Here is a 115343-nt window from a genome sequence, read left to right as displayed (position 1 = left end):
TACTTCTCGATGTTTTAAGGGATCATAAAAATCAGCTATGGTGAGGTTTGCGGATGGGAATTTTGATTGAATCAGCACACTGGTTTCATCAAATCCGGCATGTATATTAAGGACTTGTTTATTATCCAAATGCTCAATTAGGGGAAATGAATATAAATCGGTTCGATCATAAATCCAATAAGAAACGATCAAGGAAATAAGTGATGAAAAAGCAACAAAGGCTAGAATATAAACTTTCCAAGGTTGAAATTGTGAAGGGAAAAGATAGGCAAAAGCGACCGCTAGAACTATAAATAGCAGAAGAATGGCATAATAGTGCCAATTGAACAATAGAATGTTCCAAACACCTTGAAATGGTTTTCTTCTTATTTCCAATTTTCCCTCCTTCCTTTTTTCCACGAATACGGAATCTCTCGAATGATGAATGCGTTTGCTAACTGCCCCTGATTTAAATTTCTTTGCTTTAAAAACCCAAATTCCCATTTTTTGACTTCAACGGGTCGCGGTATCCAGTTGCTTCGTTTTCCCTCAACAATACTTATTGTGCCTGCCTGGCTATCCACATAAAAAGTAAATGGAAGCGGGCCAGCATAGCGACGAGCGGTTTTCCAATCCGGAAAGGGGGATCCATTAGGTAGACTCAAATCCGCTTGTTTATGGTTTATATCTACCTTAATACCCGAAGCCTTAGATTGTACCCAAATAGACTCTTCATTCTCCTGAAAGGAGATATCAATTTTTTCATAGCCATAATGGGTCATCAGATTTCCCATTTTCTTCATCAGGGCACTATCTGTTTCCGATTTTAAGATATATAAACCCCTAAGGCGTTTGCCCTCAACGGTATTGTATTGTACAAAAATGCGATAGCCTATCAAGAAGAAATCTCTACCGGTCCACTTTGGAAAACCTTTCAACCGAAGGTCTTTCGTTTGTACCATGGCGACAGCAACAAAAGCCCACTTTTCTTCATAACAATCCAAAACCAAAGGCTTTGGAATAAGGTTTTCTAACTCCGCCTTTGGAAAGGCAAAGGTCAGAACTAATGAATACTTGAAATGTGCTTCAATAGCAAATGGGTGATGTTTTAGGAAATCCATATGCTTTAGGTTTTAGCGCTTTTTAAAACAAAAGCCTCCACATAAATTATTCCCACAAACAGTATAGCAAACACTAAATTCCACCTTCCCCAAAGCAATAGTTCAGGAACGAATATGGTTTCTATGATATTCATCGATAAAACGAGAAGCATTTGAAATATAGCGGCTAATCGTGGAAACAAACGCGTAAAAATCCAGATGCTCATGCCTATTTCGAGTATTCCTATGGTTAAGGTTAATGGTCTTGCAAAGCTGCTGGACAATAATTGTCCAACAATTTCTTCATGCCTTGGAACTAGATTCAACACCTTACAAACTAGTCCGTTGACTAGCCAAACCAGGCAGATGAAATAGTGTAAAAAGCGCTTCATATTCTGAAAAACAATGGTCCCTCGATGTGAAACTAAATATACCATTTAATTTTCTTGCCAAGTAAGACTATCTTGATTATTAACCAAGAATGCTCAGCCACAGTTACGGTTTTTAAAAAGATAGCCCATATATACTTAAGGGCTGTTTTGGCCACTATTTTCTCCATTTAACATTTATTGGCATAATGATTGGAAATGTAGACCTGAAATTAAACGCAGTTTTAAATTTTAATAGGATAATTATGAAAAAGTTAATGATTTTGGGGTTAGTGGCAATAGGATTAGCTTCTTGTAGTGAAGATACTATTGACAATATTGGTCGTGATACGGCTTTAAATATTATTCGTTCCAACTCTTGGAACAATGTTGTTCATACGGAAATCGTAGGTGGTAAAGAGGTTCTTCGTGATACCTTAGTGGGTGAAGGGAAAGATGCAAAACTAGATTTTAACAAGGATGGTTATGCTTATATGTACGACGGAAAAGGAGGAACTAAATCTGTTGCTTATGAAATGCCAAATAGCAAAACCATGATTTTCGGGGGTACGACCTATAATATTCAAGAGAATATCGTAACTACCGTTGTGAAATTCACCATGGAAAATGTTACTGCGGGTAAAACTTCCCGTTACGAATTTAAAAGACGTTAAGCTTAAACTTAATATGAGAGCAGGCGTATGGTCGATTGATCATGCGCCTTTTTTTATTTCTATACTCAATCTTATGAAATCTTTTGTTTTGCTTCTATCCACAAGGACATGTATTTACTGGAAGCAAACTGATTATTCCACAATATCTGCCCTATAAAATTTCTATTTCTATGCTGCTCTAGAACAAGGGCAACTTCTCGAAGTCTTGCTAGAAAAACTTCTGACTGATCATCTTTTCTCAAGGAATTAAGCTTGTTTTCACATTGGGTATGTGCATTTAGCCATGTATTTTCATCTTGATACAATTGTACCACCTTGTCTATAAAATCTTCATCCGAATCGTAAATAAAACCTGGCCATTCTTGTTCAGTTCCCATCATACCTTCAGCTCCTACTTTACTACTAACGCTTGGAGTACCCACCGAGAATGCGTCTACAAACTTTCCTTTTAAGCCTGCTCCAAATGGTATTGGTGCTAAAAGTGCCCGGTACTTTCCAAGTGTGCTCTTAGCATCTTCTGCACGTCCTTTCACGATAAAGCCTTCAGCAGGTTTATTTAAGTCCCATACTTTTTGTGTTGGATATGCCCCATAAATATGCAATTCTACCTTACCTAATTTTTTTCGAATACTTGGCCAAAGACGCTTCAACTCGACAACGGTACGCCAATTGGGTTCATGGATGAAATTGCCAATGAAAACTAAGTCTTGACGTTCTTCAAAGCCCAACATTTGCGATGTCCTAGATGCTTCAAATTGAAAGGGAAGATAACATAATATGCTTGCTGGAATATGGAATTGTGCCTTCAATAGATTCATTTCAAAGGTTGAAATGATTAAAGAAAGATCTGACCTTAGAATGGCTGCAATCTCTCGACTTGCGATATCCGAATACAGCATTTCCTGTGTAAATGCCTGGTTTTTCTTGTAGGCATCTTGTCTTGCTTGTCTCAGAAAGTGTAAATCTTCCGTATCCAGAATCCGTATAGCTTGAGGACAAACCTCCTTAACCCGCCAACTGTACTGTTCTTCGATCATAAAACGGTCGAACAACACATAATCCGGCATTAATTCCTCCACATATTTGTTGAAAGAGGCATCATTCAATTGGATGACCTGTTCTTTGATTCCGAGCTTTTCTAGAGGGAAGGAAAACTCACTTTTGCTTGCTGCTGAACAGAAGTGAAGTTCAAAACCATGTTGAATGAATAATTGCATGATTTGAATAATTCGCCATCCTGCGGCAGAAGAAGTAGGCTCTGGCCAGACTAAGCCAATGACAAGCATGCGTTTTCCCATAGTGCAAAGTTGCACATTTAATTCTATTCCATCAGGATGGCTTTATTTGTTACCTTTGTAAGATATCAGAAAGCTATGCTAGGACTAAAATTATTGACAGATCCCCGTTGGGCTAATATTGCCGAGTCGAATCTTGAGGAAATATTAACCGACCATGCCTGGTGTGAGCAAAAAGCCGCATCCAATGCCATCACTTTAATCACCCAAAACCCCGAATTTGAGGATTTAGTGCATGAATTAACCGCCATTGCCATTGAAGAAATGGAACACTTTAAGATGGTTATTGAGATCATTAAAGTACGTGGATATACTTTGGGTAGAGAGCGTAAGGATGATTATGTGGGGCAACTGATGAAGTTTGCTAAAAAAGACGGCTCCCGTAATATGGCATTTATTGACCGTCTATTATTTGCTGCCATGATTGAAGCACGTTCATGCGAACGCTTCCGGGTTTTATCGCAAAATATTGAAGATCAAGAGTTAGCAAAGTTTTACTATGACTTGATGGTTTCTGAAGCAAATCATTATACAACCTTCCTGAATTTTGCTCGAAAATACAGCACCGATGTGGACGTGGATAAGCGTTGGAAAGAATGGTTAGACTTTGAAGGTGAGTTGATTCAGTCCTACGGAACGAAAGAATACATACACGGATAGTATTTCTTAACATACATCAAGGAATAGGGAGCTTAGTCTCCCTATTTTTGTATCATTGAAATAGGAGTTTATTATGATGGAATTAGGAATAGGTATGTTTGGTGATCTTCAAATAGATCCACAAACAGGGAAAATACAAGCAACACAGGAGCGTATTCAGGAGATAATCGAAGAGATTAAATTGATGGATGAGGTAGGGGTCGATTTCTTTGGGATGGGCGAACACCACCGTGCAGATTATGCCGTTGCATCACCAGAGATTATTTTGGCAGCAGCAGCGACCGTTACTAATCGTATCAAGCTGGGTTCGGCAGTTTCTGTATTGAGTTCTGCAGATCCGGTTAAACTTTACCAGGATTTTGCAACCGTAGATCTTCTTTCCAATGGACGTGCAGAGATTATGGCTGGACGTGGCTCATTCATTGAGTCCTTTCCCCTCTTCGGCTTTGATCTAAAGGATTATAGCGGACTGTTTGAGGAGAAATTAGACTTATTGTTGCGTTTGAATAAGATGGATACCATTAATTGGACTGGTAAATACCGCCCAAGCTTGATCAATCAAAGCGTGTATCCAAGACCTGTAAACAACAGTATGCCTATATGGATTGCGGTTGGTGGCACAACAGAATCGGTGATCCGAGCAGGTAAATTAGGTTTACCTGTGATGTTTGCTATCATTGGTGGATCCCCAATAAACTTTAAACCTTTATTTGAGATTTATCAGCAAGCCTATTTGGATAATGGGCATGATCCAGAGAAGTTCCAAGTCGGTGTACATATGCATTCCTTTTTTGGAGAAGACAGTAAAGAAGTTGCCGATTGGTATTACCCATACTATTCCAACCAGATGAATCGTATCGGTGCATCTCGTGGTTGGCCTCCTTATCAAAAATCCCAGTATGACTACGGACGCTCCAGACACGGACACCTGATAGTAGGTGATGTGAATGAGTCTGTGGATAAGATCCTTCAAATGCAAGAAACTTTTGGACTTACCCGTTTCTCGGCTCACATGGATGTAGGTAGTCCAGATCATAGCAAGATGATGAAGGCGATCGAAATCTATGGTAATGAGATCATTCCAAAGGTAAAAGCCGCTAAGTAAAAAAGCAGTTTTCTTTTCAACCTACAAAATGGATAAAAAGAAAGATCATTAGCAGAAATCGAATTATAGAACATACATTTTTCGCTGACATTTTCAGCAGAACAGGGTTCCTCAGGAACCCTTTTTTATGGACTTTCTCTAGGTGTTTTTATGGTTTAATATATGCGGGCGATGCATGCATCGCCCCTACAAATCATCGTGAAATTATTAATTCTAACCTTAATAACCGTAGGGTCGAAGCATGCTTCGACCGCCATAGTACCCCAAAAATCTATTCCGTCATAGGTCTATCTACTAAATATACTGGGTACTTTATACTACATTTTTAAGGCGGGCAAACATTCCGCTGCGCTTAGTACTGCCCCTACGCGTAGGTGCTATTAAACACCTAATATTGAGCCGTCTAGATAGTACGTTAGGTAAGGGCGGTACTGAGTGAGTTTGAAGAAGGAAATTCATCTCCAATGAAAACTAACGGAATGTCCGCCCGTTTAATTTAATGTTAGACAACAGAAAATAGACAACAGATAACAGATTGGATATACTTTATGGCGGGCGATGCATGCATCGATTTGCATAGTTTAGAGATCTTCCACCGAAGGTGGAAGATGACGGGTTCATGTGAGGGAATTAGAGACTCTTCGCTTCGCTCTGAGTTGTAAGTGACAAAATTTCTATCACGCCAATTAGTCCAAAATCTATTGTATTTTGTCTGTTGTCTCATCGTCTCTCTCACCGGTTTGCTTCGAGACTCTTTCGGATCTCCTTCGGAACTCCTTCGGATCTTGTTCGGATCTCGTTCGGTTCCGACCGAACGAGATCCGAACAAAGTCCGCATAAAATCCTATGTAATACCGTGAGAGTCTCGAAGCAAACTCAAAGGAATCTCGAAGAAAAATAGGGTGAAATACCAATAAATTTCAAACAGATATAGTTCAAGGTCTACGGCAAAATTGATAAGCAAGGATTTGTAAATCTTGTCAAACTACAAGATTCGATTTTTTTATAGGGATATTTTATGGAATTGTTTGGTTTACTGCATCTAGGATAAAAATGATAGACCATGAAAAGAACAACCATCGCTTTAGCTCTGAGCTTCGTATTGCTCGCCAGTGCTAGTTGTAATCAATCCAGAGAACAGGAAGTTTCAATGCCGGAAATGGATCATACTGAAGCTGTAAATAGAAATGATAGTGATCAATCTAAGTCTCTTAGATTAAAGGGGTCTGATGCTGCTGCTGCAGCGTCTGATGCACCAACTGAAAATACTATCGAAAGGTCTCAATCGGTAAATAAACCAAAGATTATTAGGGAAGGTAATATCTCGATTGAGTCCAAAGATGTTAAGACCACTAAGAAGAATCTAGATCAGCAATTGAAACAAATGGGCGGTTATTATGAGCGGGAATCCGCTAATACTGATAATAATAATCAGATCAGTTATGATTTGGTTATGCGAATTCCTTCGGATAAATTGGATGGTTTTTTAACCTCAATAGAAAATGGCAAGGATAAAATTACCTCCAAAAGCCTGACCTCAGAAGATGTTTCTCTGCAGTATTACGATTTGGAATCGCGTTTGAAAAGTAAAAGGGCCTATTTGGAGCGTTATCAAGGCATGGTTTCCTCCGCAAAGAATGTGAAAGAGTTATTGGAAATACAGGAGCAGATTAGGCAATTGCAAGAAGAAATTGATAGCAGTGAAAGCGTGATGCGTAATTTATCTGGACAAGTGAATTATTCGAGCTTACGGATTAATCTTTTTGATTACCAATCGAATTTGCCAATGGGGTCAAATTCATTCTGGTCACGAGTGAAGAGTTCATTTGGTTTTGGAGGTGATCTAATCGCTAATATTGTTTTGGGTATTATCGGTTTATGGCCTATATTTCTCATTGGTTCTGTAGTTGTTTTTTTGGTTTTACGTTGGAGAAATCGTCGAAAAGAGCGTTTTCAAAGTAGAAATCAGTCGTTATAGTGGTTATTTGATTGTTTTCGGCGGCAACAGGATTTTTCTGTTGCCGTCTTTGTTTCAGGGTCTTAGCAGAATATTACATGAAGCTTATATTTTTTGATGTATCTTTGTGCTGTGGAAAAAGCAATAAAATTGGTTGATATACGAAGTTTGAGTTTAGCGCAGCTAAAGGATTCACTAGTGGAGATGGGTGAACAGGGTTTCCGTGCCAAGCAGATTTATGAATGGCTATGGGTAAAATCCTGTACCGATTTTGATGAGATGAGCAACCTTAGCAAGGGCCTTCGCGACAAGTTAAAAGACCGTTTTAGCATCAATTCCGTAAAAGTTAAGGAGTCACAAATCAGTTCGGACAAGACTATTAAGAGTAGTTTTACCTTGTTTGACGGAAATATCATCGAAGGGGTATTAATTCCAGCAGATGATCGTATGACGGCCTGTGTGAGCAGCCAAGTGGGTTGTAGTCTTACCTGTAAATTCTGTGCTACGGGATATATGGACCGTAAGCGTAATTTGAATGCTGATGAAATCTATGACCAAGTTGTTTTGATCAGTAAGCAAGCAGAAGAGAAATATGGACACCCCCTGACGAATATTGTCTATATGGGTATGGGTGAACCTTTATTGAATTATAGCAATATGATGAAATCTGTTGAGCGTATTACGGCTCCAGATGGCTTAAACATGGCAGCCAAGCGGATTACGGTATCCACTGCTGGTATTGCCAAAATGATAAAGAAGTTAGGTGATGATGGCGTACGCTTTAATCTTGCCCTTTCTTTGCATGCTGCAAACGATAAGAAACGTAATGAAATTATGCCTATCAATGAGCAGAATTCATTGGCAGCATTAGCAGATGCACTGAAGTACTTCTATGCAAAAACGAAGAACCCCATTACTTTTGAATATATCGTATTCCATCATTTTAACGATGAATTAGAAGATGCTAAGGAATTAGCCAAATTCTGTAAGCATGTGCCTTGTAAAGTTAATATCATTGAGTATAATCCGATTTCATTAGCTGATTTTGTGAATGCCGATGCTGATAAAATTGAAGAATTTGCAGAGTATTTACGGAAACAGGGGATTATTACCAATGTTCGTCGTAGTCGTGGTAAAGATATTGACGCAGCTTGTGGACAATTGGCTATCAAAGATAAAGACAAAGCCGAACAAGAAGCTTCTGTTTAAACTTTCTCTACTTTCCCCCTTACATTTGATAATTAGCTAACGATTAGCATACATTGAGCTAACAGTATTTTTCGATTTTGTGGAAAATATGTGTTATGCTTCAATTTTTTCTAAATAGCTGGACTTCTTTTTGGACGCTGTTTTACCCAGAAGTCTGCTATGCCTGTCAGAAGAATTTACTGGGTGATGAACATGGAGTCTGTTCTTTTTGCCAATATCATTTACCTTATACCGATGATCACCTAGATTCGAACAATCCTTGTTTTCAACAATTAAAAGGCCGATCACAGATACAATTCGCAACGGCCTTGTTTCGCTTAAGTAATGCCGGATTAGTAGAAAATCTGATTTATAATCTAAAATATAACAGTAAGCCACAAATCGGCTATTATTTTGGCCGTGAATATGGTGCTAAATTGTTGAAATCCCCCTTTTTTGAAAACATTGATCTATTAGTTCCCATTCCTTTACATCCCAAAAGAAAGCGGAAAAGAGGCTATAATCAAAGTACTAAAATAGCGATGGGACTTGCCAGTATCTTGCAGGTGCCGGTTGATGAAACAATCCTATTTCGTACAGTTCAAACCAAAACGCAAACAAGGCTGTCGTCCTTGGCTAGGGTAGCCAATGTAAGTGGTGTTTTTAGCTGTTCGAAAAAACCAGCTATTGATGGTAAGCACATCGTATTAATTGATGATGTGCTAACGACTGGGGCTACTTTGGTATCTGCAGCAGACGCCATAATGGAAAGCTATCCTAATTGTAAGCTTTCCGTAATATGCCTTGCAAAGGCTTCTTAATTCGAGTTGAAAACCTATAAAAGACGGCTTAGTCGTATTTTGCCCGTCTGTTATATAATAACAAATAACTAAATAGAGCCATACCTATTCCAACATAGTCAGCAAATATATCCCACCAATCGGCCTGGCGATTATTGGTAAAATACATTTGCGCTCCTTCAGTTCCGAAAGCAAAAACAGTAGCTGTAATGAATGCGATGGTGAAAGTACGCCATTTTGTAGCTCTTCTTTTGGTGTCTATAACCCGACCGAAAAGTACCAATGTGGTTAATAAATAGAAAGAACCCGTATGTACAAGTTTGTCAAATCCTTCGAAAAAATTTCCTGATGGCAAATCATCGGGCGGCAATAATAGAAGTATCATCATGATAATCGCCCATAAGATTGCCCAAGCGTAATTGATAATCCAGTTCATTGTCCTTAAAAGTCGCATTATTATCTGATAATAAAAAACTATTCGGTTAATTTTTACTGTTTTCCACTATTGTTAACATTCCCAATAAAAAATTTTATCCTTGAAAATCAATGTGTTATAAGATAACTATTGATTTTTATAGTACTATGTATTGCAAAGTACCATCCAAAGGATATATCTTTGTATAGTTATGATAGCAGAAAATACACAAACCCAAATGAGGAAGGGGATACTGGAGTACTGTATCCTTTCTATAATTTCTCGGGGAGAAATATATGCCTCAGACATCATCAGCGAGCTGAAGAAAGCGGAGCTGTTGGTGGTTGAAGGGACGCTATACCCACTATTAACAAGATTGAAGAATAATGGCTTATTAAGTTATAGTTGGCAAGAGTCTACTTCGGGACCACCCCGGAAATATTATCAGATTACAGCGGAAGGCTTAGAAGTACTACGTAGGTTGGATGTGACCTGGAAGGAACTGGTTTTTGCCGTAGAGATATCCATAGCCAACCGAGAAATTTAACCATTAAACTAACTAATATTGTCATGAATAAAACGATTATAATAAACATAAACAGCATCGTATTCCACATTGAGGAGGATGCGTACGAGAATTTACGATCATATATGATCGAGATCAAGCGTCACTTTGGGAAGTCTGAGGATAGCCGTGAGATCTTGGAAGATATAGAGAACCGAATTGCAGAGATGTTTTCTGAGCGTATCCACAGCGGTCGCAAAGAGGTTATCAACATGCTTGATGTTTCTGAAGTTATTGCACAGATGGGGCGCGTAAGTGATTTTGAGAATGAATTTGCGGATGAGCCGAAAGCAGAGGGGACTGCAACAGTTGACGCGGAGGAAAACAATACAGAGAAAACAGCTGAAGGACAAACGGCAGAGGAGTCGACTTATACAGAATCTAATTTTGCGGATTATACCATGTCAAAACGCCTAATGCGCGATATGGATGATAAAATTCTTGGAGGTGTATGTAGTGGCTTGGGTCAATACTTTAATATTGAGTCCAAATGGGTAAGGGTCATATTTGTGTTATTCTTTCTGTTTGGTGGTTCAGGTGTGCTATTATACTTTGTGTTATGGGCCGTTATGCCGAAAGCACTTACTCGAGCTGATAAATTAGCTATGCGTGGTGAGCAAGCCAATCTGCACAATTTCAAAAAATCCTTTGATGAGGAAATGAAGGGATTGCGTGAAAATTTTTCTGGGACCGGCGAGCATATTAATCGAGGCGTTCGTTCGGTAGGGGATGTTTTAGGAAGTGTATTCTCGATAATCGGAAAAATAATGGCTGTCATTACCCTTATCGTTTCCGGGCTTACCGTAATTGGACTCTTTTTCGTGTATGTCATGAACGTTTTAAACCTCATTGGCTACCGTAATGATATTTTCTTTCCACCATTAGAGATGTTGGATAGTAGCTCGGCATTCTTTGCCTTGACTGCAGGAACATTGGCAGTAGGAATTCCATTCTTGGCTTTATTCTTCTTGATGTTACGCATCTTATTTAAGGCTAAGTCGAGCAACAATTATGTGAACATGTCTTTGTTGGCGATTTGGATTGCCTCCATCATTTCGATCATCTATTTTGTGGTTGTAACACAACAAGATTTCCGTGAAGAAAGTACGATTTCTGTTGAAAAGCCATTGGAAAAGAGAGATAGCTATGTGTTTGAGGAAAATGATGTCCGTGTCATCAAGACTTCAGATGAAAATTTCAAAGGAAAGAAATTCGATATTACCTATGATGGTAAGAATATTATGGAAGAGATCCGTTCGGATGTAAGAATTCGATTTGAAGCTATTGACTCGCTTAAGGCACCATATTTAGCATATAATTATATTGCGAATGGTAAAACCTATGGGGAAGCTTCGGAATATGCTTCACAGATTCGCTATGGGGTGAACCAAACGCCTGAATCCGTTATTTTCGACAGTCATTTCTCAATCAATTCAAAACCAGTTTACCGTGATCAGCGAGTATCGATGGTCGTTTATCTTCCAATAGGTTCAAAAGTCACTGTAAACAGAGCTTTAGAGAACAAATTTCAAAATGGTTCGCTTTGGGATTGTTCTAGAGATCCAGAGCAGAAGTATTCGGAATGGTTGATGACGAAAGATGGGTTGAAATGTGTTAGAAAACTGGAAGAAGATAAGTTAAAAGAAGAAGAGAAGGCAAAAGAAGAGGCTGAAAAAGAAGCGAAGAAAGCGGAGAAAGCAGAAAAAAAGAAAAATAAAAAGGCAGCTGAAGCAACCAATTCAGAAGAAGAAGCGTCTACTGATGAGAGCGAAGCATAAAAAAAGATAAATAATACCTAACCAAATAAAATAACATATAACTAAACACTACCATGGGAAGAATAATTGCGCTTATGATTGTCTTACTAACCGGGCTAATTAGTCAATCATTCGCAGGGAACCAAGATGCAGATGTCAAGGGCAAAGTTGTCAATCAGCAAAATCAACCTGTAGCTTCGGCTTCGGTTTATCTGATGGCATCGACATCTAAGGTTTTATTGAAAACAGCTGTCACCGATGAAAATGGTGAGTACAGCATATTAAAAGCACCAAAAGGGAGCTATTTTATACAGGTAAGCTCTGTAGGATTTAACACGGCAAATTCAGCTGTATTTGAATTGGGGGATAAAACAGTGGAGATTCCAACTATTCAGTTGACGGCAGCTAGTCAGGCCATTGAAGCGGTGACTGTGCGTGGTCAAGTGCCAATGGTGCAAAGTAAAGATGGGAAGCTGATTTTAAATGTAGAAAATTCTACCGTAGCCGCTGGAAATAATGCATTGGAAGTAATTAAGCGTGCGCCAGGTGTCAGTGTCGATAAAGATGATAATCTACAGCTGATGGGACAGCAGGGTGTAAATGTGACTATTGATGGTCGCCAAACATTTATGACCGGAGAGCAATTGGCTACTTTCCTGAAGTCTACGGATGGAGCACAAATAAAAAGTGTAGAAGTAAGTACGACCCGTTCGGCTAAAGATGATGCTGAAGGTGCAGTAGGAACAATCAACATTGTTATGAAGAAGAACAACTTGGAAGGCTTTAATGGTACCTTTTTGGCAAGTGCCGGAATGGGTAAGCATTTCCGTGGGAACTCTAGCTTGAGCTTAAATTATAAAAAGAACAATACTACTGTTTTCGGTTCCTATGCTTACACAGATAATAAGCGCCAAATTGATCTATTGTTAGATCGTGACATTAGGAATGCTAATCAAACAACACGTTTTAATCAAGATGCTTATTTAATAGAACGCGAAAAAAGCCATAATTACAAAGTTGGTATTGAGCAAAAAACATCTTTAAAAAACACCATGTTGTTACAGTTTACAGGGAATAACAGCGTGGAAGATGGTGACAACAAAAGTTTGACAAATATCAAACTGACACCTACTTCGCTAGATTCTATCCTGAACTCCACATCGATTAGTCATTCGCCATTCAACCGTTATTCAACCAATTTTAACAATGAATATAAGTTGGACACATTGGGCAGTAAGCTAGTTTTTGATGCGGATTGGAGTATGTTTAAAACAGCAAGTGACAATCATTATATATATAGGACTGAGCGTCCAGATGGCACCTTGCATTATCCTGAACAACAAGAGCGTAGTGCTATGCCAACTGATATCGATATCTATGTAGCAAAATTGGATTGGTTGAAGCAGATGAAAAAGGGAAAATTTGAATCTGGTGTTAAGTATTCCTATGTGAATTCGGACAATAACTTGCAATTTGATTCATTAAATCGCGCAGGAAACTGGGTAGATATTTCAAATCGCTCCAACTTATTCATCTATACTGAACAGATTGCTGCAGCTTATGTGGATTACAGTACCAGCATTGATAAATGGGGACTGAAAGCCGGATTGCGTGGAGAGTATACCATCTCAGAGGGTAACTCGGTAACAAAAGACAAGGTGGTGAATCGTGATTATTTTGATTTATTCCCATCGGCTAATGTAAGCTATAATGCGAGCCCTAATCACATTTTTAATTTAGGCTATGCGAAAAAGGTTACGCGTCCGAATTATCGCTATCTAAATCCATTCCGTTACTACATTGATAAGTTGACTTTTCAAGAGGGAAATCCATATATCAAACCTCAGTACACACATGGAATGACCTTGACCTATACCTATAGACAGATGTTCAACTTCACCTTAGGAATGGATTTGACCAACGATGCCATGGTGGAGAGTATGGGACAGGATAGTATTACGAACGAGACCTGGATTACACGTGATAACCTGGCGAAGACAAGTACCAGCTATATCAATATTAATGCACCATTCCGTATTGGTAAATTCTGGACGATGAACAATAACATCACAGGTATATACATGCACTTTAAAGGACCAATTGCTGGTCACTATGCAGATTTAGGTTCTTTCTTCGTACAAGGAAGCAGTATGCATAACTTCAAGATCAGTCCATCGTTTTCAGCAGAAATGACGATCAATGGTAATACACCATTCTTATACAATGTTTATAAAATTCAGGCAAGGTTAAATTTAGATGCCGGCATGAATTACACTTTCAAAGATCAACGTAGTTCCTTGAAGTTGGCAGTGACGGATGTATTCCGTAGCAGCAGAACCAAGATAACGACAGATTATAACGAATTCCAATCGACGATTAGTCAGTATAATGATAATCAAACGGTTCGATTGACCTATACCTATAAGTTTGGGAACCTCAAGCAGCAATTCCGTAAAAGGGATACCAATTCTGAGGAGACGAATAGGGCTAATTAATAGGTAAAGTTCATTGTTTCAATGTTTAGTTAAGTTTTGGTCGTAAGTTCCCCACTTGCGGCCATCTTTTTTATCAGAAAACCTTAAATTGCGACATGAAATTAAAGCAATTAGTTGTTTTTTGCGCATCCAGTCCAGGGCATGAGTCTATCTTCATGGAATCTGCTAGAATGGTTGGTGAAGCTCTTGTTACGCGCGGTATTAACTTGGTGTATGGTGGTGGAAGAGTAGGTTTAATGGGTGCCATTGCGGATAGCGTCCTGGCTAATGATGGTGAGGTGTATGGTGTTATTCCCAAATTCTTGAACAGTAAAGAGATTGGTCACCGAGGAATCACACAATTATTGGAAGTGGATACCATGCATGAGCGTAAGGCGAAGATGAATTTGCTATGTGATGGTGTGATAGCTCTGCCGGGTGGATTCGGTACTATGGAAGAGCTTTTTGAGATGCTTACTTGGGGACAATTAGGATTACACCAGAAACCCATGGGTTTACTGAATGTAGATGGGTTCTATAATCACCTGATCCTTTTTATTGAACATATGGTCAAATCGGGACTTCTTAAGAAAGAGAATCAAGAAATGCTCTTATTTGCAAATGATATCCACGAGCTTATTGACAAAATGGAAGCTTACGAAGCTCCTTCTGTTCCTAAGTGGCTCAATTTAGAGAAAACCTAATTCCCACGTCTTAGCGAAATGGGAAATAGGATTTTGCATTATAATAACAGATGTCTTGGATTAATTTACCTATCCAAGGCATATCATGTGGTAACTCGCCATTTTTAATATCTTCTGCAAAGATATTGCAGAGCAATCTTCTGAAATATTCATGTCTTGGGAAGGATAAGAAGCTTCGGGAATCAGTAAGCATACCCACAAAGCGGCTTAAAAGACCAATATTAGAAAGAGCAGTAATTTGTCTGGTCATACCATCTTTTTGGTCATTATACCACCAGCCTGAACCGAACTGCATTTTTCCGGCAATATTACCATCATTGAAATTACCTGTCATGGATGCAAAAAGCTCATTGTCCATGGGATTAAGGTTGTAGATGATGGTTTTTCCCAATTGCTGACGGTCTGCCATACGGCCGAAGAATTTGGCCATTTTAGTACCTTGTTTGAAATCGCCAATACTGTCGAAGCCCGTATCAGGGCCTAATTCCTGATATGCCCATTGGTTCGTATTACGGAATGCACCCACATGAAATTGCTGAACCCATCCTTTTTCATGATCCCAACAGGAAAAATGAACTAACATCGCCGATTTGAACTTATCGATTTCAGATTGCAATAAATCAGATCCTCCACGAACTTTCAGGAATATCTGTGCAATTTCTTGTTCGGTATAATCTTCAGCGAAGAAATGGCTTAAGCCATGATCGGAGATACAACAACCGTGCTCTGCAAAGAAGTCGTGCCTGCCTTTTAAAGCATCTAAGAATTCATGGAAATTTTGTATTTCTTGGTTGCTCACCTCGGCCAATTGGTCAACATAAGCATTGTAGTTTTTGGTATGCTCAGGACTCATCGCCTTATCTGGACGAAAAGCGGGATACATTTTAAACCCTACATCTTGTTTGGCAAACTGTTGATGATAAACTAAGCTGTCAACTGGGTCATCCGTTGTACAGATAGCTTCTACCTTCATTTTGTTTAATAAACCATGAACAGCATATTCTGGTGATTTTATTTTCTCATTGGCTTCGGCATAGATTGCTTCCGCAGAATCAGGGTTTAATAAATCGTGAATATCGAAATAGCGTTGAAGTTCGAGATGTGTCCAGTGGTACAATGGATTCCTCATGGTGTAAGGAACTGTTTCTGCCCATTTGCTGAACTTTTCATGGTCAGCAGCAGAACCGGTTATGAATTGTTCATTCACACCATTGGCGCGCATAGCTCGCCATTTATAATGATCCCCTTGTAACCAAGCCTTGGTGATGTTCTCAAATTGGTGGTTTCCTGCAACCTGATCTGGAGGTAGATGATTATGATAATCTATGATCGGAAGGTCCTTTGCATAGGTATGATAGAGTTCTTCTGCAATTGCATGTTGTAATAAGAAGTTTTCGTCAAGAAAAGCTTTCATAAAATACTTGTGTAAGAATATACGTGGTTAATTTCGGGCATGAAAATAATGAATTCAAATTGATAATTGGCTTAATCTACACTTAAATTGTTTAAAATTTTTAGTAAATTAGTGAAAATTAACATTTTAATAATGAAAACACTCCTATTAATCATATCCTTGACCCTTAGCTCCCTATTTTCTTTTGGACAGCACAAGCTCAATCAACTTTGGGAATCTAAAGAGCAACTTCCTGTACCTGAGTTAGTACTGTATGTTCCAGAGCGGAATGAACTTTTTGTTTCCTTGATAGATGGTGAAGGTACAGCTGCAGATGGCAAGGGTGGTATTGCCATTTTAAATATGGATGGCAGCATGAAGAATGCTACTTGGGTAGAAGGATTAAATGCGCCCAAAGGAATGGCTTTGTATAAAGATTTATTATATGTTGCCGATATCAATGAGGTTGTAGTGATTGACATCATTACAGGAAATGTGATCAATCAGATCAAGATTGAAGGGGCTGTATTCTTAAATGATGTAACAGTGGATTCTTTCGGGAAGGTATTTGTTTCGGATACGCGTCAAGGTAAGATTCACCTGATTCAAAATAGTAAGCCAACTTTATACATGAGTGAAGTTCCGAATGTAAATGGCCTTAAAATTATTGATGGAAGTTTATATGCTTTAGCAGGACCTGAGCTTTGGAAGATTAATAATAAGCAAAAGACCGTTATTGCTAAGGGTCTTAAATTGGGTGGAGATGGTCTAGAACCCGTTGGTGATGGAAGCTTTTTAGTGACTTGCTGGGGCGGACTGATCTACCACATTACTGCTGATGGTAAAATCAACCTATTGTTGGATGTAGAAGGTAAAATGAATACTGCTGATTTAGGCTATAATGCTAAAGAAAGAATTCTTTATGTACCGACCTTCCTAAATAATTCGGTAATTGCATATCGCTTAGACTAAGTAAAGGATAAAGAATCGGGGCATTGAAATCTTAATTTCAATGCCCCGATTTTATTTATATTGAAAAACCGTTGTTCTATCTGCTACTTTAATAATTCGGTTAATTTTGCATTTAATGCATCTCCATGCAGGTTTCTAGCGACAATTATTCCTTGTGGATCGATTAATACATTCTGTGGAATAGCCTTAACCCCATAGGTTTGACCTGCAGCATTATTCCAATTCTGTAAATCAGAAACATGTTTCCACGTTAAATTATCATCCTTTACAGCTTTTGCCCAAGGTTCATAATCGCGGTCAAAGGATACACCAAGGATTTCAAAGTTTTTGTCCTTGAAAGTGGCATAGGTTTTTACTAGACTAGGGCTTTGCTTACGGCAATCTGGACACCAGGAAGCCCAAAAGTCAATGAGGACATATTTACCCTTTAAATCTGATAGCGCATAAGGTTCACCTGCAAGATCCAATTGTGTAATACTAGGCGCTTTCTTGCCAATCTGGGTGTTTTTCAAAGCTTTGAGATATCGATCAAATAGAAGTCCATCGTTCGTCTTACGAACCTTCTTATCTAATTTTTTATAGAGATCATTCAATTCCTTATAATTGGGATCATATCCTCCAATTTTCTGAATTAAGCGCAAAGAGTTTACATCTTTAGGATTCGCTTTCACTTGTGCAATCATCTCTTCCTTACTTTGTGCAAATACCAAACTTGGAATCAGCACAAATAGTAACCATAATTTTTTCATTGAACTTATTTATATTCTCAAATTTACTAATATCAGGGGGAGACTTTCGACATTCTCTGTAAAAATAATAACATTTTGTCCGATTTCGATAATTAATGCATACCAATCAAATAGGCATTATGCATTCAGATTAGGGATTTTTAAGTGAAAATGGGTTGTCCAACTATATCTTTACAACAATATTGAAAAACTTATTGCATTTTTTGCATACAAGGTCTAATAAATTATTAAATTTGAAACTCACTAAGGTATTTTTCAATTTAAATGGCAAGATTAAATTTATTAGAGGAAACCCGGTTTGAGAAGGTACCAGTTACGGTATACCCGACTCAGGGTGAAGCTTCTATTCAAGTTGCTCAACGCATTGCTAAGATCATTACAGACAAGCAAGCAAAAGGGGAAAAAGCAGTGCTTGGTTTAGCTACTGGTGCTACACCAGTAAAAGTTTACAAGGAATTGGTAAGAATGCACAAAGAAGGATTAAGCTTCAACAATGTGGTTACCTTTAACTTGGATGAATACTATCCAATGCAGCCTACTGCAGAGCAGAGCTATGTGGTTTTTATGAACAAAAACTTGTTCGACCACATTGACATCCCAAAAGAAAACATCAATATTCCTGATGGAACATTAGCGCCAGAGGATGTGCAAGCATATTGTATGGCCTATGAGCAGAAGATTTCTAGCTTAGGAGGATTAGATATCCAGATTTTAGGTATTGGTCGTACTGGTCACATTGGTTTCAATGAGCCAGGATCTGCACCTAACTCCGGTACGCGATTGGTAACCTTAGATGACCTTACTCGTAGAGACGCTTCGCGCGACTTCGGTGGTAAGGAAAATGTACCAACCAAAGCGATTACCATGGGCGTGGGTACTATCTTCAAAGCGAAGGAAATCGTCCTAATGGCTTGGAATGAGAAAAAAGCAGAAATCGTAAAGAAAGCAGTTGAAGGTGAAATCTCTTCAGATATTCCTGCTACTTATTTACAGATGTCGGATAATGTTGAGTTTATCCTGGATCAGGATGCTGCTTCAGCATTAACGCGCTTTAATCTTCCTTGGTTAGCACATGATGTGGTATGGGAAGCTACTTTGGTTAAAAAGGCCGTAGTTTGGTTATCCCTACACCTAGATAAAGCAATCTTGAAGCTTACTGATGATGACTATAATAACAATGGTATGGCGCAGTTAATCACTGAGCAAGGACCTGCTTATAGTATCAACATTCGTATTTTCAATGAGCTTCAACGTACCATTACAGGATGGCCAGGTGGCAAGCCAGGAGTAGATGATTCAAATCGTCCTGAGCGTGCTGAACCTGCTCATAAAAATGTTATTCTTTTCTCTCCACACCCTGATGATGACGTGATCTCCATGGGAGGTACTTTCATCCGTTTGGCGGACCAAGGACACAACGTTCATGTGGCTTACCAGACTTCAGGAAACACCGCTGTGTGGGACGATGATGTATTACGTTACTTAGAGTTCGTTCAAGATTTTGCTGTTGCTGTAGAGGATGATAACGGGGTTACGCGTAAGATCTATGATGATGCACGTGAATTCTTTAAAATCAAAAAACCTAATCAGGTAGATCCAGAAATTATTCGTACGGTAAAAGGCTTAATCCGTAAAGGTGAAGCAATTGCTGGTGCTCGCTTTGTTGGTCTTCCAGATCAAAATATCCACTTTATGGATCTTCCTTTCTACGATCGTGGAAAATTCTCCAAAGAAGTAGATTTCGAAGATGATATCCAACAAACGATGGAACTATTGCGTCAAGTAAAACCTCAGCAGGTATTTGCTGCTGGTGACTTTGCTGATCCGCATGGTACCCACAAAGTATGTTTCGATATTCTTTTGGAAGCATTAATTCGTCTTCGTAAAACAGATGAATGGACTAAGGATTGTTGGTTATGGTTATACCGTGGTGCATGGCACGAATATCCAATTCATGAAATTGAAATGGCTGTTCCACTTTCTCCACAAGAGGTTAAACGCAAGCGTTTGGCAATCTTTAAACACCAATCTCAAAAGGATCTTCCAGTTTTCCCTGGTGATGATCCAAGAGAGTTCTGGGTTAGAGCAGAAGACCGTACTAGCGAAACTGCGGGATTATACCATCAGTTGGGTCTTGCGAATTATGAAGCTATTGAAGCATTCGTTCGCTGGAAATTCTAAGAAATTAAGTTTAAATATATAGGAATGAAACCTCCGTCGAAAGATGGAGGTTTTTTTTGTCCCCACATTTTGTAGAAATTTCGGATTATGAAGCTTTTTGTCGGATTCTTTATTTTTTCATTGAAGGTTGGCACTTACATTTGCGCATCTATTTAGAATTAGTACAAATAAAATGAGACTAACCATCGCACTGTTTCTATTGGGTGTTTCAGCTATCTACCATGAAGCCCAAGCTCAAACCACCGTTAAAGGTGTCGTATTAAATAAACAAGGAGAATACCTAGAAGGCATTAGCGTTCGAAGCCAAGGAAAAGCAACGAAGACCAATGATCAGGGATATTTTGAACTGTATATTGCAAAGCCAGGAAATTTTAACCTTGATTTCTCTGGCGTAGGATTCCATAAACATCATTTAACGGTTCAGCCCAATGGTTTGGAGACAAGTATCCAAAACCAGATTCTTCAAGAATCAAAACATCAAATCGAACAAATTGACGTCAAAGGATACAACTCCGTAAATCACCGCTCGCTAGAAGTGAGTAAATCTGGGGTTCGCGATCTTGATTTGCCGCAGGCTGTTCAAGTAATTAACAGCCAAGTAATCTCCGATCAGCAGGTCAATGTATTAAGTGATGCGTTAAAAAATGCTAATGGAGTGGCATTAGGGGCAAATCGTGGTGGTGTTAATGAGAACTTCTATGCTCGTGGATATAGCCTAGGAACTAACAATATCTTTAAAAATGGAGCTCGCACAAACAATGGTGGCTCTATTGAAGCGAGTACTTTAGAGTCTGTACAGATATTAAAGGGAAGTGCGGCATTATTGTATGGTGGCGTAAGTGGAGGAGCCGTACTTAACTTAGTGACGAAAAAACCGAAGTTTGAGAATGGAGGTGAAGTTTCCATGCGTTTAGGAAGTTACAATCAGTATAAACCTATTGTAGATGTATATGGTCCAATCTCTCAGAAATTAGCCTTCCGTATCATTGGTACAGGTTCTTATGCAGAAAGCTTCCGTGATGAAGTGGAATCGAAACGTATCTATGTTAATCCTTCCTTATTATACCAAATGAATGAAAAGTCGAGCTTAAATGTCATGTTCGACTATCTAAAAAGTGATTTTACACCTGACTTCGGAATAGGTTCTGTAGAGGGTAAAATTCAAAAAGATGTTGGTCGAAATGCTTTTATTAATGTGCCTTGGGCCTTTAACAAGACAAACTCTTCTAATGCGCAGGCAGATTTTGGACATCAATTTAATGATGATTGGAAATTGCAGGTCTTAGCTAGTTACCAACAATATAATAGAGATTATTATGGTGCAGAACGTATTCAAGCTAATGCACAGGGAATTGCACCTCGAGCTTTAAATAGAACTAAACAGGATGAATTAACCTATAACCAACAGGTTAATTTGACAGGTAAACTTACAACAGGATTTTTGAAACACCAAATATTAGTAGGTGGAGACGCGGATGAATCCAATGTCAAAAACTACGCGTTCAATATTTATGCAAAAGGGGGCTCTCAGCCTAGTACAAGTTATGATAATATCGATCTTTTCAATCCTTATGCTGCTGGCATGCGCTCTGATAAGCCGTTGGATTCTTTAAAAACCAGAACAAGTACTGATATTTTTCGTGTTGGAGCTTTTGTACAAGATTTAGTATCAGTGACCGATCAATTTAAAGTATTGCTTGGGGTTCGTTATACTTATCAAAATACAGGTCGAGGTTTGGTTTATGATTATAAAACAAATACGGAGACCACCACACCGAATGTTGGTAAGGACAAAGAGGATATGGGAAATAAAATTGATAAAGCATGGTCTCCAAAGTTTGCTTTGATCTATCAACCTTTAGTTTCTACAAGTATCTATGTGAGTTACAGTAATAATTTCGTTTCTAATGCTGGATACGATGTTAACTACCAACCAATGACACCTTCTTCAATTGATCAATATGAAGCAGGTATTAAAAATGACTTTCTACAAGGACGTTTATCGACGAACCTGACTTGGTATAGAATTCAAAACAACAATTTTGCTCAAACAATCATTGGTGCTGATGGAAAAATAGCAGATGCTAACATGAAAGAGTTTACTGGTGTTTCAGCATCGGATGGTATTGAATTGGATGTTGCTGGGGAATTAGGGAAAGGATTTAATGTATTAGCAGGATATAGCTATAATTTCATGCGTTATTTGGAGACGAATGATAACGGTGTTGTAGAAGGGATCCGCCTTGTAGGAACTACAGCGCATACTGGGAATGCTACACTATTCTATAGTCTTCCTGATCATATCGCAAAAGGACTTAAATTAGGTGTATCGGCATTCTATACTGGAAAAAGAAATGCTGGATGGAATACCACCAAGGTTAACCAAAAAGAAGGGGTAGATCGAATCATTCCAATTGATCCTTTCACAACCTTTGATTTTACAGCAGGCTACACGTATAAGAACTGGAATATTATGGCAAAAGTCAATAACATTGGCAATGCATTTAATTATTATGTGCATGAGAATTACAGCGTGAATCCGATTCCACCACGTGGATTCACAACGACTTTGAGCTATAAATTCTAAATTCCAGAGTTTCTTTGAGTTCAATAGTATCATACAATTAGTAATCTGTTTGACAGCTGCTTTCCTTTAAGCGGCTGTTATTATTTTAATTTGGAAAAATAGGATTATTACGTCAGTGGAATGTTGAAATCGAAGGGCATTGGCATCATTTGCTAAAAATTAATTATATTTACAATTGTAATAGCTTATTAAAATTGAACATGAACCTTTTAGAACGAGTTGAGCAGGCATTAGATTCCATTAGACCTTATTTGGAAACTGATGGTGGTAATGTATCTATAGAGGAAATTACACCTGATAATGTTGTTAGATTAAAGCTCTTAGGAACTTGTGCAAGCTGTTCGATGAGTATTATGACGTTTAAGGCCGGATTGGAACAAGCCATCAAGAAAGCCGTTCCTGAAATTGTAGCTGTTGAAGCAATTAATTTGACAGATATGAATGACCCTAACGCAATCACTCCGAATAGATTGTAGGATATTTTTGAGGGGTTAACACAATTTAACAACGACCTATCAATTATATAATTAGTTTTGTGAGAAGATGATTTCCTGGAGAGCACATACCCTTATTATAATCTTGTTTTTAGTCACCTGCATGCAGGCAATGGCTCAAGACAAAAAGGCTGTACAATTCTCTGGATTTACCTACGCAAAAGATACCGATGTAGCTGTGCCATTCGTCACAGTTAGAAATACCAGCTTTAATAATGAAACAATCGCCGCTAACCATGAAGGTTATTTTAGCTTCGTGGTGCGTATGGGCGATGTAGTCGAATTTTCCTCCATTGGTTATGAAACAGTTCGTGTGACTGTTCCTCAACTAAGTGAGGATAAGTATACCCTACGTGTTGAATTAAATCCTTTGGTTGAAGAATTGCCAGTGATTACTTTAGGAAGACCTCTTCCTTGGGCAAGTATCGAGGAGTTTAACCGTGAATTCTTGGCGATTAATATCTCGAATGATGATGTAATTACGGCTAAACGTAATTTATCACCACAATCTATGGCTTTATTAGCGCAGATTTTACCTCGTGATGCTGGTGAAATTCAAGCCTATAATAGCATGCAGCGACATATTAATATGTCCAATAAGGCTATTAATCAGAACTTCAACAATCCATTGTTAAACCCATTCGCATGGGGAGCTTTAATTAACCAAATTAAACGTGGTGATTATAGTAGACAACGCTTGAAGTACTAATCCTTTAATTGGAATCCAACAAAGATCTTCTATTGAATCCTTTTATGTTTAGCCTCGAGGCTAAATAGGAAACTAAGGTGGACACAAGCATAACTGTAGATATGATAATAGCAAAATCGGCGTAACGGATATCCACTGGATAAGCATCAAATAAAGAGCCTTCATTAGTCGTTATCAGTCCGAATCGTTCCTGTAACAAACAGAATAGCAAACCTAATACTGCTCCTACGAAACTTCCGATAAAAGCAATCATAACCCCTTGATAAAAGAAGATATTCTGAATCAAATGATCATTTGCTCCTAAGCTTTTCAATACAATAACATCTTGTTTCTTGTCAATTACCAACATGGTCAGGGAACCAATAATATTAAAGATGGCGATAATGCCAATTATAGTCACGATAAAGAATACGATCCATTTTTCGGAACGTACAGTTTTATATAATGTTGGATTCTGTTGCTCGCGGTTTTTTACATGGAATTCCTTGCCTAATATTCCTTGAACTTCTTTTTGTAAGGCTTTTGAATTGTCGTTATTTCCATATAATTCAATCGCAGATACACCTTGATGTTCATTTAGAAGATCTTTGGCAAAGTCTATAGGAACGATGATAAGATCATCAAATCCGGGTTGAAACCTCAATACTGCATTACTTGTGATGGGTCTAGACCGGATATCTTCTAATGGATTGATATTGCTAGGAGACGCGTTCTTATCCGGTATATGAAGCATTATCTGATCATCACCACCTCGTAGTGGTACTTTTAGATTCGCTTGAACCAGTGCGCCTAGAATTGCGTAATAATTACTATCCGATTGTAAGTTTAAGGAACCCGCTAAGATCATCTCTTGTGAAGCATGCGTATGCAAGCTACTAGGCTCTATTCCTTTAATCTTACCTATAAATTGTTGGTGATTGTATTCCACAAGAACCTTGTCTTCCAACACCTCGCTATAGGAAGTTATCTTCTTATTGTGACGTAATTGTTCAAATTTTTCAGAATTACTCGAGAAAACTTTACCCTTAGCAGGCTCAATTCGTAATTCCGGTGAAAATACACTGTATTCTGATAGAATAAACCTTTCTAATCCATTATAAAATGAAAGTACAATTACCAATGCTGCGGTACTGACCAATACGCCCACCACACTAATGCCCGAAATGATATTAATCGCATTAACGGATTTCTTAGAAAATAAATATCGCTTTGCAAAGAAGATTGGTAATCTCATGCGATTAGGCTCTAATAAATGGATTCAATTCTTTTTCTTCTTTGATCGTAGTGGTCGGTCCATGTCCAGGATATACGGTAGTTTCCTCTGGAAGTGTGTAAATAGTATTCGCGATGCTCTCCATTAATTGTCTATGATTACCACCCGGCAGGTCGGTTCTTCCTACGCTACGATGAAATAATACATCTCCTCCAATTAAGAAGTTATGGTCTGCACTGTATAAACATAAATGACCAGGAGAGTGTCCAGGAGCAAATAATAAAGTTAGCGACTCATCACCTATTTTAATCTTATCATCAGTTGTTAAGAAAGTCTCTGGAATGGGTGAGGGCTCATATCGAATACCCATTTGAGGTGCATAATTTTGTACTTGGACTAATAAAGGCAATTCATTCTCATGGAACTGCGGCATTAATCCATATGTTTCATAAATGAAGCGATTACCTAATACATGATCAATATGGCCATGGGTGTTAACCAAGGCAATAGGGCGCAGTTCATGACTATCTATGAAAGATTGAAACAATTGCTCTTCTTGATAATTATGCATCCCCGGATCAATAATGATACATTCCTTCGCATCATTATAGATGACGTAAGTGTTTTCTTGATAAGGATTAAAGGTAAAAGTCTTGATATGTAACATATCCAAAAATAGAAATTTATTTCTGCATTCATTCAGAATGCTAAAGGATGTTTAGTTAATAAATGATTAATAGAAAATCTTTAACTAAAGATCATTCCATATTTCCCAATTCTTCTCTGCTTGCAGAATGAGCATTTCATAGCCGTTCTTAATCTTAGCTCCTCTTGCTTTTCCTTTTTGTAGAAAGCTTGTTTCCTCGGGATTATAGATTAAATCATATAGCAAGTGGTCAGAGCCAATACCTTCATATGGTATGTCAGGAAATTGGTCAATATGAGGTGCTGTCCCTACTGGTGAACAGTTAATGATTAAGTGATGATCTTGTATGGTTTCTGAACTTAGGTCAGCATAGCTAATGGTTTCTGCTGTTCGCGTCCTGCTTACCACTTGGTATGAAATGTGCAGTTGCTCCAAAGCATATTTAACTGCTTTAGTTGCTCCACCATTACCTAAAATAAGAGCTTTTTGATGATGTTTTGCCAATAACGGCTTTAGGGATTCTGCAAAACCAAAAGCATCTGTATTGAACCCTTTTAATCTTGGTTTTTTCCCAATCTCTTGCTTAATCTGTATGCAATTAACTGCGCCAATGGCCTTAGCCTCTTCGGATAGTTCATCTAGATAAACAAGAACATCCTGTTTATATGGGATAGTTACATTGACTCCGTAAAGATCTGGATTCTCTGTGTAAAGCTTGGGGAAATCTTCAATAGAAGGAATAGGGTAAAGATCATAATCAATACCTTTAATTCCTTCATTTGAAAATTTTTCTAAATAGTATTTTTTGGAAAATGAATGCCCTAATGGGTATCCAATTAGTCCTAAGTATTTCATTTGCCTTCCGAGTACTTTTTGATAATATCAATAATGATTGGATTACCTTGCAATTGTGGAAGGTATTCAAATAAAATATAATGTTTCTCTGGGTCTGTATTTAACGCGATTTCCAAGAAATTCAATGCTTCATTATATTTTCCAGCTGCAAATAAATAGGCAACTAAACGATAATACAAAACAGCCTCATCTGGATTACATTTGATAGCCTCCGAAATAACCTCAGTAGCTTCTTGTAATCGACCGATTTCATATAATAATGATGAGAAATCTAACCAAGCTTCTACGTCGGTACTGTTTAACTCAACTACTTTTGTATAAGCCTCAATAGATTCATCAAATTGCTTTAATTTATAACGCGCATCCGCAATAGCAAACCAATAATCTGGGTTCTCATCATCAATGTCTAATGCTTTCTTATAGAAATGCAGCGATTCAAAATAACGTTCTTCAAAATCTAAAGTAACCCCAATACCAAACCAAGCATCGCTTTGATTGCTATCTAATTTTACTGCTTTCTTGTAGTAAGAACGAGCCTCATCCATAAGTTCCAACTTCTCATAACATTCGCCCATCGCACAATAAGTATCTGCGGTAGGAGGTTCATATTCGAATGTCATCTTATAAACCTCAATGGCTTCAGCAAAGCGGTCAAGATTAACCAAAGCATTTCCCTTATTGAAATATGCTGAGGAAAAGTTTTCCTTGATCAATATGGCATAGTCGTAAGCATCAATAGCCGCCTCAAACTGTTCCAATTTATGGTAGGCATTGCCGAGATTGTACCATGCGGCAAAAGAATATGGATCAGTATCTATATATTGTTTATAGAACTGAATACTTTCCTCTTGTTGTTCAAGAACATCATAACAGAAAGCAATTTCATAAAGCGCATCTTGATTCTCATTGTTCAGTTTCAAACATTTCTTTAAATAAAGAATAGCTTTGTCATAACTTCCCTGAACTTGATAGAGACCTGCAATCTGATAATAGATCTCATCTTTAGAATCAGCTAATTCTAGTGCCTTAAAGAAGTTTTCTTCTGCTAGAGTATGATCATTCAGTGAAGAAAAGATCGTTCCTCTAATCAAGTAAATGTCTGCTTCTGATGGTTCCAGGTATTCTGCCTTTGTCAATGCTTCCAAAGCTTGATCATATTTCAAGATACTGGCCAGCAAATGTGCCTTTTTAATCAAGAAAGTAGTTTCAAATGGGTGTTGGGCTGCAGCAAATTCGATTACCTGTAATGCTTTGATAGGATCGTTCTTGGTAATGTAATAGTCAATGATACTTTCAAAAGCTTTTGCATCGAAAAAGTATTGGTCCTCATTCCGCAACATCTCCTCATACCGATCAACTGAGAATTTTTGTTCTTCAGGTGATTCAAACTCAAAGTCTTCTTCCATTATTCTCCTCTTTTAAATAATCAATTCCCATTATTCTCATGTTGAAAATAGTAAATATTAAATTGTCTTGTCTTAAATTATTTTCAACATATCCACAATCCTATGACTAACAGTACTTAGGAAAGTAAATTTTTATTAATAAAAAAAAGAGCCGGTCGATAAACCGGCTCTTTTAATATGTTAATTATTATTTCTAATAATTATTTTTTGATCTCAACACGACGGTTTTGGATTCTTCCTTCTTCAGTAGCGTTAGATGCAACTGGATTAGCTTCTCCGTAACCTGTAGCTGTGATGCTAGATGCAGAAACACCAGCGTTTACTAAGTATTGTTTAACTGCGTTAGCACGGTCTTTAGAAAGATTCAAGTTGTAAGCTTCAGTACCTTCTTCTGATGCATAACCATCTAAAGTTACAGTAGCGTTGTTATCTTTCAATTCTTTTGCTAATCTATCTAAAGTAGCGTAAGATTCAGTTTTTAATACTGAGCTATCAAATTCGAATTGAATTGGAGCAAAGTATCCTGAAGTAGTTCCGTTGTCAACTAATTGTTGCTCTGGGAATTTGATAGGACATCCTGAACCATCAACTACAGTACCTGCAGGAGTTCCTGGACATTTATCGAATTTATCAGATACACCGTCACCATCAGAATCTTTAGCTAATTGATCAACAGTACCTTCTAAAGTAGATACACGTTGTTTCAATGCTTCAACTTCGTTACGTAATGAAGGGTCTTTCAACTCGTCGTACAATGTAGCAACTGGGTTAGTGAAAGTTAAGCTTTCTTTATCACGTGATCCTAAAGTGAATTCTAAACCACCATAGATGTTAGAAAATTTACCTTTGTAGTCAACTCTTGCTGGTCCGTATAATCTGTTATCATCAGTGAAGTTCATTGTGTAACCTAAGTTCAAGGCAACAACTTCTGATAATTTGAATTTAACACCAACTCCTACTGGAATGAAACCACTTAATTTGTAGTCTTTATCTCCTTTGTTTTCACGGTCTCCGAAGATGTTTTCTCCCCAAGTTCCTTTTGGATCATGAGCTACAGTTTGGAAATCGTTGTCAGAGTATTGTACAGGGTTACTTGCTAATACTCCCATACCTACTTTAGCGTAGAAGTTAACAGCGTTTTCTCTTCTCATGAAGTCGATAGTACCTAATTGGAATACACCATTTAAGCTAGCTGCCCAGTTTACATCTACGTTTACTGATTGTGCACCGTGAATACCTTCAGAAGCAGGACCTGATAAATCATGGTTGTAAGTTTTGATACGACCACGGTTACCTTCTAACTCTAATCCAAATAAGTGAGAGAATTGTTTACGGATAGTTAATCCATAATATTCACCTACTTTATTTTGGAAGTATCCAACTTTTTGTCCGAATGGGTTAGATCCACCTAAAACTGTATTAGGAGTAGTGATACCACCTTGTAATCCAATTGACCAAGTTCTGTATTGACCTCTACCACCAAATACGGTTGGAGTTTGTGCTTGTGCAGTCTCTGCGAAACCTAATGCGGCTACTAAAGATGCTGCGATAGCTGTTTTTTTAATTGTAGAATAGTTCATACTCTTTTTTTTAAGGTTATTAAAATTTTTAATTGTTTCTAGTTGTTCAAAAATCAATTTAACATAACTTAACAATAACGATGCCAAAAAATGTTAAATTGTAAAAAGCTGATTTTTTATACGCTAAGCCCAACTTTTTCTGCGTAAAAATACTATTAAACAATATATAACGCAAATTTTTTAGAAAAACATTGTTCTAATTCGATAAATAATGCACTGCTAACTTGGCAATGTAGCCTTTTTACTACAAGATGTAATGAATAACCGCCAGAGTTAAGCCTCCTAATATCGCACTAACCGGTATAGTTAATATCCATGCCCATAGCAAACTAATTGTAACACCCCAGCGAACTGCCGATACGCGCTTCACAACACCAACCCCGATAATTGATCCGGTAATGGTGTGTGTAGTAGAAACTGGAATACCAAAATGTTCCGTAATACCTAAAGTAATAGCACCCGCAGTCTCCGCACTCACACCTTCTAATGGAGTAACCTTTGTGATTTTGGTACCCATGGTTTTAACAATCTTCCAACCTCCACTCATCGTACCTGCAGCAATTGCCGCGTAACATGCTAATGGTACCCATTCTGGCATTTCCTCAAAACTGCCAATTAGTCCTTGAGCGATTAATGCTGTCGCGATAATACCCATTACCTTCTGTGCATCATTACCTCCGTGGGCAAAACTTAATCCCGCTGAAGACACCAACTGTAAGATTTTAAACCAACGCTCAGCTACTGCAGGCCTAGCTTTCTTACAGATATTGATAATAATTAAAGTAATAATAATGGAAATAATCATACCCATTAAAGGAGCAAAGATGATAAAAGATACAATCTTTAAGGTTGCACTTAGGTTGATTGCTTCGATAGGATTAATACCTTGAAATACGGCATAAGCCATTCCTGATCCGGCAAACCCACCGATTAAGGTGTGGCTGGAGCTGGATGGGATTCCATAGTACCAGGTAAATAAGTTCCAAGAAATGGCCGCAACAAGGCCTGCGAAAATCACCTCTAAGGTGATGAATTGTTCAATAACAGTTTTGGCGATCGTATTAGCTACTTTATGATCTGTAAACACAAAATAAGCCACGAAGTTAAATAGTGCCGCCCAGAGTACAGCCATAAATGGCGTAAGTACCTTAGTGGAAACAATAGTCGCAATCGAGTTTGCAGCATCGTGAAACCCATTGATATAATCAAATGCAATGGCCAACACAATTACGACAACTAATAAGGTGGTAATCATAGTAAAATTTGTGGTGATTAAATGAAACTATTAGGCGTTTTTCACCAAAATACTTTCCAATACATTCGCAACATCCTCACATTTGTCTGTTGCATCTTCCATTGCGGATAATACTTCCTTATTCTTGATCAAGTTAATGGCATCCTTTTCATACTCGAAAAGATCAGCTACTGCTTTATCAAAAATATAATCCGCTTTGTTCTCCACACTATTGATTCGAACGCATGAGTCCGTAATGTTTCTGATGTTTTTTAGGTCTTTTAATTCAAATAAGGCTTTCGCAACGTGTTCTGTAGCTTCTAATATTAAACTAGAAATCTCTTTCATTGGCTCGCTTGGAGTCTCCACCTTGTATAATTCCATACGATTGGATGCACCGTGTATAAAATCTGCTACATCATCTAATGAACTTGCTAAGGCATGGATATCCTCACGGTCAAAAGGTGTAATGAAGTTTTTGCCTAGTTCTAGGTGTATTTGGTGAGTTAGGTTATCACCCTTGTGTTCTAAATCTTCTAATAATTTAGAGTTGTTTTTTCTAAGTTGTAAATCAGTGGTATGTACACTCTCCTTTAACAACTTAGCCATTTCGATCAGATTTGAGCCAGCTTGCTCAAAAAGAGGGAAGAATTTTTTGTCCTTAGGAACAAAGTATTGAAAAATGCTATTCAAAGACATGCTTTTAAATTTTAATAGCGCAAAAATATGGAGTTAATGTTAAGTTAATGTTAAGTTTTCATAAATAGCCTTTTCTACACCTTCTCTAAGGTGAATGAAAAGGTCGTCCCAATGCCCTCTGTACTGCGTACATGAACATTCTGTTGATGGGCCTCAATAATATGTTTAACAATCGCTAAACCTAATCCCGAACCTCCTATGTCCCGTGATCTACTCTTATCTGTCCTAAAAAATCGTTCAAAAACACGTGGCAGGTTTTTCTCCTCAATGCCCAAGCCATTATCGGTAATCTCTATTAAGATCTGATCAATTAATGGATGAGTTTTTATGATTGTCTGACCATTCCTTTTTCCATATTTAATGGAATTGTCGATCAAGTTGATTAGTACTTGTTGTATTTTCTTCCGGTCAGCTTTAACAAAAACCGGATTGTTATTCTTTGTTTGGAAATTTAGGGTAATATTTTGCTCAGAAGCTTTGTATTCCAAATCATCAATTATCTCTTTGATCAATACTTGAATATCAAACTTCTCCTTCTCTAATAATACCGCCCCAGACTCTAATTTTGCTATCTCATCCAAATCATGAATCAAATAGCTCAATCGATCTAAATTGCGGGCAGCTTTATTTAAGAAATTAATAGCCATCTCTGGATTATCCTCCAGCATACCATCTTGCAAGGTTTCAACATATCCCTGTATAGCAAATAAAGGAGTTTTGAATTCATGGGAAATATTGGAGAGAAACTCCTTACGAAATTTTTCTTGTGCTTTTAATTGATCAATCTCTGATGCTTTTTGTTTTGCCCAATCACGAACCTCTTTTTCGGCATCGCCAATTGGATCATCAGATTTATGGTCGCCTAAAGCATCCTTAAGCTCTTTTCCTAACTTAAGATTGTGAATTAATTTATAGACCGATTTAATTCTTTCATAAACAAACTTCTGAAAAACATAGTTCAAAAGGGAAAAGGAAAGAATAAAGCTTAGTATTAATAAGAAAATGAAAGTAGGGAAATCACGCTCGTAATAGAAGTTCATCCCTGATAAGACCAAGGAAAACACAAAACTGATAATCAGTATGAGCGACCTGAAATTCATGCCTATTTATAGCTGTTCCGATTTTCTATAATATTATACCCGTGCAATGATAGTTTTTCCACCCACTACTTTCTGATCAATATTAACTTCCACCTTTGCATCTAATGGTAGGAATAAATCCACACGGGAACCAAATTTAATGAAACCAAATTCATCACCCTGTTGAACAGGTTGCCCTTCTTTAACATACCATACAATACGTCTAGCTAAAGCACCAGCAATCTGACGGAACAATACTTCAATTCCATCCGCTCTTTTTACAACAACTGTAGTGCGTTCATTATCTGTAGATGATTTTGGATGCCATGCTACCAAAAATTTACCTGGATGATACTTGAAAAAGGATACTATACCAGAAATAGGATTTCTATTCACATGCACATTAACTGGCGACATAAAAATCGAAACCTGTATTCTGCGATCTTTAAAATATTCTTGTTCTTCAGCTTCTTCGATAACTACCACTTTACCATCAGCCGGACAAAGGATAACCCCTTCATCTGGGCTGATCTTCTTTATTGGGCTGCGAAAGAACTGTAAAATCGTAATTAATAAAAATGCTGATACCGCATAAATTAACCAAGTAACAATCTTTCCCGCGTCAAAATAATGTGCTATAGCCAGTAGTACGAAAATAAATAATACGACTAAAGCTAAACTGGTATACCCTTCTTTGTGAAATTTCATGATTAAAAATTTGCTCAAATATAAATTAAACTTGGGAAATCCTATGAATTCTCTTCTTTTCTATGAATACTTAAACTGTGAAAGACCACAGAACCATCACCTGCACGCTGTGCCTTCAATTCAACAGTGAGTTCATCATCAATGTATTCCCCATTTTTAAACGATGGTGGATAGGTTTGAATGTTCCTTAAAGCTTGGAAAAATAATTTATCAAAACGTGGATCTGTCTTACTTAAAAGATCAAAATTATCCACACTACCATCTTTCCGTATGCGAATTGTGTATTTCAAATCAAAATAACCGAAATTTGGCACCTCTGCACCTTTAAAAATATCCGTAAAAGATTTAGCCAAATAGCTAGTAAAGTCGATTTGCTCATCATAATTACAAGCTTTAGACACTAAAGCCTCAGCACGGAAAAACTCTTCTATTGGACCTATAGGGTATTTCGCATTGGTATAAATGGATTCTGTGTATAAATCATATCCCTCAGCAAATACCCCTGTTTTCTCATAATACTCCTCTCCAACCAGAACCATATCTTTATCGTCTTCAAAGTATATGCGCCATTTTCCTACTGGATAGCCATTGGAAATGTTGCCCCTTAATCGAACAAATGGAAACCCATATGGATTGAACCCTAAGTAGGGAATCTTGAAGTCATATTTTCCATTGCCTTCTTGAATCATTTGCGACCCCGTAGTATTCCAAAAGGAGCTAATCTTTGGAAATTCAGAATCATAGGAGATAATCATCATGGGCTTCCCATCGGGATAATAAAACGTCCAATCACCCACAGCTACTCCTTGTTCATAACGAACTTGCCATTTTAATTGCATATTCGCATGATAGGCCTTAAATACACCGTGTTTTATACCTTGTTTATATTCTCCCTCCAATATAACCTGTCCCTGCTGATTAAAATCAGTAAATGGTCCTATAAACAAACTGGTTTTCGGGTCAAATGAAGCTACTCGTTCTATCCGTTTAAATTCACAATTTTTATCTACAAGATAATAGCCCGCATCATAATAAAATCGAATTCGATCGTCTCCAGCTTTCTCAAAATACACAGGCTTGCTCTCCTGTGCATATCCATGCATAGAAAAAGATGAACAAAGTATAAAACATAAAAAGAATACTGATCTCAGCATATTCAATTTTTTAATGAGCTTCTAACCAATTATTACCTTCACCGATTTCAATCTCAATAGGCACGCCCATTGGAATCGCCGATTTCATGCGGTTGGCAATGATTTCTTTAAAAACAGCTACTTCAGATTTTGGAACATCAAAGACCAATTCATCATGCACTTGCATGATCATTTTTCCTTCTAGACCTTTCTCTTCAATATCTGCTTGGATGTTGATCATCGCAATTTTGATCAAATCAGCAGCCGACCCTTGTATAGGTGCATTGATAGCATTTCGCTCCGCAAAACCACGAACGGTCATGTTCGCCGAATTGATATCACGAAGATAACGTCTTCGTTTTAAGATCGTTTCCACGTACCCATTCTCTTTTGCAAACTCAATAACCTCACCCATGTATTGACGAATACCGGTGTATTGCTTGAAATATTGATCGATAATCTCAGCAGCCTCTTTTCTTGAAATCCCTAAATTCTGCGATAAACCAAATGCAGATTGACCGTAGATAATACCAAAGTTTACTGCTTTCGCATTTCTACGCATATCGGAAGTAACCTCTTCCAAAGGAACAGCATATACCTTTGCCGCTGTAGCTTTGTGAATGTCTAAACCTTGTTTGAAAGCCTCCTGCATATTCACATCCTTACTAAGCTCAGCCATAATACGAAGCTCAATTTGTGAATAATCCGCAGATAATAATGTCCATGATGGATCTCTTGAAATGAAGGCCTTACGAACCTCCCTGCCTTTTTCAGTACGAATAGGGATGTTCTGCAAGTTCGGATTAGTCGAACTTAATCGGCCTGTAGCTGCGACAGCCTGATTATAGGAAGTATGAATCAACCCAGTGCTTTTGTTAACCAATGTTGGCAATGCATCAACATAAGTCGATTTTAACTTCTGTAATTGTCGGAATTCTAAAATATCCTGAACGATATCTGACTTATTAGCTAATGCCAATAATACATCCTCACCAGTTTTGTATTGACCAGTTTTAGTCTTTTTAGCTTTCGGGTCTAATTGTAGTTTATCAAATAGTACCTCGCCCAACTGCTTCGGAGAAGCAATATTGAAGGTTACACCTGCTTTTTCGTATATCTGAGATTCCAAGCGTTTTACATCTTTCTCGATCTCTTTAGAGAAATTCTGTAAAGTAGGCTCATCAATTTTAACCCCATTCAATTCAACATTGGCTAATACCTGAACCAATGGAAATTCTACTTCCTCAGCTAATTTTAAAGTGGAAGTTTCTTCCAATAAGGGCTGAAACTTATGTTTGAGTTGTAAAGTAATATCAGCATCCTCACCCGCATACTCCTTGATTTTCACTAATTCCACATCACGCATGTTCCCTTGGTTCTTACCTTTGGCACCAATAAGGTCAGTAATGGATACTGGACTATATTTTAGATAGGTTTCTGCCAGGTAATCCATGTTATGGCGCGTGTCAGGATCAATTAAATAATGAGCCAGCATGGTATCAAACAATGGCCCCTTTACCTCTACACCATACTTGGAAAGCATGAGTATATCGTATTTAATGTTCTGTCCAACCTTTTGAATACTTTCTTTTTCAAAAATTGGCTTGAAGAGATTGACCGTATTTTGTGCTTGAATTGGGTCTGCTGATACAGGCACATAATATGCTGTTCCTGGCTCAAAGCTAAAAGACATACCAACCAATTCAGCGGTAATAGCATCTAATCCGGTGGATTCTGTATCAAAACAAAATGAATCTTGCTTATTTAACAACTCTACTAATTTTTCTTGTTCGCCTGTCAGTTCAGCAAGAATATACGTATGCGTAGTGTTTTCTAGACTATTTAAAGTCCCAACTTCCTCATCTAATAGTTCAGTTGGTCCATTCGAGCTAAAGGAATCATCAGCAGGAATAGCAAATAAATCCATCTGCCCACCTTTTGGTGCCGCATTATCGGCCATGTTAAAACCATCACCAAAAACACGTTTTCCTAAAGTACGGAATTCCAATTCAACGAAAAGAGGCTCAAGAGCATCCTTACTAGGATCCTTCAATAGTAATTTTTCCTCTTCCAAGTCTACAGGAACATCCAATAGAATCGTTGCTAACTTCTTGGAAACTAATCCTTGCTCGGCGAAGTTCTCCACATTTTCTTTCATTTTCCCTTTCAACTTATCGCTATTGGCAATTAAGTTTTCAATGGAACCATATTCTTGAATTAATTTCTTAGCTGTTTTTTCCCCAATACCTGGGATACCCGGGATATTATCCACGGCATCACCCCAGAGGCCTAAAATATCAATAACCTCATGTACATTATTGATCTCCCATTTTTCCAATATCTCTGGAACACCTAATACCTCGGCACCATTTCCCATACGGGCTGGCTTGTAGATAAAGATATTCTCTGATACCAATTGTCCGAAATCCTTATCAGGCGTCATACAATAAACTTGATAACCTGCTTTCTCGCCTTTTTTGGCCAATGTACCAATGATATCATCCGCTTCATAACCATCCATAGTAATGATAGGGATGTTAAAACCTTCAATTAATCGGAATATATAAGGAATTGAAGCAGCTAAATCTTCTGGCATACTTTCGCGCTGTGCTTTGTATTGTTCAAAGTCCAAATGTCGTTGAGTAGGAGCTGCTGTATCAAAAACCACCGCAATATGTGTAGGTTTCTGGTTATTCAAAACTTCCAACAAAGTATTGGTAAAACCCATGATCGCCCCAGTGTTCAAACCATACGATGTTAGTCTTGGGGTTTTGCTTAAAGCAAAATAAGCACGATAGATCAGGGCCATCCCGTCTAAAAGAAATAACTTTTTCAAATTCTTAATATTTATTATATAACAAAGTTAACAAATTCAAGCTACCTAAAGATTAACAAATTTTTTCCATTTTTGTGGCTGAGGTAAGAATCATTTATTCGTCAATGAATTAATATGCGCGGTATAGTAACGAAATCTACAGGAAGTTGGTATCAGGTTAAGGATGATCATGGGAACAGCTATGAATGCCGTATCAAAGGTAAATTCAGAACCCATGGCATTAAAACAACCAATCCTATTGCTGTTGGAGATATCGTAGACTTTGATTTAGAACCTGGTCAGGATTCTGGTGTAATAACCCAATTGGAACCTAGAAGGAACTATATCATCCGCCGTTCAGTCAACCTTTCCAAACAAACACAAATCATAGGAGCCAACCTCGATCAGGCTATTTTGGTCGTTACATTGGCCTCCCCACCCACCTCAACCGGATTTATCGATCGTTTCTTAGTCACTGCAGAAGCCTATAGCATTCCGGCGATATTGGTCTTTAATAAATTAGACCTGTTCTCCGACGAGGGTTTAGAGATATTAGCCGAATACATGGATCTCTATGAAAACTTAGGCTATCCATGTTATGCCGTATCAGCACTTAAAGGTGAACACATTGAGGAACTCCGCCAATTATTAAAAGATAAAACAACCTTAGTATCAGGACACTCCGGAGTTGGTAAATCAACGCTTATCAACGCCATTGTACCCGGCTTAGAATTAAAAACCGGAATTATTTCAGAATGGTCTGATAAAGGAAAGCATACCACAACCTTTGCTGAAATGATTGATTTGCCTTTTGGTGGTCAGTTGATTGATACTCCAGGTATCCGTGAATTGGGAATTGTCGATATTGAACCTCAAGAGCTATCGCATTATTATCCCGAAATGAGAAAACTGCTTAATCAATGCAAATTCCATAATTGCAGGCATATTAATGAACCAGGATGTGCTGTTCTAGCAGGACTCGAATCTGGTGAAATTGAACCAAGCCGCTATGAAAGTTACATTTCCATCTACAATAACGAAAATAATCGCAACTAGTTAAACATAATTCATCGTTATTTGTATTTATTGAACGTATTATAAAATAATAAACCTGTTTGATAAGTATATGAAACCAATTTGGAAATGGATTATTGGGATTTTTGCAGTTATTATCATCGCCATTCTCGTGGCCGGATGGTATTTTAATAGAAACTGGAAACCCATGTTGGAGGAGAAGTTAAAGGAGGTGGTTCATAATTCTACCAATGGCCTTTATACTTTAAAATATGATGACCTAGATTTGAACATTACTTTAGGAAATGTAACCCTAAAGAATGCCGAATTAATCCCTGATTCTGCTGTTTATAAGAAGATGGTGCTCGATAAAAAAGCACCAAATAGCCGCTTCCATATCAAATTAAATGCATTAAAGGTGAGAAGCTTTAACCTTTGGGATGTCATCAAAAACAGAAAACTTTTTATCAAGAACATTAGTTTTGAGTCGCCTAACATTCACATGATTAGTGAGTATCATGCCTATAATGATACCATTGTGCCAAATAAAGAGACAAAAACCCTTTATGATAATATTAAAGATGTTTTTAGTTCGGTGAATGTTCGCGATATTAAAATTGACAATGTAAAATTCAAATTCTCCAAAATCGAAGAAGGAAAGAGTTCCGATATCGAATTGGACAGTGTAGCCATCAAAGTGCACGATGTCCTAGTCGATGAAACGTCCATCCAAGATACAACCCGTCTATTTTATACGAAAATGGTGGAGGTTGATGTACCGGGCTTTGAATATGAATTGTCAAATGGCTTCTATATTGCCAAATTTGATCGCTTATCCATTAATACCCAAGATCAAAATGTCCTAATGACAAAAGTGGAATACCGACCAAAAATGAGTAAAGGCCAATTCTTTAAAAGTAAAGGCCAAAATGTGACTATGGCTGTCATGAAGTTTGATACCCTAAGATTTGAAAAATTAGATTTCAAACGTGTAATTGACGATCAACAAACCATCGCTCAAAATGTGCAGATAAAGAATGGATCGGTTTCCTTATATAATGATAAACGATATCCTAAAAAGACCTCGAATAAAATTGGGAAATCTCCACATCAACAATTACTAAAAGTAAAACAACTTATACATATCGATACGGTATTCCTTAATAATGTTGATATCCTGTACGGTGAATTCAGCTCCAAATTCCATCAGGAAGGTATTATCACATTTAACAATGCCAGCGGAACAATTACCAATGTGACCAATGACAGTCTTTATTTAAAAGACCATCGGTGGATGCGTGCTAATTTTAGCTCCAAAATTATGAATGCAGGATTATTAAAAGTGCAGTTTGGTTTTGATATGTTGAGCAAATCTGGAGAACATACTTATAAAGGAACTTTAGGGGGGATGAATGCGACTGCCTTCAATAAAATTTTGAGACCATTATTGAATGTGGAAATTGGATCAGGTAATATTCGCAGTTTAAGTTTCGATATGCAAGGTACAGATCGCAAAAACTGGGGATCCCTCCGATTTAATTACGATCACCTAAAATTAAACTTGCTGAATAAACCAGGTGAAGATATGAGTAAAACCAAAAAGGGTATTCTCTCTTTTGTGGTCAATAACATCTTAATCAATGATAGTAATCCGGATGCCAATGAAAAGTATCATGTTGGTAAGATCAACTATACACGTGTTGCGGAGCACTCTTTCTTTAAAACTTTATGGCAAAGTTTACTAGAAGGAATTAAACAGACAGCCGGTATCAGTAAAGAAAGAGAAGCTAAACTTATGGGCGCGGCGGAGAATGTGAAGGAAGTGGGTAAAGAATCCAAAAACGTCATCAAAAAAACAGGTAATTTCTTTAAAGGATTGTTCAAGAAAAAAGAGAAAGAAGAAGAGCAGGAAGAAAAATAATACCTTATTTTTCTGTTTTCAATTCCTTGATTTTTGAGCGTAATCCCTATGTTTGTAGCAATGGACTCGGTATTAAGCTTCCTCAAATTCATATTTAGGTATCATAACAAGACAGTCAATCAAGTCCTGTTTTACATCAGTTTGATCTGTACAATTGTGATGGTACTGCATGTAGGTTATATTACCGATCCTAAGCTTGCAAAATATACCCAAGATACCGTTATATTCATGTTTTATGGGCTTTTTGCCTTTGAAACTATACGAACAGTTTCATCTATATATTTCAGTCGAAGAATTAATGTTTCCCACTATTCTGGGGTCGTCGTCACAGCCTATTTCTTCTTGATCACATTCGCCCGTCTAACAGGAGGATTCCTCGAAACCTTCAGTAAAGATGAATGGCTATACCTCGGAATACTTATCATGTTTATTGCCGAGCTTTCCCGAAGCAGTTTGTTTTTCGATAATTTCTACTTTAATCCTACCATACTCTTTGTCGTATCCTTTTTGGGCTTGATTGTCTTGGGCGCTTTTCTATTAATGTTACCTAGGACCACGACAGAAGCACCACTTACATTCGTAGACGCCTTTTTTATGGCGACCAGTGCTGTTTGTATTACAGGTCTTTCTGTGACCGATATTTCTACGAATTTCTCCCTGTTTGGTCAATCAGTCATTATGGCGCTTATCCAAATAGGCGGATTAGGGATTATGACCTTTACGGGTTTTTTCGGTTATTTCTTCTCAGGTGGTTTCTCCTTCAAGAACCAACTGATGTTTGGAGAAATATTAGGCGAGGATAAACTAAACTCGGTTATTTCTACATTATTGACCATTATTTTTATCACCCTTTTATTTGAGTTTATTGGTGGAATTATCATCTTCTTTACATTGGACGCTAGTTTATTTGAGTCCGTAGGTGACCAGATATTCTTTGCGGCATTCCATGCGATCTCGGGATTCTGTAACTCTGGATTTACCATTATTAAAGATGGGGTAACCAATGATGCTTATCGCTTTAACTATAATTTCCAATTAGCCGTAGTCTCCATGTTGATTCTCGGAAGTCTAGGTTTTGGAACGATATTTAACTTTTATAAGCTGGTAAAGGAAAAGATCAATTCGATTTGGTGTAAATATATCCTGAAGAGAGGCTATCGCCATAAGCCTATGGTGTTTACTTTTAACTCCAGATTTATTGTGCTGTGTAATGTCATAGTAATCGTTTTGGCTACTGTATCTTTCTTCTATATGGAAAAGGAACATACCTTATTGGCAGATAAGTCTACTTATGGGCAATGGGTTTCTTCCATCTTTATGGCAAATTCTGCCCGATCTGCAGGATTCAATAGCATTGATTTGAACTTTATCAATATTCCAACCTTAATTATGATCGTTACGATTATGTGGATTGGTGTATCCCCAGGATCTACGGGTGGAGGTGTAAAGGTTACTACTGTGGCCATAGCCCTAATGAATATTGTAGCCCTAGCAAGAGGTAAAGAATCTATAGAAATTTATAAACGTAGAATTGCGTCAGAATCGGTCAATAAGGCATTTGCTATTATCTTATTATCAATTCTCATTATCTCATTTAGTTTTATTTTACTCAATTTTTCCGATCCTAATCAGGAGATGATGCCGTTGTTGTTTGAATCGGTATCTGCCTATACGACTTGTGGCTTGTCCTTAGGCATTACTCCCAATCTTTCTGCCACCGGAAAAATTATTCTCATGTTAACTATGTTCGTTGGTCGTGTTGGAATGTTAACCTTATTGGTTGCCTTTATTAAAAACACGCAGAACAAAAGTTATATTTATCCAACCGAAAAAATATTGTTTTAAGAGGAATGAAATACATCGTACTAGGACTTGGACATTTTGGACGCTCATTAGCAATTCACTTGACAGAATCAGGCCATGAGGTCATTGCTGCAGACAAAAATTTAAATATCGTTGAACAGAACAAGGATAAAATTACCCATACCGTATGTATGGACAGTACCGACAAAGAGGCGGTTAGCTCCTTGCCCTTGCGCGAAAGTAATGCTGTGATTGTTGCCATTGGTGAAGATGAAGGTGCATCGCTTTTAACCATTGCCCTCCTAAAACAATTGAAAGTAAAACGTATTATCGGCCGTGTGGTGTCAGATTTGCAGAAAACCGTTCTTGAAGCCATGAATATTGAAGAATATATCATGCCTGAAGAAGAAGCTGCAGAACGATTAGCTATGCGATTGGATAACATTGATATTGTCGATTCCTTTAAAGTGTCCGAAAAATACTCCATTATAGAAACGAAGGTTCCCAGTAAATACATCGGCATGACCTTGAAAGAGGCCGATCTGACCAATAAATACAAAGTTATCGTCCTGACCACTGTAAAAACGGAAACTGCAACCTCTGGCGATGGTGTTACCCGAGTTTCCAAGGAAGCTTCAGGAATTGCCAAATCGGATACAATTCTCCAAGAAAACGATATCCTCGTCCTATTTGGTGAACTCTCCAACATTAAAAACTTAATACAGAAGGGTTAGATTATTTTTTAATCAGAATAATAATTCATAACACCTTTATTTCAGGGTAAAGTGCCAAGTAAATTATTTCGGAGATACTTTTGACTTATATTTATCTTTTTATCAAAAAACATAGTTTTTTGACACTAAAACTCAGCGATTAAGGAAAAACTTTATAAATATCATTTCGTTTAACAAATCGTGCCAATTCTACAGAATTTTCATGTTTAAAAAAACCTATACGAAAATCTCCAATACGATATCGGTAGGCAGTTGAAAAGCCTTGAATTTTGCTTATTCCTGCAATATCACTTAATGTTTCGGCACTTTCTAATTGGATAATAAAATCTTTGATTTTAGCCTTTAATGCCTTGTCTTTGATTTTTTTAATATCATTTACAAATGAGCGTAAATAAATTATATTCATCTGTCAAGAATATTAATTACCTCTTCACGAGTAGCAACATCATTTCTATCAGACTGTTGCATAAGTAATAACAAGCCTAAATCTTCTTTTTCTTCATTTGTCATGGATTTTAAACGCTCGTTTTCTTTATATTCCACATAAAAAGAAACTGCTTTTTCTAGAAGATGCTTCACACTTATATCTTCGAAAGCAGATAAAATTTTAACTTTTGTTAAGAGGTTATCATCTATGTCTATGTTCTTTCTCATTATGTATATTCTTTTGCTGGTAGAAATATACATAATATATATGGTATATACAATAAATATATCTTGATTTGTTGTTAAAATTTAGCTGTTTAAATTATTATTAATTGATCATCCATAAAGTTCTGAGAAAATGTGGGTGCTATACTGCAAGAAAACGATATCCTCGTCCTATTTGGTGAACTCTCCAACATTAAAAACTTAATACAGAAGGGTTAGATTGTTTTTAATCAGAATAATAATTCATTACACCTTTATTTCAGGGTGAAGTGCCAGGAGGGCTATTACAGAGGAACTTTTGGCTTATGTTTATCTTTTTATCATAAACATCGTTCTTTAATACTAAAACTCAGCGATTAAGGAAAAACTTTATATATATCATTACGTTTAACGAATCGTGCCAATTCTACAGAATTTTCATAATCTATGGTATAAACAATCTGTGTGTCTTTACGTATTATTAAACTTTCGCGAAACATTTGGAGTGTAATGAGTATATTTATACCTAAGTGTATGAAAAGCAGGTGTGTGTAATTTAACCAATTGATAATTATGAACAGATTATTTTTCTTAATGTTATTGATTCTTTGTATATCATGTAGCAAAGAAGAAATAAGCGAATATGCGACGGGAAACGAGCAAACAGGTATTGTTGGTAAATGGAAATTGGTTTATTATAGGAGCTTGGATAGTTGGGGAAAGGTTGAAACTAGGGATAGGACAAGCTTTCAACAAATTATTTCTTTTGATTCGCTAGGTAATACAACCAATCCTAGATTCCCTTGTATAGGGAAATATGAGCTGGCTGAAAACCCAGACTCACAAAAATCCAAAACGGTTACATTGACTGTTTTTTTCGATTGTAAAACTACAGAATCCAATGTTGAAAAAGTAGAAGAAAAACTTGCTGTCGATTTTAAAAATAACAATCGTCTTGTTTTGAACGGAGGATGTTATGGAATGTGCGAATTTGAATATTGGCGATTAAAAGAGTAATGTATTTGCTAAAAATTTGAATTTCTGAATTAGTTGTCTTTATCTTTTTGTAAACTAAGCTTTGATTTTAGACTTTAAAGCTTTGTTACCGATTTTTTAATACCATTAACAAAAGAGCTTAAATATATTATATTCACTGGTATTGAATGTTTATTGCCTCTTAACAATCAACAATTTTATTTTTATCATACTGTTGAATTAATTTAAATTCGACTATTATTTCCTGGACGCTTTACTCCTATTTACCTTCATATTCATTAAGGATTGCTTCGAGAACCCTAAGGAATTTCTTAGGATCTGATAGGGATTTTGTTCGGATCTCGTTCGGTCGGAACCGAACGAGATCCGAACGAGATCCGAACAAGTTCCGAAGGAGATCCGAAGGAGTGTCGAATAAAACCTCTGTAAGATACAGTTAGACATCAGACAAAAGACACCAGAAAAAATTAAGGAAAAAGTAGAAAATGTAAAGGGAATTAAGAGTTAACTTGATAAAGAATAGTAAAAGGTAGGTGTTTTTTGGAGCCTATGATAGGCTGAGTACATTCAGCATATTTGATTATAATTATAGTGCGTTTAACTCTTCTGTATTGCTGATATGAAATCATTAGGATAGAAGTTTGGGTATTGAAGAAATGAGTTTGGGTTGAAAATTAGGGTATAATATGCGCTGTAATATCAAAAAATGCATCTAAATATAATGTTAGCCTATATCTTTTCAAATGCATAGGCTATCTCAAAATACATCGTGCATTATTGAAATCATTTCTATATTTTTGGAGCTATATCATTAATAACCCTTTATTACAATCCATGAAGAATTGGTTTAAGGAAAATCAGACGCATTTATTAATCATCGGGATTTTCCTGCTGTTAGTAGTATTTTACTTCACCCCTGTTTGGCAAGGGAAGACCTTATTGCAAAGTGACGTTATGCAGGCTAGGGGTAGCCAAAAAGAGATTTTTGATTTCAGAGAAAAGGATGGTAATACGCCATTGTGGACTAACTCCATGTTTGGTGGTATGCCTACTTACCAGATATGGTACGATCATGCGAACAACGTAGCGAGCTACATTGGTCCGGCAATAAGGAAAGTCTTTCCTCCTCCGGCAGATGCGTTGTTATTATTTTTATTAGGCGGTTATTTCCTATTTTCGGTTCTCAAAATACGGCCTTGGTTAGCAGCAATCGGTGCTGTCGCCTTGGCATTCTCGTCTTATAACTTTATGTATATTGAGGCTGGGCACATCAGTAAAGCCTATGCCATTTCTTATATGGCGCCTATTATAGGGGCCGTCATTCTCACCTATCGTGGGAGCAGACTCTGGGGACCTGCTATATTAGCTCTTTTCTTGGCCTTAGAGCTCCGAGCGAACCACATTCAAATTACCTATTACCTATTTATTGCTTTACTAGTCTTAGTAGGCTTTGAATTGTATTATGCTATTCGCGATAAAAAATTAAAGAACTTCGCCCAAGCATCCGCAATGCAATTGGTTGGTGTTGCAGTTGCCGTTTTGGTAAATGCTTCAGTTTTATTTCCTACATACGAATACAGTAAGTTGACCATTCGTGGAAAATCAAATATTACGAAAGCAGAGAATGGGGACAAAGGGGCGCACGGTTTAGATAAAGAATATGCCTATGCGTGGAGTCAAGGAATTGGTGAAACCATTACCTTTTTGATACCTGATGCATACGGTGGTAAAACTTCCGGATTATTGGATGAGAATTCCAATGTCGTGAAAACACTTACCAAGTTGGGAATGCCTGAAGCACAAGCATTGCAGTTTGCTAATGGTGCTACACCAACTTATTGGGGTGAGAAATCTTTCACACAAGGGACCTGGTATTTCGGTGCCGGAATAATCTTCTTGTTTATACTCGGATTGGTGATAGTAAAAGATCGCTTGAAATGGTGGATTTTAGGAGCAACCTTGCTAACGATATTCCTATCTTTTGGACGCCATTTTCCGCTGATCTCTGATCTATTCTTCGATTACTTCCCGATGTACAATAAGTTTAGGGCAGTAGAAAGTATCTTGGTAATACCATCTGTGTTGATTCCAATGTTAGCAATTTTGGCTATCAATGACATTATTACTCGAGGATCGGAAATTAAAGACTTGGACAAAAAAGTGCTTTATACAGGAGGTATTGTGGCAGGTATCTGTTTGATCGTTGCCTTATTGCCAAGTATACTGGCGCTGAGAACGTCCAATCACCAAGAATATGTGGCGCAGTTGCAACAGCATATTGGAGATCAGGCATTGACTACAGAGCTTGTAAACTCCTTAATTGCTGACCGTACAGATATGGCATCCAAAGATGCGTGGCGTTCATTCTTTATCGTGGCATTAACCTTTGCTTTCATCTGGTTGTACATCAAGAAGAAAACAAATGTTGCTGTGATGTTGGCAGCTATTGGTGTGATTACTTTAGTTGACCTTTGGTCATTAGATAAACGCTATTTAAATAATGATTCATTCGTTGACAAGAGTATTTACGATCGTCCGATTCAGGAGCGTGAGGTCGATCAATTAATCCACATGGATAAAGATCTTTCTTACCGTGTGCTTGATTTGACGACTAGTCCATTCCAAGATGCTTCCGCTTCTTATTTCCATAAGAGTTTAGGTGGATACCATGCGGCTAAATTGATGCGTTTCCAAGAAGTATTGGAAAATCTTTTCGATAGCGGCATTAATGAGGATGTTTTGGACATGATGAATGTTCGTTACCTCATTGCTAAAAATCCGCAGAACGATTCGGACAATATTCAACGTCGTAGCTCCGCTTTGGGGAATGCATGGTTTGTGAACAATGTGAAATTCGTTAAAGGCAGCAATGCTGAAATGGATGCGATGAAGACCTTTGATCCGAAAAAAGAGGCTATTGTCAATGAAGGATTAAAAGATCAGTTCGGAAATGCTTCCATTGGTCAACCAACAAATGCTGATATTAAATTGGTTTCTTACCACCCTGATACGATGCGCTATGAATACACCGCGCCAAACCAAGTGTTTGCCGTGTTCTCGGAAATCTTTTATGATAAAGGATGGAAAGCCTTTGTGGACGGAGAAGAAGTGCCTATTATCCGCACGAACTACTTACTTCGCGGACTTTCTCTTCCAGGTGGAAACCATAAAGTAGAATTCGTATTCGCACCGGTATCCATGAAAATCTCCAATACCATTTCCTTAATCGCTTCGATTATCTTGGTACTTGGATTTGGTTTCGCGATTTACTTGTCTTTGAAACATAGAAAAAAGAAGGCGTAGCCTTCTTTTTTAGTATTTATAAAGTATATAGTAGTTAGACCTATGCCGGAATACCTAGGCTAAATGAAAGGATTATAATGAGTTCTTTTTTTGAGTTGGGTCTAATATTTCTGAACTTAAAAGTATTTTTAAATAATAAAACGGGTGAAGCTTTCTTCACCCGTTTTATTATTTAAATGAACTACAGATGAGTTGCTACGAAGGGATATTTAAATTTATCTTTTAAATGTCTAGCTTATAAAAAAATCGATTATTTCTATATCACCCAAGGTCTAAATACCATAGCTAACTACTAAATACTACAGATATTTCTTACATTTACCCTCATGAGTAGTTCGATAAGCTTATTTTCGGCTTTTCAATTGGAATTGATAGAGGCAGGTTGTGATGAGGCGGGACGTGGATGTTTAGCTGGGCCTGTGTTTGCTGCTGCGGTGATATTTCCTGCTGATTATTGTAATCCGGTGCTGAATGATTCCAAGAAGTTATCGGAAAAGAAAAGGATGGAATTGAGACCTATCATTGAACAGGAAGCCTTGGCATATGCAGTAGCAAGTGTTTCTGCTGAGGAGATTGATCGTATCAATATACACCGAGCATCCTATTTAGCCATGCACCGTGCCTTAGATCAACTGACCATCAAAGCGGAGTACCTTATCATCGATGGAAATAAGTTTATTCCTTACGCAGATTTGCCCTATAGTTGTATTGTCAAAGGGGATGGTAAATACCTCTCCATCGCTGCTGCTTCCATATTGGCGAAAACCTATCGTGACGAATATATGGAATCCATTGCGCATGACTTCCCAGATTATGATTGGCTAAGCAATAAAGGCTATCCAACCATCAAACACCGACAAGCAGTCCTTAATCTAGGTTTAACCCCACACCATAGAAGGACTTTTAAAGTCACTGAACCTCAGTTGAAATTGGTTTTTTGAGACCGCTGCGTTGTTAGATTTGAGACCGCTGCGCTGTTAGATGTATGTGTCTCAATTTGTTTATTCATGTATTACATACATACAATCGTAATTTTAATATTCCTAACACCATTACCGTATGGTCGAAGCATGCTTCGACTGTTAAATCGTTTCATAAATTTAACCCGCCAATAGGTCCACCTACTAAATTCTGAGTACTATTATACTATTTTAAAATCGGGCAGACATTCCGCTGCGCTAAGTACTGCCCCTACGATGGGCTGCTATTAAACGCCTATTATCGAACCATCTAGATAGCACGTTAGGTAGGGGCGGTACTGAGTGAGTGTGAGGAAAGGGGATTTATCCCCTGACGTGAACGAACGGTATGTCCGCCCGATATTTTTGACATCAGATGATAGACAACAGACATTAGAATTTGTTAAGCTATTAGGATTTAAAGGATTTAAAGTGATGCGGGCGATGCATGCATCGCCCCTACAAACAATCGTGAAAATATTATTATTTATTTCGTTATAACGCTTCATAAATCAAACCCGCCAATAGGTCCACCTACTAATATTAGGTACTATATACTGTCCGCAGGGCTAACCCTTTCTATCTCACATCTCACATCTCATATCAAGTAGCAAAGTGGTCTCAATCAAGCAGTCTCCCCTGTAACTTCTCTGATATAAACTATTGTTTACATTAATTTACACTTCTTCTTGTTTTCTTTGCTGAAGATTGGTGATAAAGTAATATTTTTTATTTATACTGTTGTCAATAAGAAGTTTACACGTGGAACATATGAAAAGAATTATCATTTTATTTTATCTGGTTCTAACTTGTTCTAGTTTATTGGCTCAGAAGAAGAAAGAAAAGTATGAATTATTGCCATCATTCCCTGTAAAGGTCGATGCAGATCTTAAGGAATGGGAAGGAAAGTTGACGCTGATGGATGCAGATAGTAGTTGGATGTTTGGATTAACAAGCGATGCAGATTACCTGTATGCGGCAGTTAGAATCAAGGATCCGATGTTGCAACAGGAGGCGGTGAGGAATGGGATTGTTATTAATATCAATCCTGATGGGAAGAAGAAGGATGGGGCGCAACTTATATTTCCGATTCCAGACAGTGAAACCTTGGGAGCGATTGCTAATGATGAGAATCTACCGAATATGAATGTTCGGGAAGAATTAATCAAAAGGAGTAGAGGCTATGGTGTTCGCGGATTTGCACATATTGTTGATGGACGATTGTCCTTTGACAATACCTACGGGGTTCAGATTAATGCCAAGTTGCTGGAAAATGGAGCAATGCTATACGAATCGAAGATTCCAATAGCTTCCATCGGAATCAAGAATCGCAATAAAGAAGTAGCGATTCAGGTCATGATCAACAATCGATATGCGCAATTGCAAAAGATGTTGAAAAACCGACCAGCACCTACAGGCATGTACGGTGGGATTTATTCAAGACCAACTCCCACTGTCAAAAATCCCTTTAAGATGAAGACAGAAGTCTGGGTCTTAGGGCAACTGAAGGAGCAATAAAATTAGTTTATGGATAGAATGTTAAAAGCTGTGATGATGATGTTCATCATGGTACTTGGCCTAAGCGCAAGCGCTCAGACTAACCGTGTAGTAAATGGCATGTTGCGGGACACCGAATCGAGACCGATATCAGGTGCTACCGTTCGCTTGATCTCCGATAAGGATACCTTATCGACCAGTTCAACCAATGCCGGTTTCTTTACTTTTGAAAATGTGAAAGCAACAAAATTTAAGGTTCGTGTAAGCAGCCTTGGTTTTGAAGCCGTAGAAAAAGAAGTGGACTTCCCTGAAGGGCAACAGGAAGTTCGCATTCCTAGTTTTGTGTTAACCTTAAATGCCAATCAAATCGAAGAGGTGGTGGTAGCTGGGGTCTTGACCGTGCAGGTAAAGGGGGATACAGTAGAGTATTCAACCAAAGACCTGAAATTACGTCAAGGCGCAGTAGCTGAAGATGCTTTGAAGCGCCTTCAAGGGGTTGAAGTAGATAAAGATGGTAATGTAACGGCACAAGGCGAAAGTGTAACTCGCGTACGTATTAACGGAAAGGATTTCTTTGGTGGTGATGTTAAAACAGCTACACAAAACCTTCCTGCTAATATCATCGAGAAAATCCAAGTAGTGGATGATTTTGGTGATATGGCTAATATTACGGGCAACAAATCTGGTGATTCAGAGAAAGTATTGAATATACAGATTGACCCAAAATACAATAAGGGTTTTATGACCACATTGCGTGGTGGTTATGGTACGGAAGACCGTTATCAAGCGACCGGTATGTGGATGGGTATGACCAATAAAACACAAGTTTCGGTATTAGGGAACTTGAATAATATCAATGCACCATTATTTGACTTTAACACTTCTGGTGGAGGTGCACGACGCAGAATGGGCGGCGGTGGAAGATCTGGTGGTGGTATGTTTGGTAACCCAAGCGGACTAACGAATGTTGGTTCTATCGGTTTGAACGTCCGTCATGATTTCTCTGATAAGTTGAAAGTATATGGTAACTACTCCTACGGTCGTGACGATAACAATACCTTTACCAAAAGCTTGATTGACCATACCATTGATGAAGGTAATCAAGTTGATCAATCAGAGGATAATAGCAATAAAATCACTTCCAGTCACCGTTTGGAAGCGAATATTGAATGGAATATTAGCGATAAGGATTACATCAAGTTAACTCCTCAGTTTGGTTTTAATGATGTGAAAACAACCTCGGATATTTTCACTAATTCTTATTTGAACGATATTTTCGTGAATGAACAGACAGAGTCTGTTTTAAATAACAGCAATGTTCCACGTTATAGCCTATCAGGTTTATACAATCGTAAATTAAATGATAAAGGACGTAATTTGTTCTTCAACTTTAATTACGATAATGCGGCTACTACTAATGATTATGAAAGGACATTACTACGTAATTTAGCAGATCCGGATAATTCTGTAACAACACTTTCAGAGATCTATGAAAAAACCCTTCGAGAGGTAAATAATAAAAGCTGGAATGCAGGAACTACCTTATCCTATACCGAGCCTTTATCTCAATTTGGCAAATTGGAATTCACCTATGATTTCAACAAAAATGCTTATGATAATAAGAATTATCAGGATGCATATTTTGAGAATGGTAATCCAAACAATGATCCTGATTTGAATTTCCACTTTTTACAGGATTATTCATTTACCACACATCGTGTTGGTGCGAGCTACATGTTCGAAAATGAAAAAATTAAATACTCAGTAGGGGCATCTGTTCAGCCATCGCTTTTAAAAGGAGATGCTTCATCTGATGACGAAAGTGCCATCATAGATCGTAAGAACTTTAACTTCATTCCAATTGCACGTTTTGAATACAAGTTCTCTCGTCAGAAGAACATTAGCTTAAACTACTCTGGAAGATCAACGGAGCCAACGGTTAATCAGATCCTTCCATATGCAGTAAGCAACAGTAGAACAAATACAGTGATTGGTAATCCGAACTTGAATCCAGAATTTAGACACCAATTAAGCGTTCGTTTCCGTTCTGGTGATTTCCAAAAAGGAAATACTTTCTTTGCTTTCTTGAATGGTAGTTTAACTTCTGATCGTATTACGACCTTTAACAAATCTTTCCGCGATCCGGAATTAGGTATGATCCGTGAGACGCGTTATTTGAATTCTGATGATCCAGTGTACAATGTGAGTTCATTCTATCACTTTGGAAAATCGCTAAAGGAGAAAACTTATAATTTGATGTTAATGGGAGGTGTTACTTATAACAAGAACCTATCCTACATTGCATCAAATCCAACAGCTACAACTGGCGATAAAAACATTATTAATAACTATGTTTTCATGCAAGGTTTAAGCTTCCGCTATACACCTTCCGAGAATTTGGAAATTAATCCAGGTATTCGTTACAGCTATAACTTATCAAGAAATGACTTGCAAACAGCTAGTAACCGTAACATATCTTCACTTTCACCAACTTTAAATGGATCGGTTAACATTACTAAATCGACTATTTTCGGTGCAGATGTAATGAAAACCTTTAACTCAGGATACGGTTCGTTAAGTGATGCTAATCCGTTTATCATCAATACATATATCGAACAAAGATTCTTGAAAGATCAGCGCGCAACAGTTCGTTTACAGGCATTTGACTTGTTAAATCAACAAACGAACTTAAGCAGAACAGTTGCTGATAACTATTATTCAGATACACAAACCAATCGTTTGGGCCGTTACTTCATGTTGTTGTTTACATTTAAACTTCAGAAGTTTTCAGGATTGCCACCTTCAGAAGACAGTGGCTTCCCTGGCGGTGGAATGAGACATCGCTTTTAAGGTTAGTTAGTTTAAAAAAGGAGTGCCGGGTTAGCCTGGCATTCCTTTTTTGTAGTATTTAGTAGGGAGTATTTAGTAGATAGACCCATTGGCGGGATAAGACATACCACTCAGAGCGAAGAGTCTCTCTTTCCCCTCCCCTGACAGAGTTCATCGTGAGGCTAGCCGAACGAACCCAAAACCTATACAGGAAAAGGCATTATAACGGTCGAAGCATGCTTCGACCTTACAGTTATTACGTTAAATCCTGTCTGAAAATCATAGTGCATTTTTTCTAGAAATAGTAGCACCTACGATTAATTCCATTGCCTCGACGTCTTGTTTACTTTGTTATGTTAATTGTATCGACGGTCTATTGTCTGCTCTATTAACTAAATGCTTACCTTTGCAAAACCTATAAAAAAATAAATGGATCAAAAAATCTTCCAGTTAGATAATGGATTACGTGTTTTATTTCGTCCAGACAAATCGGCAATTACCCATGCTTGTTTATTGGTAGATGTAGGCTCTCGTCATGAACAATTAGGCAAGTTCGGTACAGCGCACTTTATTGAGCATTTATTGTTCAAGCGCACGGAGCGTCGCAGTACCAATCAAATCCTGAATCGTTTGGAAGCAGTTGGTGGTGACTTGAACGCTTATACCACAAAAGAATATACTTGTATTCATGCCTCTTTTCTGAATCCATATTTAGATCGGGCATTGGATTTATTTGAGGATATTATCTTCCATTCCCAATATCCAACCGATGAAATGGAAAAGGAAAAGGGGGTAATCTTAGATGAAATGGCTTCCTATTTGGATAGTCCTGAAGATGCGATCATGGATGATTTCGAGGATTTAGTTTTTGCAGGGTCAGGTTTAGGACATAATATATTAGGCTTAGAAGCTGATTTGAATAGTATTCAACAAGCGGATATAAAGCAATTTATCAAGCAGCATTATGCAACCTCTAAAATGGTTGTAGCCATTTCAGGAAATTATAGCGAAAAGAAAGTATTAGCGATTGTTCATAAGTTGTTCAGTGAAGTGGAAAGTTATCCTTGGGATCATGTTGCAGAAGATTTTGTCAAACCACTAAGCCAGCAAATTGAATTAGAAAGACCAATAAACCAAGCACATTATGTGCTAGGAGGTCAAGGATACAGTATATACGACCAACGAAAAACAGGTTTACTCTTGTTAAATAACTTTTTGGGAGGTTATGGAATGGCATCGATTCTAAATTTGAATATTCGCGAGAAATATGGAATTGCTTATACCATCGAGTCGAATTATAGTTTATATGCAGACACAGGTTTATTTAGCATTTATTTAGGTACAGATGAGGAGAAGCTTGATAAAGCACTCAAGTTAGTGCATAAGGAGTTGCGAAAGCTAAGAGAGCAGCCGATTTCCGTTAATTTCCTACAAAAGGCTAAGAATAAGTTTAAGGGTCAGATTGCATTAGCAGAGGAAAATAGGATGAGTTTAATCATTGCTGAGGCAAAGAATATATTAGATTATGATCGTGTAGTCACACTTTCGGAGGTATTTGATAAGATTGATCAGGTCAGTGTTCAAGAGATTCAGGACATTGCGAATGATGTTTTTGCGCCATCCAACCTTTCCTCTTTAGCATTCGTGCCTGAAGATTAAGGATATTTTTATATTTGTGATAGAATAAAGAAACCAATATGAAGACAGCTTATATTTTCCCGGGACAGGGAGCCCAATTCGTAGGAATGGGTAAAGATTTATACGAAAGTAACGAAGAGTCAAAAGCATTATTTGAGCAAGCGAATGAAATTTTAGGATTCCGTATTACAGACCTTATGTTTGCTGGTACAGAAGAGGAACTAAAACAAACAAATGTTACTCAACCTGCTATTTTCTTACATTCAGTTATTTTAGCAAAGGCATTAGGGGATAAATTTCAACCAGATATGGTTGCTGGACATTCTTTGGGAGAGTTTTCTGCTTTAGTAGCAGCAGGTGCTCTTTCATTTGAAGATGGTCTTCGTTTAGTTGCAAAGCGGGCTAATGCGATGCAGAAAGCAACAGAATTAGAACCGGGAGCAATGGCGGCAATCTTAGGATTAGATGATGTTATTGTTGAGGAAGTATGTGCTCAAGTAGAAGATGTAGTTGTTCCAGCAAATTATAACTGCCCTGGTCAATTGGTTATTTCAGGGTCAGTTTCAGGTGTAGATACTGCTTGTGAGAAATTATTAGAAGCAGGTGCTAAACGTGCTTTGAAATTAAATGTTGGTGGTGCTTTCCACTCTCCATTAATGGAAGCCGCAAAACAAGAATTGCAAAATGCGATCATAGATACTGAAATTAAAATTCCAGTTTGTGCAATCTACCAAAACTACGATGCATTACCTTATCAAGATCCAGTAGCTATTAAAGAGAATTTAATTGCTCAGCTTACAGGTGCCGTACGTTGGACACAAACAGTGGAAACCATGTTGGCTGATGGGGCTGAAAGTTTCGTTGAAGTTGGTCCTGGTACAGTTCTTCAAGGTCTGGTTAAAAAAGTAAATAGACAAATTCCGACTTCTTCTGCAAGTATTGCAGAATAATTTGGGTCAAGAATATTAGTGTTATATAGAGGGGGTGTATGGCCCCCTTCTATTATCTATCCTAATCAAATAGCTGATGGAAAAGACTCGAATAAATGCTGATGAATTTGTTTCCAAATTTATGGCTGGAAGTTTGAAGCATTTAAAGTACATTCAAACAGCCATTAAAATTTTTCCATTAAGAGATATTGCACCCTATCTAAAAACGCCTATTCCGCCCATTTTCTTTGGTTATAACTTATTAATCCATCTGACAGAAGGTTATTTTAACCAACAAATTGAATCGACGACATTCATGGTTGAAGCACCAGCAGTGCTGATCAGCAATTATGGTAATATCTCCGCGATTCACTCTGTTGATAAATCTGCGCAAGGATACTGCGTGCTTATTAATGAGCAAGCAATGACCTCTTTGTTTCGAGAACAAGAGATCCTCAATATATTTACAATATCCCCTCTTCTGAATTTAGTAAAGCAAGATAGTTCGGAGTTAAACAGTTTGTTGGACTTACTCTACAAAGAAATTTACAGCTCGAATCCCTATAAGGAATTGTATGAGAGCATATTCAAATCGGTGCTGTTGATGATCATTAAATTATCCAATGCGAATAAGTCGCTTGGTCGTAGACAGGAAGTCGCTATTGCCTTTAAACAATTGGTTCACTTGCATTTCGATAAATATAAATCCGTAGATTTTTATGCAGACCGTCTGGCAGTTTCCATTAATTATTTAAACCGTTGTGTTTCTTCCGTGTTCAAAAAGTCCTCGAAAGAACTTATTTTGGAAGTAGCGATTATACATAGTCAATTATTGCTTTCTGAAACCAATAAGAGCGTTGCTAGCATCGCTTATGAATTGGATTTTGCAGACCCGTCTTACTTTGCGAGACTTTTCAAAAAAATCATAGGAATATCTCCTTCTGAATATAGAAAAAGTGTTTTCCATAGTATATAACTTTCGTTTTTTTTCTCCATCACTTCCCAAGATAGTTTGCTAATCATTCCTTTTTTTTAACAAATGATAAAAGGGATATGCACGTTTAGTCCTAATTTTTGTCTTAATTATTATAGTGTAATATGGACTATCCCCCTAATTTTGTATGGATAGTTTCATTAAAATAGGAAGAGAAATGAGCGAAATCATAGAACAAATATCATTTGATAATTATATAGCAGATTTTAAGAAGCATTTAAAGCACTTATTTCGTGAGGAATTTGACTATAATTCCATGAGTTTAAATAGGGATTTACCGAAGGAGTTTTTGGCTGAGATTATGTCAAAGAAACCCTTATCCGTTGCGGTTCCAATTTTACATGGAGGCCGAGGAATTGCGGTAAAGGAATGTTTAAGTGTACTTGCTGCTGCTTCTTATGAGTCTTTGGCTTTATCCTTAATGTTTGGGATTAATATAGCCTTGTTTTTGGAGCCTTTGGCGAAATATGGAGAATATTCGGTTCAAGAAAGAATATTCAAAGATTTCATGGAAAACAATGCCATGGGTGGATTAATGATTACGGAGAAAGCTTACGGTAGTGATGCCCTAAATATGAAAACTGCTTACCAACAGGTTGGTGAATCCTATCATATTAAAGGACAGAAACACTGGCAAGGATTAAGTGGTGCGGCCGATTATTGGTTGGTTACAGCACGTAAATTTAATGCGAACGGTGAGTTAGCTAGGGATATCGATTTCTTCGTTACGGAGAATGGTTTGTCTGAACAACATATTCCAATGACAACCCGCTATAATAACTTAGGTTTATACGCTATTCCTTATGGAATAAATGAGATTGATGTTGTTGTTCCAGAAAAACAGAAGCTAATAGCAGAAAGTACGGGAATTAAGCTGATGTTGGATATGTTACACCGTAGTCGTTTGCAATTCCCTGGTATGGGAATGGGCTTTATTAAACGATTATTGGATGAGTCACTTCAACATTGTCAAAACAGAATAGTAGGAGCAGCTCCATTGGTACAAGTAGATGCCGTGAAATTCCAGTTAGCCCGAATTCAAGCAGCCTATACCATCTGTTCGGGAATGTGTGCTTTCAGTGTTGGACATAGTGGTATTGAAAATGATCTTGCCACAATGAGCATTGAGGCAAACACATTAAAAGCATTGATTACAGATTTGATGCAAGAATCTGCACAGATCAGTTTACAATTAGCAGGTGCGAATGGCTATCGTTTAGATCATATCGCGGGAAGAGCCGTAGTGGATAGCAGACCATTCCAAATATTTGAAGGGTCTAACGAAATGCTTTACAGCCAAATTGCTGAAGCCGTATTGAAATTAATGCGTAAAGCTAAGGAAACAAATCTATTAACCTTTATGAAAGGATTTAATCGTAGCACCTTAAGCGCTGATTATTTTAAAGATTCCTTAAACTTCCAAGTAGATGGAACCTTAAAGCAAAGAGATTTGGTTACTCTTGGTCGTATGATTGCCCGTGTGATCAGTTTCCAAATGGTATTAGAGTTGCCAGGATTTAATCAACAATTGGTTGAAATAACGCGTCAGCATATGCATATGGACTTAATGATGTACCATGGACAGCTAAATTCGAAGAACCATATCGATCCAATTATGGATTATGAGTTAGATTCTAATTGGGTTAACTTCTTAGGATAATCTTAAAAGAGATATAAAATAAAAAATCCCCAATTTGGGGATTTTTTATTTTATATGCTTTTTGATTTTATAAACCAAAAGCTGTTTTTACTTTATCTACGTAATCGAGTTTCTCCCATGTAAACAAGTCTACTTCTACAGTCTTGCTTTCTCCATTGGAGTTTTCAAAAGTTTTTGTAACTGTTTTAGGTGTTCTTCCCATGTGTCCATATGCAGCAGTTTCTGCATAGATCGGATTACGCAATCCTAAACGAGTTTCTATGCCATATGGAGTCATATCGAATAGTTCAGCTATAATAGTGGCAATTTCACCGTCGGTTTTATTGACTTTAGCTGTACCATAAGTATTTACATAGATTCCCATCGGATCTTTTACACCAATAGCATAAGAGATCTGAACAAGGATTTCATCAGCAACTCCTGCAGCTACTAAATTCTTTGCAATATGACGTGTTGCATAGGCAGCAGAACGGTCAACTTTAGAAGGGTCTTTTCCTGAAAAGGCACCACCACCATGCGCACCTTTACCACCATAGGTATCTACGATGATTTTACGCCCTGTTAATCCTGTATCACCATGAGGACCACCAATAACGAATTTACCGGTAGGGTTGATGTGATATTTGATTTGATCGTTAAATAGCGCGTGTAATTCTGGTTTTAATTGTGCTTTCACACGAGGAACCAGGATATTGATGATATCTGCTTTAATTTTCTCCTGCATTTCCTGCTCAGAAGCGAAGTCATCATGTTGTGTAGAAATAACGATTGTATCGATACGAACTGGTTTATGGTTATCGTCGTATTCTAAAGTTACTTGTGATTTAGCATCTGGACGAAGGTAGCTGATTTCTTTGTTTTCACGACGAAGGGCAGCTAATTCGTATAAAAGGCGGTGTGAAAGATCTAAAGCAAGTGGCATGAAGTTCTCAGTTTCATTATTGGCATAGCCAAACATGATTCCTTGGTCACCAGCGCCTTGTTCTTGTTTTGTAATACGATCCACACCTTGGTTAATGTCTGCAGATTGCTCATGGATTGCTGAAAGCACACCACAGGAATTTGCTTCAAACATATACTCGGATTTGGTATATCCGATTTTTTCAATGACTTGACGTGTAATTTTCTGTACGTCTAGATAGATTTTAGATTTTACTTCACCAGCTAGTACTACTTGACCTGTTGTTACTAAGGTTTCGATAGCCACCCGCGCATCCTCGTCCCAAGCTAGGAAATTGTCGATTAATGCATCCGAAATTTGATCTGCAACTTTGTCTGGATGACCTTCAGAAACAGATTCGGAGGTAAATAAATATGCCATAAATAATTAAAACGAATTGAATGGAGAGGGCAAGGCAGTATGTGAAAAATCATTTGTCCCGAATGGTTTTAGCACTTTTTTACTGTGGTTGCAATCTCTCATTTACATTAAATAATGCAAAATGCAAATCAGTCCACATTTTGTGTGGCACAAAGCTACGATACTTTGTATTATTTAAAAAGTATTTCATTCATTTTATTATCTTTAGCGGAATTATAAGATTGAGATGACAAAAAAGCGCATCCTGTTTGTAGTCAATCCCATATCAGGCGGGAAGAAAAAGACAGCATTTAATAAACAGGTCTTGGAGGTGTTGGATTTAAGTCGATTTGAGCCTACATTTAAGATTACCAATCACGTTAACCATGCCTATGAATTGGCAAAAGAAGCTATCCAAGAGAAATATGATGCCGTTGTTGCCGTAGGTGGTGACGGTACGATTAATGAAATCGGTTCTGCATTAGTGGGATCTGGTATTCCTTTGGGTGTTGTTCCCGAAGGATCAGGGAATGGTCTTGCTCTCTATCTAGGGATTCCCATGAACGAGTCTGCAGCTCTTCGTCGTATTAACCGTTTCGACTCGGTCGCTATTGATTGTGCGAAAGCAGAGGGACGATTCTTCTTTAATATAGCAGGTATTGGATTTGATGCCAGCGTTAGTGATAAGTTTGCAAATGAAACCTTTCGAGGTCCTGTAGGTTATTTAAGGACTGTCGTCAATTTGCTTTCCAAATACAAACCGAAAAAATACACCTTACATATTGATGGAAAAAAATATGAGCGTGAAGCATTTATGATTTCTGTCGCGAATTCTCCACAATATGGGAATAATGCCTATATAGCACCCAATGCATCAATAAATGATGGGGTGTTGGATGTATGTGTTGTCCATAAATTTCCGTTATATACTTTACCATTGATGATCTTTCATTTATTTAATAAGACAGCTGATCAATCAGAATATGTGGAAATTATTCCTGGAAAACAGATTTGCATTGAGCAAGAGGGACAGGCCCCCATACATTTAGATGGAGAGCCCATGGATCTGGGAAAAGAAATTAATATTGAAGTATTGCCGAAGGCATTAAACATTATATGTTAAGATGAGTAAACAAAAGAAACAAAGATTTGAAGGTATTGTCTATTCCACTTCGGATGATTTCAACTATCAAGAATCTGATTCTATGGAAGAATTAGATACACTTCCGATAGGGAAACAGAAATTAAAGGTAGGATTAGACAAGAAGGCTAGGAAAGGAAAAGTTGTTACATTGATTACAGGATTTATTGGGAAACAGGATGATTTAGAAGATTTAGCTAAAACTTTGAAGCAACGATGTGGAGTTGGAGGTAGTGCAAAAGATGGTGAAATATTGATACAAGGTGACTTCAAGGAGAAAATAATCCAATACTTACAATCGGAGGGCTATTCTGTAAAAGGGTTTGGAGGCTAGAAAAGCGGAATCATTGTAAATGGTTAAATTACAAACGAATAATTTAGTTGGTTTGTCAAAAAAGGGTTAGCAAGGCAACCCTTAATGTGAGTAAACGCTCACTTAAATTTAACATTTAACGATTTGATAATTTGCATATCAGAAAAAAAATGGTTTTCATTGTAAAAAAATAGGAATGTTAAACCGTTATGTACAAACAGAGCATGCATTGATTGGAGAACTGCTGTAGCATATCAATGAAATACGTAACACAACCTAAAATGGTCAATTTCGTATATCTTCAAATTAATTTTGTTTTTAACAGAAAATGCTATATTTGTTTTGAATTTATGTAAAATAACGGCATTTGGCTTGCATAAAATTGAATTTAACTTAATAATTAAACAACAGTAAAAAATCTAAAAATTAGTAAAAAAATGGCAAACGCACCAAAAACTACAACGGCCCCAGCTAAACAAGATAGTGGCAATGCGGGTAACTTATTTGCAAGTTTAGCAATTATCATCTGTTTAGTGATCGGTTTCTTGGTTTACAAATTTGTAATGGGTGATCCTAGTAACTTCGTTGACGGAAATGTAGAAAACAGACCTTTACCTGGAAACTATTTCGGAATGGTTTATCATGCAGGATATGTTGTACCTGTACTTCTTGGTTTATTCTTAATGGTATGGGTATTCTCAATTGAGCGTTTTATTGTAATCGGAAAAGCATCTGGTACAGGAAACGTTGGTAACTTTGTTAGAAAAGTACAAGGCTTATTAAGAACAGGTAACATCGATACAGCTATCCAAGAGTGTGATAAACAAAAAGGATCTGTAGCAAACGTTATTAAAGCTGGTCTTTTGAAATATAAAGATGTTGAAGCTAACCCAGGATTAGATGCTGAGAAATCAGTATTAGCTATCCAAAAAGAGATTGAAGAAGCTACAACATTAGAAATGCCAATGTTAGAGAAGAACTTAACAGTAATCGCTACTTTAGTTTCTATCGGTACATTGACAGGTCTATTAGGAACAGTAACAGGTATGATCAAGGCCTTCTCGGCATTGGCAACTGGTGGTGCTCCTGACCAAGCTCAATTAGCAAACGGTATCTCTGAGGCCTTGATTAATACAGCTACTGGTATCGGTACATCTACTATCGCTATTATTTTCTATAATATTTTAACTTCTAAGATTGATACATTAACGTATTCTATTGATGAGGCTGGTTTCTCTATCGTACAAACATACGCTGCGAACCACAAATAAGAAGATTCTGAAAAAAGTTGAAAATAATTTATGCATTGTTCAACTTTTCAGCATCATACTTACAAAAGAAATAGAGTATTCATCTTAAAGAAGTAAAGAAATGGGAAAAGCAAAAGTAAAAAGAGCCAGTACCTCCATCGACATGACGGCGATGTGTGACGTATCCTTCCTACTTCTTACATTCTTCGTTTTGACGGCAACAGCACGTCAACCGGAAACGATGCCTGTAGATACTCCTGCTTCAACTACCTTAGAGAAATTGCCAGATGATAACTTGGCAGTAATCACGGTAGGGCATGGTGGCAAGGTTTTCTTTGGAATCAAAAACCCTAATGTTAGGAAAATGACCCTAGAGAAAATGTCTGCGAAATACAACATCCCATTTTCGGCTGAAGATTACGAGAAGTTTAAACTTATGGACGACTTCGGTGTGTCTATGAAGGAAATGCGCGGCTTATTGTCCTTACCAAAGGATGACCGTAAAGAAGACATTCAAAAAGGTGTTCCTGTAGATAGTACAGAGACTAATTCGAATGAGCTTTATCACTGGGTACAACAAGCGCGTATCGCAACGGTGGAATTCAATCGTGAGCGTGAGGAAAAAGAGAAGAACTTCGTTGATCCAGGTCAAATGAAGGTAGCTATCAAAGCTGACGCAACTGAGAAGTATTCCGTAATGAATTTGATCATTGAAACCCTACGTAACCAAAAACAGAACAGATTTAGTTTTGTAACCGGTTTACGCACGGAAAAATAATAGTATAAAATGGCAGAATTAAATCAAGACTCCGGAGGCGGTAAAAAAGGCGGGAAAGTCAGATCGAAGAAAAATGGAGGTCGTGTAGATTTAACCGCGATGGTGGATCTAGCATTCCTTCTGATTACTTTCTTCATGTTGACAACCTCCTTGAGTAAGCCGCAAGCGATGGACATTGCCTTCCCTGATAAAAACAAAGATCTTTCGGAGCAGAATCCAGATTTGGAAATTGCTGACAACCGTTCAATCACTTTGTTATTAGGATCTGACAATAAAATCGTTTGGTATTATGGTCAATTGGCAAAGCCAATTACACCTCCAACTGTGGTTGATTACTCCAAAGAAGGTATCCGTAAGGTGCTTATCGAGAAGAAAGCACAGGTTCCGGCAGCAACAGGTGGTAAAGACCTGATCGTCGTAATCCGTCCAAGTGACGAGTCGGTACACCTAAATGTGGTAGATATATTAGACGAAATGAAAATCGTAGATATTAAACGTTATATGATTTCTAAGATCAAACCTGAAGAAATCCAAGTGTTGAAAGATAACAACGCTTATACCGTTAAGTAATTACGATAAAAAACTAAAGATATGATAGGTTCAAAATTAGATTTATTTAAGAAAGAATGGCTTGATGTCGTTTTCGAGAATAGAAATAAAGAATATGGAGCTTATGCCTTGCGTAAGTTTGGGCCAAAGGCAACCAATATTGCTTTATTCTCTGTGTCGTCAGTCGTACTTTTCTTTGTAGCTGTGAAAGCATTTGACCTAAAGATTTTTCCTGAAAAGGAAGCTCCAGAAGCGCAAATCGTAACTCCAGTTACCCTTGAGGACTTGGTTCCACCTCCAGAGGAGGAAGAAGAAGAGCCACTTCCACAAGAAGAAACTCCACCTCAACGTATTCAACAGGATCCACCTGCAGAAGACTTGATCCGTTTCCCAGAACCAAAAGTTGTGGATTCAAGACAAGTTAAAGAAGAAGTGGTATCTCAAGAAGAAATTAAGGAGAAAAACGCTACACCAGCAAGGTTGACCTTAAAAGGTACACCAGGTGGTACTGCAGTTCCTCCAGGTGAGTTCGGAAGTAAAAAAGTAGATGGTGCAATCACAGGTTCCTTAAAAGGTTCTCCAGATGGTGATGCAAATAAAATCTACGACTTCGAATCCGTAGAGGTACCAGCAGAATACCCAGGAGGTATTAATGCATTCCGTAACTTTATCGTAGAGAAGATGACCCCAATGTATCCTCAAGCAGCGATTGAAGCTGGTGTAAAGGGTGTTGTTCAGTTATCATTCGTAATCGATAGAACCGGACAGGTTACTGATATTAAAATTGATAAAGATTTATCACACGGTATTGGTGCTGCTGCTGTTAAGGCATTAAAAATGTCTAAAAAATGGCAACCAGCTGTACAGAACGGACGTAAAGTTCCTGTGAAGTATTCCTTGCCAATCCGTCTGGATTTATCCAGTCAATAAAATTAGATTTCAAATGTCGGATACTCCAACAAGAAATTCTTATAGACAGAAATCGCCCACACAGCGATTTCTGTCCATTTTAGGACTATTGATGTTCGTGTTTTATTTTGTGCTAGGGTTATTAATAATCTTCTGGAAGAATTTTCCAATTGAAATTGATCCTACCTATAAAAAACTGTTCGGCATCCTCCTAATTGTTTATTCCTTTATGCGCTTTGCCCGTCTGTGGCAGAAAAATTTTAGGGATTAATTTAATCCTTAGCGCATATTTATATTCTAAGTAAATATGAAGCGTAAGAAAATACTTCCATTTTTATTGATAGCAATATTAGGCTTATCAGCATCCTGTTCCAGTAATTCTACAAAATCGGAATCTAAAGATTCGGTAGGATCAAAGGTACAGGTGGATAAGAATGATATTCTTACTGGTGAGATGGCTGTAATAGTAGATGAGGCTGAGTTCCCAATTATGCGCGAGCAATTGGATGTCTTTAAATCTTCTTACACCAACGCGAATGTAAAATTAATAGCACTTCCTGAACGTGAGGCAATCAATAGCTTATTGGAAGGAAATGCTGCAATGATTATTTTAGCGAGGGAACTTACAAAAGAGGAGAATGCAGGGTTTAAACAAAGAAATATTTCTCCTAGGATATTTCCTGTATGGCACGATGGCGTGGTTTTTGTAAATAATATTTCATCTGCAGATACTTCAATCAATGTTCAAACGTTAAGTTCATTGTTGAAAGGGAATGATTCTGGAAAAAGCTTAGTATTGGATAATATCAATTCTAGTATAGTACGAAAGGTTAAGGAGTTTACTAAGGTTAATGAGATTTCATCAAAATCGGTAAAGGCTTTAAAAACCTCTTCTGATGTATTAAAGTTCTTAGAAACGAATACGGAAGGAATTGGGGTTTTATCTTATGGACAGTATTTAGATTATAGAAGGCAATTTGGAGAAGAAAATAAAATTCGTATCTTAAGCCTTCAATTTACGGATGCTAAGGGAAACACGGTATATTCGAAGCCTTCGCAGACAACATTTGCTACGGATGAATATCCATTAAAAACGACATTCTACGTATTGAATTATCAGCCAAACATGGGATTAGGTATTGGTTTTTCAGCATTCTTAACGGGCGACCGTGGGCAAAGAGTAGTGTTGAAATCAGGGCTTTTACCAGTGACCATGCCAGGAAGAGAAATTATAATTAGAGACAACATAAATTAGTTTATAACAAAGAGTAAATAATAGATTATGACAAACAGCAAATTATTTTTAAGTCTTTTGTTAGCAGGGGCAGTAGGTACTGCTAGCGCCCAAAGTTTAAAAGATGCAAAAGCTGCAATGGAAGTGGAGCAATATGGCAAAGCTAAAGACATGTTGCAGAAATTGGTGGCTAAAAAAGCCAAAGATGGTCAGAATTACTTTTATTTAGGTCAAATTTATTTGATCAATGATAAAGTGGATTCCGCTGCTATCGTTTTTCAACAAGGTTTAACAAATGCACCTAAAGAAAAGTTGAATAATGTTGGTTTAGGTGCCGTTGATTTAATCAAAGGTAATGCTGCTGCTGGTGCTCAGAAAATTGCTGATGCAACCAATGGTGTTGGTAAAAAAGAATATTTGAATTTATATTATGCTGGTCGTGCATATATTGATGCGCCAAAACCAGATTACCAAAAAGCAGTTGAGTATTTAACTAAAGCTCAAGAATTAAACAAAAAAGATCCTTTGATCTCAGTAGCATTAGGTGATGCTTATGCTGGATTACGTGAAAATAGCCAAGCATATGTACACTACCGTAATGCATTAACAATTAATGATAAATTGTTAGCTCCTCAAATTGGTCAAGCTATCATCTCTAGAAGAGCACAAGCTTATGATCAAGTTTTGGAAGATTTAGGTGCTTTGGCAACGGATCACCCTGATTACGGACCGATCTATCGTGAGATTGCGGAGACTTATTACTTGTCTTCATTGAAAGCTCCGGAAGATCAGTACCGTGAGATCAACCAAAAAGGTGTTGAGAACTACAAGAAGTATTTAGCCTTAACAGGTGATAACTCTATCGATGCTAAAATCCGTTATGCCGATTTCTTGGTTTATTCAGGAAGTTACGATGAGTTGAAAACGGTTTCTCAAGAGTTAGCAAGTGTTCCTGATGTGGACCCTAAGGTATTCCGTTATTTAGGTTATATCGCATTTACGCAGGATAAAGATTATGCTAAAGCAAAAGAGAATTTAACACAATTGATTAGCAAAGTAGATACTAGCCGTTTAATTGGTCGTGACTACTTAATTGCAGGTATGTCTGAAATCTTAGCTGGAGATAAAGCTAAAGGTTTAGAGTACTTAAATACTGCAATTACTAAACAAGGTGAAGATGATGATTTTGATGCAGAAATTGCTGAAACAGCATTCTTGAAATACCAAGAGAATGAAATGGAAGCAGCTAAAGAATTATTTAAAATTCCAGCAGCGAATCCAAAATCAAACTTCTACGCAGATGCTAATTACTATTTAGGGCAGTTGGCTTATGGTGTTGGTTCTAAATTGGTAGCTGTTCCTGAAGGGACTGAACGTACGCCAGAAGAAGCTGCTGCTAAGTTCAACGAGGCTAAACCTCACTTGGAAGAAGCAATTAAAGCGTTAAGTATTGCTGCTAATGCAACAGAACAACGTGCAAAAGATATGTACCAAATTAATGCCTTATATTATAAAGGATTATCGGAAATGGCTTTGGATAATATCCTAGCTGATCCTGATAATGCTAAAGGTATATTTGTTGATACATTCAAGAAATTATTAACAGCAATTTCTTCTTCAACTAAAGAGGATCCAAATAATACAGTTTATGCTGCTGACGCACATTCTTATTTAGGATACTATGCATATTTGAAGGGCGATACGGCTACTGCTAAGCAACATTTCAATGAAACGTTGAAACTTAGACCAGAAGATGCATTCGCAAAACAAATGATTGAAGCATTATAAGCTATACAGCTTAAATAAATAGGAAAGGATCGCATAACGCGGTCCTTTTTTGTTGCAATAGGTTTTGAATTGAAGATATCTTTCGGTGGAAATGGAATTCTACAAATTTGTTACTTAGATAGAATCAAAGAACAAATAGATGGTTAAACGTCTTGTTTAAGGAGCACAATAGCTGTAGGGTAAATAACTAGAAGCCACCTTGTTATTTATACTGATTCAAAATAACAAAAAGGCACTTCATAGTGCCCTCCCTCACTTTTTATATTGACAGATTTTGCTATTTTTGTTACACTACTAGTAGAAGTAAACCATTAATATGAACGATTTAGCAACGCAAAGTGCGCCAATTGATTATTTACCGATCTTAATTCAGTTGGCTGTGGCTGTAGGCTTTGGTGTAACGACCATTATTGGCACCCACTTAATTGGTCCTAAAGTACGGACTGAGAATAAGTTAGGTGCTTTTGAGTCTGGAGTTGAAGTAGTTGGTAATGCGAGACAGCCCTTTTCCATCAAGTATTTTCTTGTAGCCATTTTATTCGTCATTTTTGATATTGAAGTTATCTTCATGTATCCATGGGCAGTGAACTTCAGGGAATTCGGTTGGCAAGGATTAATGGAAATGTTTGTTTTCATGGGTCTTTTACTATTGGGCTTTATTTATATCATTAAAAAGAAAGCATTAGATTGGGATTAAACTTGTTTTAAGACTGATCATTCGCGCTAATCCATTTTACAATGAGCAATATTACCTTAGCAGATAAGCCTCCTGGTGTAGAGGGAGCTGGATTTTTTGCAACGACATTGGATAAGGCTATTGGGCTAGCTAGGGCTAACTCCCTATGGCCATTGCCTTTTGCAACGTCTTGCTGTGGGATTGAATTTATGGCAACTATGGGCTCTACTTATGACTTGGCAAGATTTGGTGCTGAGCGTCCGAGTTTTTCTCCTAGACAAGCAGACATGCTATTAGTTATGGGGACAATTGCAAAGAAAATGGCGCCAGTTTTGAAACAAGTATATATACAAATGGCGGAACCACGTTGGGTGATAGCCGTAGGAGCTTGTGCATCTAGCGGTGGTATTTTTGATACTTATTCCGTATTGCAGGGAATCGATGAGATTATTCCTGTAGATGTTTATGTGCCGGGATGTCCTCCAAGACCAGAAGCAATTTTAGATGGGGTATTAAGACTTCAAGATATCGTGAAAAACGAATCCTTGAATAGAAGAAATACACCTGAATATAAAGCATTATTAGAAAAGTACGGTATATCAACAGATAATGGATAAGCTGACTAACCAAATTGTAATTGAAAAATTGCAAGCAAAATTTCCTGAGAAGCTCTCCAATATCGTTGAGCCAAAAGGATTATTAACATTAGAAACAGATAGAGAGACTTTAATTGATCTCTTAAGCTATATAAAATCGGATGAGCTGCTTCAGTTTATTTACCTGACTGATATTACAGCAGTTCATTACCCGAATCAGGAGAAGTCCTATGCTATCGTATATCATGTGCATAGTTTGGTGCATAATGTTCGTATTCGCATCAAAGTTTTCTTGTCAGCGAATGATTTGACCATTCCAACGGCTACAGGCTTATGGAATGGAGCGAATTGGATGGAAAGAGAAACATATGATTTCTTTGGGATTCAATTTGAAGGACACCCTGATTTAAGAAGAATCTTAAACATGGATGACCTTGGTGTTTTTCCGATGCGCAAAGAATATCCTTTAGAAGATCCAAACCGAATGGATAAAAAGGACTTTTATTTTGGACGTTAAGTGAAGATGTAAAATGAGTAAACCTATTACACGAATTTCAAGTAATGCGCCAGTTTTTGAGGATAATGATCCACAGGACGAGCTGATTACCCTAAATATTGGACCAACCCACCCTGCCACGCATGGGGTGTTTCAGAATGTGGTTCAAATTGACGGTGAGCGTATTGTTAGTGGTGTCTCTACTATTGGCTATATACATAGAGCATTTGAAAAGATTGCTGAACACCGTCCATATTATCAAATTACCCCATTAACAGATCGTCTAAATTACTGTTCATCACCCATTAATAATATGGGATGGCATATGACTGTTGAGAAGCTTTTGGATATTGAGATTCCGAAGCGTGTTCAGTACATGCGTGTCATCGTTATGGAATTAGCAAGGATTGCTGACCATATTATCTGTAATGGTATCCTAGGCGTTGATACAGGAGCTTTCTCTGGGTTCTTGTATGTGATGCAAGAGCGAGAATTCATTTATGAAATCTATGAGGAGATCTGTGGTGCTCGTTTGACGACCAATATTGGTCGTATTGGCGGTTTTGAACGCGACTTTAATGAGCAAGCATTTGCTAAAATCCGTGAATTCTTAGTGAGATTCCCTCCAGTATTAAAAGAATTCCAAGAATTATTTGATCGTAATAGAATCTTTATTGAAAGGACTTCCAACGTAGCTGCTGTAACTCCGGAGGAAGCATTAAGTTATAGTTGGTCAGGACCTATCCTAAGGGCTACTGGTATTGATTATGATGTCAGAGCACATTCACCATATTGTTCATACGAAGAATTTGATTTTGATATTCCAGTTGGAACAAATGGAGATGTTTATGACCGTTTTATGGTTCGTAACGAAGAAATGTGGCAGTCAATGCGCATTATTGAACAGGCGCTAGAGAAGATTGATAAAGAACCGAAAGGAATATTTCATGCTGATGTTCCAGCATTCTACTTGCCTCCGAAGGAGCAAGTTTATACCAATATGGAGGCCTTAATCTATCACTTTAAAATCGTGATGGGTGAATGGGATGCTCCAATAGACGAAGTTTATCACGCGGTAGAAGGTGCCAATGGTGAATTAGGTTTTTACCTACTAAGTGATGGCGGTAGAACACCATATCGTTTGCACTTCCGTAGACCTTCGTTTATCAATTATCAGATGTTTGCACCAATGAGTAGTGGAATGCTTATTTCCGATGCAATCATCAATATGAGTAGTTTAAACGTAATAGCAGGAGAATTAGATGCTTAGTGTTAAAGAAAATATGATTGTCGAGTTTTCGGCAGATCTTCTAAGTAAATTTTCTGAAGTCGTTAGTCGATATCCAGAAGGGAAACAGAAGTCAGCACTTCTTCCTATTTTACATTTGGTTCAAGAAGAATACGGATGGTTAAGTGTAGACGCTATGGAAAAGGTAGCCTTTTTCCTCCGTATACAGCCTATTGAAGTATTTGAAGTAGCAACCTTCTATACCATGTTTCTATTGCAGCCTCAAGGCAAGTATTTGTTAGAGGTGTGTCGAACTGGACCTTGTTGTTTGGTTGGTGCAGAAAAAATTATGGATCACTTGGAGCAGAAGTTAGGAATCAAAGAAGGAGAGGTTACAGAGGATGGTTTGTTTTCTTGGCGAGGTGTCGAATGTTTGGCTGCATGTGGTTATGGCCCTGTATTGCAGATAGGTCCTAGTTATACTTTCTATGAGAACTTAACCAATGAAAGTGTAGACCAATTAATAAATGATTTAAAGGAAAAAGCAAAGGCATAGCATTATGGGACGTAAGTTATTATTAGAACATATCAATGTGCCGGGAATCAATACTTTCGCTGTTTATCGGGAGAAAGGTGGATATAGATCGGTCGAGAAGGCCTTAAAAACCATGTCTCCAGATGATGTAGTAGAGGAGGTTAAAAAATCCGGACTTCGTGGTCGTGGAGGAGCAGGATTCCCTACGGGTATGAAATGGAGCTTTTTAGCAAAACCAGAAGGTGTGCCTCGTTATTTGGTGTGTAATGGTGATGAATCAGAACCAGGGACTTTTAAGGACCGATATCTGATGACTCATATTCCGCATGCCTTAATTGAAGGAATGATTGTTTCTAGCTATGCGCTGGGTGCAAACACTTCCTATATCTATATCCGAGGTGAAATGATGCCTCAAATTCGAATTATTGAAAATGCCATTGCAGAAGCTAAAGCTGCAGGATTTTTAGGCAAAAATATTCTTGGAACAGGTTATGACTTGGAGATCTATGTTCAACCAGGTGGTGGGGCCTATATCTGTGGTGAAGAAACAGCCTTGTTGGAATCTCTAGAAGGAAAAAGAGGAAACCCAAGAATTAAGCCGCCATTTCCTGCTGTTGCCGGATTATATGGATGCCCTACGGTTGTAAACAATGTGGAATCCATTGCTGCTACTGTTCCTATTGTGAATGATGGTGGTGAAGAATATGCGAAAATTGGTATTGAACGCAGTACAGGAACAAAACTAATCTCCGCCTCAGGAAATTTAGTGAAACCTGGTGTATATGAAATTGAAATGGGCCTTCCTGTGGAGGAGTTCATTTATTCTGATGAGTATTGTGGGGGGATAGCGAATGGTAAAAAACTGAAAGCTGTCGTAGCGGGAGGTTCATCAGTACCTATCTTACCTGCTAATTTAATTACAACAACTATTAATGGTAATCCTCGTCTGATGACTTATGAGTCATTAGCAGATGGTGGATTTGTTAGTGGTACAGCGATGGGATCTGGAGGATTTATTGCCTTTGATGAAGATCAATGTATCGTTCGTAATACCTATAATTATACACGTTTCTACCGTCATGAGAGCTGCGGACAATGTTCGCCTTGTCGTGAAGGAACAGGTTGGATGGAGAAAATCTTGTATAAAATAGAGTACGGAAAGGGAACAATGGAAGATGTGGATTTATTGTGGGAGATTCAACGTAAGATTGAAGGGAATACCATTTGTCCGTTAGGGGATGCTGCTGCATGGCCTGTTGCTGCTGCCATTCGTCACTTTAGAGATGAATTTGAATGGCATATCCTTAATCCACAAGAGTCGCAAACACGTAATTATGGTTTAGCTCATTATGCTGACCCATTAGTACCTGTAACAGAATAAGAGGCCAATTTTTAAAGATTAAATAAAATGGCAGAAGAAATTCAGAAATTTAAAGTTACCATCGATGGAATCACTGTAGAAGTGGATCCAGGGACTACCATATTAAATGCCGCTAGAAAGATTGGTGGAGAAATAGTACCTCCAGCGATGTGTTACTACTCCAAATTAGAGGGTAGTGGTGGTAAATGCCGTACTTGTTTGGTCAAAGTGAGCAAAGGATCTGAGAAAGACCCACGCCCAATGCCAAAATTAGTTGCATCCTGTAGAACTACGGTGATGGACGGTATGGAAGTGCTAAATATTACCGCACCGGAAGTATTGGATGCTCGTAAAGCTGTCGTGGAGATGCTTTTGATCAATCACCCATTGGATTGCCCAGTGTGTGACCAAGCAGGAGAATGTAAGCTTCAAGACTTAAGTTACGAACATGGAACGGAACAAACTCGCTATGAGTTTGAACGTCGTACATTTGAACGCATTGATATTGGTGATAAGATTCAATTACACATGAACCGTTGTATTTTATGCTACCGTTGTGTATTTGTTGCTAATCAACTAACCGAAAAAAGAGAGCATGGTATCTTAAATCGTGGAGATCACGCAGAGATTTCTACATTTATTGAACAAGCATTAGACCATGATTTCATTGGAAATGTCATTGATGTATGCCCAGTAGGTGCTTTGACGGATAAGACATTCCGATTTAAGAACCGTGTATGGTTTACAAAACCTGTAAATGCACATCGTAATTGTACCAAATGTTCAGGAAATGTGACCCTTTGGTATAAAGGAACGGATGTCATCCGCGTTACTGGACGTAAGGATGAATTTGATGAGGTTGATGAATTCATTTGTAATGAATGCCGTTTTGAGAAGAAGCACACAGATGATTGGCAATTAGAAGAGCCAACTAAGGTGTCTGACCAATCGGTAATCGCGTCAAATCATTATGAGACATTTGTTCCACCTTCGGTTATCAAAAATGATCCGAAGTTGAAGGAAGCGAATGTGGAGCAGTTAGCTAGATCTGAAAAATTGAAATAACATAGGGGAATGGATACAGCCTTTATTTTAGAAAAGTTAATATTAGTAGTAATCGTGTTTGTGGTAACCTTGGTTATCGCCATGTATTCTACTTTGGCGGAGCGTAAAATTGCAGGTTTTATGCAGGACCGCCATGGACCTGATCGTGCGGGTTTATTTGGAATTCTTCAGCCTTTATGCGATGGTGGTAAATTCTTCTTTAAAGAGGAGATTATTCCTGCTGGAGCCCACAAAGCTTTATTTATCCTAGGTCCTACCCTAGCCATTATTACCGCATGTATTAGTTCAGCAGTAATTCCTTGGGGTCAGACTTTAACCATAGGTGATCGAGCAATTTCATTGCAGGTTGCCGATGTAAACATTGGAATCCTTTATGTTTTTGGTGTAATTGCCTTGGGTGTTTATGGAATTATGCTTGGAGGATGGGCATCGAATAACAAATTCTCTTTAATGGGAGCAATACGTGCTGCATCACAAAGTATCAGTTACGAGATTGCCATGGGCTTATCCATTATTGCTTTATTAATGGTTACTGAGACCTTATCAATTGGAGAAATTGTCGCTGACCAATCTGGTTTCGTGAATTGGAATATCTGGGTTCAGCCTTTAGGTTTCCTTATTTTCATGACCTGTGCTTTTGCAGAGTGTAATCGTGTTCCCTTTGATTTACCAGAATGTGAAACTGAACTTGTAGGTGGTTATCATACCGAGTATTCGTCCATGAAGTTGGGCTTATACATGTTCTCGGAATACATTAATATGTTTGTTTCATCGTCATTGATGGCAGCCCTGTATTTCGGAGGTTATAATTTCCCGTTCATGCATGACTTGGGTTTATCGGAAAATTGGATTACAATTTTAGGTGTAATCGCATTTTTCCTTAAGATATTTGGTTTTATTTTCTTCTTTATGTGGATCCGTTGGACACTTCCACGCTTCAGATACGATCAATTGATGAATCTTGGCTGGAAGTTGTTAATTCCGTTAGCTATTGCTAATATTGTTTTAACGGGAATTATTACCATATTAAAGGATACTTATTTTTAATCCGGAGGTTATTATGCAGTCGTTATCAAATAGAAAAAAAGTACTCGAACAGAAGCCGATGAGCTTTTGGGAGCGAATATATTTACCAGCAATTGCGAAGGGGCTTTCGATTACGATCAGGCACTTCTTTAAAAAAATCCCTACGATTAAATATCCGGAAGAAATTCGCCCTTACTCAAAGAATTTCCGTGGTCAACATTCGTTGAAGCGTGATGAACTAGGTAGAGAGCGTTGTACTGCATGTGGACTATGTGCCTTATCATGTCCAGCAGAAGCCATCACTATGACTGCCGGAGAGCGTAAGAAAGGTGAAGAGAATCTGTACAGGGAAGAGAAATATGCTGTAGTATATGAAATTAACATGCTTCGTTGCATTTTCTGTGGATTATGTGAAGAGGCTTGTCCGAAAGAAGCCATTTATTTGGATGGAATGCATGTTACAGCAGATTACTTAAGAAAAGATTTCATTTATGGGAAAGACAAATTGTTGGAACCAAAGTTTGATATCACCAAATTGTCTCAGCCAACATCAAAACAATTAGTACCATGACCGCATTTTATTTAGTAGCATTTCTATCCATCTTTTTCGCATTGATGACCATCTTTACGAAGAATCCTGTGCATAGTGTGTTATACTTAGTTGTAACTTTTTTCACCTTTACGATTCATTACATTCTGTTGAACGCGCAGTTTTTAGCAATGGTGAATTTCATTGTATACATGGGTGCAATTATGGTTTTGTTCCTATTTGTCCTCATGTTATTGAACTTGAATAAGGATACAGAACCTATGAAATCCAATTTGGTTAAGATTATGGGTGCTATTGCAGGTATGTGTCTTTTAGCAACCTTCTTAGGAGCTTTTAAAGTTATCGACGCGAATAACGCGATGATACAACCTCATGAAAACATCGGATTGGTCAAGAACCTGGGTAAGGTATTATTCAGTGACTTCTTGTTACCATTTGAAATATCCTCTATCCTTTTATTAACAGCGATGGTTGGAGCCGTATTATTAGCTAAAAAAGAAACTCGAGTAAAAACACATGGATAGTCTTTTTCAAAATATGCAGGGGATTCCCCTAAATCATTATTTGATTTTCTGCAGCATTATCTTTGTAATTGGTGTTATCGGTGTATTAATTCGCCGAAATGTCATTATCATCATGATGTCTATTGAGCTCATGTTAAATTCTGTGAACCTATTATTAGCTGCATTCTCGGCTTACCGCGGAGATCCAAGTGGTCAGGTTTTCGTTTTTTTCATTATGGCTTTAGCAGCTGCAGAGGTAGCTGTAGGATTAGCCATTATAATTATGGTGTATCGAAATACCAAGTCGGTAGATATCGAATCCCTGAGTAAATTAAGATGGTAGTATTTGAATATTAGATTGAATAGAATATGATAGAATTAATTTGGACCATCCCCTTAATTCCACTTTTGGGATTCATCGTCTTAGGATTGTTGCGCAATCAACTCCCTAAGCCTTTGATCTCCATTATTGGTTGTGGTGTTATCCTAATTTCCTTTTTGCTTAGCTGTGCGCTGTTTAAAGAAGTATATGATGCGCGACAACTCGGCGAATCTGCTACTTTTTCAAAAGAAATCTTTAATTGGTTTACTGTAGGGAGTTTCAGCTTGAATTTAAGCTTCTTAGTTGATCCACTTAGCTCCATTATGCTATTGATTATTACTGGAGTCGGATTCCTAATTCACCTGTACTCTTCCTGCTATATGGCAAAAGATGATGGTTTCGGTAAATATTTTGCCTATTTGAATCTCTTTATCTTTTTCATGCTATTGTTAGTATTGGGTTCAAATTACCTGGTTATGTTCATTGGTTGGGAAGGAGTAGGACTATGTTCTTACCTATTAATTGGATTTTGGTTCCAGAACAAGAATTATGCAAAAGCTGCTAAGAAAGCATTTGTTATGAACCGTATTGGAGATTTGGGTTTCCTAATTGCCATGTTCTTCATCCTTGCTAATTTCGGATCTTTAGAATATTCGGTTGTTTTACCTCAAGTAGCTGGCTTACCAATGGGTGATTCTGTTTTGTTGGTTATCACCATGTTGTTATTTATTGCAGCAACAGGAAAATCAGCTCAGATTCCATTGTTCACATGGTTACCTGATGCGATGGCTGGACCAACTCCTGTATCGGCATTAATCCACGCAGCTACCATGGTAACTGCAGGTATTTATATGATTGCCCGTTCCAATATTATGTTTACACTTTCACCTGTAACGATGGAAGTGATTGCAATAGTAGGTACAGCAACTGCTTTGATTGCAGCATTTATTGCCATTACACAAAATGATATTAAAAAGGTATTGGCTTACTCCACAGTTTCTCAATTAGGCTATATGTTTATTGGACTAGGCGTAGGGGCTTTTACTGGAGCGTTTTTCCATGTACTAACACATGCTTTCTTTAAAGCATTGTTATTCTTGGGCGCAGGATCAGTAATACACTCTATGAGCAATGAACAAGATATGCGTTCTATGGGAGGTCTGAAGAAATACATGCCAACTACTTATATTACCATGTTAGTAGGAACAATTGCAATTGCAGGGATTCCTCCATTCTCAGGATTCTTTTCTAAGGATGAGATTCTAGCACATGCTTTTGTTGCTAACCCTATCTTTTGGGTTCTTGGATTCTTAGGAGCGTTATGTACTGCGTTTTATATGTTCCGTTTATTGTATCTAACCTTTTTTGGAAAGTTCCGTGGTACTGAAGAACAAAAGCATCATTTACATGAATCGCCTTGGCAAATGACTTTACCATTGATTATTTTGGCTGTATTGGCTGCTGTTGGTGGAGCATTAAATATTCCTGAAGCCTTACATGGTGGACATTGGCTAAAAGATTTCTTGAGTCCAGTGTTTGCTGATACCAATAAAATAGCACAACCTTTCGAACTAGCTCATAGTACAGAATATTTATTGATGGGCGCATCTGCAGTAGGAGCAATCATTATGGCCTTCATTGCATATCAAAAATATGTGAAGAAAGAGGATGTTCCTCAAGCTGATGATGCAGTTCAACCAAGCGGTTTATATAAACTATCCTACCATAAAATGTATGTGGATGAGTTTTACGATGCGATTATTGTGAAGCCCCTAAATGGTCTTTCTAAATTCTTTCATCAAATTGTTGACCGTTCAGGTATTGATGGCTTGATCAATGGAATTGGTGACTTGTTTCTTTCCTCTGGAAAGGGAATCCGCCAGTTACAAAGTGGCCATGTTGGGTTTTATATTTTTATGATGGTAATTGGTGTAATTGCCTTCATGCTTTACGGATTATTAACGATCTAGAACAGAATTTAGGAATCAATGGATAACCTTTTTATACTGCTGTTATTGCCTGTTATAAGTGCTATTGTTTTAGCATTTATAAAAACGCCTTCCGCTAAGTGGGCAGCCTTAGTCCTATCATTATTACAGTTAGGACTTACCATACCGTTTATTTGTAATTTCGTGCCAGACGCAAGCATGCAATTCGCACAATCTTTTTCGTGGATTGAGAGCCTAGGAATTCGTTTTCAGGTTGGAATTGATGGTATCAGCTTACCTATGCTTATTTTAACAAACGGACTCATCCCTTGTATTATCCTGGCTAGCTTTGCCCACCAACAAAAAGGCAATTTCTATGCTTTGATATCATTTATGCAAGCAGGATTAGTGTTGGTTTTTATCTCCTTAGATGCTTTCTCATTCTATGTTGGATGGGAAGCGGCATTAATTCCGATTTATTTTATTTGTGCACTTTGGGGAGAAGGAGATCGCATACGTGTCAATTTGAAATTCTTCGCCTATACCTTCTTTGGAAGTTTATTGATGTTGATTGCGATCATTTATTTGTATCAACAAACTGGAACAAAAGATCTTTCTTGGTCAGCATTGACCAGCTTATCCTTAAATGATGCTTCGCAACGTTGGATATTCTGGGCCTTCTTTGCAGCTTTTGCCATCAAGGTACCTTTGTTTCCATTCCATACTTGGCAACCTGATACCTATACCAATGCACCAGCGGCAGGTACCATGTTACTATCCGGTATCATGCTTAAGATGGGATTGTATGGCTTCTTACGTTGGTTATTGCCTCTAGTTCCGCAAGCCGTAGAAAGCTATGCTACAGTCGCTATGATTCTGAGTTTGATCGGAGTGGTTTATGGTTCTATCATCGCCTTTAAAATGGATGATGCCAAAAGACTAATTGCCTATTCTTCTATTGCTCACGTTGGACTTATTAGTGCCGGAATCTTTTCCTTTTCTCAGGAAGGGTTACAAGGTGCAATTATACAAATGGTTAACCATGGTATCTCTGTAGTTGGACTATTTTTCATTATTGATATTATCCAACAACGCACTGGTACCAGAAGTTTAAAAGAATTGGGAGGTTTAGCAGCAAGAATGCCTGCTTTAGCAATTACATTCTTAATTATTTTGATGGGAGCTATTGGACTTCCTTTGACAAATGGATTTATTGGTGAGTTTTTATTATTAAAAGGAATATTTAGTACAGCAGATTATGGGGTTTGGTATGCTATAGCCGGAGGAGCAACCTTAATCTTTGGTGCTGTATATATGCTTCGTTTCTACCAAAAAACCATGTTAGGACAATCTGTTTCTAGCATTGCTAATATTTCAGATATTAAAGGATTTGAGTTATTGCTCTTAATCATCATTTCATTATTCGTATTGTTGATCGGTATTCTTCCAAATGGATTATTACATTTATCGGAAGCTTCAGTGACACAATTATTACAACAAATTAAATAGAATAGGTTTAACATTATATTATGGGTGCGATTATTACACTTTGTCTTCTAGGAATACTGGTATTGTATCTAGGCTTATATAAAGCTAAGAATGCATTATTACCTGTAAGTGTACTAGGATTGCTAGTTGCTTTGGGATTTGAAATCTATGCTTGGAATGCAAATCCTGAACCATTGTATAAAGGAATGGTGCTTTTTGACCATTTTGCTTTATCCTTCTCAATCCTTTGTATTTCCTTAACCATCTTGATTTTATTCCTATCTAAAGAATATTTCAAGGCTATTTCAGATAATGTTGCCGAATATTACTGTTTGATTCTATTTTCCCTTACGGGGGCATTGATGGTAAATGCTTACCATAATTTTGCCATGCTGTTTATAGGGATAGAAATTATGTCGGTTGCCATGTATATTCTTACAGGTATCCGTCGTACAGACAAAATATCGAATGAAGCATCGTTGAAATACTTCATTATGGGGGCATTCTCAACAGGCTTCCTTTTATTTGGAATTACCCTTTTATACGGTGCAACAGGCTCTTTCGATCTGAGTGCAATTAAACTTTATATCTTAGATAATCCGACCAATGTATCTCCATTATTCTATGCTGGTATATTGTTGTTATTAGTAGGATTATGTTTCAAAGTCGGAGTGGCACCATTCCACTTCTGGACACCGGATGTTTATGATGGTGCTCCAATCTTGATCACCACCTTTATGAGTACGGTAGTAAAGATTGCATCATTTGCAGGATTCCTTCGTTTATTCAGTACCGTATTAGTTCCTTTAAATGAGTTCTGGACACCAATATTATTGACTGTTGTCATTATTACCTTATTTGTAGGAAATATATCAGCTTTAATGCAGACAAGCTTTAAACGCATGATGGCATATTCCAGTGTTTCTCATGCCGGTTATATGTTGTTTGCTATTCTCTCCATTGGACCTAACTCTGCAGCAGGTATCTTGACTTACTCTGCAGCCTACGGATTGGCATCGATTATTGCATTTGCATCCTTGATATTGGTTAAACGAAATGTTGGCTCGGATCAATTTGAATCTTTCAATGGATTAGGAAAAACAAATCCAGGTTTAGCATTTGCTGTTACAGTGGCAATGCTTTCTTTGGCGGGTATTCCTTTGACCGCTGGATTCATCGGAAAATTCATGATGTTCAGTAATGTGATGAATGATTACCATACGGTATTATTGGTATTAGCAGCTATCAATGCAGCCATCGGTGTGTTTTATTACTTAAGAGTGGTTGTTCACATGTACCTTATGAAAAAAGGCGAAGCTGAGCATACGGAAGTAAGCTTCCCTGCAAATTTCAAATTTGTACTGATATTGGCAGTTATTCTAACCATCTTGATCGGTATTTATCCGAATTGTATTGTTGGATTGATTTAAGAAATGCCATTTATATTTTGATCTTTGATCAAATAAAATATTTTTATAAAAACGGGGTGCAGCATTTGTTCCCCGTTTTTCGTTTTAAAGAATAATATTCATTTTAAACCCGTTAATATTTTGGTTAAAAGGATGGATAACTTCATTAAATATGAAGTAGAATCTAAAATCTCTTTTTACTTTGCCAACAAATTGTATCTTTATAAAGCACCAGTTAATATTATGCGAAGTGTACAGAGATATCTAATTTTTATTTTTACCATAAGTGCCTTGCTCATTACAGCAGGTGAATTATATGCCCAAACTCAACTAACTGGAAAGGTAATTGATGCAGAGACTAAGGAGGCCATTGCTGGAGCTACCGTTAGACTCTTACAGAGCAAAGAAGCAACTTCCACAGATAGCTTAGGTATTTTTCGATTACGAAAATCGGGAACCAATATTTCTATACGCATTGCTGCAATGGGGTATAAAACCCTCACCGTACATCCACCAAAAGATTCTTCAGCATGGGTAATCGAACTTCAAGAAGATTCCAATACCATTGAAGCAATTACTATCACACGGAAAGGAAAGTACAGTAATAAAAACAATAAGGCTGTCGAGTTAATTGATCTTGTCATTCGTCACAAAAACCAAAACCGTCTTACAGGAAAGGATAGTTTACAATTTGAGCAATATGATAAACTCAAATTTGGATTTGTAGATCCAAAAGCTGGTTTTAAAAAGGGCTTATTGGATTTAAACTTCTTATTCCAAAATATAGATTCCTTAAGTCAGCCTGGAAAGAAACTATTGGTATTATATCAAGAGGAAAGTAATGCTCGAGTTTATGGCAAAAAGAATCCTTCCAAATTTAAGAAGGAGATTTATAGCCAAAAGAAAACCGAATTTGACCAACGTTACGTCAATAATCCCAATATTCAACAATTCATGAATTACATGTTTCAGCAGGTGGATGTGTATGATGAGAGTATTTATCTTCTGAACAAACAATTTCTAAGTCCCATTGCTGATAATGGAAAAATCTTCTATCGTTATTACATTGTGGATACCATATTTAATGATGAAGGATATTTTATAAAATTAGATTTTGAACCTCGGAATGAGACCGATTTGTTGTTTAAGGGTAGTCTGCAAGTTAGCATGGATGGCAGTTATGCTGTGAAAAAGGCAAATCTAAAAGTTCTTAAAAGAGCTAACTTAAATTGGATTAAAGATGCTGAATTGAACTTCCATTACCGAAAGGATAGTTCAGGAGTGATGTTATCTGATACGACTCGTACTTTTATTACTTTGGGTGTAGGTTCTGGCGAATCACTGTTTGGAGATCGGTTGAGTATAAATGGAAAATATCAATTGAATGCGACTTTTCCAAAAGGTGTATTCAATGGGGCACCAATAGAAGTCTTGGCAAATGCCAGTGAAACAACCCCAACAAGGCCATTGGCATTAAATAGCACGGAAAGTCAAACTTATAAGAATATCGAAACTTTAAATAACAAGACAAGTTTTAAATCTATGCTTGCACTTGGTTATTTAGTAGCCCAAGGATATTATACTGTAGGCAAATTTGAATTCGGTCCATTGGAATACCTGTACAGTCGAAACAACATAGAAGGGAATCGTTTTCGTCTAGGTGGTCGAACCACGCAGGCATTAACCGATAAAGCATTTTTTGAAGGATATTTAGCTTATGGAGACCAGGATAAAGAATTGAAATATTTCCTAAAATCCGCAGTCACCTTAAATGGCAAATCGGTAGTCAACTTTCCTGCACATTATGTAGAGGCTACAGTACAGCATGATATTTTAGAACCTGGTATGCAGATTTCCTATCTCAAAGGCGATAGTTTCTTTCGATCAATCCGGAAAAATAGACCAACCAAGTGGTTCTCTACTCAAGGCTATCAATTGCAACATGTTATTGAGTTTGGTAATCATATCAGTTTGACGAATGGATTTACCCATATGGATCGCAATACTGTAGGTGATCTACAATTAATTAGTTCGGGAAATCCCGACAATTTATTGCAAAATATAGCCACTAATGAAGTTCATATGGATCTTCGTTGGGCACCTTTTGAAAAGTTTTATTACAGAAACTTAACCCGTAAAACCATTATTGAGAAATATCCTGTATTCAATGTCGTTTATACGCAAAGTTTAAGCGGCTTCTGGAACAGTACCTTTCCGTACCAGAAATTGAATGCAGCGGCTTCAAAACGATTGTTTTTAAATCAGTTAGGCTTTGCAGATGTCCGTCTCTCCGCTGGAAAGATATGGGGCACACTTCCATATCCTTTATTGGAACTTCCTAATCTGCGTCAAAAGGATGATCGCCATAAGATTGATTTTGATTTAATGAATCCAATGGAGTTTGTAGCAGATCAGTATATTAAATTCGGATTCTACCACCAAATGCAAGGATTTTTATTCAATAAGATACCGTTGATTAAGAAACTCAATCTTCGTGAAGTATGGGGTGCAAATATGTTCTATGGTAAATTATCTGATCGAAACAATCCCTACCTGAGTGATAAGGTTGTTCAGTTTGATACTGATGCAGATGGTCAGATATTGACCCATGTTTTAGGTCAAGCCCCTTATTGGGAAGGTTCAGTAGGGATAGATAATATTTTGAATGTCCTGAAGGTGGAATATGTCAAGCGCTTGACCTATGCCGGATTACCTAATGTAAATCAAGACAGATTCCGTATAAGCATAAATATCAATTTCTAATGAGTTATCAAAACATTACTTTACAGATCGTTGATCGTACTGCTATTTTGACGATCAATAGGGAAGCCAAGCTCAATGCTCTAAATAAGGAAACTATTGGAGAATTAAAGGATGCATTGGCTGAAATATCCGCAAATGAAGAGGCGTGGGGAGTTTTACTCACAGGTGCTGGGGAGAAGGCTTTTGTTGCTGGTGCGGATATTCAAGAATTTATGGATAAATCAAAAGCAGAAGCTAGTGAATTGTCCAGGTTCGGGCATGAGCTTATGGATAGCTTAGCAAGCTTTCAAAAACCAACCATAGCAGCTATTAACGGATTTGCTCTAGGTGGCGGATTAGAATTGGCACTAGGTTGCCATCTTCGTATAGCTTCAATAAATGCTAAAATGGGTCTGCCAGAAGTATCTCTAGGGCTAATCCCTGGATATGGTGGTACACAACGTCTCGCTCAATTAGTTGGTAGAGGAAAGGCATTGGAAATGCTCCTGACTGGTGATATGATAACTGCGCAAGATGCACTGCAATGGGGACTTGTTAACCATGTTGTAGAGCAAGATGCTCTAATAGCCAAAGCTCAGGAAATTCTGCAAAAGATGTACAGCCGATCAAAAACTGCTCTGGCAGCAGCTATTCAAGCTGTCAATGCCACAAACGATCCTCGAGGATTTGAAGCAGAGATCAAAGCATTTGGGCAATGTTTTGGTGAACCTGACTTCCAAGAAGGAGTGAGTGCATTTCTAGAAAAACGAAAACCTAATTTTTAAGATTTAGAATATTTTATGGAACAGGCATTGGACTAAACCAATGCCTGTTTTTATTTAATTTCCCTGATTACCTAGATTATACATCAGATTTTATGATAATTTTTTATTGAGATAAAACAAAAGCCTGTTTATGTTGTCTTATCATTCAGTAATTATTGCCAATCACTAAAAAACCTTTTATGAGCAATAACGATGTGTTTTCACAAAAAGAACGGAATATTATCATCCTTTTGATAATTGTTGTGCTTGGAGGAATTATTCTCTATGCCACTTCGGGTATTTTTGGTGCCTTTCTTGGAACCATGGTCATGTATACCTTGTTCCGAAATCTTAATATATTCTTTATTGAAAAATGGAATTGGCCAAAGCCTCTTTCCTCTGTCGTTATTATTATCATATCCATATTCATTATCGTGCTGCCCTTTGTAGGAATTGGAAAGATGCTTGTCGATAAGGCGATTGAATTGCAAGCGAATCCGCAATGGATAAAGCGTATCATGGATGCCATAGATACTTTTGTTGGAGATAAACTAGGTCAGCCAGACTTAATAGAAAAACAACTGGAGGCGAGTTCTACTTATTTGGCGGGCTTATTAACTTCTACCTTAAGTGGGGCTGCCAATGCATTTTTAGAAATTACCGTGATGTACTTCTTACTTTACTTCTTATTTGTGAATTACAAAGGTTTTGAAGGCAGTCTAGTGCACTATTTGCCTTTTGATGATGAGAATGCTACTGTGTTTGCTGAAGAGTTGAAAAACATAACCTATTCCAATATCATTGGACAAACGATTATTGCCATTATACAAGGTGGCTGTTTGGCCATTGGCTTTATTATCTTTGGAGCAAAGGATCCTTTGTTTTGGGGAGTTATCTGTGCTATTCTTTCCTTCATTCCGCTGCTTGGGCCACCTTTAATATTTGTTCCTGCCGCTTTGGTACTGCTCACTGAGGGGGCAACCTGGCAAGGTGTCGGACTACTGATTTGGGGCTTCGGACTTGTTATCAACATCGATAATGTCCTGCGTCTTGTCATTGCTAAAAAAGTCGGAGATATCCACCCCATTATTACGGTGGTAGGTGTGATTATCGGTTTACCCTTGTTTGGACTGATCGGTTTGGTCTATGGTCCTTTATTGCTGGCGTATTTTCTAATCGCTGTTCGAATTTATAAAGCAAATAAACGACTATCACTAAAGAAAGATCGACTACAAGATCAACTGGACGAGTAGATCATGCTTTAGACATTGACATATCCTAACATATACTCGTTAAAACGTTCGTAATAGACTTGAAACCGCTCTTCTTTACCAGATTTGTTTAGTCGCACATTCATGACTCCCTGTGCAGTGTATTGGAAGGGTTCAATTAGCATATCTTCTAAAAATGATACCCCACGATTCCCTTGCAATTTATAGACGGCTTCCTTAGCACACCAACATGCGTAAAGTTGATTTACTTGATGTTCAGGATCAATAAAGGCCAACTCTTCTGGTTTTAAGAATTTGTGTTGAATGCGTAAAACCTTTTCCTTGACAATTTCTAAATCTATTCCACAAACTCCTGTAGAGCATAGCATGACTCCAGCATAATCATAGGAGTGAGTAAGCGATATTTCATAAGGGAAATCAGGAAGGTATGGTTTGCCATTCGGATCTGAAGGACAATTAATATAATCGGGCGTCTGCAATAAATAACGCAACAATACACGGGTGGCAAGCCAATGTAAAGTCCTTTTTCCTTTTGCTAAACTCTCCAGTTTGGCTTTTTCAGCATCATCTAACTGTAAGTAGCTCACCAACTGTTCCGCCGATTCTTCAATTTTCCATAATGCAATCCGGCTGTTTGCATCCAATTCTTTCAAATATGCTAATGCCATAATCAAATATAAGGCTTAGAATGTTAATGATTCCTAAAATTCATCGTCTAAATGCAATATTAACCCATTCACCCGCATAAAGTTTTATTGGAAAACATTTAATAGACTACGAACCTTTAATTTGCGTGCTATCCTTGAATAATGTATTTTTGAATCCTGCTTTGCCGCAGCTATTTAGCTCAAACTATGATCTTATCAGATAAAAGAATTTTAGAGGAAATCGACAATGGTACAATTGTCATTGAACCCTTCGATAGAAAATGCTTAGGAACCAACTCCTATGATGTACATTTAGGAAAATACCTTGCCACCTATAAGGATGATGTATTAGATGCCAAGAAACACAATGAAATTGAGCATTTTGAAATTCCTGCAGAAGGATTTGTCCTGATGCCTGGGACTCTATATTTAGGGGTAACCTTAGAATATACCGAAACACATGGCCATGTACCCTTCCTTGAAGGAAAATCAAGTACCGGTCGTCTTGGAATTGATATTCATGCTACTGCCGGTAAAGGCGATGTAGGCTTTTGTAATACTTGGACATTAGAAATTTCAGTTGCTCAGCCGGTAAGAGTTTATGCAGGAATGCCAATCGGACAGTTAATTTATTTTGTAGTGGAAGGTGAAATTGAAACATTCTATAATTCTAAAGGAAATGCCAAATACAATAGCAAGACCATTAGACCAGTGGAAAGCATGATGTGGAAAAACCCTTTTTAGTAGAACTACAAAAATATTTTAAAGTAAAAAATAGGAGTCGATAGTAGTATCGACTTTCTTATTTTTAAGGGTAAAGATTATTCGACAGAATTATTTATTTAGTTAAACAATTATTGGGTTTTCATGTTCCGCTAATTCAGAACAATGATTTACTTAATAGTATTTCATATATTTGATTAAAACGAAAAGAGTTGATGTTGAACAAAATGCGCGTTTTATTAGCCTTAGGCTCTATTTTTTCAATAGTAGCTGTACAGGCACAAGAGGGAAAGATGGAGTTGGATCCTGCTGGATATGTTACAAAGTATAATCCCGAATTTCAAGGAATAGGCCCAAAAGTATATGTATTACCTCCGCCTCGAACAAAGGAGGAAGAATTAGTGGATTCTTATAAGGAAAAGAAAGGCTTTTTTGATTCCATAGCCCGTCAATTGGATTATCAGTATTTGTTGAGTGATTTTAAGCACAGTGATAATGTGGGCTACTTGAAGCAGAATTTCAATCCTTTTCCAAGTTCTGAGCAAGATTGGAATACATTAATTCAAAAGCTCGAAATAAATAATAACAAAGCATTAGCAGCCGGTTTAGCCAATGAATATGCTTTGCAAGCCATTCAAGCTGGAGACCTTAATAAAGGAATTGCCATTTTAGTCCGTGGAATCAATATGCTTCAGGCTAGTGATTTTCAAGATGAAAAGGCAGTTATGGAGTACAATTTATCCAATGCCTATCTCTATGCTGGTAAAAATACGGATGCGATAGCCTTGCAAGAGAATTATCTAAAGCGTGTTATAGCAGGGAAAAATCAGGCAGATCAAGGAATCGCTTTATTAGCTATAGCGATGACAGAAGCACATAACAAGAATTACCGTGCTGCTGAAAACACCATTATTCGTCGCGCTATCCCATTGTTTAATAGGGCAAAGGCATATGATGGAAAAGTACAAGCCTGGATTAAATTAGCCCGTATTTACCAAATGCAAAACAAGCATACGGAAGCACAATGGTTCTTAATTCAAGCTAGAGATTTAGCTAAAGCAAAGAATATTGAAAATGATCTTCCAGAAATCGAATATATGCTAGGCTATTCCAAATATGTTCAGCAAAATTACCGTGTCGCAAAAGCCGAATTGGAAAAAGCACTTGAATTAGCAGATAGTGAAAATAATAAAGTACTTTCTTTAGCAATAAATGATAAGCTTGGTGATATTTATCTCCTAATGGGTGATTTTAAGGAGGCTGAGACCGCACTTCAACAATATTGGCAGTTGCGTCAAGAGGTTTTTCCACATGGAACCTAAACAAAATAATCCTTTATGGCCCCACTTTTGATTCCTTACTTAGTCTTGGCTTGTTAAAAAGTATTAAAAAGCATCAAAATTGGCAATTCCCATGAATATTTTACGTTTGCACTTCATTGCTTATTGTTAATTTTAATTAATTTTAACGGTTAATGTTCAGTCACACAATTAAAAGACCACATCAACCAAATAAATTGTACTATTTAAAGTTTACAGAATATATGTTTAAAAATCTCATTTTTTGTCTTGCGTTAATTTCCGTGGTTGCTTGTGGCGCTAAACCACGTGTGAATCTAGATCAAGAAGGAATGGTCTTGAAACCTACCACGCAACACGAAATCATAGCGAAAACAGTAGCTGAATTATTGGAATATCAGTCCTACAAGCGCGTACCAATGAATGATTCAATTTCCAATATTGTATTTGATAACCTGATCAAGATGATTGATCCTGGGAAGAATTACATGCTTCAATCGGATATTGATGGATTCCAACAGTTCAGGAATAACATGAGTCAAGATTTCCGTAAAGGAGATCTGACCAGTTCTTTCTTTATTTATAGTAAGTATGTTGATCGCTTTTTGCAAGCGATGAATTATGCCTTAGCTGAATTGGATGCTAAGCATGACTTTACGAAAGACGAAACTTACAACAGTTTCCGTGAAAAGGAAAAGTGGTTTACAACGGATGCGCAATTAAAAGATCAAATGCGCAAGCGTGTAAAATATGACTTGTTGAACCTGAAATTGGCTGGTAGCGATTCTGTAAAAGTGGATGAAGCCAAAAATAAAGAGACACTTAAAAGCCGTTATAACAACTTGATTTCGCAGGTTAAGAAAACCAATTCAAACGATGCGTTTCAAACTGTCATGACAGCATTTACGGATGCTATTGACCCACATACCAACTATTTCAACCCTTCGTTATCACAAAGCTTTAATGAAAGCATGTCTAATACCTTGGAAGGTATTGGTGCACAATTACAGATGGAGAATGAAATGGTAACCATTAAGATGATTATCCCTGGTGGACCAGCCTACAAGGATAAAACGCTTCAAATTAACGACCGAATTGTTGCTGTAGCTCAAGGAAATGGCGAATTTGAAGATATCGTAGGATGGCGTATTGATGCAGCTGTAGCTAAAATTAAAGGTAAAAAAGGAACAGTAGTTCGTTTAAAAATACTTCCTGCTGGAGCATCTGCATCAGCAACACCACGTATTGTAACTCTAACTCGTGAAAAGATTATTCTTGCAGAAGAGTCAGCAAAACGTGAAATCAAAACAATTAAAGGCCCAGATGGTAAAGATTATAAAATCGGAATTATCAACTTGCCAAAATTCTATATCGACTTCGAAGCGGTAAGACGTGGAGATCGTGACTATAAGAGTACCACAAGAGATGTACGTTTATTGTTAGATACGCTTAAACAAGAAGGTGTTGATGCGGTATTGATGGATTTACGTAATAATGGTGGTGGTTCACTTCAAGAAGCAGTGGAATTAACAGGTTTATTTATTGATAAAGGCCCAGTGGTTCAAGTTCGTGATACGCGTAATAATGTTCAGATAGAGAAAGATCAAGAAGCAGGATTAGCGTGGGAAGGTCCTTTTGGGGTCATCATCAATCGCTTCTCGGCATCTGCATCGGAAATCTTTGCTGGTGCTATCCAAGACTATGGCCGTGGTGTTATCTTAGGATCCACCAGTTATGGTAAAGGAACAGTGCAAAGTGCGATGGACATGTCTAGATTTATCAGTCAGACACAACGCCTACTTATTAAAGCTTCAGGAACTTCTGACCCAGACACCCCTAACGGAGCCCCTCAATTTGGACAGATTAACTTGACTATGGGTAAATTCTACCGTATCAACGGGAGCAGTACCCAACATAAAGGTGTAACCCCAGATTTGACATTCCCTACGCAATATACAGCAGAGAAATTTGGTGAAAGCTCCGAAAAAGCAGCTTTACCTTGGGACCAAATTAAATCGACAAACTTCCAGAAGATTGCCGATTTGAAGGATATCAACAACAAGCTGAATGAAATTCATAAAACTAGAATGGTGAAATCACCAGCTTACTCTTATTTAATGGAGGATATCGAGGAATTTAATAAAGACGAAGAGATGCCGGCTATTAGCTTAAATGAAACCAAGTTGAAAGCTGAACGCGAAAAAATCCGTCTTAAAAACCGTGATCGCATCAATAAACAATTGGCATTTTTAGGTAAGCCACTTTGGAAAGAAGGACAACCTCAACCAAAGTTAGACTATGACTTCGTCCTTGACGAAAGTGCCAATGTCATGATAGATTATATCAAGCTTAAGAAGTAGCTTCAAATAAAAAAGGGACGATTATCGTCCCTTTTTTATTTGATTAAGATCGCTTTGTTGCCCTGCGGGCAGTATAGTATATAGACCGCTGCGCTGTGAGACAACAGACAACAGACAAAAGAAAAAAGAGAAAAGGAGAAAGGAGAAAGACCTATTGACGGGATAGATTTATTGAACGTTATAACGGTCGAAGCATGCTTGGCCCTGCGGGCAGTATATAGTACTCAGTATTTAGTAGATAGACCTATTGGCGGGTTAGATTTTATGGAGTGTTATAACGGTCGAAGCATGCTTGGCCCTGCGGGCAGTATATAGTTCTCAGTATTTAGTAGATAGACCTATTGGCGGGTTAGATTTTATGGAGTGTTGTAACGGTCGAAGCATGCTTGGCCCTGCGGGCAGTATATAGTACTCAGTATTTAGTAGATAGACCTATTGGCGGGTTAGATTTTATGGAGCGTTATAACGGTCGAAGCATGCTTGGCCCTGCGGTTATGGGTAAGAAAAACATTAAAATCACGAATGTCTGTAGGGGCGATGCATGCATCGCCCGCAATAAAAAATTCTTTCTACAAGTCCTTTAAAGCAATTCTTTTATAGGGATATGATTAAAATACGGGCGGACATTCCGTTCGCTTTTGAACGGGATAAATCCCTTATCTTCAAGCTCTCTCAGTACCGCCCCTACCTAACGTACGATCTAGATAGTTCGATATTAGGCGTTTAATAGCAGCCACGCGTAGGGGCAGTACTTAGCGCAGCGGAATGTCTGCCCGCCTAAATAGTAGTATTAAGTACCCAGTATTTAATAGTTTGACCAATTGGCGTAAATAAAATCACGAATGTCTGTAGGGGCGATGCATGCATCGCCCGCCAATGTCAAAGTCTATTATCTGTCGTCTATAATCTGTTGTCTACAATCTATAATCTGTTGTCTACAATCTATAATCTGTTGTCTATTATCTATCATCTATTGTCTCCAAATTATTTCCCTACACATCGCTCGTATCTCCAATCAATTTTGCTAAATTTGTTAGTTATGGCAACACGTGTACCTTTGGCTGAACGAATGCGACCGCAGACACTCCAAGACTATGTAGGACAACAACATATTATTGGAGAAGGCGCTGTACTTTGGAATGCCATCCAGCAACAATCCATCCCGTCAATGATCTTTTGGGGCCCTCCAGGCGTAGGTAAGACGACCTTGGCACTCTTGGTCGCCAAAGCCTTAGATCGTCCATTCTACAGCCTGAGTGCTATACAGTCTGGGGTTAAAGACGTGAGGGAGGTTATTGATAAGGCAGAACAAATGCGACAGTTTAATCAAGAGCAACCTATTTTGTTTATTGATGAAATTCACCGTTTCTCCAAGTCGCAGCAAGATTCTCTATTAGGTGCTGTAGAGCGTGGAACAGTTACCTTAATAGGTGCTACTACTGAAAATCCATCCTTTGAGGTTATCTCAGCATTATTATCGCGTTGTCAGGTCTATGTTCTAAATGAACTGTCTAAAGACGAACTAATTGCTATTGTAGACCATACTTTGGCAAATGATGTTTACCTCAAAGAAGAAAAGATACAGATTGAGGAATACGAAGCCTTATTGCAGCTATCTTCTGGAGATGCCCGTAAATTACTCAATATATTGGAGCTTGTTAGTCAGGCGGCCTATCACCAACAGCAAGCGATTACCAATGCTTTTGTCGCCCAACATGTGCAACAAAATAGAATCCGATATGATAAAACAGGCGATCAGCATTACGATATTATTTCCGCTTTTATCAAATCTATTCGTGGATCAGACCCCAACGCTGCCGTATATTGGTTGGCAAGGATGATTGAAGGAGGAGAAGATCCTAAATTTATTGCCCGTCGTTTATTGATCTTAGCATCGGAGGATATTGGCAATGCCAATCCGAATGCCTTACTATTGGCTAATAATTGTTTTCAAGCTGTCAATGTTATTGGTTGGCCAGAATCAAGGATTATCCTATCGCAATGTGTGACCTATTTGGCAAGCTCGGCAAAAAGCAATGCAGCCTATGAGGCCATCAATAAAGCGCAGGCTATCGTGAAAAAGTCAGGGAACCTTTCTGTGCCAATTCATTTACGTAATGCCCCAACAAAATTGATGAAAGAACTGGATTACGGAACAGATTATCAGTATGCACATGCTTTTCCGGGCAACTTTGTACAACAGGAGTATATGCCAGACGGACTCAGTGGACTCACCTTATATGATCCAGGAAATAACAGTGCTGAGGAAAAATTACGACAATCTTTGCGTGAGAAGTGGAAAGGTAAATATGGCTATTAGAATTTTAAGTACATTTGCGTTACATGCTAGAAACATTTACAACGATAGATTTTGAATTGGCTACGGCCAAATATAACAGTGTATGTGCAGTAGGGATCGTGAATGTGCAGGACGGTAAAATCAGTAATGAATTTTACAGCCTAGTACAGCCGCCTGAAAACAAATACATGTGGCAAACCTCTCGGGTGCATGGTATCAAACCTAAACATACCGTACAAGCCCCTTCATTTCTGGAAATATACCCCATTATCAAAGATCTTATCCAAGGCCAACATATGGTGGCACATGATGAACTCCTTGATCGATCGGTCTTGAAAGAGACCATGTCTTTCTATCAATTGCCCTATTCGGAACTACAATTGGCAGATACTTGGGATTGTACCAGTAAAATTTACCGTGCATTAGGCTTTGAACGTACGAAGCTGAGCATCTGCTGTGAACTCATGGCTGTTCCATTACAGCACCATGATGCACTCTCTGATGCTCGTGCAACTGCAGAACTGTTCCTAAAAAGGAACGAAGCTATTCATATCAAAAAATTAGGGTAATTATGAGTAAGATTATCAATGTTATTTTATCAGGTGGAGTGGGTTCTAGGCTATGGCCTCTGTCTAGAAAAGCTAGGCCTAAGCAATATCTGCCTGTATTTGAAGGGAAAACACTATTTGAATTAACCGTAGATCGCAATCAAGAATTGGCCTCTAAGGTAATCTTGGTAGGGTCCATCCAGAATAAAGATCTCGCAGAGCCATTTCTAAAGGCTGTAGAGCATGATATCATCGCCGAAGCTGCTCCACGTAATACGGCTGCAGCAATCGCTTTCGCTGCTTTCCATGCTGATCCAGATGATATCCTTATTGTCACGCCTTCCGATCACCTGATTGAAAATCAGGAAGCATATGCCGAAGCCATCAACCAGGGGATTGTATTTGCGCAAGAGGGTTTCATTGCTACTTTTGGGATTATTCCTACACGACCTGAAACAGGATACGGCTATATCGAACAACAAGGCAATACAGTACTTTCTTTTCGCGAAAAACCCAATGAGGAAACCGCACGTGATTTCCTGAAGAAAGGTAACTTCCTTTGGAATTCCGGTATATTCTGCTTCAAGGCAGGGGTCTACCTGGAAGAATTAATGCGCTTTGAACCAAAATTATATGCCACTTCTGAAGTAGCCTTCGAATATGCTGAGGATTTAATCCTCGATGAAGAACACTCCATGCAGATTCCTTCCAAGAGTATTGACTATGCCGTATTGGAAAGAAGTGACCTGATTAAAGTCGTTCCAGCACACTTTAATTGGTCTGATATGGGGGCTTTTGATTCTTTATATACCTATTTTAAGGAAAAGGGGTACCATGAAGATGAAAATGGCAATATTGTTGTAGGTACTAATAAGCACACTGTTTTCGTGGGGCTTAGCAACTGCATGTTGATTAATACGGATGATGCCGTTTTAGTCCTCGATAGAAGCCGAGCACAAGATGTAAAACAGGTTTACGAACAATTAGAGAAGGAGAATTCTGAATTAATTTAATTGGAAGCTGTAGCGTTATATGTTTCGTATTCGTTAAATATGTATTAACATAGTATTAATGCTGTGCTGCTTTTGATACAGGTTAACCTGTGAACCAATTACTTATTTTAAACAAACGCTATGGGATTTTGGTCAAATTTATTTGGAAAAAAGGAAACAGTAAACAACCATTCGAATCATCAAAACCTTTCTTGGATTGGTTGGGATATGCACAATCACCTTCTTCCTGGCATTGATGATGGTAGTCAGAACGTAGAACAGTCCATCGAATTAATCCTAGGTCTTAAGGAATTAGGTATTAACCATGCGGTCTGTACACCGCACGTTATGGCCGGAGTGCATAACAATACACCCGAAACCATCAGTAATGCCCATAAAACCTTAATACAAGGATTAAAAGATAAAGGAATTGAATTTAACGTACAATATAGTGCGGAATATATGATCGACGATCAACTCGACTCTTGGGTACAAGCAAATAACCTTTGTTTGATTGCTGATAAGTACATGTTGATTGAAATGTCTTATTTATCCGAATCCAAAGCCCTTTTCACCATGATAAAGGATATTCAGGATAAAGGTTACCAACCTATTTTAGCACACCCAGAGCGTTATAACTACTACCACAACAGCTTCAAGATCTTTGAAGAAATCAAGAATGCCGGCTGTATGCTGCAATTAAATCTGCTGTCCATCAGTAAGTACTATGGCGAGCATGTGAAAACTGCTGCATTGACACTTATCCGTTCCGGAATGTACGACTTTGTCGGCACAGACATGCACCATACACGACACCTTGAAGCACTTAAAAGTGTCGTCCGAAAATACAACATCCAAGAACTTCTAAAAGACTGCACAATCCGTAACGCTTCCCTCTTCCAGGAAATGGAAAAAAAAATAGCGTGAGAATAGAGTTGAGACAACAGACGATAGACAACAGACATAAGAACCTGCAAAGTCTGTTTTCTGTTGGCTACTATCTGTTGTCTCAACTGTAGATAGACCTATTGGTGTAAATAAAATCACGATTGTTTGTAGGGGCGATGCATGCATCGCCCGCATTACAAAATTCTTTCTACCGGTCATTTAAGGCAAATTCTTTTATAGGGATATGATTAAAAATCGGTCGAAGCATGCTTCGACCCTACGGTTATAGCGTTTATAAATAATAAAATCACGATTGTTTGTAGGGGCGATGCATGCATCGCCCGCATTACAAAATTCTTTCTACCGGTCCTTTAAGGCAAATTCTTTTATAGGGATATGATTAAAAATCGGTCGAAGCATGCTTCGACCCTACGGTTATTGCGTTTATAAACAATAAAATCACGATTGCTTGTAGGGGCGATGCATGCATCGCCCGCCATCAAGTATATCCTCCAATCTGTTTTCTGTTGTCTATTATCTGTTGTCTCAACGCATCAAAACTCCATCAAATAAGCCTTAAGAAATTCATCCAGATCACCATCCAGCACCGCTTGGGTATTGGAAGTCTCCATATTGGTTCTAAGGTCTTTGATTAGCTTATAGGGGTGCAATACGTAATTACGGATTTGGGATCCCCATTCTATTTTCTTTTTGTTGCCTTCAATAGCGGCGGTTGCTTCTTGACGCTTGCGCATCTCGATTTCATACAATTGCGATTTCAATAGGCGCATCGCATTTTCCTTGTTCTGTAATTGTGAGCGTGACTCCTGGTTCTTGATGATGATGCCTGTCGGTTTGTGGTGTAAGCGAACTGCAGTTTCCACTTTGTTGACATTCTGCCCTCCAGCACCACCAGCGCGGAAGGTATCCCATTCAATCTCCGAGTCCTTAACGTCAATTTCGATGTTATCATCCACCAATGGATAAACATAGACCGAAGCAAAGGAGGTATGTCTCTTGGCGTTGGAGTCAAAGGGGGAAATACGTACTAGGCGATGAACGCCATTTTCTCCCTTAAGATAACCATAAGCAAAATTCCCCGACAGCTGTAAAGTCACGGTCTTTATCCCCGCCACATCACCCTCTTGGTAATCTTGCTCAGTCACTTTGCAACCATGCTTTTCGCCCCACATGATGTACATACGCATCAGCATGGCAGCCCAATCACAGGATTCCGTACCACCTGCACCTGCAGTGATCTGTAAAATCGCATCCAACTGATCTTCCTCCGAACTCAACATATTTTTGAATTCTAATTCCTCGATATCAGTCAATGCAATTTGGTATTGTTCCTCCAGTTCCTTTTCGGTACCATCTCCAGCTTGGAAAAATTCATAGAGAACGCCTGTATCTTCCACGGCAGCTTGAACATGATCAAATTGATCTGTCCATACCTTTTGGTTTTTTATTGCGTGCAATACTTTTTCAGCTGCTTTAGGGTCGTCCCAAAAATTAGGTTGTAAGGTAATTTCGGTGTCGCGGGCTATCTCATCGCGTTTCTCATCGATGTCAAAGATGCCTCCTCAGGGATGCCAATCGATCCCTCAAGTCTTGTATTTGTTCCTTGGTCATAGCTACAAAGATAAAATAAAATTAAAGATTGATTGATGGCTAATCCCTATATTTGAGGAAAATCACAATTGTATGTTACCAAAGATAGATTTCTCAACTACCCAAGCCTACAAGTATTTAGCAGATCATTACATCGACATCAATCAGAAAAGCTTGAAAGATCTTTTTCAAGAAGATCCCGCGCGATTTGATAAATTCTCCACGTATCTGAATGACTTATTGTTCGATTATTCGAAGAACCGTATCGATGAACAGACCATGGCCTTATTGTTCCAATTAGCCCGTGAATGTCAATTGAAGGATGCTATGGAGGCTATGTTTAATGGGGAAAAGATTAATGAAACAGAGGGTCGTCAGGTATTGCATACCGCATTGCGCAATCAATCGGATAATCCTGTTATGGTCGATGGACAAGATGTGATGCCGGAAGTACGTGCCGTGCTTGATCGTATGAAAGCTTTTAGCGAACGTGTGATTTCCGGTGAATGGAAGGGGTTTACAGGACGAGAAATCTCTGATGTAGTAAATATTGGTATTGGTGGTTCTGATTTAGGGCCAGTGATGGTGACTGAAGCCTTGAAGTCATATAAAACACGGTTGAACGTGCATTTTGTGTCCAATGTTGATGGGACACATATCGCCGAAACCCTGAAGAACCTAAATCCAGAAACTACACTGTTTTTAATTGCTTCAAAAACCTTTACCACGCAAGAGACCATGGCGAATGCCAATTCAGCAAAAGAGTGGTTCTTAAAGACTGGTGCAGACCAAGCCGATGTTGCGAAGCACTTCGCGGCATTGAGTACCAATGCCAAAGGAGTTGCTGAATTTGGTATTGACACAAAAAATATGTTTGAATTCTGGGACTGGGTAGGTGGTCGTTATTCTTTATGGTCGGCAATAGGTCTTTCTATATGCCTTTCCATTGGTTTTGATAACTTCCAATCCCTATTAGTGGGTGCCTATGAAGCCGATGAGCACTTCCGAAACACCGAATTTGAAGAGAATATCCCTGTAATTATGGCCTTATTGGGCATTTGGTATAATAATTTCTTTGATGCGGAAAGTCATGCCATTTTACCTTATGACCAGTATCTGCACCGTTTTGCAGCCTATTTCCAACAAGGGGATATGGAAAGTAATGGTAAATATATTGATAGAAATGGAAATCGAGTGGATTACCAAACTGGTCCGATTATATGGGGAGAACCTGGAACCAATGGACAACATGCTTTTTATCAATTAATCCATCAAGGGACTAAATTTATCCCTTGTGATTTTATTGCTGCAGCTAATTCCCATAACCCCCTTGGAAATCACCAACAATTGCTGCTATCCAACTTCTTTGCCCAAACGGAAGCTTTAATGAATGGAAAATCAGAGGAAACGGTTGTTGCTGAATTACAAAAGGCTGGCAAATCTCCTGAAGAAATTGAAGTCCTGAAAAACTTTAAAGTATTTGAAGGAAACCGTCCTACAAATTCTATTTTAATCAAATCCATTACCCCTAAAGCATTAGGTTCTCTAATCGGCCTGTATGAACATAAGATATTCGTTCAAGGAATTATCTGGAATATCTTCAGTTTTGACCAATGGGGAGTGGAATTAGGAAAACAATTAGCGAATCAGATCCTACCTGAGCTTAAAGGTGATGAAGATATTCATACACATGATTCTTCCACAAATGGCTTGATCAATCAATATAAAGCTTGGAGATAAAGGCTGAAATATCAAGAGAAAATAATTAAAGAGAAACTCAGCAGGATTAGAAAATTCGATTGCAAAAGCAAAGAACAACTGCTCAAAACTAAGCTATTAAGCAAAAATATTCTTATTAAGCTCCTGAAGCCATCTTCAGGAGCTTTTGTAATTAAATTGGGACATTGTTTGTTAGTGGAATAAATTAGCGACCTTAGGGGAACCTTAGTTTACAAACCCAAAACAAAAACTTATGAAATTACCTGAATTCACCCAATTTAAGGTCAAGCATTTTGCTCTAATAACTTTAACTGCGGGATTATGGATGAACACGGCTCATGGCCAACGCTTTCAGCGTCCGGAACCCAAAATGGACCCTATGGTCGAAAAGATCATTGCTGAAGCGAAAGGAAATTCCCAATTGGAAAATTTAGCCTTTGAACTATTGGATGTCGTTGGACCTCGCTTAGTAGGGACACCTGGCATGACCAAAGCCAATGAATGGGCATTAAAGACTTTCGAAAAATGGGGAATACCTGCTAAAAACCAACAGTTTGGTGAATGGCATGGATGGGAAAGGGGAATCTCCCATATCGATATGACACACCCAAGAACCAAATCCATCGCCGGAACACAATTGGCTTGGAGCCCGACCACCAAAGGAAAGGCTATCGAAGCGGAAGTTATCACCTTACCCGAAATAAAGGACTCATTAGCATTCAGACAATGGTTGCCGACTGTTAAAGGAAAGTATGTGATGATTTCCATGCCGCAGCCAACCGGTAGACCGGATGCTAACTGGAAAGAATATGCTACCCCAGAATCTTTGGCGAAGATGCAAAGTAACCGCGATTCCCTGAATCGTGCCTGGGCATCTAGAATCCGCGCCACAGGTTTATCGCCTAACTCCATTCCTTCTGTATTGGAGGATGCTGGAGCAGTAGGGATACTGACCAGTTACTGGTCTATGGAATTTGGCGCTAATAAAATATTTGGTGCCCGATCCCATAAAGTGCCTTCCTTGGATATCTCCCTAGAAGATTACGGAATTCTTTATCGTTTAGCGGAAAAGGGTTATGCACCAAAAATTAAAGTGGAAACTTCTTCCAAGCATTTAGGAAATGTACCTTCATTCAATACCATTGCTGAAATCAAAGGTTCCCAATTCCCGAATGAGTATGTGATTCTATCGGCTCACTTAGACTCTTGGGAAGGTGGTTCCGGAGCAACCGATAACGGTACTGGTACCATTGCAATGATGGAAGTTGCGCGCGTATTGAAACAAGTTCTTCCAAATCCGAAACGAACCATTTTAATTGGACTATGGGGATCGGAAGAGCAGGGGTTGAATGGATCGCGTTCATTCGTGTTGGATAATCCCGAAGTTATTGAGAAAACCCAGGCCGTATTCAACTTGGATAACGGAACTGGCCGAGTAGCCAATATCAGTGGTTCTGGTTTTGTACATGCCTATGATTTTATGGGTCGCTGGTTATCCGCTGTACCAAGAGAATACACCAAAGATATTAAGACAGATTTTCCAGGAAGTCCAGGTAGTGGAGGTTCGGATCACGTATCCTTTGTTGCAGCAGGAGTACCCGGCTTTATGCTGAGCTCCCTATCTTGGGACTATGGAAGTGCGACTTGGCACACCAATTTGGATACCTATGATAAACTGGTGTTCGATGACTTGCTACACAACGTGATTTTAACTGCTGTCTTAACCTATAAAGCTTCGGAGGAACCACAATTGGTGAATCGTGAAAAACGTCTATTACCAGCAGGCCCAGACGGTAATCCGGGCACTTGGCCAGCAATCAGACAGCCACGTCGCTCAGGGGTTGGCTACTAGGAAGAGACCGCAGAGGCCCTGCGGGCAGTAGTTAGTAGTAAGTATTTAGTATTTAGACCTATGGCGGGATAATATTTTGCTATTTCCAACTCAGAGCGAAGCGAAGAGCCTGAGCCCTATGGGCAGTAATTAGTATTAAGTAGTTATTATATAGACCTATGTCGGGATAATATTTTGCTAATTAGTTGGTCAATCTGAGGCTGGCCGAAGAAACTATTCGTCTGAAAATCAGAATTGCTTTAAAGGATGAGAGGAGACCGTTGCACTAATAGATGTGAGATATGAGACCGCTACGCTGTTAGATTATTTATTTTAGAATATAATGCGGGCGATGCATGCATCGCCCCTACAAACACTCGTTAAAAAATTTGTGTTAATGCCCCCAAATGTAGGGTCGAAGCATGCTTCGACCGTTATACCGTTCAATAAAATCTAACCCGCCAATAGGTCTATCTACAGTTGAGACAACAGATAATAGACAACAGAAGACAGACTTTGCATGTCTATTGTCTGATGTCTTACGTCTGTTGTCTATCTCTGCTCCCAATTTTTCCCTACCTTTGTTTTTATGAGGAAAACCATTCTTATAACCGGGGGTGCAGGATTTATTGGTTCACATGTAGTACGTCATTTTGTGCTGAAGTATGCCGATTACCGTATTATTAATGTGGACGCATTAACCTATGCAGGAAATCTTGCTAATCTTCATGATATCGAGCAGAAGGAAAATTACATTTTTTGTAAAGCCGATATTACCGATAAGGGATTAATAGATAGCTTGTTTGATCAATATCAACCGGATGGGGTTATTCATTTAGCGGCTGAATCGCATGTCGATCGTTCAATAACGGATCCTTTATCTTTTGTGAAAACCAATGTGCTGGGAACCGTTAATTTATTGGAAGCCGCTAAGCGAATTTGGAAGAATGACTACGCGGGAAAGCGATTCCACCATATTTCTACCGATGAAGTATTCGGAACATTGGGTGAAACAGGCTTGTTTACTGAAACCAGCAGTTATGATCCCCATTCTCCTTATTCGGCTTCGAAGGCATCCTCAGATCATTTTGTTCGTGCATATCAGGATACCTATGGTTTACCGACCGTATTGACCAATTGCTCCAACAATTATGGACCAAATCATTTTCCGGAAAAATTAATTCCCTTGTGTATTCACCAAATTATCCATAATAAGCCAATTCCTATTTATGGGGATGGTAAATATACCCGAGATTGGCTGTTTGTGCTAGATCATGCACTAGCAATTGATCTTGTCTTTCACCAAGCTAAAGATGGTAGCTCCTATAATGTTGGCGGATTTAATGAATGGAAGAATATTGATTTGGTCAAGGAATTGTGTAAGCAAATGGATCAGAAACTTCAACGTGAAGCCGGTAGTTCTGAAAAATTAATTACCTATGTTAAAGATCGTCCTGGACATGACCTTCGTTATGCTATAGATGCCTCTAAGATCAAAAATGAATTAGGATGGACGCCATCTGTTACTTTTGAAGAAGGATTATCTTTAACAATTGATTGGTTCTTAAACAATCAAGAATGGCTAAACCAAGTCAGTTCCGGAGAATATCAAACCTATTACGAAAAACATTACGGTAAACAAGCTTAAGCCTTTTACATGAAGATCATAAAAACAAAATTAGAAGGATGTCTCATTTTGGAACCTCAGGTCTATACCGATCAAAGAGGTTATTTTTTTGAAAGTTTCAATAAGAAGCGATTTAACGAAGAAACAGGCCTTCAGGTAGACTTTGTTCAAGATAACCAATCTTTTTCCTCACGCGGCGTAATACGTGGCTTACATGGACAATTAGCTGAACATGCTCAGGCTAAATTGGTTCGAGTATTTCAAGGGGAAGTAATCGATGTGGCTGTCGATGCTCGACCTGAGTCTAAGACGTTTGGACAATACCTAGCTGTAAATCTATCAGCCGAAAATAAAAGACAACTTTTTGTCCCAAGGGGATTTCTACATGGTTTTGCAGTGCTTTCTGAAACTGCTGGCTTTTTCTATAAATGCGATAATTACTATCAGAAGGATGCAGAATGGGGGGTGGATTTATTGGATAAGGATTTAGCGATTGATTGGCAATTGTCACCTGAGGAAATGATTATTTCGGAGAAAGATTTACATTTACCTTCTTTTAAACAGGCAATAGACCGTTACATCAATAAATAAAATTGAGCATGGATGAGCGTAAGAAACGCGTACTAATCACTGGTGCAGGTGGACAGTTGGGATCTGAATTAAAGGATATTTGGGAATCAGACGAATCTTTTGATGTTATTTTTGTCAATCGTGAAACCTTACCTTTGGATGAGTTGGATTTGCTGTATAAACGTGTATTATCCCATAAGGCAGACTACATCATTCATGCAGCGGCATATACCGCAGTAGATAAGGCTGAATCAGAACCACAGCAAGCAGATTTAATCAATCACTTAGCCAGTATTGAAATTGCAAAAGCAGCAAAGGACGGGAATGCCAAATTGATTTTTATATCTACAGACTATGTGTTCCAAGGTGATTCGGCGAATCCGCTTTCGGAGGACTCAACAACGAATCCCATTAATGTTTATGGTCAAAGTAAATTAGCGGCAGAATTAGGAATTCAAACGATCCTGCCTCAAGCGATTATCATCCGCACTTCCTGGGTGTACTCCATATATGGGAAAAACTTTGTCAAAACCATGATTCAATTGATGAAAACGAAAGATGAAATTCAAGTTGTTGCCGATCAAGAGGGTTCCCCAACTTATGCTTTGGACCTCGCAGAGGCTATCAAGAACATCATTGTTTCCGAATTGTGGGTCGGAGGAATTTATCATTATTCGAATGAAGGAAAAACAACTTGGTATAACTTTGCTGAAGAAATAAAACGGTTGGCTAACTTAAACTGTCAGATCAATCCTGTTTCAACTTCCGAATTTCCAACTGCAGCTAAAAGACCCGCTTTTTCCCTATTGTCAAAAGAAAAAATTAAACATACTTTTAAGCTTGCTATTCCAGATTGGCAAAAGAGCTTAAAAGAAATGCTATTCAAGCTGGAAAATCATACATAACAGAACATTAGTATAAGCGATAATTATTGCAAGATATGAAAGGAATTATTTTAGCAGGAGGCTCAGGCACTCGATTACATCCTTTAACTCAGGTGGTCTCTAAGCAATTGCTCCCTGTGTATGATAAACCTATGATCTATTATCCTTTATCGGTATTGATGTTGGCCGATATCAGGGAAATAATGATTATTTCTACTCCTCAGGATTTGCCGAATTTTCAAAGGTTATTTGGCAATGGTGAACAGTTGGGCTTATCGCTTTCTTATGCCGAACAAGCCAAACCAGAGGGTTTAGCGCAGGCATTTCTTATTGCTGAAGAATTTATTGGCCAGGATGATGTTTGCTTGATTCTTGGCGACAACATATTTTATGGTGCTGGTTTGCAGGTGCAACTACAAGAAGCACGTGCTAAGGTCCACCAAGAAGGAGATGCGGTAGTATTTGGTTATTATGTAGAAGATCCGGAGCGTTATGGTGTTGCGGAATTTGACGATAATAAAAAAATCACCAGCATTGAGGAAAAACCTGAAACGCCAAAATCAAATTATGCTATTGTAGGTTTGTACTTTTATCCGAATTCTGTAGTGGAAGTTGCAAAGTCCGTTAAACCTTCAGCACGAGGGGAATTGGAAATTACCTCTGTCAATCAATATTTTTTGGAGCAGCACAAGCTGCAGTTACAACTTCTAGGCCGTGGTTTCGCTTGGTTGGACACCGGAACCCATGAATCCCTTTCCGAAGCAACAGAATTTATTAAAACCATCGAGAAAAGAACCTCTCTAAAGGTAGCCTGCCTGGAAGAAATAGCCTTGAACAAAGGTTACATCAGCAAAGATCAACTCCGAACCCAAATCTCCGAACTAAAAGGAGTTTATTACGATTACTTGAAAAAGTTGGTGATGAGCCCAAAGGGTAGTATATAGTCGATAGTATTTAGTATTTAGACCTATGTTGGGTTAGCAATTCCGCTATTCACAAACAGAGCAACGCGAAGAGTCTGTGTTCCCTCCCCACAAGACGTCGTCATCCTGAGGCTAGCCGAAGAAACCATACGTCTGAAAATCAGAGTTGTTTTAAAGGACTTGTAGAAAGAATATTCTATTGCGGGCGATGCATGCATCGCCCGTTTATCAAAATCTATATTAACTTAAGAAATAAGAATAATACAGAATTACAAAAACGGGCAGACATTCCGTTCGTTTTCATTGGGGAAAAACCCCTTCTTCAAACTCACTCAGTGCTGCCCCTACCTAACGTACAATCTATATAGTTTCTTAATTGTTTTGTAGTACCCCATGCGTAGGGGCAATACTGTGCGCAGCGGAATGTTTGCCCGCTTAAGTTTTATACCTTTAGAATAGTTGTGGATGATAAGATTGAAAAGAATTGAATTTACGGGCGATGCATGCATCGCCCCTACATACAATCGTGAAAATTATTTTTTTTACCCATAACCGTAGGGTCGAAGCATGCTTCGACCGCTATAAAACTCCCTAAAATCTAATCCGCCAATAGGTCTTTCTACTAACTACTTTCTACTATATACTGCCCGCAGGGCCAAGCATGCTTCGACCGTTATACCGTTCAATAAATATATCCCGCCAATAGGTCTATCTACAGTTGAGACAACAGATAATAGACAACAGAAGACAGATTTTGCTTGTCTTTTGTCTGGTGTCTTAGATCTTTTGTCTATCTCACAGCGAAGCGGTCTCAAATCTAACAAACTATCTAGATAGCACGTTTGGTAGGGGCGGTACTGAGAGAGTTCGAAGGAAGGGGTTTTATCCCCGACGAGAACGAACGGAATGTCCGCCCGATTTTTTCTAGAGACAACAGATAGTAGACAACAGATAGTAGACAACAGAAAACAGACTTTGCAGGTTCTATTGTCTGTTGTCTGTTGTCTAATAGCGCAGCGGTCTCATTTCTCACATCACATTCCTCATTTCTCGCAACTTTTCCCGAAATTTATAGCTCATGAAAACCAAATTAACCAGAACTCTATTTTTAGGCTTGTTTTTTCTTTGGGGTATTTCCCTAAGTTGGGGACAGCATATGAATGAAATTATTGCCACTAAGGACCCATTAAAACAATTGGAGAAAGTTTTAATGTCCCCGGTGGATTATAAACAGGATACCCTAACCCTCCAAAAAAACCTTAAACCAATACTCGATCTTGCTAATAAGGAGCGTAGTGTGCCGCTCAAATGGGCCTATTACATGTTGATGGCAGATGGTTATTCCATTGCCTTTGATCGGGTAAACCCTAGGACCGATCATTTCTTTTCTTTAGGTGAAAAATTGGTGTTCGATAACGATTACCCTGTCTTGCAGATGGTTGGGAATGTTCGGCATGGTTCCTATTATTTTACCTACCGTGCGGTTAAGGAGGCTCTTCCGTATTTTTTGCAAGCTGCCGATTTACAGAAGAATATAGCACCTGAAAAGGTGCCCTTGATTGAAATGCACTATAATTTTTTGGCGCGCTTTTACAGCTTTATTGGCGATAATGCCAAAGCAGTAGAATACCTGAAACTCGCTTTGCCATTCACCGAGAAACTCAGCCGAAAGCAAATCGATATGACCAATTCCATTGCAGTCTATTTAAGACGCGACTCCCTGTTTGACCAATCGCATACCTATTTTATACAGGCCATGCAGACTGCCAAGCTAGCAAAAGACTCCGTATGGATAGGAATAATTGCTGGGAATTTGGCCGATTTTGAATGGGAAAAAGGAAATAAGGATAAGGCTATGTCATTGGTGAGACAGAATATCGATTTATCCCTACGTTATAATGAACTATTGGATGCCATGCGCGCCAACCTTATTTTGGCCAGTATGCTTATTGATCAAAAGCAATGGTTAAAAGCAAAAGAACATGTGCACAGCAGTATTCGACTAATGGAAGATAAACCCTATTTCCTCAACTTTAAACGAGATGCTGCGAAAGCATTATCTCAAATCGCGAAGGGAATGGGGCAGCCTGACGAAGAATTGCGGCAATTACACCGCTTTATTAGCTATGAGGATTCCCTAGATAAACGAAACAGCAATAGCGAAATGCAGAAGATTTCTTGGAAATGGGAAATGGAACGTTATGAACAAGCGATTAAAATGGCCGAAAATAAACGACAGCAGATTAAACAAACCTATCAGTATGTGGGTGTGTTTTTGATCTTGATTTTTGTGATTGTTCTGCTGTTGATTAATCGTACAAAAAATAAAATCCAGATTCGCAGTGCCCATTTAGAAAAGGAACAATTGGCTTTAGCCTATGAGAAACAATTGGTCGATCAGGAGTTGCTGGTACTTAAAGATTCCTTGCAAGAATTTACCAATACCATTAAAATAAACGATCAAACCATCAACCGGCTTCGTCGGGAGTTGTTGGAGGAAAATAAGCATGACCCAGAATCCCAAACACAGATTGCCAAAAGTCTCAATATGATGCTTGAAACACATATTATGACCGATGATCGCTGGATGAGATTCAAAAACGTTTTTGATAAAGTGCATCCCAACTTCCTTCAACGTCAAAAAGAAAAGTATCCTAAAATTACAGAGAATGATCTCCGTTTAATTGCTTTAGGAAAGCTGGAACTCAGCAATCGTAGCATGAGCGATTTACTTGGGGTTTCGCTGGAAGGAATAAAAAAAGCAAAACAAAGGTTAAAAAAGAAACTTGATGAGATGAATTCTCCGAGTTAGGCATTTTTGAAGCTCCAGATTTCTTTGGATTTACTTCGAGAATCCTTCGGAATTCGTGTGGATTTTATTCGGACCTGATTCGGATCTCGTTCGCTTCTAACCGAACGAGATCCGAACGAGATCCGAACAAGTTCCGAAGGAGTTCCGAAGGAGATACGAAGAAAACCCCTTGAAACCCTCGAGAAGGCACGAAGATGACAGGATGAAAACTCAGTTGAATCTATTCTTGATTACAGAAAAATTTTAGTAGATCGAGCCTATAATTAGCGACTCATATTGGCTTGTAATTATGTTTACAAGTCTTTATTTTTCTTTCATTAAATAAATGTAGTGAACTGCTGTATTTCTACTTGTCCCTTAAAAATGGACGAATTGGAGCTTTATTTTTGCGGCTTTCTAGAATTAGTAAGTGTTTATTCGCTGATGTCCACCCAATGTCCACCCCCAAAAACTTGTATTTTTCAACTATATATGGGTATTTTTACGCAGAAATTATTTGAACTAAACCCTTTATTAATATGTATTACTTTCTAGCTGCTCTCCTCCTTGGAGGATTATTTTGTTATTTCTGGATTCAAAAAAAGAAAATGAATGTTCTTAATCGCTACGCTGAATTTCATGTTCGTGTTTTATTGGATCCACAGAGTTCAGATAACTATCGGCAATACGGTTGCTTCATCTTTCAAGCGAATTGTATTGCAGAATCTTTAAAAGAAATTGTATTGACAGAATTACGTTGTGCCAATAAACACATACAAGTCAATACATTTGATAAATTGAATTTCTTTATAGCACCAGGACAGCTTGGCGAAAGTGCCATGCGTTCAATCGGTATTTCCATTAGTACGGATTATATGCAAAAATATTCCCCAAAACAAGAAGGCTTAGTCCTTAAAGGTTACATCAAAAAACTCAATGGGGTTAAGGAAGAATTTATGGTTAGCCATTATTTTCAAATCGAACCATTTAAAGGTGAGGTGAAGAAAAAACAAAGAGTCAGGAATAGCACGCTCGCTGTTTAGTTACATTAGGTTATAGAAAGCACTGTTCTTCCTGAGGAATAGTGCTTTTCTGCTATATGGATAAGACAACCGATTGCAATTTACCTGTACGCTTTTTTTAATTCGATAAGTCTAAACTAGCTTGATTAACAAATTGTTAAGAATTCCAATATAATCATACGAATTTGTTTTTTAATATAATGTTGAGTACTTTTGTTGCTCACACAAGATAGATGCTTGATTCGATCATTACATCCAAGACCAGACTTAAGTTACTCATTAAGTTCTTTGTGACATCCAGCAATAAGGGATACCTGCGCGGGATTGCGGAAGAGTTCAATGAATCAACGAATGCCATCCGTAAAGAGCTTAATCAGCTCTCCGATGCCGGCTACTTAGTCCGTTTCCAGGAAAATAATCGAATCTACTATCAAGCTAACACAGAACACCCTTTATTCCAATCTTTACAAAATCTAGTTCGTACCTATTTGGGTTTCGATCAAGCTGTGGATCATGTATTACAGAGGGCTGGTGAAGTTAGTTTAGTGTCGCTGTTGGGAGATTATGCGAAAGGGATCGATTCAGGAACAATTGAATTACTCGTAATAGGCGATAAATTGGATAAGGCATACTTATTGCAGTTAAGCGCCAAAATGGAACAATTACTCGGGAAAAACATTCAGTTGTATTTCGATAGAGAAGAGGAAATCGTACAGCAGATTATATTATATCAACAAGATGACCTGGTTTAAAGGGTTTAATTTGGCGTAATAAGTACAAATGGAAATAAAGAAAATAACGTGTATCGGCGCTGGCTATGTAGGGGGACCTACGATGTCGGTAATTGCACAAAAGAACCCACATATTCAAGTAACGGTTGTAGACCTGAATGCTCAACGCATTGCGGACTGGAATCAAGAGGACTTGAGTCTTCTTCCAGTCTATGAGCCTGGCTTGGATGCGGTTGTTGCTGAGGCCCGTGGAAGAAATTTATTCTTCTCTACCGAAGTGGAGAAAGCCATTCATGAGGCAGATATGATTTTCATCTCTGTCAATACTCCGACCAAAACCTATGGTAAGGGAAAGGGACAGGCCGCAGATTTGAAGTTCATCGAACTTTGTGCCCGTCAAATTGCCGATGTATCGGAGTCCGCAAAGATCATTGTTGAAAAGTCCACCATACCGGTGCGCACGGCTGCAACGATTAAAAATATTTTAGACCATACCGGAAAGGGAATCCAGTTTCATGTACTTTCCAATCCGGAATTCTTAGCTGAGGGAACGGCAATTGCAGATTTGCATAATCCAGATCGCATATTAATAGGAGGCGAGGATGCAGATGCTATCCAAGCCTTGAAAAAAATATATGAAGCGTGGGTACCTTCAGAACGCGTGATCAGTACCAATCTTTGGTCATCTGAATTATCAAAGCTGGTGGCGAATGCTTTTCTTGCGCAGCGGGTATCCTCCATCAATTCCATATCCGAGTTATGTGAAGCTACCGGTGCCAATGTGGATGAAGTCGCTCATGCCATTGGTCAGGATTCCAGAATCGGTTCCAAATTCTTGAAAGCTTCCGTAGGTTTTGGAGGCTCTTGTTTCCAGAAGGACTTATTGAATCTGGTTTATATCGCTAGATCTTATAACCTACATGCAGTTGCTGATTATTGGGATCAGGTGATTAAAATCAATGATCACCAGAAATCGCGCTTTGCAGAGAAGATCATTCAAACCATGTACAACACGGTAAATGGCAAGAAAATTGCTTTCTTGGGATGGGCTTTTAAGAAAAATACCAACGATACACGCGAATCGGCAGCTATTTATGTAGCTGATCACCTCTTGGAGGAGCAAGCGAATATAGCGGTATTTGACCCGAAAGTTCGTGAAGAACAGATTTACAAGGATTTAGACTACCTCGCGACACGCAGTAACGATGAAAACAGAGCACTCTTACAAGTGCAAGAAGATGCCTATGCCGCAGCCGATGGAGCACACGGATTGGCCATATTAACCGAATGGGACGAATTTAAAGAACTCGATTGGGCAAAAATAAAGTCAGTAATGAAAAAACCTGCCTTTATTTTTGATGGAAGAAAATTGCTCGATGGTAAGAAATTACAAGAACTGGGATTTGTGTATTACGCAATTGGTGAATAGGTTTAAAAATTAATATTCAACGACACTTTTATAGATTACTATCATCATGGAAAAGGAAAAAAAAGAAAAAAAGCACAAACAAAAGGATTATAATCCCGGTCCACGTGTGGGGATTACCTTCAGTACCTTTGACCTCCTACATGCAGGTCATATTATGATGTTAGCTGAAGCAAAACGCCAATGCGATTACCTGATCTGTGGTTTGCAAATGGATCCTACCTTGGATAGACCGGAAAAAAATGCACCAACTCAAACTGTGGTAGAGCGATATATTCAATTACGAGGATGCATCTATGTGGATGAAATAGTTCCTTATTCTACGGAGCAGGATTTGGAGGATATTTTAAAATCCTTTAAGCTGGATGTGCGTATCGTTGGTGATGAGTATAAGGATCGCGATTTCACAGGCAGAAAGTATTGTGAAGAAAAAGGTATTGAGCTTTACTTTAACAGTAGGGATCATCGTTTTTCGAGCTCAGGTCTGCGAAAGATCGTAGCGGAGAAAGAGAATCAAAGGAACGGAAAACAATAATTAATCAGTAAACAATCATAAAATATACTAGGTGAAGAAAATAGCAGTAATTGGCCAAGGGTACGTAGGGTTACCCCTAGCAATTGAATTTTCACAGCATTTCCCAGTGCTTGGATTTGATATTAACCAAGAAAGAGTAGCGGAGTTAAATTTAGGAAAGGATAGAACCTTAGAAGCAGATTTAGAAAAGCTGAATCAAGGTTTGAAACTGGCTTCTGAAAATAATTTTGAGAAAGGTTATAAGGCGTCGAATAGTTTAGAGGAATTAGCAACGGCGGAGATTTATATCGTGACGGTTCCCACGCCAATTGACCGTTACAATGCTCCAGATTTGACACCATTGTTGAAAGCATCCGAGATGTTGGGTAAGGTGATTAAACCGGGAGATATCGTGATTTACGAATCAACCGTTTACCCAGGCTGTACAGAAGAAGACTGTGTGCCGATCCTAGAGAAATTCTCGGGTTTAACCTTGAACAAGGATTTTTATGTAGGGTATTCTCCGGAGCGTATTGTTCCTGGAGACAAGGTCAATACCTTAACCACCATTAAGAAAGTAACTTCAGGATCTACTCCAGAAATAGCAGAGGAAGTAGATCAATTATATAAAACCATTATTAAGGCTGGCACCTTTAAAGCGGCAAACATCAAGGTTGCAGAAGCGTCAAAGGCCATAGAAAATGCTCAAAGAGATGTGAATATTTCCTTTGTGAATGAATTGGCTTTGATTTTTGATCGTATTGGCATTGATACCAATGATGTATTGGAAGCAGCAGGTACCAAGTTCAACTTTTTGAAATACAAACCAGGATTAGTCGGTGGACACTGTATCTCGGTGGATCCTTATTACTTGGCGCATAAAGCGGTTCAGTTGGGTTACCATCCAAATGTGATTTTGTCTGGTCGTCGTGTGAATGATTCCGTTTCTGAATTTATTGCTTCCAAAGTGGTGAAGTTAATGATCAAAAAAGGAATTGCGGTACAAGGGGCAAATGCTTTGATTCTAGGGGTGACTTTTAAAGAAAATTGTCCAGATGTACGTAATACGAAAGTTGTCGATGTATACAAGGAACTAAATGAGTATGGTGTCAATGTAGATATCTACGATCCTTGGGCAGATAGTGCAGAAGTGAAACACGAGTATAATCTGGATTTGATTTCTGATTTAGAAGGAAAAAAATACGATGCCATTGTGGTTGCTGTTTCGCATAATGAATTTTTAACTATGGATTTCTCTAAAGTTAGAAATGATCAATCCATAATTTTTGATTTAAAAGCTTGTTTAGATAGATCTTTAGTTGACGCTAGACTGTAATTTAAGATTAGTAAACAAGAATAAGGTTTTATTGATATTTATAAGTTCCTATTTATAGAAACTTATAAATATCAATCAACATGAAGTAATACGGTGTATTTAAAAGACATTTTTTAATGGAGGCTAATAAACGAGTAGCGAAAAATACCTTAGTGCTATATGGAAGGATGTTACTTTCCATGTTTGTTACCTTGTATACCTCAAGAGTAGTTCTTAATATTCTAGGGGTTGATGATTTCGGTATCTATAATATTGTTGCCGGGGTTATCATTATGTTTGGTTTTTTGAATAATGCCATGACGGCCTCTACCCAAAGGTTCCTGACCTTCGAAATTGGTCAGGGTAATTTGACGAAGCTGAAGACTATTTTTAACGTCAGCATAACTATACATCTTATTATAGGAGGCATCATATTGATTTTAGCCGAAACAATAGGATTATGGTTTTTAAATACACAACTTAATATAGCAGAAGATAGGATGGTTGCAGCAAATTGGGTTTACCAGTTCTCGCTGCTTTCATTTATCATTTCAGTTTATTATGTGCCTTATAATGCCGTTATTATAGCACATGAAAAAATGAATATTTTTGCCCTCATTGGAATAGGTGAAGTTGTCTTGAAATTAGCAGTTGTATTCTTATTACCAGTAATTCCTTTTGATAAATTAATCGTCTATGCGGGTTTGCTATTTATTGTTTCTACCAGTGTAAAAGTAGCGGAGCAAATTTATTGTAAAAGGACCTTTGAGGAATGTAGACAGATTGCTCTAAGTTGGGATAAGAGCCTTATCAATGAGATGGGGAAGTTTGCTGGATGGAATCTTGTTGGTGTTGCCGCCGGAATAGGATATATGCAGGTTGTCAATGTTTTCTTAAACATCTTTTTTGGAACGGTTGTCAATGCGGCTAGGGGAATTGCATTTCAAGTGCAGGGAGCAGTTAGTAGTTTAATCACTAATTTTCAAATCGCACTGGCTCCGGCTATAACAAAAGGATATGCAAGGAATGAACTTAAAGAAACTTATGATATGGTTTTTTCCTCTTCAAGACTTTCATTATATCTACTACTTATTTTTTCTATTCCATTATTAATTGAAACGGAAACTGTTCTTACTTGGTGGCTAAATCTCGTGCCAAAATATACCGTTGTGTTTACACAGTTGATTATACTTGATTTGCTGATTACTTCCTTATCCGGTCCATTACATATTTTGGTACAGGCTACAGGTAATGTCAAAAAATATCAAATTATAGTGAGTGGTATTTTACTGCTCAATGTTCCCTTTGCATATATATTTTTAAAATTGGGTTATTCAGCAGAGATCACTATGATTATAGCTATTGTCTTCTCCTTGATGGCCTTAGTAGCACGTTTGATGATATTAAAAAATATGCTTGATTTTCCTTTGCGAAATTATATTTTAAAGGTTTTGTTTAAAATATCCTTGGTGTCATTTATAGCATGGGGCATACCTTATTATATTTCTAGTCATTTACATTATGGAATTTTTGACTTTATCATAGTCGGCTTGGTTTCTTTATTAACTATAATAATATCAGTATATAGTTTTGGACTGGAAAGTTTTGAAAAGAACTTGATTAAATCGAAGGTTTTAAATGTATTAAAAGGTTAATAAATGAAAATTTTAATTATTGCCGATAATATAGGCAGAACCGCTCCAGGTATCGTTTTTGAAAGACTTGTACAAGGTTTGTCAAAGAAAAATGAGCTTGATTTATTGGTAACTTCTTTTGAGCCTTCTTTAGATTTAAGTCTGGTCAAGAATATCTATCTCGAAAAAAATATTGAACTTCATCCTAGAATTTCAAAATTCTTAATAGGTTTATTTGCTATTAATCCATTCGATTATTTTTGGTCCAAGAGAAATTCCAAAAAAGTATTAAATAATGATTATGATTTAATACTATGCTTTGTGTCATTTCACCATTATCTACCCTTGGTAGCTTCGGTAATATTGAAAAAGCAAATGGGAATTAAAGCAGCTGTTTATTCTGTGGATGCAATACCAGCACCTAAAGGATGGCCGGATAATGAATTTTATAGAGCAGGGGTTTACCGCATGATGAAGAAATACCTACCGAAGTTTGACGGATTGTTTTCTTCAAATCAAAAGATGTTAGACTATCAACTGAGTACATTTGATAGAGAAAACAAGGTTTTAGCTGATGTTGTTTTCAATCCTGGAATATCAGCACAACATAATTATGTTCTTCAGGAAAACGAGTTTAATAATTTTGTCTATACTGGAGGGATTTATGGTGTTCGAAAAGTAGACTATGTTTTCAAAGCCTTTGAAAAATTATTGCTGACCTATCCAAAATCAAGGCTAATTTTCGTTGGTAGTGTAATTGAACCTGGAAAGTTAGATAACATAAAACCAGAAGCTAGAGAGAAAATTTTAGTTGAGCCATTTGCTAAGGATCTATCCGCATATTATAAATCGGCAACTGCTCTAATTGACATTGATGCTGATATAGAAAATGATGTATTTTTATCCAGTAAGATTACCAATTATATCATGTGTAATAGAATAATTATTTCTGAGACTGGTAAAAATAGTCCTTCTAGAGATCTTTTTAAGGGAATAAGATCAATCGTTCAGTGTAATCACGATTCAGAAGAATTGTTGAATGCAATGGTATTTGCAATTGAAAATTATAAGATTATGACTTACGAAGATAGGAAAGAAGTAATTGACTCATTTAGTCTTGAATCTGTGGTGGATAGTTTTAATAAAAATTTGAACAGCCTATGATTAGTTTAGCTTTAAAATATAAGCCTTTAAAATATCTTGTTGGATTTAATCTAGCAACATTATTTATTTTCTTAACGGCACCAGTATTTTGGAAAACTGAAAATCTGTTTGTATTTTTTCTGTTTTTTATATTTTGTCAAATAGCCTTAGGCCTTGGTTTTAAAATTGGTGCAGATGGAGTAAAGAATAAGATTAATTATATACCTGAACCCAACAAGCGTTTTATCAATTTTGTGTTTGTAT

General features: G+C 37.9%; 98 protein-coding genes (2 of these 98 cut by a window edge). 75 read left to right on the top strand and 23 right to left on the bottom strand.

Translation table 11 applies throughout. The features are described 5' to 3' along the window. The 3 genes in view from ACP6L2_RS12785 to ACP6L2_RS12775 are tightly spaced (at most 5 nt apart) and all read right to left on the bottom strand, a layout consistent with a single transcriptional unit that may run on beyond the window. Window positions 1-375: the 5' portion of a class I SAM-dependent methyltransferase gene (locus ACP6L2_RS12785; protein WP_440509751.1), read on the bottom strand. 381 nt of this gene lie to the left of the window's left edge; only the first 375 of its 756 coding nucleotides appear in the window; its start codon is at window positions 373-375; the stop codon falls past the left edge of the window. Next, complete coding sequence (locus ACP6L2_RS12780) at window positions 366-1100, bottom strand: DUF2071 domain-containing protein (RefSeq protein WP_440509750.1); 735 nt, start codon at window positions 1098-1100, stop codon at window positions 366-368. The genes ACP6L2_RS12785 and ACP6L2_RS12780 overlap by 10 nt, the downstream gene beginning before the upstream one ends. Before the next feature lie 5 nt (window positions 1101-1105). Continuing rightward, window positions 1106-1471, bottom strand: a complete 366-nt coding sequence (locus ACP6L2_RS12775; RefSeq protein WP_440509749.1) for a DoxX-like family protein — start codon at window positions 1469-1471, stop codon at window positions 1106-1108. Window positions 1472-1713: 242 nt separating this feature from the next. Between ACP6L2_RS12775 and ACP6L2_RS12770 the strand changes: the two genes are divergently transcribed. After that, entirely contained in the window at window positions 1714-2121 is a 408-nt protein-coding gene (locus ACP6L2_RS12770) for a hypothetical protein (RefSeq protein ID WP_440509748.1), read from the top strand. A 71-nt stretch (window positions 2122-2192) separates the two neighbouring features. On the opposite strand, the gene ACP6L2_RS12765 is transcribed toward ACP6L2_RS12770, so the two are convergent. Further along, complete coding sequence (locus ACP6L2_RS12765) at window positions 2193-3419, bottom strand: glycosyltransferase (RefSeq protein WP_440509747.1); 1227 nt, start codon at window positions 3417-3419, stop codon at window positions 2193-2195. Window positions 3420-3494: 75 nt separating this feature from the next. On the opposite strand from ACP6L2_RS12765, the gene ACP6L2_RS12760 reads away from it, so the two are divergent. From ACP6L2_RS12760 to ACP6L2_RS12740, 5 genes are all read left to right on the top strand, one after another. After that, window positions 3495-4076, top strand: a complete 582-nt coding sequence (locus ACP6L2_RS12760) for a tRNA-(ms[2]io[6]A)-hydroxylase (protein ID WP_440509746.1) — start codon at window positions 3495-3497, stop codon at window positions 4074-4076. Between the two features lie 73 nt (window positions 4077-4149). After that, entirely contained in the window at window positions 4150-5181 is a 1032-nt protein-coding gene (locus tag ACP6L2_RS12755; protein ID WP_440509745.1) for an LLM class flavin-dependent oxidoreductase, read from the top strand. 1063 nt (window positions 5182-6244) lie between these two features. Then, window positions 6245-7159: a DUF4349 domain-containing protein gene (locus tag ACP6L2_RS12750; RefSeq protein ID WP_440509744.1), complete on the top strand. Its 915-nt coding sequence runs from the start codon at window positions 6245-6247 to the stop codon at window positions 7157-7159. 96 nt (window positions 7160-7255) lie between these two features. Continuing rightward, complete coding sequence (gene rlmN, locus ACP6L2_RS12745) at window positions 7256-8347, top strand: 23S rRNA (adenine(2503)-C(2))-methyltransferase RlmN (protein ID WP_440509987.1); 1092 nt, start codon at window positions 7256-7258, stop codon at window positions 8345-8347. A gap of 95 nt (window positions 8348-8442) precedes the next feature. Beyond that, a complete protein-coding gene (locus tag ACP6L2_RS12740; RefSeq protein WP_440509743.1) occupies window positions 8443-9147 on the top strand; it encodes a ComF family protein in 705 nt (234 codons plus the stop codon). 28 nt (window positions 9148-9175) lie between these two features. On the opposite strand, the gene ACP6L2_RS12735 is transcribed toward ACP6L2_RS12740, so the two are convergent. After that, window positions 9176-9562 (bottom strand): VanZ family protein, encoded by a 387-nt coding sequence (locus ACP6L2_RS12735; RefSeq protein ID WP_440509742.1) that lies wholly within the window; start codon window positions 9560-9562, stop codon window positions 9176-9178. Window positions 9563-9752: 190 nt separating this feature from the next. On the opposite strand from ACP6L2_RS12735, the gene ACP6L2_RS12730 reads away from it, so the two are divergent. The 4 genes from ACP6L2_RS12730 (at window position 9753) to ACP6L2_RS12715 (ending at window position 15041) form a co-directional block, all read left to right on the top strand. Beyond that, the gene (locus tag ACP6L2_RS12730; protein ID WP_344675427.1) at window positions 9753-10088 is read left to right on the top strand and encodes a PadR family transcriptional regulator; all 336 of its coding nucleotides are present in this window, start codon (window positions 9753-9755) and stop codon (window positions 10086-10088) included. 23 nt (window positions 10089-10111) lie between these two features. Beyond that, on the top strand, window positions 10112-11884 hold the full coding sequence (locus tag ACP6L2_RS12725; protein WP_440509741.1) for a PspC domain-containing protein: 1773 nt from the start codon (window positions 10112-10114) through the stop codon (window positions 11882-11884). Window positions 11885-11937: 53 nt separating this feature from the next. Beyond that, window positions 11938-14358 (top strand): TonB-dependent receptor domain-containing protein, encoded by a 2421-nt coding sequence (locus tag ACP6L2_RS12720; RefSeq protein ID WP_440509740.1) that lies wholly within the window; start codon window positions 11938-11940, stop codon window positions 14356-14358. Window positions 14359-14453: 95 nt separating this feature from the next. Beyond that, window positions 14454-15041, top strand: a complete 588-nt coding sequence (locus tag ACP6L2_RS12715) for a TIGR00730 family Rossman fold protein (RefSeq protein WP_440509739.1) — start codon at window positions 14454-14456, stop codon at window positions 15039-15041. A gap of 10 nt (window positions 15042-15051) precedes the next feature. On the opposite strand, the gene uxaC is transcribed toward ACP6L2_RS12715, so the two are convergent. Then, a complete protein-coding gene (gene uxaC / locus ACP6L2_RS12710) occupies window positions 15052-16455 on the bottom strand; it encodes a glucuronate isomerase (RefSeq protein ID WP_440509738.1) in 1404 nt (467 codons plus the stop codon). A 132-nt stretch (window positions 16456-16587) separates the two neighbouring features. On the opposite strand from uxaC, the gene ACP6L2_RS12705 reads away from it, so the two are divergent. Beyond that, window positions 16588-17406, top strand: a complete 819-nt coding sequence (locus ACP6L2_RS12705; protein WP_440509737.1) for an ATP-binding protein — start codon at window positions 16588-16590, stop codon at window positions 17404-17406. A gap of 83 nt (window positions 17407-17489) precedes the next feature. On the opposite strand, the gene ACP6L2_RS12700 is transcribed toward ACP6L2_RS12705, so the two are convergent. Beyond that, the gene (locus ACP6L2_RS12700; RefSeq protein ID WP_440509736.1) at window positions 17490-18155 is read right to left on the bottom strand and encodes a TlpA family protein disulfide reductase; all 666 of its coding nucleotides are present in this window, start codon (window positions 18153-18155) and stop codon (window positions 17490-17492) included. 264 nt (window positions 18156-18419) lie between these two features. On the opposite strand from ACP6L2_RS12700, the gene nagB reads away from it, so the two are divergent. The 4 genes from nagB (at window position 18420) to ACP6L2_RS12680 (ending at window position 24126) form a co-directional block, all read left to right on the top strand. Next, a complete protein-coding gene (nagB, locus tag ACP6L2_RS12695; RefSeq protein ID WP_440509735.1) occupies window positions 18420-20336 on the top strand; it encodes a glucosamine-6-phosphate deaminase in 1917 nt (638 codons plus the stop codon). A 172-nt stretch (window positions 20337-20508) separates the two neighbouring features. Beyond that, window positions 20509-22923, top strand: coding sequence for a TonB-dependent siderophore receptor (locus ACP6L2_RS12690; protein WP_440509734.1), 2415 nt, complete (start codon window positions 20509-20511; stop codon window positions 22921-22923). A 200-nt stretch (window positions 22924-23123) separates the two neighbouring features. Beyond that, window positions 23124-23399 (top strand): NifU family protein, encoded by a 276-nt coding sequence (locus tag ACP6L2_RS12685; RefSeq protein WP_440509733.1) that lies wholly within the window; start codon window positions 23124-23126, stop codon window positions 23397-23399. 130 nt (window positions 23400-23529) lie between these two features. Next, on the top strand, window positions 23530-24126 hold the full coding sequence (locus tag ACP6L2_RS12680) for a hypothetical protein (RefSeq protein ID WP_440509732.1): 597 nt from the start codon (window positions 23530-23532) through the stop codon (window positions 24124-24126). Window positions 24127-24130: 4 nt separating this feature from the next. Here the strand turns inward: ACP6L2_RS12680 and ACP6L2_RS12675 are convergent, their stop codons facing one another. The 11 genes from ACP6L2_RS12675 to polA all read right to left on the bottom strand — a co-directional run bounded on the left by ACP6L2_RS12675 (window position 24131) and on the right by polA (window position 37515). Further along, a complete protein-coding gene (locus ACP6L2_RS12675) occupies window positions 24131-25360 on the bottom strand; it encodes an FtsX-like permease family protein (protein ID WP_440509731.1) in 1230 nt (409 codons plus the stop codon). Window positions 25361-25364: 4 nt separating this feature from the next. Further along, entirely contained in the window at window positions 25365-26006 is a 642-nt protein-coding gene (locus ACP6L2_RS12670; protein WP_440509730.1) for an MBL fold metallo-hydrolase, read from the bottom strand. A gap of 84 nt (window positions 26007-26090) precedes the next feature. Continuing rightward, window positions 26091-26840 carry a shikimate dehydrogenase family protein gene (locus tag ACP6L2_RS12665; protein ID WP_440509729.1) on the bottom strand — a complete coding sequence of 250 codons (750 nt, stop codon included), beginning with the start codon at window positions 26838-26840 and terminating at the stop codon, window positions 26091-26093. Further along, window positions 26837-28246, bottom strand: coding sequence for a tetratricopeptide repeat protein (locus ACP6L2_RS12660; protein ID WP_440509728.1), 1410 nt, complete (start codon window positions 28244-28246; stop codon window positions 26837-26839). Before ACP6L2_RS12660 ends, ACP6L2_RS12665 begins: the two co-directional genes overlap by 4 nt. 200 nt (window positions 28247-28446) lie before the next feature. Further along, the gene (locus tag ACP6L2_RS12655) at window positions 28447-29826 is read right to left on the bottom strand and encodes an OmpA family protein (protein ID WP_440509727.1); all 1380 of its coding nucleotides are present in this window, start codon (window positions 29824-29826) and stop codon (window positions 28447-28449) included. Between the two features lie 244 nt (window positions 29827-30070). After that, on the bottom strand, window positions 30071-31081 hold the full coding sequence (locus ACP6L2_RS12650; protein ID WP_440509726.1) for an anion permease: 1011 nt from the start codon (window positions 31079-31081) through the stop codon (window positions 30071-30073). Between the two features lie 30 nt (window positions 31082-31111). Continuing rightward, on the bottom strand, window positions 31112-31759 hold the full coding sequence (locus ACP6L2_RS12645) for a DUF47 domain-containing protein (protein ID WP_344675444.1): 648 nt from the start codon (window positions 31757-31759) through the stop codon (window positions 31112-31114). A 74-nt stretch (window positions 31760-31833) separates the two neighbouring features. Further along, complete coding sequence (locus ACP6L2_RS12640; RefSeq protein WP_440509725.1) at window positions 31834-32859, bottom strand: sensor histidine kinase; 1026 nt, start codon at window positions 32857-32859, stop codon at window positions 31834-31836. A gap of 33 nt (window positions 32860-32892) precedes the next feature. Next, entirely contained in the window at window positions 32893-33546 is a 654-nt protein-coding gene (locus ACP6L2_RS12635; RefSeq protein WP_440509724.1) for a phosphatidylserine decarboxylase family protein, read from the bottom strand. 41 nt (window positions 33547-33587) lie between these two features. Beyond that, entirely contained in the window at window positions 33588-34700 is a 1113-nt protein-coding gene (locus ACP6L2_RS12630) for a toxin-antitoxin system YwqK family antitoxin (protein WP_440509723.1), read from the bottom strand. Between the two features lie 10 nt (window positions 34701-34710). Continuing rightward, a complete protein-coding gene (gene polA, locus ACP6L2_RS12625) occupies window positions 34711-37515 on the bottom strand; it encodes a DNA polymerase I (RefSeq protein ID WP_440509722.1) in 2805 nt (934 codons plus the stop codon). A 114-nt stretch (window positions 37516-37629) separates the two neighbouring features. Here polA and rsgA point away from each other — a divergent pair, with 114 nt between their 5' ends. The 4 genes from rsgA to ACP6L2_RS12605 all read left to right on the top strand — a co-directional run bounded on the left by rsgA (window position 37630) and on the right by ACP6L2_RS12605 (window position 42966). Beyond that, complete coding sequence (gene rsgA, locus ACP6L2_RS12620) at window positions 37630-38550, top strand: ribosome small subunit-dependent GTPase A (protein ID WP_440509721.1); 921 nt, start codon at window positions 37630-37632, stop codon at window positions 38548-38550. Window positions 38551-38620: 70 nt separating this feature from the next. Beyond that, the gene (locus tag ACP6L2_RS12615) at window positions 38621-40429 is read left to right on the top strand and encodes a hypothetical protein (protein ID WP_440509720.1); all 1809 of its coding nucleotides are present in this window, start codon (window positions 38621-38623) and stop codon (window positions 40427-40429) included. Between the two features lie 48 nt (window positions 40430-40477). Then, window positions 40478-42274 carry a TrkH family potassium uptake protein gene (locus tag ACP6L2_RS12610; RefSeq protein WP_440509719.1) on the top strand — a complete coding sequence of 599 codons (1797 nt, stop codon included), beginning with the start codon at window positions 40478-40480 and terminating at the stop codon, window positions 42272-42274. Between the two features lie 5 nt (window positions 42275-42279). Further along, complete coding sequence (locus tag ACP6L2_RS12605; protein ID WP_440509718.1) at window positions 42280-42966, top strand: potassium channel family protein; 687 nt, start codon at window positions 42280-42282, stop codon at window positions 42964-42966. Between the two features lie 139 nt (window positions 42967-43105). Here ACP6L2_RS12605 and ACP6L2_RS12600 read toward each other — a convergent pair whose 3' ends face one another. Together ACP6L2_RS12600 and ACP6L2_RS12595 are read right to left on the bottom strand one after the other, a co-directional pair. Beyond that, window positions 43106-43372, bottom strand: a complete 267-nt coding sequence (locus ACP6L2_RS12600; RefSeq protein WP_440509717.1) for a type II toxin-antitoxin system RelE family toxin — start codon at window positions 43370-43372, stop codon at window positions 43106-43108. Then, window positions 43369-43620 (bottom strand): hypothetical protein, encoded by a 252-nt coding sequence (locus ACP6L2_RS12595; protein WP_440509716.1) that lies wholly within the window; start codon window positions 43618-43620, stop codon window positions 43369-43371. Before ACP6L2_RS12595 ends, ACP6L2_RS12600 begins: the two co-directional genes overlap by 4 nt. Before the next feature lie 549 nt (window positions 43621-44169). Between ACP6L2_RS12595 and ACP6L2_RS12590 the strand changes: the two genes are divergently transcribed. The 9 genes from ACP6L2_RS12590 (at window position 44170) to ACP6L2_RS12550 (ending at window position 58401) form a co-directional block, all read left to right on the top strand. Further along, window positions 44170-44613: a hypothetical protein gene (locus tag ACP6L2_RS12590; RefSeq protein WP_440509715.1), complete on the top strand. Its 444-nt coding sequence runs from the start codon at window positions 44170-44172 to the stop codon at window positions 44611-44613. Window positions 44614-45426: 813 nt separating this feature from the next. Continuing rightward, the gene (locus tag ACP6L2_RS12585; RefSeq protein ID WP_440509714.1) at window positions 45427-47895 is read left to right on the top strand and encodes a YfhO family protein; all 2469 of its coding nucleotides are present in this window, start codon (window positions 45427-45429) and stop codon (window positions 47893-47895) included. Window positions 47896-48221: 326 nt separating this feature from the next. Further along, window positions 48222-48836 (top strand): ribonuclease HII, encoded by a 615-nt coding sequence (locus ACP6L2_RS12580; RefSeq protein ID WP_440509713.1) that lies wholly within the window; start codon window positions 48222-48224, stop codon window positions 48834-48836. Between the two features lie 789 nt (window positions 48837-49625). After that, entirely contained in the window at window positions 49626-50372 is a 747-nt protein-coding gene (locus ACP6L2_RS12575) for a hypothetical protein (protein WP_440509712.1), read from the top strand. 9 nt (window positions 50373-50381) lie between these two features. Further along, window positions 50382-53201: an outer membrane beta-barrel protein gene (locus ACP6L2_RS12570; RefSeq protein WP_440509711.1), complete on the top strand. Its 2820-nt coding sequence runs from the start codon at window positions 50382-50384 to the stop codon at window positions 53199-53201. A 408-nt stretch (window positions 53202-53609) separates the two neighbouring features. Next, a complete protein-coding gene (locus tag ACP6L2_RS12565; protein WP_440509710.1) occupies window positions 53610-54839 on the top strand; it encodes a M16 family metallopeptidase in 1230 nt (409 codons plus the stop codon). Between the two features lie 38 nt (window positions 54840-54877). Then, complete coding sequence (fabD, locus tag ACP6L2_RS12560; protein WP_440509709.1) at window positions 54878-55768, top strand: ACP S-malonyltransferase; 891 nt, start codon at window positions 54878-54880, stop codon at window positions 55766-55768. Between the two features lie 76 nt (window positions 55769-55844). Further along, a complete protein-coding gene (locus ACP6L2_RS12555) occupies window positions 55845-56723 on the top strand; it encodes a helix-turn-helix domain-containing protein (RefSeq protein WP_440509708.1) in 879 nt (292 codons plus the stop codon). 175 nt (window positions 56724-56898) lie between these two features. Continuing rightward, window positions 56899-58401: an acyl-CoA dehydrogenase family protein gene (locus ACP6L2_RS12550; protein ID WP_440509707.1), complete on the top strand. Its 1503-nt coding sequence runs from the start codon at window positions 56899-56901 to the stop codon at window positions 58399-58401. Between the two features lie 67 nt (window positions 58402-58468). Here ACP6L2_RS12550 and metK read toward each other — a convergent pair whose 3' ends face one another. Continuing rightward, the gene (gene metK, locus ACP6L2_RS12545; protein WP_440509706.1) at window positions 58469-59722 is read right to left on the bottom strand and encodes a methionine adenosyltransferase; all 1254 of its coding nucleotides are present in this window, start codon (window positions 59720-59722) and stop codon (window positions 58469-58471) included. A 226-nt stretch (window positions 59723-59948) separates the two neighbouring features. Between metK and ACP6L2_RS12540 the strand changes: the two genes are divergently transcribed. The 25 genes from ACP6L2_RS12540 to ACP6L2_RS12420 all read left to right on the top strand — a co-directional run bounded on the left by ACP6L2_RS12540 (window position 59949) and on the right by ACP6L2_RS12420 (window position 85604). Then, window positions 59949-60824 carry a diacylglycerol/lipid kinase family protein gene (locus ACP6L2_RS12540; protein WP_440509705.1) on the top strand — a complete coding sequence of 292 codons (876 nt, stop codon included), beginning with the start codon at window positions 59949-59951 and terminating at the stop codon, window positions 60822-60824. Window position 60825: 1 nt separating this feature from the next. Beyond that, entirely contained in the window at window positions 60826-61176 is a 351-nt protein-coding gene (locus ACP6L2_RS12535) for a translation initiation factor (protein WP_440509704.1), read from the top strand. A gap of 416 nt (window positions 61177-61592) precedes the next feature. Next, entirely contained in the window at window positions 61593-62426 is an 834-nt protein-coding gene (locus tag ACP6L2_RS12530; RefSeq protein WP_344675465.1) for a MotA/TolQ/ExbB proton channel family protein, read from the top strand. Window positions 62427-62526: 100 nt separating this feature from the next. Next, entirely contained in the window at window positions 62527-63183 is a 657-nt protein-coding gene (locus ACP6L2_RS12525; protein ID WP_344675466.1) for an ExbD/TolR family protein, read from the top strand. Window positions 63184-63192: 9 nt separating this feature from the next. Beyond that, window positions 63193-63753, top strand: a complete 561-nt coding sequence (locus tag ACP6L2_RS12520) for an ExbD/TolR family protein (protein ID WP_440509703.1) — start codon at window positions 63193-63195, stop codon at window positions 63751-63753. 21 nt (window positions 63754-63774) lie between these two features. After that, window positions 63775-64662 (top strand): energy transducer TonB, encoded by an 888-nt coding sequence (locus ACP6L2_RS12515; RefSeq protein ID WP_440509702.1) that lies wholly within the window; start codon window positions 63775-63777, stop codon window positions 64660-64662. 286 nt (window positions 64663-64948) lie between these two features. Next, window positions 64949-65896 carry a PstS family phosphate ABC transporter substrate-binding protein gene (locus ACP6L2_RS12510; protein ID WP_440509701.1) on the top strand — a complete coding sequence of 316 codons (948 nt, stop codon included), beginning with the start codon at window positions 64949-64951 and terminating at the stop codon, window positions 65894-65896. A gap of 27 nt (window positions 65897-65923) precedes the next feature. Further along, on the top strand, window positions 65924-67663 hold the full coding sequence (locus tag ACP6L2_RS12505) for a tetratricopeptide repeat protein (protein ID WP_440509700.1): 1740 nt from the start codon (window positions 65924-65926) through the stop codon (window positions 67661-67663). Window positions 67664-67979: 316 nt separating this feature from the next. Beyond that, window positions 67980-68360, top strand: coding sequence for an NADH-quinone oxidoreductase subunit A (locus ACP6L2_RS12500; RefSeq protein ID WP_344675471.1), 381 nt, complete (start codon window positions 67980-67982; stop codon window positions 68358-68360). Between the two features lie 41 nt (window positions 68361-68401). After that, window positions 68402-68956, top strand: coding sequence for an NADH-quinone oxidoreductase subunit B (locus ACP6L2_RS12495; RefSeq protein ID WP_344675472.1), 555 nt, complete (start codon window positions 68402-68404; stop codon window positions 68954-68956). Beyond that, on the top strand, window positions 68949-69452 hold the full coding sequence (locus ACP6L2_RS12490; protein ID WP_440509699.1) for an NADH-quinone oxidoreductase subunit C: 504 nt from the start codon (window positions 68949-68951) through the stop codon (window positions 69450-69452). The genes ACP6L2_RS12495 and ACP6L2_RS12490 overlap by 8 nt, the downstream gene beginning before the upstream one ends. Window positions 69453-69465: 13 nt before the next feature. Continuing rightward, on the top strand, window positions 69466-70701 hold the full coding sequence (locus ACP6L2_RS12485; protein ID WP_440509698.1) for an NADH-quinone oxidoreductase subunit D: 1236 nt from the start codon (window positions 69466-69468) through the stop codon (window positions 70699-70701). After that, window positions 70694-71215, top strand: coding sequence for an NADH-quinone oxidoreductase subunit NuoE family protein (locus ACP6L2_RS12480; RefSeq protein ID WP_344675475.1), 522 nt, complete (start codon window positions 70694-70696; stop codon window positions 71213-71215). Before ACP6L2_RS12485 ends, ACP6L2_RS12480 begins: the two co-directional genes overlap by 8 nt. A gap of 4 nt (window positions 71216-71219) precedes the next feature. Beyond that, entirely contained in the window at window positions 71220-72575 is a 1356-nt protein-coding gene (gene nuoF, locus ACP6L2_RS12475; RefSeq protein ID WP_344675476.1) for an NADH-quinone oxidoreductase subunit NuoF, read from the top strand. A 27-nt stretch (window positions 72576-72602) separates the two neighbouring features. Next, window positions 72603-73619 (top strand): 2Fe-2S iron-sulfur cluster-binding protein, encoded by a 1017-nt coding sequence (locus ACP6L2_RS12470; RefSeq protein WP_344675477.1) that lies wholly within the window; start codon window positions 72603-72605, stop codon window positions 73617-73619. A gap of 9 nt (window positions 73620-73628) precedes the next feature. Continuing rightward, complete coding sequence (nuoH, locus tag ACP6L2_RS12465) at window positions 73629-74666, top strand: NADH-quinone oxidoreductase subunit NuoH (RefSeq protein ID WP_440509697.1); 1038 nt, start codon at window positions 73629-73631, stop codon at window positions 74664-74666. A 13-nt stretch (window positions 74667-74679) separates the two neighbouring features. Next, entirely contained in the window at window positions 74680-75216 is a 537-nt protein-coding gene (locus ACP6L2_RS12460; RefSeq protein WP_344675479.1) for a NuoI/complex I 23 kDa subunit family protein, read from the top strand. After that, on the top strand, window positions 75213-75719 hold the full coding sequence (locus ACP6L2_RS12455; protein WP_344675480.1) for an NADH-quinone oxidoreductase subunit J family protein: 507 nt from the start codon (window positions 75213-75215) through the stop codon (window positions 75717-75719). Before ACP6L2_RS12460 ends, ACP6L2_RS12455 begins: the two co-directional genes overlap by 4 nt. After that, the gene (gene nuoK / locus ACP6L2_RS12450) at window positions 75712-76041 is read left to right on the top strand and encodes an NADH-quinone oxidoreductase subunit NuoK (protein ID WP_344675482.1); all 330 of its coding nucleotides are present in this window, start codon (window positions 75712-75714) and stop codon (window positions 76039-76041) included. The genes ACP6L2_RS12455 and nuoK overlap by 8 nt, the downstream gene beginning before the upstream one ends. 26 nt (window positions 76042-76067) lie before the next feature. Beyond that, entirely contained in the window at window positions 76068-77990 is a 1923-nt protein-coding gene (gene nuoL / locus ACP6L2_RS12445) for an NADH-quinone oxidoreductase subunit L (RefSeq protein ID WP_440509696.1), read from the top strand. 18 nt (window positions 77991-78008) lie between these two features. Continuing rightward, window positions 78009-79457: a complex I subunit 4 family protein gene (locus tag ACP6L2_RS12440; protein ID WP_440509695.1), complete on the top strand. Its 1449-nt coding sequence runs from the start codon at window positions 78009-78011 to the stop codon at window positions 79455-79457. A gap of 20 nt (window positions 79458-79477) precedes the next feature. Next, window positions 79478-80866 carry an NADH-quinone oxidoreductase subunit N gene (locus ACP6L2_RS12435; RefSeq protein WP_440509694.1) on the top strand — a complete coding sequence of 463 codons (1389 nt, stop codon included), beginning with the start codon at window positions 79478-79480 and terminating at the stop codon, window positions 80864-80866. A gap of 132 nt (window positions 80867-80998) precedes the next feature. Next, a complete protein-coding gene (locus ACP6L2_RS12430; RefSeq protein ID WP_440509693.1) occupies window positions 80999-83608 on the top strand; it encodes a DUF5686 family protein in 2610 nt (869 codons plus the stop codon). Beyond that, window positions 83608-84372 (top strand): enoyl-CoA hydratase/isomerase family protein, encoded by a 765-nt coding sequence (locus tag ACP6L2_RS12425; protein WP_440509692.1) that lies wholly within the window; start codon window positions 83608-83610, stop codon window positions 84370-84372. Before ACP6L2_RS12430 ends, ACP6L2_RS12425 begins: the two co-directional genes overlap by 1 nt. Before the next feature lie 179 nt (window positions 84373-84551). Beyond that, window positions 84552-85604 carry an AI-2E family transporter gene (locus ACP6L2_RS12420; RefSeq protein ID WP_440509691.1) on the top strand — a complete coding sequence of 351 codons (1053 nt, stop codon included), beginning with the start codon at window positions 84552-84554 and terminating at the stop codon, window positions 85602-85604. Between the two features lie 8 nt (window positions 85605-85612). Here the strand turns inward: ACP6L2_RS12420 and ACP6L2_RS12415 are convergent, their stop codons facing one another. Then, window positions 85613-86251: a 4'-phosphopantetheinyl transferase family protein gene (locus ACP6L2_RS12415; RefSeq protein WP_440509690.1), complete on the bottom strand. Its 639-nt coding sequence runs from the start codon at window positions 86249-86251 to the stop codon at window positions 85613-85615. 186 nt (window positions 86252-86437) lie between these two features. On the opposite strand from ACP6L2_RS12415, the gene dcd reads away from it, so the two are divergent. From dcd to ACP6L2_RS12380, 7 genes are all read left to right on the top strand, one after another. Then, entirely contained in the window at window positions 86438-86974 is a 537-nt protein-coding gene (gene dcd, locus ACP6L2_RS12410; protein ID WP_344675490.1) for a dCTP deaminase, read from the top strand. Between the two features lie 206 nt (window positions 86975-87180). Beyond that, the gene (locus ACP6L2_RS12405) at window positions 87181-88275 is read left to right on the top strand and encodes a tetratricopeptide repeat protein (RefSeq protein WP_440509689.1); all 1095 of its coding nucleotides are present in this window, start codon (window positions 87181-87183) and stop codon (window positions 88273-88275) included. Window positions 88276-88496: 221 nt separating this feature from the next. Continuing rightward, a complete protein-coding gene (locus ACP6L2_RS12400; RefSeq protein ID WP_440509688.1) occupies window positions 88497-90611 on the top strand; it encodes a carboxy terminal-processing peptidase in 2115 nt (704 codons plus the stop codon). A 1039-nt stretch (window positions 90612-91650) separates the two neighbouring features. Continuing rightward, the gene (locus ACP6L2_RS12395; protein ID WP_440509687.1) at window positions 91651-92931 is read left to right on the top strand and encodes a replication-associated recombination protein A; all 1281 of its coding nucleotides are present in this window, start codon (window positions 91651-91653) and stop codon (window positions 92929-92931) included. Window positions 92932-92954: 23 nt separating this feature from the next. Continuing rightward, window positions 92955-93479 carry an exonuclease domain-containing protein gene (locus tag ACP6L2_RS12390; RefSeq protein ID WP_440509686.1) on the top strand — a complete coding sequence of 175 codons (525 nt, stop codon included), beginning with the start codon at window positions 92955-92957 and terminating at the stop codon, window positions 93477-93479. 2 nt (window positions 93480-93481) lie between these two features. Further along, entirely contained in the window at window positions 93482-94471 is a 990-nt protein-coding gene (locus ACP6L2_RS12385; RefSeq protein WP_440509685.1) for a mannose-1-phosphate guanylyltransferase, read from the top strand. Between the two features lie 120 nt (window positions 94472-94591). After that, window positions 94592-95377 carry a tyrosine-protein phosphatase gene (locus ACP6L2_RS12380; RefSeq protein WP_440509684.1) on the top strand — a complete coding sequence of 262 codons (786 nt, stop codon included), beginning with the start codon at window positions 94592-94594 and terminating at the stop codon, window positions 95375-95377. A gap of 515 nt (window positions 95378-95892) precedes the next feature. Here the strand turns inward: ACP6L2_RS12380 and prfB are convergent. Continuing rightward, window positions 95893-96970, bottom strand: a protein-coding gene (gene prfB / locus ACP6L2_RS12375; RefSeq protein ID WP_440509683.1) for a peptide chain release factor 2 whose coding sequence is annotated in 2 segments (ribosomal slippage) — window positions 95893-96909 and window positions 96911-96970 — 1077 coding nt in all. Because the reading frame shifts where the segments join, the coding sequence is not laid out codon by codon here. Between the two features lie 72 nt (window positions 96971-97042). Here prfB and pgi point away from each other — a divergent pair. The 15 genes from pgi to ACP6L2_RS12300 form a co-directional block, all read left to right on the top strand. Beyond that, window positions 97043-98689, top strand: coding sequence for a glucose-6-phosphate isomerase (gene pgi, locus ACP6L2_RS12370; protein ID WP_440509682.1), 1647 nt, complete (start codon window positions 97043-97045; stop codon window positions 98687-98689). 232 nt (window positions 98690-98921) lie between these two features. Then, on the top strand, window positions 98922-100520 hold the full coding sequence (locus ACP6L2_RS12365) for a M20/M25/M40 family metallo-hydrolase (protein WP_440509681.1): 1599 nt from the start codon (window positions 98922-98924) through the stop codon (window positions 100518-100520). A 568-nt stretch (window positions 100521-101088) separates the two neighbouring features. Beyond that, window positions 101089-102147 carry a dTDP-glucose 4,6-dehydratase gene (rfbB, locus tag ACP6L2_RS12360; protein WP_440509680.1) on the top strand — a complete coding sequence of 353 codons (1059 nt, stop codon included), beginning with the start codon at window positions 101089-101091 and terminating at the stop codon, window positions 102145-102147. Between the two features lie 9 nt (window positions 102148-102156). Next, a complete protein-coding gene (gene rfbC, locus ACP6L2_RS12355; protein WP_440509679.1) occupies window positions 102157-102717 on the top strand; it encodes a dTDP-4-dehydrorhamnose 3,5-epimerase in 561 nt (186 codons plus the stop codon). Window positions 102718-102725: 8 nt separating this feature from the next. Then, complete coding sequence (gene rfbD / locus ACP6L2_RS12350) at window positions 102726-103601, top strand: dTDP-4-dehydrorhamnose reductase (protein ID WP_440509678.1); 876 nt, start codon at window positions 102726-102728, stop codon at window positions 103599-103601. A 35-nt stretch (window positions 103602-103636) separates the two neighbouring features. Then, window positions 103637-104524 carry a glucose-1-phosphate thymidylyltransferase RfbA gene (rfbA, locus tag ACP6L2_RS12345; protein WP_440509677.1) on the top strand — a complete coding sequence of 296 codons (888 nt, stop codon included), beginning with the start codon at window positions 103637-103639 and terminating at the stop codon, window positions 104522-104524. A 1057-nt stretch (window positions 104525-105581) separates the two neighbouring features. Further along, the gene (locus ACP6L2_RS12340) at window positions 105582-107315 is read left to right on the top strand and encodes a hypothetical protein (protein ID WP_440509676.1); all 1734 of its coding nucleotides are present in this window, start codon (window positions 105582-105584) and stop codon (window positions 107313-107315) included. Between the two features lie 587 nt (window positions 107316-107902). Beyond that, window positions 107903-108337, top strand: a complete 435-nt coding sequence (locus tag ACP6L2_RS12335; RefSeq protein ID WP_440509675.1) for a hypothetical protein — start codon at window positions 107903-107905, stop codon at window positions 108335-108337. 212 nt (window positions 108338-108549) lie between these two features. Continuing rightward, window positions 108550-109068, top strand: a complete 519-nt coding sequence (locus ACP6L2_RS12330) for a winged helix-turn-helix domain-containing protein (RefSeq protein WP_440509674.1) — start codon at window positions 108550-108552, stop codon at window positions 109066-109068. Between the two features lie 28 nt (window positions 109069-109096). Beyond that, window positions 109097-110476, top strand: coding sequence for a nucleotide sugar dehydrogenase (locus ACP6L2_RS12325; RefSeq protein ID WP_440509673.1), 1380 nt, complete (start codon window positions 109097-109099; stop codon window positions 110474-110476). Window positions 110477-110522: 46 nt separating this feature from the next. Beyond that, window positions 110523-111008, top strand: a complete 486-nt coding sequence (locus ACP6L2_RS12320; protein WP_440509672.1) for an adenylyltransferase/cytidyltransferase family protein — start codon at window positions 110523-110525, stop codon at window positions 111006-111008. A 31-nt stretch (window positions 111009-111039) separates the two neighbouring features. Further along, the gene (locus tag ACP6L2_RS12315; RefSeq protein WP_440509671.1) at window positions 111040-112323 is read left to right on the top strand and encodes a nucleotide sugar dehydrogenase; all 1284 of its coding nucleotides are present in this window, start codon (window positions 111040-111042) and stop codon (window positions 112321-112323) included. Window positions 112324-112439: 116 nt separating this feature from the next. Continuing rightward, window positions 112440-113957, top strand: a complete 1518-nt coding sequence (locus tag ACP6L2_RS12310) for a hypothetical protein (RefSeq protein ID WP_440509670.1) — start codon at window positions 112440-112442, stop codon at window positions 113955-113957. A 3-nt stretch (window positions 113958-113960) separates the two neighbouring features. Beyond that, window positions 113961-115100 carry a hypothetical protein gene (locus ACP6L2_RS12305; protein WP_440509669.1) on the top strand — a complete coding sequence of 380 codons (1140 nt, stop codon included), beginning with the start codon at window positions 113961-113963 and terminating at the stop codon, window positions 115098-115100. Then, on the top strand, window positions 115097-115343 hold the start of the coding sequence (locus tag ACP6L2_RS12300; RefSeq protein ID WP_440509668.1) for an O-antigen polymerase. The gene runs 1031 nt beyond the window's last position; 247 of the gene's 1278 nt are visible here — the first part of the coding sequence; its start codon is at window positions 115097-115099; its stop codon lies off the right edge, out of view. Before ACP6L2_RS12305 ends, ACP6L2_RS12300 begins: the two co-directional genes overlap by 4 nt.

The organism is Sphingobacterium lactis (assembly GCF_051951495.1).
GTDB lineage: Bacteria > Bacteroidota > Bacteroidia > Sphingobacteriales > Sphingobacteriaceae > Sphingobacterium > Sphingobacterium lactis_A.
The sequence above is the reverse complement of the archived record's forward strand: the minus strand, read 5'-3'. Positions and strand labels throughout refer to the sequence as shown.

Coding starts and splice junctions, on each gene's coding strand:
- ACP6L2_RS12415 (WP_440509690.1), bottom strand. CDS start 86,251: ATGGCATTAGCATATTTGAAAGAATTGGATGCAAACAGCCGGATTGCA.
- ACP6L2_RS12420 (WP_440509691.1), top strand. CDS start 84,552: ATGAGCAATAACGATGTGTTTTCACAAAAAGAACGGAATATTATCATC.
- ACP6L2_RS12670 (WP_440509730.1), bottom strand. CDS start 26,006: ATGTTACATATCAAGACTTTTACCTTTAATCCTTATCAAGAAAACACT.
- metK (WP_440509706.1), bottom strand. CDS start 59,722: ATGGCATATTTATTTACCTCCGAATCTGTTTCTGAAGGTCATCCAGAC.
- ACP6L2_RS12340 (WP_440509676.1), top strand. CDS start 105,582: ATGAAAACCAAATTAACCAGAACTCTATTTTTAGGCTTGTTTTTTCTT.
- ACP6L2_RS12650 (WP_440509726.1), bottom strand. CDS start 31,081: ATGATTACCACCTTATTAGTTGTCGTAATTGTGTTGGCCATTGCATTT.
- ACP6L2_RS12715 (WP_440509739.1), top strand. CDS start 14,454: ATGAAATTAAAGCAATTAGTTGTTTTTTGCGCATCCAGTCCAGGGCAT.
- nuoK (WP_344675482.1), top strand. CDS start 75,712: ATGGATAGTCTTTTTCAAAATATGCAGGGGATTCCCCTAAATCATTAT.
- rlmN (WP_440509987.1), top strand. CDS start 7,256: ATGTATCTTTGTGCTGTGGAAAAAGCAATAAAATTGGTTGATATACGA.
- ACP6L2_RS12775 (WP_440509749.1), bottom strand. CDS start 1,471: ATGAAGCGCTTTTTACACTATTTCATCTGCCTGGTTTGGCTAGTCAAC.
- ACP6L2_RS12490 (WP_440509699.1), top strand. CDS start 68,949: ATGGATAAGCTGACTAACCAAATTGTAATTGAAAAATTGCAAGCAAAA.
- ACP6L2_RS12460 (WP_344675479.1), top strand. CDS start 74,680: ATGCAGTCGTTATCAAATAGAAAAAAAGTACTCGAACAGAAGCCGATG.
- rsgA (WP_440509721.1), top strand. CDS start 37,630: ATGCGCGGTATAGTAACGAAATCTACAGGAAGTTGGTATCAGGTTAAG.
- ACP6L2_RS12685 (WP_440509733.1), top strand. CDS start 23,124: ATGAACCTTTTAGAACGAGTTGAGCAGGCATTAGATTCCATTAGACCT.
- ACP6L2_RS12780 (WP_440509750.1), bottom strand. CDS start 1,100: ATGGATTTCCTAAAACATCACCCATTTGCTATTGAAGCACATTTCAAG.
- nagB (WP_440509735.1), top strand. CDS start 18,420: ATGGCAAGATTAAATTTATTAGAGGAAACCCGGTTTGAGAAGGTACCA.
- ACP6L2_RS12735 (WP_440509742.1), bottom strand. CDS start 9,562: ATGAACTGGATTATCAATTACGCTTGGGCAATCTTATGGGCGATTATC.
- ACP6L2_RS12310 (WP_440509670.1), top strand. CDS start 112,440: ATGGAGGCTAATAAACGAGTAGCGAAAAATACCTTAGTGCTATATGGA.
- ACP6L2_RS12600 (WP_440509717.1), bottom strand. CDS start 43,372: ATGAATATAATTTATTTACGCTCATTTGTAAATGATATTAAAAAAATC.
- ACP6L2_RS12700 (WP_440509736.1), bottom strand. CDS start 18,155: ATGAAAAAATTATGGTTACTATTTGTGCTGATTCCAAGTTTGGTATTT.
- ACP6L2_RS12680 (WP_440509732.1), top strand. CDS start 23,530: ATGGCTCAAGACAAAAAGGCTGTACAATTCTCTGGATTTACCTACGCA.
- ACP6L2_RS12665 (WP_440509729.1), bottom strand. CDS start 26,840: ATGAAATACTTAGGACTAATTGGATACCCATTAGGGCATTCATTTTCC.
- ACP6L2_RS12640 (WP_440509725.1), bottom strand. CDS start 32,859: ATGAATTTCAGGTCGCTCATACTGATTATCAGTTTTGTGTTTTCCTTG.
- ACP6L2_RS12365 (WP_440509681.1), top strand. CDS start 98,922: ATGAAATTACCTGAATTCACCCAATTTAAGGTCAAGCATTTTGCTCTA.
- ACP6L2_RS12430 (WP_440509693.1), top strand. CDS start 80,999: ATGGATAACTTCATTAAATATGAAGTAGAATCTAAAATCTCTTTTTAC.
- nuoF (WP_344675476.1), top strand. CDS start 71,220: ATGGGACGTAAGTTATTATTAGAACATATCAATGTGCCGGGAATCAAT.
- ACP6L2_RS12570 (WP_440509711.1), top strand. CDS start 50,382: ATGGATAGAATGTTAAAAGCTGTGATGATGATGTTCATCATGGTACTT.
- ACP6L2_RS12770 (WP_440509748.1), top strand. CDS start 1,714: ATGAAAAAGTTAATGATTTTGGGGTTAGTGGCAATAGGATTAGCTTCT.
- ACP6L2_RS12505 (WP_440509700.1), top strand. CDS start 65,924: ATGACAAACAGCAAATTATTTTTAAGTCTTTTGTTAGCAGGGGCAGTA.
- ACP6L2_RS12525 (WP_344675466.1), top strand. CDS start 62,527: ATGGGAAAAGCAAAAGTAAAAAGAGCCAGTACCTCCATCGACATGACG.
- ACP6L2_RS12635 (WP_440509724.1), bottom strand. CDS start 33,546: ATGAAATTTCACAAAGAAGGGTATACCAGTTTAGCTTTAGTCGTATTA.
- ACP6L2_RS12495 (WP_344675472.1), top strand. CDS start 68,402: ATGAGCAATATTACCTTAGCAGATAAGCCTCCTGGTGTAGAGGGAGCT.
- ACP6L2_RS12605 (WP_440509718.1), top strand. CDS start 42,280: ATGAAATACATCGTACTAGGACTTGGACATTTTGGACGCTCATTAGCA.
- ACP6L2_RS12575 (WP_440509712.1), top strand. CDS start 49,626: ATGAAAAGAATTATCATTTTATTTTATCTGGTTCTAACTTGTTCTAGT.
- ACP6L2_RS12580 (WP_440509713.1), top strand. CDS start 48,222: ATGAGTAGTTCGATAAGCTTATTTTCGGCTTTTCAATTGGAATTGATA.
- ACP6L2_RS12390 (WP_440509686.1), top strand. CDS start 92,955: ATGCTAGAAACATTTACAACGATAGATTTTGAATTGGCTACGGCCAAA.
- ACP6L2_RS12595 (WP_440509716.1), bottom strand. CDS start 43,620: ATGAGAAAGAACATAGACATAGATGATAACCTCTTAACAAAAGTTAAA.
- ACP6L2_RS12470 (WP_344675477.1), top strand. CDS start 72,603: ATGGCAGAAGAAATTCAGAAATTTAAAGTTACCATCGATGGAATCACT.
- dcd (WP_344675490.1), top strand. CDS start 86,438: ATGATCTTATCAGATAAAAGAATTTTAGAGGAAATCGACAATGGTACA.
- ACP6L2_RS12530 (WP_344675465.1), top strand. CDS start 61,593: ATGGCAAACGCACCAAAAACTACAACGGCCCCAGCTAAACAAGATAGT.
- nuoL (WP_440509696.1), top strand. CDS start 76,068: ATGATAGAATTAATTTGGACCATCCCCTTAATTCCACTTTTGGGATTC.
- ACP6L2_RS12750 (WP_440509744.1), top strand. CDS start 6,245: ATGAAAAGAACAACCATCGCTTTAGCTCTGAGCTTCGTATTGCTCGCC.
- ACP6L2_RS12760 (WP_440509746.1), top strand. CDS start 3,495: ATGCTAGGACTAAAATTATTGACAGATCCCCGTTGGGCTAATATTGCC.
- fabD (WP_440509709.1), top strand. CDS start 54,878: ATGAAGACAGCTTATATTTTCCCGGGACAGGGAGCCCAATTCGTAGGA.
- pgi (WP_440509682.1), top strand. CDS start 97,043: ATGTTACCAAAGATAGATTTCTCAACTACCCAAGCCTACAAGTATTTA.
- ACP6L2_RS12440 (WP_440509695.1), top strand. CDS start 78,009: ATGGATAACCTTTTTATACTGCTGTTATTGCCTGTTATAAGTGCTATT.
- ACP6L2_RS12610 (WP_440509719.1), top strand. CDS start 40,478: ATGTTTGTAGCAATGGACTCGGTATTAAGCTTCCTCAAATTCATATTT.
- ACP6L2_RS12725 (WP_440509741.1), top strand. CDS start 10,112: ATGAATAAAACGATTATAATAAACATAAACAGCATCGTATTCCACATT.
- rfbB (WP_440509680.1), top strand. CDS start 101,089: ATGAGGAAAACCATTCTTATAACCGGGGGTGCAGGATTTATTGGTTCA.
- ACP6L2_RS12455 (WP_344675480.1), top strand. CDS start 75,213: ATGACCGCATTTTATTTAGTAGCATTTCTATCCATCTTTTTCGCATTG.
- ACP6L2_RS12385 (WP_440509685.1), top strand. CDS start 93,482: ATGAGTAAGATTATCAATGTTATTTTATCAGGTGGAGTGGGTTCTAGG.
- ACP6L2_RS12515 (WP_440509702.1), top strand. CDS start 63,775: ATGATAGGTTCAAAATTAGATTTATTTAAGAAAGAATGGCTTGATGTC.
- ACP6L2_RS12500 (WP_344675471.1), top strand. CDS start 67,980: ATGAACGATTTAGCAACGCAAAGTGCGCCAATTGATTATTTACCGATC.
- ACP6L2_RS12325 (WP_440509673.1), top strand. CDS start 109,097: ATGGAAATAAAGAAAATAACGTGTATCGGCGCTGGCTATGTAGGGGGA.
- ACP6L2_RS12720 (WP_440509740.1), top strand. CDS start 11,938: ATGGGAAGAATAATTGCGCTTATGATTGTCTTACTAACCGGGCTAATT.
- ACP6L2_RS12320 (WP_440509672.1), top strand. CDS start 110,523: ATGGAAAAGGAAAAAAAAGAAAAAAAGCACAAACAAAAGGATTATAAT.
- ACP6L2_RS12550 (WP_440509707.1), top strand. CDS start 56,899: ATGAGCGAAATCATAGAACAAATATCATTTGATAATTATATAGCAGAT.
- ACP6L2_RS12510 (WP_440509701.1), top strand. CDS start 64,949: ATGAAGCGTAAGAAAATACTTCCATTTTTATTGATAGCAATATTAGGC.
- ACP6L2_RS12705 (WP_440509737.1), top strand. CDS start 16,588: ATGAAAACACTCCTATTAATCATATCCTTGACCCTTAGCTCCCTATTT.
- ACP6L2_RS12690 (WP_440509734.1), top strand. CDS start 20,509: ATGAGACTAACCATCGCACTGTTTCTATTGGGTGTTTCAGCTATCTAC.
- ACP6L2_RS12590 (WP_440509715.1), top strand. CDS start 44,170: ATGAACAGATTATTTTTCTTAATGTTATTGATTCTTTGTATATCATGT.
- ACP6L2_RS12405 (WP_440509689.1), top strand. CDS start 87,181: ATGCGCGTTTTATTAGCCTTAGGCTCTATTTTTTCAATAGTAGCTGTA.
- ACP6L2_RS12585 (WP_440509714.1), top strand. CDS start 45,427: ATGAAGAATTGGTTTAAGGAAAATCAGACGCATTTATTAATCATCGGG.
- ACP6L2_RS12565 (WP_440509710.1), top strand. CDS start 53,610: ATGGATCAAAAAATCTTCCAGTTAGATAATGGATTACGTGTTTTATTT.
- uxaC (WP_440509738.1), bottom strand. CDS start 16,455: ATGAAAGCTTTTCTTGACGAAAACTTCTTATTACAACATGCAATTGCA.
- ACP6L2_RS12485 (WP_440509698.1), top strand. CDS start 69,466: ATGAGTAAACCTATTACACGAATTTCAAGTAATGCGCCAGTTTTTGAG.
- ACP6L2_RS12330 (WP_440509674.1), top strand. CDS start 108,550: ATGCTTGATTCGATCATTACATCCAAGACCAGACTTAAGTTACTCATT.
- ACP6L2_RS12615 (WP_440509720.1), top strand. CDS start 38,621: ATGAAACCAATTTGGAAATGGATTATTGGGATTTTTGCAGTTATTATC.
- ACP6L2_RS12305 (WP_440509669.1), top strand. CDS start 113,961: ATGAAAATTTTAATTATTGCCGATAATATAGGCAGAACCGCTCCAGGT.
- ACP6L2_RS12630 (WP_440509723.1), bottom strand. CDS start 34,700: ATGCTGAGATCAGTATTCTTTTTATGTTTTATACTTTGTTCATCTTTT.
- rfbA (WP_440509677.1), top strand. CDS start 103,637: ATGAAAGGAATTATTTTAGCAGGAGGCTCAGGCACTCGATTACATCCT.
- nuoH (WP_440509697.1), top strand. CDS start 73,629: ATGGATACAGCCTTTATTTTAGAAAAGTTAATATTAGTAGTAATCGTG.
- ACP6L2_RS12755 (WP_440509745.1), top strand. CDS start 4,150: ATGATGGAATTAGGAATAGGTATGTTTGGTGATCTTCAAATAGATCCA.
- ACP6L2_RS12425 (WP_440509692.1), top strand. CDS start 83,608: ATGAGTTATCAAAACATTACTTTACAGATCGTTGATCGTACTGCTATT.
- ACP6L2_RS12660 (WP_440509728.1), bottom strand. CDS start 28,246: ATGGAAGAAGACTTTGAGTTTGAATCACCTGAAGAACAAAAATTCTCA.
- ACP6L2_RS12740 (WP_440509743.1), top strand. CDS start 8,443: ATGCTTCAATTTTTTCTAAATAGCTGGACTTCTTTTTGGACGCTGTTT.
- ACP6L2_RS12520 (WP_440509703.1), top strand. CDS start 63,193: ATGGCAGAATTAAATCAAGACTCCGGAGGCGGTAAAAAAGGCGGGAAA.
- ACP6L2_RS12555 (WP_440509708.1), top strand. CDS start 55,845: ATGGAAAAGACTCGAATAAATGCTGATGAATTTGTTTCCAAATTTATG.
- ACP6L2_RS12730 (WP_344675427.1), top strand. CDS start 9,753: ATGATAGCAGAAAATACACAAACCCAAATGAGGAAGGGGATACTGGAG.
- ACP6L2_RS12675 (WP_440509731.1), bottom strand. CDS start 25,360: ATGAGATTACCAATCTTCTTTGCAAAGCGATATTTATTTTCTAAGAAA.
- ACP6L2_RS12335 (WP_440509675.1), top strand. CDS start 107,903: ATGAATGTTCTTAATCGCTACGCTGAATTTCATGTTCGTGTTTTATTG.
- ACP6L2_RS12435 (WP_440509694.1), top strand. CDS start 79,478: ATGGGTGCGATTATTACACTTTGTCTTCTAGGAATACTGGTATTGTAT.
- ACP6L2_RS12400 (WP_440509688.1), top strand. CDS start 88,497: ATGTTTAAAAATCTCATTTTTTGTCTTGCGTTAATTTCCGTGGTTGCT.
- ACP6L2_RS12535 (WP_440509704.1), top strand. CDS start 60,826: ATGAGTAAACAAAAGAAACAAAGATTTGAAGGTATTGTCTATTCCACT.
- ACP6L2_RS12395 (WP_440509687.1), top strand. CDS start 91,651: ATGGCAACACGTGTACCTTTGGCTGAACGAATGCGACCGCAGACACTC.
- rfbD (WP_440509678.1), top strand. CDS start 102,726: ATGGATGAGCGTAAGAAACGCGTACTAATCACTGGTGCAGGTGGACAG.
- ACP6L2_RS12540 (WP_440509705.1), top strand. CDS start 59,949: ATGACAAAAAAGCGCATCCTGTTTGTAGTCAATCCCATATCAGGCGGG.
- ACP6L2_RS12380 (WP_440509684.1), top strand. CDS start 94,592: ATGGGATTTTGGTCAAATTTATTTGGAAAAAAGGAAACAGTAAACAAC.
- rfbC (WP_440509679.1), top strand. CDS start 102,157: ATGAAGATCATAAAAACAAAATTAGAAGGATGTCTCATTTTGGAACCT.
- ACP6L2_RS12655 (WP_440509727.1), bottom strand. CDS start 29,826: ATGAACTATTCTACAATTAAAAAAACAGCTATCGCAGCATCTTTAGTA.
- ACP6L2_RS12765 (WP_440509747.1), bottom strand. CDS start 3,419: ATGGGAAAACGCATGCTTGTCATTGGCTTAGTCTGGCCAGAGCCTACT.
- ACP6L2_RS12645 (WP_344675444.1), bottom strand. CDS start 31,759: ATGTCTTTGAATAGCATTTTTCAATACTTTGTTCCTAAGGACAAAAAA.
- ACP6L2_RS12480 (WP_344675475.1), top strand. CDS start 70,694: ATGCTTAGTGTTAAAGAAAATATGATTGTCGAGTTTTCGGCAGATCTT.